The organism is Barnesiella sp. ET7 (assembly GCF_024733785.1).
Classification (GTDB): domain Bacteria; phylum Bacteroidota; class Bacteroidia; order Bacteroidales; family Barnesiellaceae; genus Barnesiella; species Barnesiella merdigallinarum.
Map to the genome: position 1 here is coordinate 1 of NZ_JANRHM010000001.1, position 115,343 is coordinate 115,343.

Below are 115,343 nucleotides of genomic sequence, written 5' to 3' on the forward strand. Positions count from 1 at the left end.
CCCCCTACCCCGCAAACAGGCAAGCGGCCCCGGGAGCACGAGACTCCCGGGGCCGCTCTATCTCGAAGGGGCTACCGCGCAAGGCGCGGCGCCCGACGGGTCGAAAGGAATTAGATGCCCAGCTCTTTCTTGATGGCCTCGATCTTGGCATCGGCGGCAGCGTTGGCGGCGTCGTAGTCGGCATAGCTGTCCATCTTGATGCCGCGCACCTCGATGTAGAACTTAATCTTGGGCTCGGTACCCGAGGGACGGATGGAGACTTTGGAGCCGTCGGCGGTGAAGTATTGCAGCACGTTGGAGGTGACGGGCATGTCGAGTTTCGACTTTTCGCCGGTGACGGGGTTGAGGGCTTCGAGCGAGTCGTAGTCCTTGACGCATACGACCGGCGAACCGGCGAGCTCTTTCAAGGGGTTGGCGCGGAAGCTCTTCATCATGGCCACAATCTCCTCGGCACCCGATTTGCCCTTGCGAACGACCGAGATGCCTTTCTCTTTGGAGAAGCCGTATTTGATGTAGATGTCCTGCAACATCTGGTACATGGTCATGCCCTTGTCCTTGGCCCAGGCGGCAATTTCGGCCATGAGCGAGATGGACGATACGGAGTCTTTGTCGCGCACGAAGTCCTCGGGGAGGAATCCGTAGCTCTCCTCACCGCCACCGATGTAGCGGGCCTTGCCCTCGTTCTCGCGGATAACCGAGGCAATCCACTTGAAGCCGGTGTAGCAGTCGTACATCTTGAAGCCGTTGCGCTCGGCAATGGTCTTGATGGTTTCGGTGGTGACGATGGTCTTGACGATGTATTCGTTGCCCTTGAGCAGCCCCAGCTCCTTGTTGCGGGTCATGAGGTAGTTGAGGAATATCATCACAATCTGGTTGCCGTTGATGAGGACAAACTCGCCCTTGTCGTTGCGGACGGCCATGCCGATGCGGTCGGCATCGGGGTCGGAGGCTACGACGAGCTCGGCATCGGTCTCAATGGCTTTCTTGATGGCCATGTCGAGGGCGGCGGGCTCTTCGGGGTTGGGCGACACGACGGTGGGGAAATCGCCGCTGACCACATCCTGCTCGGGCACGTGGATGATGTTGGTGAAGCCGAAGTTCTTCAGCGAGGCGGGCACGAGGCGCACGCCGGTGCCGTGGATAGGCGTGTAGACGATTTTCATGTCGTGGTGACGGGCAATGGCCTCGGGGCTGAGCGAGAGGGTCTTGATGCGGTCGAGGTAACGGCGGTCGATCTCCTCGCCGATAATCTCGATGAGAGCGGGGTTGCCCTGGAATTTCACATCCTTGACCGAGGTAATCTTGTTCACCTCGTCGATGGTGTTCTTGTCGTGGGGGGCAATCATCTGGGCACCGTCGCTCCAGTAGGCCTTATAGCCGTTGTACTCCTTGGGGTTGTGCGAGGCGGTGAGGATGACACCGCTCTGGCAGCCCAGCTCACGGATGGCGAACGATACCTCGGGGGTGGGACGCAGGGCGTCGAAGAGGTATACCTTGATGCCGTTGGCCGAGAATACGTCGGCAGCCACCTCGGCAAAGCGGCGGCTGTTGTTGCGGCAGTCGTGACCGATGGCCACCTTGATCTGGGGCAGGTCGGCAAATGCCTTCTTCAGGTAGTTGGAGAGTCCCTGGGTAGCGGCACCCACGGTGTAGATGTTCATGCGGTTGGTGCCGGCACCCATGATACCGCGCAGACCGCCCGTACCGAACTCGAGATCCTTGTAGAAGGCCTCGATGAGGTCGGTCTTATCTTCGTTGTCGAGCATGGCCCGTACAGCGGCTTTCGTCTCTTCGTCGTAGCCTTCGCCCAGCCATACCTGAGCTTTGGCCTCTACTTGTTTCAATAAATCTTCGTTTCCCATATATTCAGAATTCAATAGTTAATTGTTTCGTCGATTTACGGTTGTTTATTTCGCTGTGACAAATTTAGTTATTTCCTCGAGACTGGTGCAAAAATTAAGAAAAAGTTTCGTATCGTTTTCACCATTCGGGGAAAAAACAGGGTTTAGAACTGCGGAGCCTTCTCGAGGAAACGGTCGCCGGTCTGGCGCACAATCTCTTCGTAATACTCCTGGGAGTAGCCGGGGAAGAGGGGCGAATCGGGCAGGCCGTAGCCGTTGTCCTTGAAGTGTCCGTTCTCTTCGCGCTTGACGTTGCCGTCGAGGAATTTGACCATGAGGTATTCGCCCAGTTGCTTCCAGCGGGCGGTCGAAGCCTCGGCAGCCTCGCAGCTGTACTGGGTGAGGAAGGCCACGGCCTCGGCGGGCGAAGTGGCGTAGAGGTCGGCAGCAGCCTTGTCGATGGCAGCCTGGCGGGCGTTGAGCGAGCCCTCTATGGCGGTCTGCACCTTGCGGATGTCGCCGATCATGGGCTCGTAGCGGGCATAGGCCATGTTGGCTACCCAGTTGTGAACCCAGAAGGCCGAGGTCCAGGAGAAGTCGTACATCGAGCCGTTGCTGGGGCTGAAGCACTCGGGCACGCGGGTGATGCTGCAGTACATGGGCACATAGATGCAGGTGTTGGCATCGTCGACACCGAACCAGAGCACACCGCCCACGGCGTCGGGCAGCCAGTTGCGCATCTGGCCCACGAGGGTGAAGCCGGTCTGCTGCGTGGCGATGGCCCGCTCCATGCAGTAGGATTTACCCTCGACCTGGAACGACATGGGACGGAAACGGTACGGTACCTTGAAGGGACCGGCACCCACATCCTGCGTCATGTCGAAGGGGGTACCCTCGAAGTGGTCGCGCATGGCCTCCTTCATATCCTGCACGGTGAGTTTGCGCGAGGGCTTGATGTAGAGGGGGAAGGGGTTGTAGACCTCGCCGTTGATGTAGGGGAGGTACTGGTCCATGGTCGTGTCGTACTTGCGGAAGAAGGCCCACACGCGGGCATCGCAGGCCCGCAAGGCGCCGAAGTCGGCGGGGTAATAGGTCTGGGCAAAGCTGAAATCCTTGTTCAGCCCGTCGAAGTAGCCCATCTCGCGGGCAAAGGAGATGACATCGGGCGAGTAGAGGCAGTTCTCCTTGTCGTCGAGGGGAATCTTGTGAATGCGGGGATAGTTGGCGTGGCCGGCAATGCAGTCGTCGGGGATGCGGATAGCCACCCACACGGCACCGCGACGGTCGGGGCCCTTGCCGATGAGGTCCATCACCCACACCTCGTTGGGGTCGGCAATGGTGAAGGACTCGCCGCTGCTGCAGTAGCCGTATTTCTTGACAAGGCCGGTCATCACCTTGATGGCCTCGCGGGCGGTCTTGGCCCGCTCGAGACCGAGTTGGATGAGCGAACCGTAGTCGATGATGCCGGTGGTATCGACCAGCTCGGGACGTCCGCCCCAGGTCGATTCGACAATGGTGAGCTGATGCTCGTTCATGTTGCCCACCACGGCATAGGTGTGCTCTACCTGCTCGATTTCGCCCAGCGGTTTGTTGGTGTCCCACTCGACAATCTTGCGCATGGAGCCCTTGGGCCAGTCGGCAGCCGGCGACGAGGTGAGCGCCCCATACAGGGTATGGGAATCGGCCGAATAGGTTACCAACACACTCCCGTCGGCCGTAGCCTGCTTACCGGCTATCAAACTCGTACAGGCCCACGCCTGCGGCCAGGCGGCCACGGTCAAAAGAGATAAAATCGCTAATTTTTTCATATCTAATCGGTTATTGTTATTTACCAAACAAATGAGCCGGTGTATTCCCGCTCGTTGCCACACATGTCGGTAGCCCGTACCCGCAGGGTGTGCTTGCTACCCTTCTTCACCCGGTTGCTCTCGAGGCGATACGAGATGCGGCCGGTCTTGCCATCGAGTTCGAAGAGGACAAACTTGCCGTCGATTTCGCCGCGATAGCTCTTGAGGCCGCTGGCATTGTCGGCCACCTTGAGCACCACGGTGCCCCGCGAGCCCCAACGCTCGGGCGTCACGGGCTGGATGGTGGGTGCCACCGAGTCGACCGCTACGGCATAGGAGCCGAAGTTGCGGATTTTGGCCTTGTACCAGCCGTCGGCATACTCGCCCGCTACCGGGTAGACCCGGCTGCCCTTGATGCGCACCAGGTAGTATTGCCGCTTGTCGGCCAGCGGGTCGCGGGTGAGGCGTATCGAAATCTCGGCCGGACGGTGCAGCGAAATGTCGTCCGGGCCGATGATGTGAGTATCGGAGTAGTAGCGGTTCGACTCGAGCTTGCGCCGCGTAAAGTCGATGTTTTCGTACAATGCCCCGGCGGGGACGAAGATACCAAAATCGTCTTTCTTATACAAATTGTCGACGGCATACGAGAAATAGATGCCCGATTTCTGGGGCTCGACCGGCTCTTGCAGCCGCCCGACCAGCGAGAAGTTCAGCACCGATTGGTTGCCGTCGTAGTCGGTGAGCACATAGCGGCAGGGATAGACGCGCTCCTCATCGACGTGGAGAATGCCGTGATTGTCGACCTGCTTGTAGATGGAACGCAGGCGGTTGCCGGGTGCCACATAGGTGCGCATGATTTTCCCGTCCTCGGTGAAGCTGTTGATGTAGCGGGTCTCGTCGAACGAGTAGCGGTAGATATAGGTCGAGAAGAAGAGGCTGTCGTCGACATAGAGGTCGACCTGATGCACGCCGTATTTGTTGGCCGTGCCGGTCATGCGGTCGTAAGCCTCGATACCGAACGAGACATCGCCCCAGGCCGGAATGGGTTCGCCTATCGAGTAGGCCCCGGCACCGCTCTTGGTAGCCTTGCGTTCGAGCCGGCGGGACGAATTTTCCATCACCCCGGCATGCGTATAGACCACCACCCGACGCGCCTCGGGAGCCACGTCGTCGGTAATGTATTGCGAAAGCCACTCCTGCGGGTCCATGGGGTCCTGGGTAGCCGTGTCACGGATGTCGAGGTGCAGGTGAGGCCCGCCCGACGAACCGGCGTTACCGCTGTATCCGATCATATCGCCCTGCCCTACCGGGATTTCGCCCTCGGCAAATTCGCAGTCGATCGAGAAGCCCTCTTGCTCATATTGCAGACGACGCACAATCTCGTCGATAAAAGGGGCAAAACTCTTCAGGTGACCGTAGACGGTGGTCAACCCCGACGGGTGATTGATATAGACCGCACGGCCGAAGCCCCACGGCGAAACCACGACCCGCGACACATAGCCGCCATCCATCGCATAGACCGGCAGGCCGGTGCGACCCTGGGTTTTCAAGTCGATACCCGAATGGAAATGGTTGGGGCGCAACTCCCCGAAATTGGCACTCATCAACAAAGGTATTTTCAACGGCGCAATCATTTCGCCACGGCACACGGGGACAACGAGAGCCAGAACTACCCCCAGCCATATACCACGTAAACGCATATTATCCTTTCTTTTTCTACATCGTGTAAAACGGTAGCCTCTACCCGACCGTATCGAATCTGATGCGAGATCCCGAGGCTCGACCCCTTACATCCTTGCAAAGATAGTGAAAGGTGAGAGCAGAGACAAATGAAAACCAAGTTTTCAATTTGACTATGCCGAGCCGCATCCTATCTTCGTGTAACAAAGATAGTGAAAGGTGAGAGCAGAAAAAATAAGCTCGCTTGATTTTTTATGCCGAACCGAATCCTATTTTATGAAAAGATAGTGAAAGGTAAATACAAAAAGACTAACTTGTTTGAGATTTTTTTGCCATGCCGCAGTATTTCCATTCCCAAAGAAGGAACCTCCTTTGCCCGTTCTTTCTGCCAAATTCTGAGAAACACACCTTTCACAAACAAACATATCGGATAAAAACAATATATTTGCAAGAGAGCGTCATATGACTCAACCCATATTCAAACATCAACTGAAATACTCTTTTGAAAAAGACATGTCATGAGCAAAAAACTCCAGATACGTAACAGCACGGCCGAATTTCTCATATTTCAAATAGAAAACCAAGAAGACGGTATAGAAGTGATGTATAGAGACGAGACCCTTTGGCTGACCCAAGACGCCATTGCTCTACTGTTCGACAAAGGTCGCTCTACAATAACCGAGCATTTGCAGAATATCTTTCAAAGTGGTGAGTTACAAGAAGATTCAGTTTGTCGGAAATTCCGACGAACTGCCGCCGACGGAAAAGAGTACGCTACAAAGTATTATAATTTGGATGCCGTTATCTCGGTCGGTTACCGAGTCAATTCGATACGGGCAACGCAATTCCGTCAGTGGTGCACATATATTCTGCGTCAATTTGCCATACGAGGTTATGTCATTGACAAAAAACGTATGGAGAATGGCTCATTTCTCAATGAAGACTATTTTGAGCATCTGCTTGCCGAGATTCGTGAAATTCGATTGAGCGAGCGCCGCTTCTATCAAAAGCTGACCGATATTTACGCAACAAGTATCGACTATAACCGCAACGCTCCCACTACCCGTTTGTTTTTCCAAAAAGTACAAAACAAGATACACTATGCGGTTCACGGGCACACGGCTGCAGAGTTGATTGTAGAACGAGCCAATGCCGAAAAAGAACACATGGGCCTTACCTCTTGGGAAAACGCGCCTAATGGAAAAATCGTAAAAACCGATGTGGCGGTTGCTAAAAACTATTTGAAAGGAGACGAACTGGAGTCGATGGGAAGAATTGTTAACGCGTTTCTCGATTTGGCTGAAGACAGAGCCAAGCGTCGCATTCCCATGACAATGGAAGACTGGGCCATACGAATAGATAAATTTCTGGATAGTGACGACAGGCCCATATTGGCCGATGCCGGAACCGTATCGACCGAGCAAGCCAAATTATATGCCGAAACCGAATTTGAAAAATATCGCCTCATCCAGGATAAATTGTTTCAATCGGATTTTGACCGATGGAATGATAACCCGCTGATTGATTTCGACAACGACAAGGAGTGAATCGTCAAAGGTAACTCCCGCTTCAACCATCACCCCTAAACACAAAAAAGCAGCCCCACCTGAATATTCAGGCAGGGCTACACTATAACCAATCCTATCTCCTACCGGAGAAACACATTAGATTACAACATTACTTTTTCAGCTTTCTTGCTTACTCCGTCGGTGAGTACGAAGATGACGCAACGAGCACCCAGCTCCTGTTTGTCGACCGTGAGTTGACCGGCAGCCTCGGCAGTATAGAGCGTGCGGCCCAGCATGTCGACTACGGTGAGGGTGAAGCGACGGTCGGCGGTGTTGACAACCGTAACCTGGTCGCCATTGCGAGCGATTACGAAATCGGAAGCATCGGCAACAACCGACGAAATGGCCGATTCATCATCATCGAGACCTCCGTATTCATAGGCACCGATATCTCTTGTACCGGCAGCATACTTGCCACGAATATCGGTCGCGGGGATGAGTTCGGCATAGGTACCCGTAGCGTAACCGGCATTTACGGCGTCGCTGTTCTCGGCCGTCAAAGCCAGGTAAGGTACATAGTTGTCGGTCGAGAGTTCGGTGGCCAGAGAAACCATCGAGAGCGGATACGAGGCCAGCGTCTCCACGCGGTTGTTGTACAGGTCTTTCTTGTCGTTGAAGCACTCGTCGTCGATGAATTCGTTGACACCACGCTCGGCACCTACAATGATATTGTTGTAGCCGATGATGGGCGAACGGAGGTCGGCAACCGAATAACCCTCGGCACCAAAGATACCCGAAGCGTTGGCAAATACGAGGTTGTTGATGAAGATAACTTCGCCGCCCTTTTCGCCGTAGATGTCGCCTACACGCAGAGCACCGTCGTTACCGTAGAAGGTGTTGTTTATAATTTTGACGGGGATTTCGCTGTTGTCCGATACATCGATGGCAGCCTGGTTGGCCAGGTCGGAGGTGTTCTCGAGGAAGGTACAGTTGACAATCTTCACCTCTTTCATGTTGGAGTATCCGGCACCGGCATCTTTCGTCGAGATAGCCGTACCCACACCGTTCAGGTCGTTGCGGTAGAAGGTACAGTTCTCTACCAGCAGCGTACCGGCCTCGCCATTGTTCACACCGGCTTGTACGATGGCAGCACCCGTACCGTAACCGCTGTTCACGTAGTTGCCGTCGAAATAGGAGTTGCGAACCGTTACACTCACACCACGAGAAGCAATACCCGAGCCCCCCGAGCCCGACTCGTTGTCGATGAAGGTACAGCTATCGACTACCAGCGTGTTACCGGCAAAGAATACACCACCGCCGGGGTTATACTCGATCTGGCGACCGTTGAGGAAAGTGATGCCCTTCAACGACAGGTCGCAACCACCGACAGCACGCAAGATGCGGGCACCTTCGCCACCATCCTTACCGGCTTTCTCGGCGGCGCGCAGCGTGGTGTTGTCGCCGATAATCGAAACAATCTTGTTGTTACCCAAATCCAACTGACCACCTGTATCGAATACAGTATTGGCTTCGAGGTAGATAATCGTCTCCTCGTTCTCTTGTACACTACCTATTGCTTTGCTTACGGTTTTGAAAGCGGTGTCCCAAGACAATCCATTGTAGCTGTCGCTACCCGTACTGGCTTTCACATAAATTTCTGTGGCAGCAAAGGAGTTTGCTCCGAGAGAACCTGCCAACAGAGCTACTAATAAGAAATTCTTTTTCATAAAATATTGATATTAAGTTTATAAGATTACTTTTTTCGTGATTTGTGTCGTACCGTCGGTGGCTACGACCAGCAGAACGCCGTGGGCGAGAGAAGCCCGGGCTACCACGGCCGATTGCGGTACCGACAGGGTGGCTACCCGACGGCCGTCAATTTGGAAGAGATTTACCTCGAATGCGGTATCGGTGTGATTCTCGACTACCAGTTCGCCCGAACGTACATAGACTCTGAAGTCGGGGGCGGCATCGACCGAGGCAACAGCCGTAGGCACATCTTCGGTCACATATTCATAGGCACCGATGTCGACACCCTCGTCGTCGCGGGCATTGCCCAGCACATCGACCCCGGGGACGATATTTGCATCGCCCACCAGATATTCGGCCGTACCGGCATCGATGAGCGGACTCTCTTCGGTCGTAGCCAGATAGGGTACGAAGTTATCGGTCGAAAGCGTATCGGCGAATCCCACCTCACCTATCAACGTAGTGAGGCTGTCGATGTCGGCAATGAAGGGATCGCCCACATTCGACTCGCGCGCCGTGAGCAGCACGTTGCCATCGACCTCGTTGGCCAGTTCGGTTACATAGGCGTGAGGCTCGAGCACGGCGGCGTAGTTGTTGCGGCACACGATGGTACGTCCCGTAGCAGCCGGCGAAATGACGGCACTGCGCAAACCGACCACGGCGTTGTTGACGAAGTAGAGGGTATTGTTGCCGGTCTCGCCCACGTTGACGGCAGAGGTTCTTTTGTAGACCTTCTTCATCAGGGTCTGGTCGCCCTCCTCACCCTCGGCATCGTCTCTCAAATCGAAGTAGAAGGTGTTGTTCACCACCTCGGCCGTATTGGAAGATCCATTGAACAGGATATTGGGAACAGAGCCTACGGGAACACCCAGCGTAGTGTTGTTGTAGAAAGTGTTGTTGACCAGGCGGGCCTGCACGTTCGAGTTGTTGACGATACCCACGGCGTTGGCTCCCGAATTGGAGTTAATCACGTTGCCCTGGAAGATAGAGTTTTCGAGAGTGAAAACCCCGTCTTTACCCTGGAAATGGATAGAGGTACCACTCATGGAGTCTCTGTATCCTTCGGTCTCGTTGTTCTTGAACACGCAGTTGGTAATGGTCACGCTCATGGCATTCGTACCGGTAGCGATGGCGGCACCGCCGTCGGCTCCCGATGTCAGCGAACAGTTTTCAAAGGCACAGCTGTCGACTACCAGTTCGGAGGCACTGCCGGCATTGCCGGCAAAGTAGAGCACACCGCCCATGCTGGTGTAGTCTTTGACTCCGGTGAAGGTGATGCCCTTCAAGACCAGACGGGCAGCCTCGGTGCGCAAGATACGCTGAGCGGTACCGGCATTGATGGTGGAGCTGTCGCCGATGATTGTCAAATCGACCCGGTTCGTGCCGGTGGTCATGTTACTCTCTTTAAACTCGTGACCCGGTTTCAGGTAGATGGTCACCGGCTCGTCGGCCGTCACGTTGTTGATGGCCGAAGCCACTTTGGTATAGACGGCATCGACCGTCATACCGTCGGGTGCGTTTCCATCGGGATCGACATAGTAGACCTTGTCGGCTCTCCCGGGGAAGCTACACATAGCCGCCATCAGGACGGTACAGACAAGTGTAGTTGTTTTTTTCATGATTTTAGTCTTATTGGTTTTATCCGTTTTATCTTTATGTTACTGGTATACTCGTACATAGTCTATCACATACTCACGCGGCAATGCCTCTATGTCGATACCCTCGCGGCCTCCCCAGCCACCACCGAAGGCGAAGTTGAGCAACAGATAGAAATCCTTGTTGAAAGGCCAGTTGCTGTCGGAGTAAACCCGCGACCGTACTACGGTGAACTGGAGCTCGTCGTCGATATACCACATGAGCCGGTCGGGATGCCATTCGAAGGCATAGACGTGCCAATCTTCGGGATTCTCGATAGGTGCGCTCGAGGCGTAACGGTTGGGTTGGTTGTTGCCATTGAGTTCGGTCGAGTGAACCGTGAAATAGATGTTTCCGGGATCGTAGCCTACATGCTCGATAATATCGATTTCGCCACAGGCAGGCCAGTCGCTACGGTCTTGCGGGAACATCCAGATGGCAGGCCAGGAACCCAGACACACGGGCAGTTTGGCACGTACCTCTACCCGACCGTAGGTGAAGGCAAACTTGCCTTTGGTCACGACACTGGCCGAAGTGATGGGAATAATCGTATCGGCCCGATAGCCGTGCGAACCGCCAGCGCTCCAGGGTTTCTCGTAGAGCGCATTCTCGATGAGGGCGCTGTCGTTGCGGCAGACGATGTGCAGATAGCCGTCAGCCATGTAGCAGTTCTCCTCGCGGGCTACCGTATAATACTGTTCCTCGCCGTTGCGAGTGTAACCCTCTTCATAGCCCCACTTGCTGTCGTCGGGCAGACCGGTACCCTCGAACTCGTCGGAGAATACCAGCTTGGTATAGCGTTGGGGAATTTTCACCGACTTCAGGTTACCCTCGTTGTCGCACTCGAGACTCCATTGCGTACCGTCGTCCGACTTGAGCAGCAAAGCCTTCTCGGCCGACAGGGCATAGGGCACCGTACCCAACTCTTGCGTAGTGGTAAATACCCGTTCTCCCGTGCCGGGCAATTCCAGTTCGGTTTCAATCGAAACCTTTCCCCACCAGTCGACGGCTTCGAACGAGCCTTCGAGCGGAGTACCCGCACCTACTTGCAGGCTCACCTGTCCATTGGCATCGCTCACGGTCGAATGAGTCTCGCTATACAACAACTGAGGTTCGGCATCGGACCGTGTCGACAAGGTACGCTGAATATAGAAACGCACCGTCACCTCCTGGTTGGGCATGGGGTTACCTTGCTCGTCGCGCACTATGGTCTGATAGGGTATCCCCTTTATGGTTTGGGCACATACGTCAATTGCCGAAAGCAAACATACGGCCCATATGGCTAAAATAAATCTTTTCATCGTCACACCTATTTTTTAATAATCTTGACAGAACGGCGTCCTGTCTCATTTTCCATTTTCAACAGATACTCTCCGGCTTTCCGGTCGGCGAACCCGATTACGGCCTGCTGTCCATCGAGCATACGGCCCGAGTCGAGCATGCGGCCCTGCAAATCGTAGAGCTGCCAGGTGGTAACCCCCGAGCCCGAAACCGTGAGATACAGCACATCGGCTACGGGATTGGGGCCTGCGGTAAAGGTGAGGTTATCGCCCTTTATGCTCAAGATACCCGAGGTCGAGAACTCGATCGGTTGATTGAACCCTTGCGAGAAACGAACGACATTGGAGCGCAACACCGACTCGGTGAAGACCTCGCCCAACGTCCAGGTGAGGGTCTCGGTCGTGCAGCCTGATGTCGACAAAACCGATTGAGCCACGGCCTGCCCGCTCAATACCGACGCTACCGATAATAATAGTATAGCTTTCTTCATCATCGTCTCATCTGTTTTATTGGTTTACGGCTTCGGTCGAGATTGTACCGTCGTTGGCCACCTTGATGCGCCACATTTTACCATCGGGCGATTTTATGTGTACGTTGTCGGCCACTTCGGCACACTTGGCATAGGGCACACTGAGCAGTTGCTGAGTACCCAGGCTCACATAGCCGGTACCCCGGTTGACTTGTGTCTCGAAGAAGTAGGCGTCGGCACTCCAGTCAATATCGTAGAGTACGTTGACACGCGACGTGTTGGTGCCCTCTCCTACCTTGAGGGTGATGATACCCGAGGCATTGGTCGAGGTGGTATGCTCCTCTTCGTACACTACCGTACCGTCGGCCGAGCCTTGATGAATGCGCACCTTCAACTCGAGGGGCTTGTTGGAAGCGATGCTGCCGTCGTCGTTGCGCATCACGGCCTGATATTGAAACGAACCCGGAACCTGGGCTGCGGCTCCTAAGATTCCAAAGAATGCCGTCAAAATGGAAATGAATCTCTTTCTCATAAATTTCTTTCTATTTTTTATTTTACGTTTTACAAATAATTGTCTGTATCCTGTCCTTGTCTTGTGACATCACAAATGTAGATTGAATCGGGACGAAAGGCTTTACTGCGAGTATGTGATTGTTTGAAGTTTTGCATTCGCTATTGAAAAATTGTAGCAAAAACTTTGAAATATGTTGCAGAGCGGCCCGAGCGGCCCCGGAGAAGCCTTTTTGTGACTATTTTCTTGCATTTTTCCGAAAGGAAAACCGGGAGCGTTCTGCTCGCATCATAACCTCTGCCGAAGGCGCTATTTCGCAGGTAGGCCCCCCGAACTGCAATCTTGCAAGGGGGCAAACACAACCCCTCCTACCTCCCGGCCGAAACAGAAATTCCGATTGATTCAGGTGCCTCACTTCGGGAGGCACAACCTGCCGGGAGGCAGTAAGAGGATGGCTCGCGATGTATGATGATTGAAAACCTATTGATAAACCTTCACGTAGTCGATTACATACTCCTGAGGCAGCCCCTCGAGGTTCACCCCCTGGCTACCGCCCCAGCCTCCGCCGAAAGCGAAATTGAGTATCAGGAAGAAAGGTTGGTCAAACGGCCAGGCTTCCCAGCCCTCTTCGTCCTTGACCACCGAGTAGGTCTCGACCCCGTCGAGATACCAGGTGAGTTTGTCGGCCCGCCATTCGAAGCCATACACGTGAAAATCGGTGGCTACCGTGGGGCAGTCGACCGTAAAGCGTTTCTGGTTGTTCTTGGTGTGGTTGTACTTCTCGGTGTGTATGGCATAGTGCACCTTGGGCAGGTCGTAGCCCACGTTTTCCATAATGTCTATTTCGCCGCTCCGGGGCCATTTGCCATAGGTGTCTCGAGCCGGCCTCATCCAGATGGCGGGCCAGGAGCCCCGGCAATCGGGCAATTTGGCCCGTACCTCTACCCGACCGTATTTCCACTCACCCAATCCGCGGGTGGTAATGCTGGCCGAAGTAACGGGGGCCACACTGTCGCAGCGGGTCGTATCGACTGGTGTCGCCCAGGCCTTGCCGAACAATCCCTGCTCGATGCGGGCACTGTCGTTGCGGCAGACTATGTGCAGACAGCCATCTTTCTGATAACAGTTTTCGGGCCGCGCTACCGTATAATACTGCAACTCGCCGTTGCGCACATACCCCTCTTCGTAATTCCATCGGGTAGAATCGGGCAACCCCTCACCGTCGAAATGGTCTTCAAATACCAGTTTGCTTGTCGGGCTGCATGCCACCAACAGCCACAGCGGCAACCCGACCCAAATCCATTGCACTCTTTTCATGATTTCAAATTCTATTTGCGTTAACAGTGCAAAGATAGGCACGGGGCGGGGCTCGGCTCTTTCATATATGTAGCGCAGATTTCAGTTTATGTAGCAGAAGTGCCGTCTACACGCACTTTCGGGGACACAGCCCCGGGAGGTTCTGCAAAGATTCTGCAATCAGTCGGCCGACGGTTTCGGCTCGTCGGTGGCTTCGGAGTCGGTCTCCTCCTCAGACCGGGCGGCTCCAGCATGGTTCAGCTCGACATAGCGGCTGGGCGACATGCCGTAGAAGTCGCGGAAGCTGTTGGAGAAGTGCGAAAGCGACGAGAAGCCGGCCTCGTAGGTAACCTCGGAGATGGAGAGGTTTTTCGTCACCAGCAACATGGCGGCATAGCGCAGACGGGTGGTCTTGAGGTAGTCGCTCGGGTTCTGGTTGGTCAGTTGCTTGAGCTTGCGCTGGAGTTGCGAACGGCTCACCCCGATTTGGCGGCTGATGGTCTCGACCGAGAGGTTGGGGTCGGAAATCTGCTCTTTGACAATCTGTTCCAGCTTCTCGAGCAGTTTCTCGTCGCCCGACTTTATCTTGATGTCTTCCTTGCGCAACTCGTGTTTCCCCTCGTATTTTTCGCGAATGGTGCGACGCAACTCGATGAGCTTGCGCACCCGGGTACGCAGGTGCTCTACGTTGAAGGGCTTGGGTATGTACGAGTCGGCCCCCACTTCGAGCCCCTCGATGCGCTGCTCGATAGCAGTCTTTGCCGTGAGCATGATGACGGGGATATGGCAGGTTTTGTCGTTGGTTTTGATTTTCTTGCACAACTCGATGCCATCCATCTCGGGCATCATTACATCGGTAATCACACAATCGGGCATCTCGCTGATGACGAGTTCCAACCCCTGCACACCGTCTTCGGCCTCGATGACCCGATAGTCGCCAAGCACCTCTTTCAGATACTTGCGTATGTCCTTGTCGTCTTCGACCACCAGCAGTTTGTACCGGGATGTGCTCGTCGAGCCCTGCGACTGTTCCTCGGGCGTATCTTCGACGAAGTCTTGCAACGCGGGCTGCACCAGTGTGGCCAGGCTGTTTTCGGAGCCCTCGGCCTGCATCTCCTCTTTCTTCAAATAGCTGTTGTCGAGGGGCAACGTGATGACAAACGCAGCCCCGCCAAAGGGAGAATCGTCGACATAGATGCGGCCGTGGTGTATCTCCATGAGGCTGCGCGAGAGGTGCAACCCGATACCCGTGCCCACCTTGTTGCGGTTGGCACTCGTGGGCACCTGGTAGAAGCGATTGAATATCAGCTCGCGCTGTTCGGGCGGAATGCCCTCGCCCGAGTCGGCGATACAGATTCTCAACTGGTCGCCGTCGCGCCCTATCGTGATGTCGATGCGGCCGCTCTCGGGGGTATATTTGAAAGCGTTGGAGAGCACGTTGAATACCACTTTGTCGAGCTTCTCCTGATCAATCCACACCTTGGGCAACCCCGGCTCGACCTGCAACGAGAAGCGGATTTTCTTCTCCTCGGCAATGTTGTCGAACGACGAGGATACCTCGCGGAAGAAGTGCTCCACATCGGTAGGCGCAGCCAGCAGCCTCACCTGACCACGGTCGAGTTTTCGCATCTCCATCACCTGGTTGATAAGGCGCAGGATGCGTTGCCCGTTCTGGTTGATGAGCTTATAGACATTGCGCAGCGACCCCTCGGGCGTATCCTTGATCAGGGTCTCTATGGGCGAGAGTATCAGGGTCAACGGGGTTCTGATTTCGTGCGATATGTCGGTGAGGAACTGGAGTTTCGATTGCATGATGAGGTTGTCGTTCTCCTTCTGAATGGTCTCTTTCTTGCGACGTACCCGGCGCTCCATCATGTAGAAGAAGAGGAAGAGTGCGGCCAGCACACAGAGGATGTAGAAGGTCTTGGCCCACCACGTGAGCCAGAAGGGCGGCGTGATGACAATGGGCAAACTGCGTTCGACCGGTTTCGTCCCGGGCAGGAAGGCCCGCACCATAAAGGTGTAGGAACCATGGTTCAGATTGGTGTAGGTAGCCAGCCGACTGCCTGCGGGCAGGGTGCGCCACTCGGTATCGAAGTTCTTCATCTTCACCTGGTAAATCACCTTTTCGGGCGAATTGTATTCGAGTGCGGCAAACTCGATGGAGAAGCTGCGAATATCGTGTCCGATCTTGATACGGTCGGTCGCGTTGATGTTGTGCTTCAGCACGGCATCGTCGGTATCGCCCACCTCGATTTTTTCGTTATAGAAATAGAGGTCGGTAAACATGAGGTTGGTGAGCTCGTGCCCGGCATGCGGCACAAAGGGATAGAAGGCCGTGAGCCCGTCGATGCCGCCAAAAAAGAGCTCGCCCGTCTTGGAGCCGAAATGGGCTCCGCGTCTGAACTCGTTGTTCTGCAAGCCGTCGGAGGTGTAGTAGTTGGAGAATCGCTTTTGCTTCACATCGTAGAACGAGAGGCCCAGCGAGGTGCTGATCCACAGATTGCCGTTCCCGTCGATTTCGATGCCGGCAATAGAGGCGTTGGCCAGCCCGTCGGCCTCGGTATAGAGCAGCATGGTGTCGCGCTTCAGGTCGATGTAGTGCAGCCCGCCTTTGGTCCCCACCCAGATATTGCCGGCCTTGTCCTGAGCTACGGCGTAGATGTTGTTGTTTTTGAGTTTGCCGTTCTCGACATTGTAGTCGTGAAACTGCCCGGTCTTCTGGTCGAAGCAACTGATGCCGGCACTACTGGTACCTATCCATACCTGCTTGTCGCGCCCGAAGAGTATGGTATGCACCGAGTTACTGGGTATCTGGTTGCCGCTGTACATCATATCGTAGGTGTAGCTCGTAATCTTACCGGTGTCGTGGTTGTAGAGGCAAAGGCCGTTTTCGTTGGTACCAATCCACAGAGTGCCGTCGGCATTCTCTTCGATGGTGTAAATATCCTTCACCGCCTTGCCGCCGGCGTGCAGTTTCACGCTGCGGAAGCTGTCGGAGCCCTCGTCGTAGAGATAGAGCCCGTGCAGATAGGTACCCAGCCAGATGCGTTTCTTGCTGTCCTCGAAAATGGCCAGTACCACACTGGCCGGCAATTGGGCGGTGCTGTAATGGCGGTCGACCTTGCGGTTGGCATTCAGGCGGTAGATGCCGTCGCCGTCGGTACCTATCCACACGCGGCGGGCGCTGTCCTCGAGAATGCTCAGCACACACTCGGTACCGATATTCAACTCGGGGTGAAAGAAGTTCAGGCCCCAGTTGTGGAAGATGCGCTCCTGTTGGGGAATCATCATGATACCCTTCTGGTAGAGCACGAGCCACAGGTTGCCCAACCGGTCTTCGAGGATACCGTGCACCTTGGCGTGGTGCATGTCTACGCTGTTCAAATCGGAGTCGTAGGTGCTGATTGCCCCGGTCTTGTAATCGAAATTCTTAAGCCCGTTCCCGTCGGTACCAATCCAGATATTGTTATGGAGCCCCTTCTTCAAGGTGAAAGCCCCCTCGACCGAGGGGATGTAGTTGCGGATAAACTTCTTGGAGTTGTAGTCGAACAGGTCGATACCGCCGTCGATCATACCGATGAGCATGTTGCCGTCGGGGAGCTCGACAAACGAGAATACCTTGTTGCTCGACAACGAATTCTCGTCGTCGGGGTCGTGTGCATAATTGACAATGGTGTGGTTTTCCATGTTCAGCACACTGATACCGTTGTCTTGCGAACCGATCCAGATATTGCCGAAACGGTCTTCGTATATCGTATTGATTTTATCGGAGCAGATGTTGCTGTTGGTAGGCAGGTAGTAGACGGGACGATGGTCGTCGCCCTTGAGACAGATGGCACCGGCCCGGCTGGTCGAGAGCCAGATGTTGCCCCGGCTGTCCTCGATGATGCAGCTGATGTAGCTGAAATCGGTAATGTAGGGGTAGGAAAAACGGATGGTCGTGAAGCGGTCGGTCGTCCGGTCGAGCAGTTGCAGGCCGCCGGTGGTTCCCACCCACAGATTGCCTTTGGTATCGTCGTAGACCGTCAGCACCGAATTGTTGTCGAGCGAGGTCTCATCGTCGAGTATGTGGTAGTAGGTCTTGAACTTCAACCCGTCGAAACTGTTCAGACCGTTGTCGGTACAAATCCAAATAAGACCGGCCCTATCCTGATAGATACTGTTTACATGACTGTTGGAGAGTCCCTCCTGCAAACCATAAAACTTATCGGTATTCGCCAAGAGTGGAAAAACAGAGAGCCAGAGCAAATTAAGTAATATGTGTAGTGTTTTCGTGTGCATCATCGTCCAGTGAAACGAAATCTTCTTGAATTAGGGCTTTTGCTTTTACTCTACAAATGTAGTGCTTTTTCTTGAATTATATCGGCCCGGTAAAACTGGCTACATATCTTTAACTCTTTGCTACATTTTTACAACATAGCCTCACCATACGAAAATACTAATACTTATATATGCAAGCCCTCGAAAGAACTACGAAGTAATTTTGACATACAAAATTTCCGTACTTGACACAAGGCAAAAAACATAGAATAACACACAACAATCTAATCATGGAAAAAGAAAACTTTACCAAAAAACAAACAAGAGGGAGGATCAAGGATATCCTCGTATTCTTGCTGCTTTTTATGGCGTGCGGCGGTTCCGTATTTGCCCAGTCGACAAAAATTTCGGGTATTGTCGTTTCGGCCGGCGAACCGCTGATCGGAGCCAGCATTGCCGAAAAAGGCACCACCAACGGAACCATTACCGACAAGGACGGCCGTTTCGAGCTATCCGCTTCGCCCAATGCGGCTCTGGTTGTTTCGTATCTGGGTTATGAAACGACTACGGTACACGTAAAAGGCAAAACCTACCTGACTATCGAAATGACCCCGGCCATGAACATGCTCGACGAATTTGTGGCCATCGGTTACGGCGTGCAACAGAAGAAACTGATAACGGGCGCCACCGTACAAGTGAAAGGCGACGACATTGCCAAACTGAACACGGTGAATACGCTGGGCGCCTTGCAGAGCCAAACACCGGGTGTCAACATCATCAAGCAGAGCGGTAAACCGGGCGACGGTTTCAAAGTAACCATCCGTGGTCTCGGTACCATCGGCACCTCGGATCCTCTCTATATTATAGATGGTGTGCCCAACGGCGATATTTCGATGCTGAGCCCCTCGGACATCGAATCGGTCGACGTGCTGAAAGATGCTGCCTCGGCCGCCATCTACGGTGCCCGTGCCGCCAACGGCGTTATTCTGGTAACTACCAAGCAGGGTAAAAAGGGAAAAGCCACCATCGAGTACGACGGCTACATCGGCTTCCAGAACCTGGCCAAGACGGCTACACCCCTGAATGCCAAACAGTATCTCGAAATCCTCAACGAGGCCGGTTACGACCGCCAATACTTTGCCGACCGTATTCCCGGCAGTATTCTCGAAGGGGTAGACAACGGTACTTTCACCGGCACCAACTGGCTGAAAGAGATGACACTCGAGAATGCTCCGCAAATGGGACACGCCGTGAACGTGACCAGCGGTAACGACATCTCCAATTTCTCGTTCGGTTTCTCCTACACGTCGCAAGAGCCGGTTATCGGTCTGGAGAATCCCGAAGTGAAATCGCTCTACGAGCGTTACACCCTGCGTTTGAACTCGGAACACCACGTCATCCGCAGCGGCGACCGCAACATACTTACCTTTGGCGAGACCCTTACGGCCGGCCACGTGAGCAGCTCGGGCCTGGGTATGGGTACCGGCAACATCTACTGGAACGACGTGCGCAGCGCCCTGGCCGGTAACCCGCTGCTCCCCGTATACGACGAGAACGGCGACTACCACGACCCGCTCGAAGGGCTCGACTACCAGTCGGTAAACCCCATCGCTCAAATGGATTACCTGCGCTCGCGCGTAACCAGCAAAAACTACTCGGTGCGCGGTAGCCTCTACCTCATCTTCGAACCCATCAAGAACCTGAAATGGCGCTCGACCTTCGGCTATGCCTACAACGGCGGTACCAGCCGCGAATATACGCCGGTCTATCGGTTGAACTCGGTCAACTTCTCGGACCAGGACAAGGTGACTCAAAGCTCGTGGAACGGCTTGCAATGGAGCTGGGACAACACGGTTTCCTACGACTTCACGCTGAACGACTTCCACAAATTCAACGTATTGGTAGGTAACTCGCTCGAACGCTGGGGATTCGGTGAAAACCTGGCCGGCTCGAACAAGGGTTCGGAGTTCGACTCGTTTGAATATGCCTACCTGAGCAACGTCAAGGCCGTGACCAGCGGAACAACCACCGCTACCGGTTCGCCCTGGGACGACGGCGGTATCGTCTCGTTCTTCGGTCGTGTCAACTACGACTACAAAGGCAAATACATGGCCAGCGTGACGATGCGTGCCGACGGTTCGTCCAACTTCGCCCGCGGTCACCGCTGGGGTTACTTCCCCTCGGTATCGGCCGGTTGGAACATCCACGAGGAGAATTTCTTCAAAGAAAACGTGAACTTCATGGACCAGTTGAAACTCCGCGCCAGCTGGGGTGAGAACGGTAACTGCAACATCGGCCGCCTCGCCTACCTCGAGACCATCGCCATCGGCAACGCCACCAACGCCGCCATCTACTACTTCGGCGAAGACAAGTCGGCCTACACCATCGGTGCCTATGCCGACAAGATTGCCAACCCCAACCTCACCTGGGAGACTTCGCGTCAGACCGATATCGGTTTGGATACCCGTTTCCTGAAAGGCCGTCTGGGATTCTCGTTCGACTGGTACGAAAAACTGACCCTCGGCTGGCTCGTGAAACCGCAAGGCCTGGGTATCTGGGGTACCGACGCCCCCTACATCAACGGCGGTGACATCAGAAACACCGGTGTCGAAATTGCTCTCGACTGGACCAACCAGGTGGGCGACTTTACCTACAGCATCAAAGGCAACATGTCGTACAACCACAACGAGGTACTCAGCATCGATAACGGCGAAGGCTTCATCAACGGTACCTCCAACATCCTTACCCACAACACCACCTATCTGGCCCGTGCCGAAGTGGGACAACCCGTAGGTTTCTTCCACGGCTACAAGACGAACGGTATCTTCCAGAACCAGGAACAAATCGACTCGTATACCTGGACCGACCCCGAGACCGGTGCTACCAAGAAAATCCTGCCCGATGCCAAACCCGGCGATGTCATCTTCATGGACCTGAACAACAACGGCTCCATCGACGACGGCGATAAGACCTTTATCGGCGACCCCCACCCCGATGTAACGTACGGTATCTCGATAAACCTGGGTTACAAAGGTTTCGACTTCTCGCTCACGGGTTATGGTGTAGCCGGCAACCAGATTGCCAAGTCGTACCGTAACAACACCAACACGACATTCGACAACTACACTACCGAGATTCTGGGCCGCTGGCACGGCGAGGGTACCTCGAACCGTCTGCCCTCGATCAACGGCAGCTCCATCAACTACGGCTACGTATCGGACCTCTATATCGAAGACGGCGACTACTTCCGCATCAGCAACGTGACGCTGGGCTACGACTTCAGCCGCCTGATCAAATCGAAATTCATCTCGCAACTGCGCTTGTATGCCAGTGTACAAAACCTCTTCACCTTTACCAACTACTCGGGTATGGATCCCGAAGTAGGCTACGGAGGTGGCGACAACTGGACCTCGGGCATCGACCTGGGTTACTATCCCGGCTCTCGCACCTACATGTTCGGTGTTAACCTCAAATTCTAACTCATCATACCAAAAACCGTTTAACCGCAAAAAAGAAATCACGATATGAAAAAGATATTGTATTTTATGATCGGTATCCTCTTGCTCACCAGTTGTGAGGATTTTCTCGATTCGAGCAACAAGATCAAGAAAGACTCGAGCAACTTCCCGCGCACCGAAGCCGATGTGTCGCAACTGCTCACGGGCGTATACTCTATTCTGGGACGCCCCGAGCCGCTGGGCAGCCTCTTCTTCGTTTCGGAACTGATGTCCGACGACCGTCTGGGCGGCGGTGGTCCCGACGATAAGAGCTGCAAGGCTATCGACCAGTTCAAGAAGAGCAGCGAAGACATGTTCAACAACCCGTGGCGTGCCATGTACTTCGGGGTATACCGCAGCAACTACCTGCTCTCCAACCTCGACCAGGTGGTATGGAACAGCGAGGAGTCGAAAAACAAGATTCTGGGCGAGACCCACTTCCTGCGTGCCTACTTCTACTTCGACCTGGCCCGTATGTTCGGACAGGTACCTCTGGTACTCAATCCCGAGCCGGTAAACATTCCCAAGGCATCGACTACCGAACTCTACGGACAAATCGCTACCGACCTGAAGACGGCCATCGAGCTGTTGCCCAGCGTGAAATTCCAGGACATCGACCGGGCCAAAGACCTAGGCCGGGTAACCAAATGGGCTGCCGAAGCCTTGATGGCCCGTGTCTTCCTCTTCTATACCGGCTACTACCAGACCGCAACTCTGCCTCTGGCCGACGGCTCTCAGATAACGAAAGACCAGGTAGTCACCTGGATTGTCGACTGTGTGGAGAACAGCGGCCACGACCTGCTGCCCGACTTCCGCAACCTGTGGGCCTACTCCTATGTAAAGGATTACAAGTATACGGCCGACAACAACCTCAGCTGGGCCGGTGACGGTACGGCCGAGACGGTATTCTCGATCAAGTATTCGTCGTTGGCCAACGACTGGAACTCGCCTCAACAGAAGAGCAACCAGATTTGCCTCTACTCGGGTTTCCGCGAACAGAACTACACCAAGACCTTCCCCTTCGGTCAAGGCTGGGGCATGGGTACGGTCAACCCCAAAATCTATGACGACTGGGATCCCAACGACTTGCGTCGCGATGCCTCGGTGCTCGATGTCAGAAACACCGACGAGGTGGCCGACTTCGACTTCGGCGGCGGCAACCAGGAAGACAATACCTGCTACTTCCAGAAGAAATACATGCCTATCAACGTGTGGACCGACGAAACGAAAACCGACGTCCACAACTTCAGCCACGAGCTCTATGGCATGGAGGGTACCGACTACCAGCGCGACAATATTCAAGACCTGATTATCATCCGCTTCTCCGACGTGCTGCTCATGGCCGCCGAGCTGGGTGCTCCCAACGCACAACAGTATCTCGACCGCGTGAGAAGCCGTGTGGGCCTGGGTTCGGTTCCGGCCACGCTCGAAAACATCAAGGCCGAACGCCGCTTCGAACTGGCCTTTGAAGGTATCCGCTATTACGACCTGCTGCGCTGGCACGACGAAGACCAGATTACGGCCAACCAGACCGGCATCGTCACCTACAACCGCCGTGGTCAAGCCAATGCCGCTACCAAGAATATCGAGTTCCGTGCCGAAACCGGTGGTTTCTTGCCGATTCCGCAAACGCAAATCGACCTGTCGGGCGGCGTACTTACCCAAAACGCCGGCTGGGAAGGCAGCGACAACTATTTGAACTAATCCCCGAAAACGATCTGCGACATCGTGTGGTCATATCGAATTTGTAAGAAATGAGAAATCGCATCATTCAACTGATTCTGATCCTGAACGCGGCCCTGCTCGTCGCTTGTGGCTCTACCAACCAAAAGGGGAAAAACTCCCCGGCCATAAGCGACGGGAAGGCCTCGGCCGGGACGGTAAAACTGTACCTGAAGTTGCAACACGAGTTGGACAAGGGTATCATGCTCGGCCATCAAGACGATTTGGCCTATGGTTACAAATGGTTCCAGGAGAGGGGCCGCTCCGATGTAAAGTCGGTGTGCGGCGACTACCCGGCCGTGTTTGGCTGGGACATCGGGAACATCGAGCATGGCAGTCGGTTGAATGGCGATTCCATTGCTTTCGCCACGCTCATCGACTATGTGCGCGAGGTGAATCGCCAGGGAGGCATATCGCTCTTTACCTGGCGGGCCAGCAACCCCGTGACGGGAGGCGACGCGAGCGATTGCAGCCGGCACGATGCCGTGAAACTGATCGTAGAGAATGACTCTGTTCGGAATGAGTTCCTTGCTTCGCTGGACAAGGTGGCCGACTTCTTTGCCTCCTTGAAAGACGAAGCAGGCGAACCGATTCCGGTCATATTCCAACCGTTCCATGCCCACAACGATGACCAACCGTTGTGGTGGAACTCCCAACTGTGTGAGGCCGACGACTATAAACAGCTCTGGGCCCTCACCGTCAACTACCTGCGCGACCAGAAACAGGTGCACAACCTGCTCTACGCCTACTCGGTCTACAACAACCGGTCTACCGCCTGCCTGCCTGCCTACTACCCCGGCAACAAGTTTGTCGACATAATAGGAGTCAGCTCCCTATTACTGCAAACCGAAGAGTACGACGGGCAAAAATTCATACAAGAGCTGAACCGCAACTTGGCTGTCATTACCCAATTTGCCAGGAAGAACCGAAAGATACCGGCCATTACTTGTACCGGCATGGAGGGTATCAAAATCTCGAACTTCTTCTCACAATACCTCTATCCCGTCATCTCGCAATACAAGCTCTCGTTCGTACTGTTTGGCGAGAATGCCTGGAACAAAGAGCGACACTACTTCATTCCGGTACCGGGGCATCCGGCCAGCGACGACTTCACCCGCTTTGCCGCCTACCCCAACATACTTACTTGCAGCGATATCAAAGACTAAACCATTATACAACATAACCACAGGAAACAATATGAAACCCACGAAAATATCCCGAAGAGATTTTATCCAGAAAAGCGGCATGCTGCTGGCAGCCTCGGCCGTGCCCTCGATTTTGCAAGCCGGGGAGAAACCATCGACCCTCGCGATGAAGAGGAGAAAGATACAGATAGACAGTGATTGGGACGTCATCGTCGTAGGCGGTGGCCCCTCGGGGTGTACAGCCGCCATATCGGCCGCCCGCGAAGGTGCCAAGACATTGCTCATCGAAGCCACCGGCCAACTGGGCGGCATGGGCACCACGGGCATGATTCCGGCCTGGTGTCCCTTCTCCGACGGCGAGAAAATCATCTACCGGGGGTTGGCCGAGAAGGTATTCCGCGCCGCCAAGAAAGGGGTGCCGCACGAACCGGCCGACAAGCTGGACTGGGTGTCGATCAACCCCGAACAGTTGATGACCGTCTACGACGACATGGTGTGCGAGTCGGGGGCCAAAGTGCTCTTCTTCTCGCGCCTGGCCGACGTAGAGATGGCTTCGGACGACACCATCCAGGCCATCATCGTCGCCAACAAAAACGGACTCACCGCCTTCAAGGCGAAAGTCTTTGTCGACTGTACCGGCGACGGCGACCTGGCCGTATGGGCCGGGGCCAACTACTTCATGGGCAACCCCGACGACAAGGTGCAGCGCTCTACCCTCTGCTTCTCGATTGCCAATGTCGACTCCTACGGATACAACACCAATCCCAACCTCTACTGGGAAAACAAGGACAGCCCCATTCACGATGCACTGAAATCGGGCAAATACCCGCTAATCGATCAGCATAGCTGCAACAACCTCATCGGTCCGGGCGTCGTGCAGTTCAATGCCGGACACATCGACATGACCAACTCGACCGACCCCTGGCAGGTATCGGAGGCCATGATCAAGGGGCGCAAAGTAGCGGCCGAATACCTGCGCATGCTCAAGGACTACCAGCCGCAGGTGTATGGCAACGGCTTCATCGTGAAGACCGCCTCGCTGCTGGGTATCCGCGAAAGCCGACGCATCGAGGGCGACTACATCTTCACCATCCACGACTGGCTCGAACGCCGCAGTTTCGACGACGAGATTGGCCGCAACTGCTACTTTGTTGATATACACATCCCCGGCTACGAGGCCAAGCACTACGGTCGCGGCGAGTCGCACGGTATCCCCTACCGTATCCTCACCCCCAAAGGCAAGAAAAACCTGCTCACGGCCGGGCGTTGCATCTCGGCCGACGAAGAGGCTCTGGGCAGCCTGCGTGTGATGCCGCCCGCTCTGGTCACCGGCGAAGCTGCCGGTATGGCAGCGGCTCTGGCCGCCAAGCAATCGCGCCCCGATGTGCATCAGGTCGATGTCGATTTCCTGCGCAAGCGCCTGCGGGAGGAGGGCCAATATTTCAAGTAACAGAGACTCCTCTCTGCCTCCGGCTCCCCCGACCGACCCGTGGAAGCCGAAGGCATCCGACTTGAATGTCGGCTTATAGACCTAACCTATTTTTTTTGACCAAGACTATTATGAAACAGATACTTCTAAGAATCGGCACCCTCTCGGCCCTCGTACTGGCTCTGGCAGCACGGGTAGTGGCACAAGAGCCTGTACCGGCCTATCTCGACGACAATCAACCCATCGAGGTTCGCATCGAAGATGCTTTGTCGCGCATGACCTTAAAGGAAAAAATCGACATGATTCATGCCCAATCCAAGTTCAGTGCCCCCGGCTGCCCGCGGCTGGGTATCCCCGAACTGTGGCTCAGCGACGGACCTCACGGGGTGCGCATGGAGTTTGTGTGGGACAACTGGGACCATGCCGACTGGACCAACGACTCCTGCACGGCCTACCCCGCCCTCACCTGCCTGGCTGCTACCTTCAATCCCAAACTGGCATTCCGGTATGGAAACGCCATAGGCCAGGAGGCCCGCTACCGGAAAAAGGATATTATCCTGGGACCCGGCGTCAACATCTACCGCACCCCGCTGAGCGGGCGTAACTTCGAATACATGGGCGAAGACCCCTATCTGTCGTCGCGTATGGTCGTGCCCTACGTCAAGGGCATGCAGCAAAACGGCGTAGCCGCCTGTCTGAAACACTTTGCCCTGAACAATCAGGAGAAGAACCGCGACAAAGTGAATGTCGAAGTGAGCGACCGCGCCCTCTACGAGATCTATCTGCCGGCCTTTAAAGCCGGTGTGCAGGAGGGCGGCGTGTGGGCCATCATGGGTTCGTACAACAAATACCGGGGCCAATACTGCAGCCACCACGAGCGGCTGGTCAACCAGATATTGAAACGCGACTGGGGCTTCGACGGCGTGATGCTGACCGACTGGGGCTCGGCCCACGACACCGACGAGGCGGCCCGCAACGGACTCGACCTGGAGATGGGTACCTGGACCAACGGTCTGACCTGGGGCATCAGCTCGGCCTACGACAACTACTACCTGGCCCAGCCGTTCCTGAAGAAAATCGAGAGCGGCGAGCTGCCCGAATCGCTCCTCGACGAGAAGGTGCGCCGGGTGTTGCGCCTGTGCTTCCGCACCAACATGAACCGCAACCGCCCCTACGGCTGCAAGCTCACCCCCGAGCATGCCGCGATTGCCCGCCAGGTGGCCGAGGAGGGCATCGTGCTGCTGAAGAACGACAACCACTTCTTCCCCATCGAGAAGGGGCGTTACCAGAAGATTGCCGTCATCGGCGAGAATGCCGTCAAGCAGTTGTGTCTGGGCGGCGGCTCGTCGGAGCTGAAACCGCAAAAGGAGATTTCGCCCCTCGAGGGGATGATCGAGAAATATGGTCGGGAACACATCGTCTTCACCTTGGGCTATGCTTCGGGCGAACCCAACTACAGCAACGAGCTGCCCTCGGGCCTCGATGCCGACTCGCTGGTCGAAGAGGCAGTAAAGGTGGCCCGCGAAGCCGACGTGGTGCTCTTCTTCGGCGGCCTCAACAAGAACTTTCACCAGGACTGTGAAGGCGACGACCGCCTGAGCATGGACCTGCCCTTCGGGCAAAACGAACTCATCGAGAAGCTCGTCGAGGCCAACCCCAACACGGGTATTATCATCATCAGCGGCAACGCCGTGAGCATGCCGTGGCTCTCGAAGGTCGACGGACTCATCCAGTCGTGGTATCTGGGTTCGCAAGGCGGCCCGGCTACGGCCAACGTCATCAGCGGCGAGGTGTGCCCCTCGGGCAAACTGCCCTTCTCGATTCCCGTGAAACTGGAAGACAACAGCGCCCACTACTTCGGCGAGGAGTCGTATCCGGGCGTAAACGACACGCAATACTACAAGGACGATATTCTGGTGGGATACCGCTGGTACGACACGAAGAAAATCAAATCGCTCTTCCCCTTCGGCTACGGTCTCTCCTACACCACCTTCACCTACGGAAAAGCCCGCACCGACAAGAAGAGCTACCGCCCCGACGAGAAGGTGAAACTCTCGTTCACCCTGAAGAACAGCGGCCAACAGGCCGGAGCCGAGACCGTACAAGTATACATGAGCCAGAAGAAGCCCAGCGTGCTGCGCCCCGTCAAGGAGCTGAAAGCCTTCGAGAAGGTATTCCTCCAACCGGGCGAAGAGCGGGTGGTCGAACTCGAAATCCCAGTCAGCTCATTTGCCTTCTACGACGAGGGCATCGCCGACTGGAAACTCGAGAACGACAAATATCTGTTGCATGTGGCCTCGTCGTCGCGTCAGATACACTCGACGACAACCATCGAAGTAAAAGATTAACCGATAAGCAGAAACCATGAAACTACAAAAGATTATCCTGTCGGGGCTCCTGTCGCTCGCCGCTCTCGCGACACAGGCCCAGAACTACGACCACCACTTCCTGCTGGCCGGCGCCTCGTTTGCCGTACCCGAGAACGGCTGGTTCGAACTGGTGTGCGACGCCTTCAACGCCGAACCGCTGAACAAGGCGGTGGGCGGCGACGCCATCAAGCACACGGCGTCGGACATGTTTCTCGACCGCTTCTACACGACCGAGGAGCTCGACCGCATCGATGCCTTCATCATCATGCACGTACACAACCAGGACGTGGCCAGCACCAACGGCATCAAGGAGAACTACGAAGAGTATACCTACGACGAGATTCAACAGTACAACACGGCCTACGACTATGTAATCAAGCGCTACAAGGCCGATTGCTACAACCTCAAGTTCAATCCCGAATCGCGCTACTACCAGACCGAAAACGGCAAACCGGCCACAATCATCCTCTGTACCCACTGGCACGACTCGCGCATCACCTACAACCAGAGCATCCGCACCCTGGCCGAACGCTGGCAGCTGCCTCTTGTCGAGTGGGACGAAAACATCGGCTTCACCCGCAAGGTGGTCGATGCCGACGGCCGTCAGCCCAGTATCAAATATGCCGCCGATACCGAAAAAATCTACGACATCACCTTCGGGTGGCACCCAATGCGGGGCAAAGAGCAGTATATCCAACAGAAGATAGCCTCGATCGCCATGGAGAAGTTGACCGAACTCTTCACCCCCGTGCCGGCCTCGGTCGAACTCGGCGAGAAGAGCAAGGTGATTGTTCCCGGCGAACAGGGCTATTTCGTGTGCCGCTTTACGGGTGTACCGCCCTGGAGCCTCACCTACACCGTAAACGGTGAGGAACACCGGCTCGACAGCATCACCACCAACCCGCTCATCGTCGAGGTTACCCCCACGGCCGACGAAACCACCGTGCTTCCGGTAGCGGTAAGCAACCGCTATACCGAGAGCGGTATCGTGGCAGGCGAAGCCCACATCTACACCGGGCGGCAGAGCGTATCGCCCACCTTCGACACCTACGTACACCAGGCCAACCAGACCACGGTCTACACCGATGCCGACCATCTGGAGGTAAAAGGAAATACCGATACCCACACCCGCGAAGCCTACCTGTCGTTTGCCACCACCGGCATCGACCCGCAGGCCGAGCGCATGGTGGTGCGGGCCTACTACTACGACTGCATCTACCCCAGCTGGCCCCGCAAGGAGACCCACCCGGTAGAGATTTGGGGCAATACCGAGTCGTACACGACAATGACCTGGAACACCAAACCCGACCAGTTCACCCGTATCGGTGAAACTCTGGTACGGGCCGACGAGCTGAACAGCTATATCGAGTGGGATGTCACCGACTGGGCCAAGGCACAAATCGAAGCCGGGGCCAGCCTGCTCACCTTCAAGCTGTGCATCGGCGAAACCGACGCTACGGGGCTGCTCTACTTCTATTCGTCGGAGGCCGACGACCCGCGCAAGCCGCAACTGCTCGTCACCACCGACCCCACCACGGGGCTGACCGAAGCCGCTACCGACGTGATAACCGTCCGTACCCGCCGGGCCGACCGGGAGATTATCGTCACAGGCATCGACGGCAACTGCCGGGCCACCTGCTACACGCTGTGCGGTCAAGTGATCTTTGCCGGACAGATAGCCAACGCCGAGCCCATCGCCCTGCCCCACACCTCCGCGGGGGTCTATCTGCTCGACCTGCAAAACGAGACACAGCACTACACCTGCAAGATTATTTTATAACCACTTAATTCCACACATACACAATGAAAAAAGGATTGTTTGTCATCTGTGTTGCCGCCCTGCTTGCCACAGGATGTAAGTCGACCGGCAACACCGAAGAGGAGCGTTTCATCGAAGACCTGTTGGGAAAAATGACGCTCGAAGAGAAAATAGGTCAGATGAACCAGCTCTGTTTCGACCAGCCTCTGGATTCGATCAAGGCCAAAATACGGGCCGGCGAGATAGGTTCGATGCTCAACATAGACCCGAAACTGATCGACGAGATACAGAAGACGGCCGTCGAGGAGTCGCGGCTGGGTATCCCCCTCATCATCGGGCGCGACATCATTCACGGCTACAAGACCGTATTGCCCATTCCGCTGGGACTGGCTGCCTCGTTCGACCCGCAAGTGGTCGAGGCCGGTACCCACATGGCAGCTACCGAAGCGCGTGAAGAGGGCATCACCTGGACCTTTGCCCCCATGCTCGACATCTCGCGCGATGCCCGTTGGGGCCGCATAGCCGAGAGCCTGGGCGAAGACCCCTATCTGTCGGGCGAACTGGGTGCCGCCATGGTGCGCGGTTTCCAGGGCGAGCATCTGTCGGACAGCGACGCCATTGCCGCCTGCGTGAAACACTTCGTGGGCTACGGTGCTGCCGAGGGCGGACGCGACTACAACTCGACCTATATTCCCGAAACGCTGTTGCGCAACGTCTACCTGGAACCGTTCCAAAAAGCGATCGAGGCCGGAGCCGCCACGCTGATGACCTCGTTCAACGACAACGACGGAATACCCGCCTCGGGCAACGACTTCCTGCTGCGCACCGTGCTGCGCGACGAGTGGAAGTTCGACGGCTTTGTGGTATCGGACTGGTGCTCGATGAGCGAGATGATGTCGCACGGGTTTGCCGCCGACCGCAAGGATGTGGCCCGTATCTCGGCCAATGCCGGCGTAGACATGGAGATGGTAAGCCAGACCTATATCGAACACCTGCCTCAACTGGTAGCCGAGAACAAGGTCCCGATGGAGGTAATCGACAACGCCGTGCGCAACATTCTGCGCATCAAATACCGCCTGGGACTGTTTGAGAATCCTTATGCCAAACCGGGCAAGACGAGCACCATCTACTGCGACGAGCACCTGCAAACGGCCCGCCGCGCCGCTGTCGAGTCGGCCATTCTGCTGAAGAACGACGGCGTACTGCCGCTCAAGGAGGATCAGACCCTGGCCATCGTAGGCCCCATGGCCGATGCTCCCCACGACCAACTGGGCACCTGGTCGTTCGACGGTGACAAGAATCGCACCGTCACCCCGCTCAGAGCCCTGCAAACCGATGAGTACAACCAGGTGAAATACATCTATGAGCCCGGGCTGGACTACTCGAGAGATACCGATACGAGCGACTTCGAACGGGTGAAGAGTGCCGTACGCCGGGCCGACGTGGCCGTGGTCTTCGTGGGCGAAGAGGCCATCCTCTCGGGCGAGGCCCACTCGTTGTCGAACATCAACCTGATAGGTGCCCAGTCGGAGTTGCTGAAAGCCGTGAAGAGCACCGGCAAACCGGTAGTGATGGTGGTTATTGCCGGCCGTCCGCTCACCATCGAGCGCGACCTGCCCTATGCCGATGCCGTGCTCTACAACTTCCACCCGGGCACCATGGGCGGTCTGGCCATCATGGACCTGCTCTACGGCCGCGAGAACCCCAGCGGTAAGCTGCCGGTAACCTTCGTGCGCGAAGTGGGACAGATACCGATGTACTACAACCACAACAACACCGGCCGACCCGCCCAAAACGAAATTACGCCCCTCGAGGATATTCCGTTGGAGGCTCCGCAGACGTCACTCGGCAACACGTCGTTCTACCTCGACTCGGGTAAAGACCCGCTGTTTGTCTTCGGCTACGGCCTCTCGTACAGCACCTTCGAATATGCCGACCTCAACCTCTCGAGCAACGAGGTGAGCGCCACCGATACCCTCACCGTAACGGCTACCGTCAAGAACACCAGTGCCGTCGACGGTACCGAGGTTGCCCAACTCTACGTGCGCGACCTGGTGGGCTCGATCGACCGTCCGGTCAAAGAGTTGAAAGGATTCCAACGCCTCTTCATCAAGGCCGGCAACAGCCAGACGGTCACCTTCAAGCTGCCGGTTTCGGCTCTGGCCTTCTATGGCCGCGACCTGAAGAAGAAGGTCGAGGCCGGTCAGTTCGACATCTGGATCGGACCGAACAGTGCCGAGGGATTGAAAGGCTCGTTTACGGTAAAATAATTTATCCGCTTAAGAAATAGAACTCATCACGTTTCCCATGCAATCAGCACTCCGAACAGCCTGCCGGCAACCAGGCCGGCAGGTTTGTTCGGGGAGTTACAACTCCGGCCCCAGGGTATTGCGGTAGCCCTTTCGCCCCTTTTTGTGGAATGGGCCGGAGATTTTACGAAAACTACTTCTTCTTACATACATTAAATTTAACCTGGAGCTGTGTCGAAGTGAACAACTTGTTGAGACACGGCTCCTCGCTTTATTTCGGCACGCACCGTATAAAAAAACAGGGGTGGCTGTAAGGGTATAGAGGGATTTTATTGTCTCATAATAGAAAGGCAAAATATACAGAAGTGAACATATCCTTTAACCCATACATAAAATATCAATGACCATGAAAAAACTTTACTTTGCACTTTGCCTGATTTTCGTATGGTGTACAACGGCTTTTGCCTATGACAACCTGTATGTGGTAGGCGATGCCTGTTCGTCGGGGTGGGACCCCAACGCAGCCCTTGCCATGACGAAAGAGAGCGCCGACTCGTACACCTGGAGCGGCCCGCTGAAAAAGAACAGCGGCAAACAGGAACGATTCAAATTTCTCGTAGCCCGGTCGTGGGCCACATCGCTCACCTGCCGGCTCGACCAGAGCGGACACCAGGTGATTGCCTCGGGCCAGGAGTATGACTTGTATGTGAAACTGGAGACCGACGGCAAACCCGACAACTCGTTTCAGGTGCCCGAGACGGGAGTATACCGCATCGACGTGAACACGGCATCGATGAAAATGACGTGTACCAAGATAGCCGACTATGAAGAGCCCGACTACACGCTCTTCTCGCGCGAGACGTTCCAGGCCTCGTCGGGGCTGTCGCTCAACTACCGTGCCCTGCAGCCGGCCACCATCGAGGCCGACACGCGCTACCCGCTGGTCATCTTCCTCCACGGGTCGGGCGAGAGAGGCAACGACAACGAGAGCCAGTTGCGATATGGTGCCGATCAGTTCCTCACCTCGCAGAACCGGGCCGACTATCCGGCTTTCGTACTCTTCCCGCAATGTCCGTCGGAGAACTTCTGGCCGTTTGAGAGCCAACCCGGCTCGTTCGACGCCACTACCTTCCCGACCGACTACCCCATCTCTACCCCCAACCAGGCGGTGAAAGAGCTCATCGACTACTACCTGCAAAACGAGCCGGTAGACCCCGACCGGGTTTATATCGTCGGTATCTCGATGGGCGGCATGGGTACCTTCGACCTGGCCTGCCGGTTTCCCGAAACATTTGCCGCAGCCGTACCTATCTGTGGCGGCATTCAGGTAGACCGCATCGACAGCCGCACCAAGCGTGTCTACTGGCGGCTCTTCCACGGCGATGCCGACGGTGTGGTGCCGGTGAACAACTCGCGCTCGGCTTATGAGGCTCTGCTCGAGGCCGGGGCTACGGTCGAGTATGTCGAGATACCCGGCGGCGACCACTTCATCTGGAGCGGGGTCTTTGCCCGGGAGGATTTCCTGCCGTGGATTTTCGGCAAACGTCGTCAACCGTCGAGTGCCGTATCGTCGCTCCCGACCGACCAACCTATCCGGTGCTACGCACAGGAGGGTAAACTCGTAGTCAACTCGACCGACGATACCCCGCTGCAAATCGACCTCTACAACACCTCGGGCGCCCGCGTCTGCACGCTCGACGGAGAGGTATCGGCAGCAACTCCCCTGCCCTCGTTGAGCCGGGGCGTATACCTGGTAACGATTTCGCAGGGTACCAACCGCTACCACACCAAGGTGGTACTGTAACCGTTCGAAAACTTCTTCTTACATACATAAAAACAGAAATCCGGTCGCTTGCTTGGTGCAATCGGCCGGATTGTCTTTTTTAATGACTTCCTATCGTCAAGGGCCTACCGACCCGTAGCCTGCATATAGGCAACCTGTTTCTGCTGATAGGAGGTGCAAGCCTCGGCATACTGGTCGTGACTTTGCTGCATGAGCGACTGGGCATCGAGCAGATCGGAGAGCGCAACCGTACCGGCCTTGTAATAGTCGTTGTTGAGTCGCAGGTTCTCGGTAGCCGACTCGATGGATTTCTGAGCGAGCAGCACCTGCTGATAAGCCTCTTGCAAGTCGTTCCACTTGGCCTCGATCTCGACCAGCATCATTTCGCGCGAGTCTTGCCGGGTATTCTCGGTTTGCATCTTTTTGATCTTTTCCCGTTTAATGGCATGCGAGCCACCCCACCACGAGGTGATAGGCACCGATACGCTGGCAAAGACGACTCCGAAATCGGTATCCTTCTCGAGCAAATCGTGATAGAGATAGCCGGCTCCCACACTTACCGAAGGGAGGTTTTCGCCCCGCTTCATGCGCAGTTGCAGTTTGGCAGCCTCGACCGACTTGTCGAGGAGCTTGCTCTCGGCCCGGTTGTCGAGCCCGGTCTCGGGATCGATGTAGTAATCGAGCGGCGAGACCACGGGCGGGAAGTTGTCGAAGGCTATATCGAAATCGCTCTTATCGACCCCGATCAACTGACACAGCAACATGCGGGTTACCGAGAGGCCGTTCTCGACCTTCAGCCGGTTGGCGGCAATGTTCTGTTGCTGGAGCTCTACCCGCAGCAAATCGTTGCGGGTGGTGACACCGGCATCGACCGAAGCCACCACATCGCGATGCAGGGTATCGAGCTGAGTCTCGAGTGTAGCCAGCGTGCGCAACTTCTCTTTGAGAGCAACAATCTGCCAAAAGTATTGCGAGACCGAAGCCTCTACCTGGTATTCGGTAAGGGCCAGCTGGTACTGGCTCACCTGCTCTCCGATATGAGCCAGTTTGTTGCCATTGACTATGTGGCCACCCATGAATACCGGCTGAAGAAGAGTGACACCCGCCATCTTGCCCGACTTGAGCATCTCCATCGAGATAGGCGGCACTCCGGGTACGGGCAATGCCATATCCATCTGAGCCATACTTTCGCTGGCCTTGAAGATGGCACCCGTAGCCGAAATGTTTGGGAAATAATTGGTGAAGGCCTCTTTCGAGGTTTGCTCGGCCGCCTCGACATCGAAACGGCTGTTCTTTACCTTGGCGCTGTTTTCGACGGCCAGAGCCTGGCATTCGTCGAGCGTATAGAGTTTCTGGGCGTTGAGCGGGAGCGAACATCCCAACAGGCCCAACGCAACGGCGTATATGATTTGCTTGTTTGTCATCTTTTTTTCTCCTTTCAACGATTTTCTGTTTTACGATCGGCCCGGCTGAATATCAACCAATAGGCTACCGGCAATATGGTGAGGGTCAATATCATCGAGATGATGGTTCCGAAAAATACGACCGAACCCATGGGAGACCACAACGGACTGCCTCCCAAAATCATAGGAATCACACCCATCGAAGCGGCGGCCGAGGTGAGGAATATGGGGCGCATACGACGTTTGGCCGAGTGCAAGGCGGCCTCACGCACGCTCAATCCCTCTTTCATACGCAACTCGTCGGCATAGTCGAGCATGATAATGCCGTTACGTACAAGGATACCCATGAGGCTGACGATACCCAAGACTGCCGTCACACTCACATCGAGCCCCATCACCCAGATACCTACACCGGCTCCCAACAGACAGAGCGCGAGTGACCCGAGAATGAGCAGGGCCATATTGATGCGACGGAAGTGGAACAACAGGATGAAGAAGATGATGACGACCGCAATGACCAGTCCGCTCACAATCATATTCAAGGTATCGCTGTCGCTCTCACGGGCTCCGCCCACCTCCCATTCGATGCCTTCGGGCATATCGATTTGCTCGACGGCCTTCACGATCTTGCTGGTCATGGCCGAAGCGTTGACCCCATTCTTCACATCGGACTGGAGCGTAATGGTAGGAATACCGTTGCGACGGGCTATCTGGGCATCGTGCCAGTCGGGTTCGACCCGAGCAATCTGGCGCACCGGAACCGAGGCAGCTCCGCCCCAAGCCGAGACATAGGTATCGCCCACCTCATCGTAGGAGAGCTCGCTACGGCCGTCGTCCTTAAGTACGACATCTATGGGATAATCCTTATCCCAAACCGTAGTCACGGGCAGACCGTTGCCCAGGTGCATGGCCAGATTGGCCGAAAGCATGGCTTTGCTCATGCCCAGCCGCCCCATCTCATCGTCGTCGAGTTGCAAGGTGACCCCGGGAAGCTGTCCCTCCCAGTCGCTATGAACCAACGAAAGCTCGTCGAAGCCATCCATGACCTTCTTCACCCGGTCGGCAGCCACACGAAGGCTGTCGCGGTCGTTACCCTTGACCCGTATCTCGACGGGATAGACCGCATCGGAGTATTCGAGCTGTTTGAAGCGTACACGCGCTTCGGGGAAGTAGTTGAGGTATTTATCCTTATACTCGTCGATCATCTGCTCGGTAGCCTCGTTGCCCGTCGTATTGACGATAAACTGGGCATAGTGCGAACCGGCCATCTGCGGAGCATAGGTGGTGTGGAAGCGGGGCGACCCTTCTCCCTTGAACGAGGCCACCGATACCACCCGGGGATCCTTACGGAGAATCGATTCGAGACTATCGGCCACGGCAGAGGTCTTTTCGAGCGCCGTACCGAAAGGCATGTAAATCTCGACGGCAAACTGGTTGCGCTCGGCAATAGGCATCAGCCGCATGGGCAGCGCCAGGAACAGCACGACACCGGCTACCACCGCGAGGAGACCTACGCCCATTGTGCGTACGGGATGAGCGAAACACTTGGTAATGAGCTTGTCGTAAGACGATTGCAATACGGTCAGGAACGAACGGCGTTGTTTCTTTTCAGGTTTGGGCGCACCTTTGAATCCGGTCCGAATAAAGTAGTACTGCATGTAGGGAACCAACAATACAGCTACCAGCAGCGACAAGGCCAGGATAATGGTGATAGCCCAAGGGAAGGACTTCACGAAGTCGTTAATCATACCCGTCGAGGTAATGAGGAAGGGAAAGAAGGTGATACTGATTGCCAACGTGGCCGAGAAGATGGAGCGGAAAAACTCCTTGGCGCTCTCGACGGCTGCCGTCCAGCGGGGCACGCCGTTGTCGAGCTTCTCCATATAGCAGTCGATGATGACAATCGAGTTGTCGACAATCATACCCAGCGTGACAATCAGAGCCGCCAGTGTAACCGTGTTCAACTCCATGCCGCAGGCATAGAAGACCAGCAGCGACAGGAATATGGTGATGGGTATCGTCGAAGCGGCTACCGAAGCTACCCGCAGGGGCATAAGCAGCATGACGACTACAATCACGGCAATGATGGCAATGAGCAGTTCGCGCAGGAAGGTTACAACCGAATCGCCTACGACCTGCGACTGGTCGGTAATGCGGAATATCGACACATCGTCGGGCAGCTCTTTCTCATAGTCCGAGAGAACCTTGTTGACCTCTTGTCCCATCTCTACGATATTATTGCCTTCGCGCATCTCCATGGAGAGCACCAGACACTTGGTGCCGTTGTTGGTAATATAAGAGGTAGGATCGGGATATTCACGCACCACCCGGGCAACATCTTTGAGCCGGATGGCGTGCCCTTGCGGATCGCTAAAAACAATCTGGTTGGCTACATCGTTTATACAGTCGTAGGTATCGGCCAGGTGAATGGGAGCTACAAACCGGCTGTTATCGACCGCTCCGCTCACCGTCGTGAAACCCTGGGAGAGCAGTTGGGTAGCCAGCGTAGTGTTGTCGATTGCATAGCGCGAGATTTTGGCCGGGTCGAGGTAGACACTGATCTGCTCTTTCTGCAAGCCATAGGTGCGCAGGTTGCTCACGGCATCGATGCGGCGCAATCGATCCTTGAGATCGTCGAGGTACTCCTCGAGTTCGCGATAGGTCTTGTCTTTCGACTCGATGGTAACCAGCATAGCCGACGTGTCACCAAAGTCGTCGTTGGTCACGAGAGCCAGCACCCCCGAGGGCAACTGCGACTTAAAGGCAGCTATACGATGCTTGAACTTGGTCCAGAACTCGTCGCGGTTGTTTACGTCGTCGTTCAACTCGACAAAGACAATCGACATGCCGTCGCGGCTGAGCGAATGAGTCTTGGCCTTTTTCACCTCTTTGAATTCAAAGATAAAGTTTTCGAGCGGCTTGGTCACCTGCTCTTCGACCTCGGTCGATGTAGCCCCCGGATAGACGGCCACCACAACCCCCTGGCGTATGGTAAAGGCAGGGAACTCTTGCTTGGGCATCTTCACCAAAGAGTAAATTCCCAGTACAAACATCAACGCCACGATGAGAATAACGATCTGCCTGTATTTCATGGCAGCTTCTATAATACCACCTTTTGTTTTCATTGCTCTGTTACTTTCATGTTTTCACTTACTTTCGAAGTACCCTCGACAATTACCTTATCGCCCACCGACAGGCCCGACTCGACTACGACACCGTCGCCCGACAGGGCACCGACCGATACCGGCCGTTTGGTGGCTCTGCCGTCGCTGTCGACCCATACGAAGGGAGTGCCGTCGCTATCGATTTGCACGATTCGGTTGGGAACAACAATCGACGAGTCGCGCGTACCGCCCAACCGCGCTACGCAAACCATGCCCGGGAGCAATTCGCCCGAACGGTTATCGATCTGCACCAATGCCTTGTAGGTGTGTACCAGCGGGTCGGCGGCAATGCCTTTCTCGATAATCTTTCCGGTGTAGCTCTTGTTGCCGAGAGCCGCTACGGAGACCGATACCTCATCGCCCAGACCTATCGAGGCTATCTCATCCTCAGGGACAGCCATATTTACATTCACGCGCATAATCTTCATCAACTGGAAAACCGGTACCCCGGGCACCACCGACGATCCCGTATCGATGCTCTTCTGAGCTACTACCCCGGCATAGGGAGCACGCAACTCGACATCGTTGAGATTCTTGCGGGCAATCTGCTCCATGCTGCGGGCCTGCTGCAATGAGCTCTGTACCTCGACCCACTTGATTTCGGGCAGGCTCCCCTTCTCGTGCAACTGCTCCATACGGGCATAAGCATCCTCGGCCTGCCGCAACGAAGAACAAGCGGCATCATAGGTGCTTTGCAACGTGGTCTTGTCGAGCCGGGCCAACAGTTCGCCCTGAGCTACCCGCTGACCTTCGCGCACATAGATGCGCTCGACATACCCCGGTACCTGAAAACTCAGTGAGGAAGAAGACTCTCCCTCGACAGTTCCCATATATTCATGTACACCCAGATTCTCACAAAAAGCGACCGTCCAAGTCTTCACCGGAACTTCGCGCTCCGTCTTTTCCTCCTTTCCCGAGGAACTGCATCCTACACTCAGAACCGAAGCTACGGTCAAAAACAAATAAGCAAATGCTTTACCATTCTTTTTCATACTTTCCGTTGTTAAAATTCGATGTAAAGATGTAGGAAAGCAACACAGCTGTAAAGTTCCTTTTTCTACTGTTAGTATTCCAAAAGTCGGATTTAAGAAAAATTTACAGCTAAAATTCACACATATCACATTATATTTGTCCAAAACATCGCATTTTATGGACAAAACATGTATCGAAAGTTTCACCCACAAACAACTGAAAAAGTTAGTCGAAATCAAACATTCCACCGGACTGGAAGACAGCCTCATCATTATCGAGAACGACCGCCCCGACATCGACTTCTTCAAATACCCGTGCCGTATAGACTCGCTGGTAGCACTGGTATGCCTGTCGGGTGAGATGACAATCAACATCAATTTGAACGAATATCACATCCAGCCGGGCACCATGATATTGAATCTACCCGAAAACATCGTACAGCTGAATAGCGAGCAGCAGTGTTCCTTTTACGGGATTTCAGTGACCCGTTCGTTTTTTGAGAAAGTTCAAATCAATTTCAGCGACATCATTCCCGTATACTCTCAATTACGAAACGAGCCTTGCCTACGACTCTCCAAAGACGAAATCGAAATCTTCTGCAAGTTCATATCGTTGATCAAGCTCATCAGCCAATCGACAGAAGGGAGTAAAAAGATGGAAACACTCCAAAACCTGGGAGCCGCGCTCATCTGGCAACTGTACGACCTGATTCTGAACTACACCCCTGTCTCCAAAAACGAAAATAAAAAAAAACGTCAAGAGATTATCTTCGGGCGATTCATCGCTCTGCTCTCGCAATACCACATGCAGGAACGAAGCGTTACCTTCTATGCCGAACAGTTGTGCATCACGCCCAAATATTTCTCGACGCTGGTCAAGAAACTGTCGGGCAAATCGGCGGCACAGTGGATAGACAACTATGTGATACTCGAAGCGAAAAACCTGCTGAAATACTCCGATATGAGTATCCAGGAGATTGCCTACCAACTGAACTTCTCGACCCAATCGTTTTTCGGGAAATACTTCAAACACCAGACTGGCATGTCGCCTACCGAATACCGGAATAAAGTGTAAACAGGCCGAGAATGCGGCTTTACCGACGATTACCACTCCGCCCCCCCCTTGTAGTCGATGCCGGCCCGCCGGGCCTGTATGGGCTAGAGGTCGCGGCAAGTGCGGTAGAGGCAGTCTTTACACCTTTTATTTGCAAAGACCAAGAAATTTGCCGAATATTGCATATCCATCTCGTATTCCTTTTTTATCTATCCACAAATAAAATACCTTGAAAGAAATGACACTCCAACAAGAATTACAGAAATTCGGTCTCTCACAAGAGAGCCGCAACGATATACTGCACGGCAGCACCGCTGCACCTAAAGAGTTTGAACAGATAGCACAAGTAGCCCTGTCGGGATACTTTCTCGTCCAGGGGACCGACCGAAAGATAATCGTTCGCCCCACCTGCGTAGAATTTTATTATCACGAAGAGTGGGACAATGGTATCAAAGACTTCATTGTTTATCATCGCAACAGCAAAACTTCATTGCCTTCCACATTCCCTTTAGGTGTACTTCACAATCATGTATCGGGTATAGATATTACTTTCGAGAGGGGAAACGATGCCCAAAATGCCGTTCGAGCATCCATGCTTATCCGGGAATATGAAATCGACGGTAAGAACGAAGAGCGCTCCACACTCCTCTACGAGGCGTTATATCAGCAGGCTTCGATTTTCGACGGCATATCGGTAAAGTGGGTAGATGGTGAGAAAATGGTAGATGTAACCTCCTACCCTCGTAAAAACGTGGCCCTCTATGAGGAGGACGGGAGAAAAATGGTTGCTAAAGAATATCCCAACAGACCTTGCACCGAAGACAAGAAATATGTACAAGACCCTCGTCGTTGGCAATTTAAAAGAAAAATTGTATCCGATGCCGATACAAATATGATTTATATCTCTTCATGGCTTGAAGATGAATGTCCACATTTCTATCCCCGATTTTTAGAGGCTCTTAAAGAGAACAAGATTCCCTTTAAGATTATGAAGCGCACCAACGATATATGGGCTCGCGACTATATGCCCATACAGATTTATGACAATCGTTTCGTGCAATACAGTTATAATCCCGACTACCTGCAAGAGAAGCAAGAAGACCGGGAATCGATTACCGATGTTGACGCAGTCTGTCAAGAAATAGGAATCGAATGCGTTAAAACCGACTTGATAATCGATGGCGGCAATGTGGTAAAAGTCGGGAAATACATCATCATGACCGAAAAGGTATATGCAGAAAATAAGCATCTCACTCCGGCCAAAGTACGCAATCGTTTACAAAGCCTGTTTCATTGCCAGTTGATTATGTTGCCTTGGGACAAAAATGAAAAGTATGGTCATGCCGACGGCATTGTCAAGGCTATCGACGACCACACGGTATTACTCACCAACTATGCCGATTATAATCCCCAAATAACAGAACGATTTTCAAAGATACTTAGTCAATATCTTGATGTACAAACCCTGAACTATACCGTTAAAAGCAACGATTATAACTGGGCTTACATCAATTTCTTACGTGTAGGAGATGTTATTATCCTGCCGGGGCTCAACATACCAGAAGACCAACAAGCTCTGCAACAAATCAAGAAATATTATCCTTCGTGTAAAGTTATTCAGATCGACTCATTAGAAGTGGTAAAAAAAGATGGTGCCTTGAATTGTATAACCTGGAATATCAAAAAATAAGTTTTACAAAATACTATCCCGATTCACCCCCCTCGTAGTCGATACCGGCCCGCCGGGCCTGCGAGTGCTGGAACTCCCGGCGTATGCGGTAGAGACGGCCGTCTTTGCGAAGCCGGGCGCCTGTCTGGTGGAAATTGAAGGGGACTCCCTGCTCCATGCATTGGCGACGGATGTCGAGCACCCAGTCATAGTCGCACACGCGGGCCTCGTTGCCCGACTCGCCCCCTACCGAAACTTCTTCGATGCCGCCGTCAAGCAGGCCATGAAAATCGAGAGGGCCCAGCAACGGTGCACAGAAGAGGAGCCGATGCCGTATGGGCAGAGACTTGAAGAGGGGTAGCCGGCGGTCGAGCTGCTCTTGATTTTCGATGGTGCAGGCTATGACTACATGGTCGTAGCCGTCGCCCCAATCGGCGGGCAGAGCTACACCGAAACGGTCGATGCGCTTGGTGGGGATAATGAACGACAGGTCGCTGCGAAGGCGTATCATGGCCCAGGCTTCGGCGCGCCACGGGTCGGCCTCGGCAAGGAAGAAGTCGGAGGTGAAACAGGTATAGACCTGCTCGCCCGAGGGTATGCGGTAGCCGCCGTTCCGCTTACGCCTCAACGGCAGGTCAAAGGCCGCCGTGCGCGAGACCACCCGGCTGTCTTTGTCGTAGAGGCTGTCCTGCCGATAGACGTAGCAGTGCCTGCACCCTTCGCTTATCTTGTGGCAACCGTGCCACAAATTCCACATGACCGACATATCTGTTTCTGGTTTCGGGTAGCCAACAGGCTATTCCCCCCCGTAAAACAAAGGTAGTGCAACCGGGCGAAAATTCAAAGCGTGAATGGCCCGATTCGCCTCCCCCCCAAATACCTTGGTTGAAACCACTGCCAACGGTGAGAAAAAACAAGGGCGGTGCGCCTCCAGCGAGGAAGCGCACCGCCCGAAGTATCATAACTCTACAGAGAGATTACGAGAGGAAGCCGAGCAGCACACCGGCGGCAACAGCCGAACCGATGACACCGGCTACGTTGGGACCCATGGCATGCATCAACAAGTAGTTGGTCGAGTCATATTCGAGACCAAGGTTGTTGGAGATACGAGCCGACATCGGTACAGCCGAAACACCGGCGTTACCGATAAGCGGGTTGATTTTCTTGCTCTTGGGCAACACGAGATTGAAGATTTTCACAAACAATACACCCGAAGCCGAAGCAATGACGAAAGCCATGAAACCAAGAGCGAAGATACCGAGCGTGCTGGGGGTGAGGAACTCGGAAGCCTGAGTAGAGGCTCCTACCGTTACACCCAACAGAATGGTAATCGTGTCGCACAAGGGGCCGCTTGCGGTCTTGGCCAAACGCGAGGTAACACCGCTCTCACGCAACAGGTTGCCGAAGAAAAGCATACCCAACAGAGGCAAGCCCGACGGAACCAGGAAGCAGGTGAGCAGCAACCCGACGATGGGGAACATGATTTTCTCGTTTTGCGAAACGGCACGCGCCGGTTTCATACGAATTACACGCTCCTTTTTCGTGGTCATCAAACGCATGATAGGCGGCTGGATTACCGGGACAAGTGCCATATACGAGTAAGCCGAAACGGCTATGGCACCCATGAGGTTAGGAGCCAATTTCGACGAAAGGAAGATGGCCGTAGGACCGTCGGCACCACCGATGATGGCAATGGCACCGGCTTGGTCGGGGGTAAACCCGAGAGCCAAGGCGACCATATAGGCCCCGAAGATACCGAACTGGGCAGCAGCACCCACCAGCATCAGTTTGGGGTTGGCGATAAGCGACGAAAAGTCGGTCATGGCACCAATGCCCAAAAATACCAACGGGGGATACCAACCGGCACTCACTCCCTGATAGAGGATATTGAGCACCGAACCCTCTTCATAAATACCAACCTCGAGACCGGCATCGATTTTAAAAGGAATATTCCCGATAAGAATACCGAAACCGATGGGTACCAGCAACATGGGCTCGAAATTTTTCTTTATCGCCAAATAGATAAAGAACAAGCCCACCACAATCATAGCCAGGTGCGGGAGGGTACAGTTGGCAAAGCCGGTATACTCCCAGAACTGGACTAAGTTATCTCCTAAGAAATCTATAAATCCCATAGTCTTACTCAATTATGATAAGTTCGGTTCCTTCGAGTACCGAATCACCTTTATTTACTTTGATGGCCGTCACTTTACCGCTCTTGATGGCGTTGATGTTGTTTTCCATCTTCATGGCTTCCAGGATAAGCACGGCCTGGCCTGCGCTCACCGTATCGCCAACTTTCACCAAAATATCGTTCACAACACCGGGCAACGGCGATTTCACGGCGTCGGCACCCGAGTTGACAGTGGGTTTGGCGATAACGGGCTCACCCGTAGCAGTACGCGGAGCCGACGAGGGCTTGGGCGTAGAAACCTTTACAGGAGCAGCCTCTTCCATCTGTACTTTGTAAGTGGTACCGTTCACCTCGACATGGGCAATGTTTTTCTCAATTTCGCCAACAGAAACCTTATAGAGGTTACCGTTGATTTTATACTTATACTCTTTCATAAGTTTGTTTAATCGTTTTTTGGGGGATTACTTTTTAGAGGGAATTTCACGCAGCGAATAAATCTTGGAGTTCCAAGGCGAGTAGGCTTTCTTCACCTTGTTGATGGTGAGGATTGTGTCTTCTACGTCGTGGGCTTCGAGATGCTGGTACAGAGCCATGGCGATAGCGGCATATACCTCGCCCGCCTCGCGGCCGAAGCCTTTCTCCTTGGCCTCTTCTTTATCGGAAATACCATGTACTCGCATAGCATTGCGCTTCTTGATGAGAACCGAGATTTGCCCGATAAGACGGAACAACAGGTAGAGCAGCAACAAACCGGCAAATACGATAGCCATGGCCATGATTGCCATACCCACCCCGAAGGGGTCGTGCTCGGTAAACATATCGATTTTCACATTCTTGTCGAGCGTAATGTTGTTGGTACTCGGCGTTACATAGCCCGACTGCTCGTTTCCGCCCTTGATTACCCAATGGCCCACACCGTCTTCGTAGCGGGCATAGGAGTGGTCGGTGGGAATCCCTGCCGGAACCGTCACCGAGTCGATGAGGTCACGGCCGTTGGAATCGTAGAGACCAATCCAGTTGTCTTTGTCGGGGTCGAGCGTAAAATTCACGTGGAATGTTCCCCTGTTAGGCTTGCCGTCGGCCCAGAAAAGCACATGTTGCCGAGGCGGCATCTCGGTGAGAACATCGCCCTTGGGAATAGGATATTTCTTGGGATTGTTCTTGTCGTTGGTCAAGTAGCAGCTGCGCACATCGACGGTACCAAAGGTGGTATTGAAAATCTCTATCCAGGCCGACTGACAGCCGTAGTCGTCCTGATAGTTGTTTTCGTTGGTCACCAGCACCTCGTTGATACGCAAGCCTTTCCTTCCCTGTGCCCATACCGACGATACCATGAAGGCAGCGAACAGGAATATCCCTAAAATTTTTTTATTCATCGTTTTTATACTTTAAATGTATTACAAAGGAATATTACCGTGCTTTTTAGCCGGATTGGTTAATTTCTTGGTCTGCAACTGTTGCAAGGCACGAATGATGCGGAAACGCGTGTTGCGAGGCTCGATTACGTCGTCGATGTAACCATACTTGGCTGCATTGTAAGGATTGGCAAACAGTTTGGTATACTCGGCTTCTTTCTCGGCCATGAACTTGGCGGGGTCTTCGGCCTCTTTGGCTTCTTTGGCATAGAGCACCTCTACGGCACCGGCACCACCCATTACGGCGATTTCGGCAGTAGGCCAAGCGTAGTTCATGTCGCCACGCAGTTGTTTACAACTCATCACGATGTGCGAACCGCCATAGGACTTGCGCAGTGTGATGGTGACTTTGGGCACCGTAGCTTCGCCGTAGGCGTAAAGCAGTTTGGCACCGTGCAGAATCACACCGTTGTATTCTTGTCCCGTACCCGGCAAGAATCCCGGCACGTCGACGAGGCTGACGATAGGAATGTTGAAGGCGTCGCAGAAGCGAACGAAACGAGCGGCCTTGCGCGAAGCGTTGCTGTCGAGCACACCGGCCAGGTATTTGGGCTGGTTGGCTACGATACCTACCGACTGTCCGTTGAAGCGGGCGAAACCGATGATGATGTTCTTGGCGTAATCGCGTTGGATTTCGAGGAACTCGCCATTGTCGATGATGGCACCAATTACCTCATACATGTCATAAGGACGGTTGGGGCTATCGGGGATAATCTCGTTGAGCGAGTCTTCGAGACGGTCGATGGGGTCGTTGCAGGGAACGAGGGGAGCCTCTTCGAGGTTGTTTTGAGGGATATAGCTGATGAGCTTGCGAATAATAGCCAGTGCCTCTTCGCCGTTTTCGGCAGCAAAGTGAGCTACACCCGATTTAACAGAGTGAACTTCGGCACCGCCGAGAGCCTCCTGGGTAACGTCTTCGCCGGTTACGGTTTTCACTACCTTCGGGCCGGTGAGGAACATGTAGGAGATACCTTTGGCCATGATCGTGAAGTCGGTCAAGGCAGGCGAATATACGGCACCACCGGCGCAGGGACCGAGGATAGCCGAAATCTGGGGAATCACACCCGAAGCCATGATGTTACGCTGGAAAATCTCGGCATAACCGGCCAGGGCGTTGATACCCTCCTGGATACGGGCACCACCCGAGTCGTTGAGGCCGATACAGGGCGCACCCATCTTCATGGCCATATCCATGACCTTGCAGATTTTCAAGGCCATCGTCTCGGACAAAGAACCGCCGAACACGGTAAAGTCCTGAGCAAAAACATAAACAAGGCGGCCTTCGATCGTACCGTAACCGGTTACGACGCCGTCGCCCAAAAACGATTTCTTCTCTTGTCCGAAGTTGGTACATCTGTGTCGCACAAACATATCCAACTCTTCGAAGCTGCCTTCGTCGAGGAGTTGCGCAATACGCTCACGAGCCGTATATTTACCTTTCTCGTGTTGTTTATCGATGGCTTTTTGTCCACCACCCAGGCGAGCCTGAGCGCGCAGCTCAATCAGCTCCTGTACTTTTTCAAGTTGATTGCTCATATTTCTTATTTATTAGGGTCTTCACAAAGTTCGGTTAATACGCTGCAGGTCGATTTGGGGTGCAGGAAAGCGATGTTCAGCCCCTCGGCACCTTTGCGGGGAGCCTTGTCGATAAGGCGCACGCCCTTGGCTTCGACTTCGGCCAACGCATTGGCCACCCCGTCTTCGATAGCGAAAGCCAGGTGATGGATACCTTCGCCGCGTTTCTCTATGAACTTGGCTATTGTGCTGTCTTCGCTTGTGGGCTCCAGCAGCTCTATTTTTGTCTGTCCTACCTTGAAGAAGGCTGTCTTTACCTTCTGGTCGGCCACCTCTTCGATGGAATAACATTTAAGACCTAAAATGTTTTCATAATAAGGAATAGCTTCTTCGAGACTCTTCACAGCGATTCCTAAGTGTTCAATGTGAGAAATGTTCATAATAATTAGTATTTAGTTAACTTATACTTTCAGGCTACTGTTTTTTACCTATTATAAGATGGGCAAATTTACGTCATTTCGGTTTAATAACGAAATAAATCGGCGAAAATAAGCTCCCGGGCCATCAACCTTTTAGCCCCGCAGATGTTTTCTACACAGAGCCCCGCAGCCGCCTCCGGCCGATATGACAAATCGACAGCATTACTGACACGGGCGGCCGAAGTGCTTTTGGAAAAGACTGACAAAAGCAACATTTTCGAGAGCCTCGTTTTTTGGCATGGCATTTGAATATTATGGAGTGTCGCTCGCAAGGGCGGCGGACAAATTAACTCTATTGAATAACAAATAAAAAAGAATATAACTATGGGAAAGATTATTGGTATTGACTTAGGAACAACCAACTCGTGTGTAGCCGTAATGGAAGGCACCGAGCCGGTAGTAATCGCCAACAGTGAAGGTCGTCGCACGACTCCTTCGATTGTGGCATTCGTAGACGGTGGCGAACGTAAAGTGGGCGAGCCCGCCAAACGTCAGGCCATCACCAACCCGACGAGAACGGTATTCTCGATCAAACGATTCATGGGCGAATCGTACGACCAGGTAACCAACGAAATTGCTCGTGTACCTTACAAGGTGGTTCGCAGCGACAACAACATGCCGCGTGTCGACATCGACGGTCGTCTCTACTCTCCGCAAGAGATTTCGGCCATGATTCTGCAAAAGATGAAAAAGACAGCCGAAGACTATCTGGGTCAAGAGGTAACCGATGCCGTCATCACGGTACCTGCCTACTTCAACGACTCGCAACGTCAGGCTACGAAAGAGGCCGGTGAGATTGCCGGGTTGAACGTACGCCGTATCGTCAACGAACCTACGGCTGCCGCTTTGGCCTACGGTCTTGACAAGGCCAACAAAGATATGAAGATTGCCGTATTCGACCTGGGTGGTGGTACGTTCGATATCTCTATCCTGGAGTTGGGCGACGGTGTATTCGAAGTAAAATCGACCAACGGTGATACTCACCTGGGTGGTGATGACTTCGACCACGTAATCATCGACTGGCTGGCCGACGAGTTCAAGAACGACGAAGGCGTAGACCTGCGTGAAGATCCTATGGCTCTGCAACGGTTGAAAGAGGCTGCCGAAAAGGCTAAAATCGAGTTGTCGAGCTCGACTTCGACCGAGATCAACTTGCCTTACATCATGCCTGTAAACGGTGTGCCCAAACACTTGGTCAAGACGTTGACGCGTGCTAAATTCGAGCAGTTGTGCGACCGCTTGATCCAGGCTACCATCGAGCCCTGCCGCAAGGCTCTGCAAGATGCCGGCTTGAGTGCATCGGATATCGACGAGGTAATCCTCGTAGGTGGTTCGACCCGTATTCCTGCCATCCAGGCTATCGTAGAGAAATTCTTCGGCAAGACTCCTTCGAAGGGTGTTAACCCCGATGAGGTAGTGGCCATAGGTGCCGCCATACAGGGTGCCGTATTGACCGGCGATGTAAAAGATGTATTGCTGCTCGATGTAACGCCTCTGTCGCTGGGTATCGAAACGCTGGGCGGCGTGATGACCAAACTGATCGACGCCAACACGACGATTCCTACCCGCAAGTCGGAAATCTTCTCGACCGCTGTCGATAACCAGCCTTCGGTAGAAATCCACGTACTGCAAGGTGAACGTCCTATGGCCAAAGACAACAAGACCATCGGTAAGTTCCACCTCGACGGAATCCCCGCTGCCATGCGTGGTGTGCCTCAAATCGAGGTTACATTCGATATCGATGCCAACGGTATCTTGAATGTATCGGCCAAAGATAAAGGTACGGGCAAAGAGCAAAGCATTCGTATCGAGGCTTCGAGCGGCTTGACCGACGCCGAAATCAAACGGATGAAGGACGAGGCTGCCGCCAACGCCGAAAACGATGCCAAGGAAAAAGAGCGTATCGACAAACTGAACCACGCCGATGCCCTCATCTTCCAGACCGAGAAACAGCTCAAAGAGATGGGCGACAAGATTCCGGCCGACAAGAGAAGCGCCATCGAATCGGCTCTGAACAAACTGAAAGAGGCTCACAAGGCTCAGGACATTGCCGGTATCGACTCGGCTTCGAGCGAACTCGAGAGTGTACTGCAAGCCGCTGCTCAAGACCTGTATAACGCTCAGGCTCAGCAACAGGCCGGTGCCCAACAGGCTCAACCGGGTGCCAACGCTCAACAGGGCGGCAACAACAACGGCAAGGATGTGACCGACGTTGACTTCGAGGAAGTCAAATAAACGAGTAAATCTCTAATCCTCTATACCCAGCGAGGCGTATCGCAAAACGCGATGCGCCTCGCTTTTTTTATGCCCGACCTGAATAGGGACGACGGGTGCAAGGCAGAAAGAGCCCGGTGAGTAAAGGGCCCTATGGGTAAAGCGATGATTCTCCCGCAGGCAGGCACGCCAGCCCAGGAACATCCCAAGCCAAAGAGGAACTTCCTCCCCCTCCCCTGCTCTCCCGGCGGCCACACGACGGTTCGGAGGGCTGGGATACAAAACGACGAAGGCCGGTGCCTGAATGGCATCGGCCTTCGTCTGTTATAACGGTGTGCTGTATTACAGCAGGTATTGCGAACTGATGGATTTGTTTTCGTACACGCGGCGAATGGTGTCTGCAAAGAGGTCGGCGATGCTGATGATGTGTACCTTGTCGCACTGCTTGGTGTAGGGAATACTGTCGGTGAAGATCATCTCGGTCATCGACGAGTTCTGTACACGCTCGGTGGCGGGATCGCTCATCACGGCGTGCGAAGCGATGGCACGAACCGAAAGGGCACCCTTGCTTATCATCAGATCGGCAGCCTTGGTGATGGTGCCGGCGGTGTCGACCATATCGTCGACGAGGATTACATTCTTGCCCTCTACATCGCCAATCACGGTCATGCTCTCCACTACGTTGGCTTTGGCACGTTGCTTGTGGCAAAGTACCAGAGGCACACCCAGGTATTTGGCATAGGTGCTGGCACGCTTGGAACCGCCTACGTCGGGGGTAGCTACCACCATATCCTTGAGGTTCAGCGACTGGATATAGGGAATAAATACCGACGAAGCATAGAGGTGGTCAACGGGAACATCGAAGAAACCTTGAATCTGATCGGCGTGCAGGTCCATCGTGATGAGGCGGTTGATACCGGCCACGCTCAAGATGTCGGCCAGAAGTTTGGCGGCGATGGAAACACGGGGTTTGTCCTTGCGGTCCTGACGAGCCCAACCGAAATAGGGAACGACAGCTACGATAGATTTGGCCGAAGCGCGTTTGGCGGCGTCGATCATTAACAACAATTCCATCAGGTTGTCGGAATTGGGGAAGGTCGACTGCACCAGATATACCTGGCAGCCCCGAATCGACTCCTCGAAAGAGACGGCAAACTCACCATCGGCAAAATGCTGAATGTTCATTTGGCCTAATTCGCAACCCAGACTATTACAGATTTTCTCAGCGAGATACCTTGAATTGGTTCCCGAAAATACCTTGAAGGGAGGTGTTTGACTCATGATTTTTTGAATGTAAAAACAGAGATTATTATTTTGAGACAAAGGTACAATTTCTATTTCGAAATTTTCTTGTCCTTTTTCATTTTTTCTATATTTCGTTGGGAAAAATTTTTTAATTCCATCTTCCACACCACGGCACCATAAGCGGGCAGCGCGCAGTCGAAGGGGGTGTCGGGACTGATGGTTTTGGTCCCCTTCTCGCCGCTTATCAGCTCGGTGGCTTCGTACTGTCCGGCTACAATCTTCAGCGTATCGAAGGCGTGCCCGGGCAGGTTGATGGCCACCTGGGCCGGGCGGGAGTCGAAGTTGACCGCCACCAGCAACAGCTCGCGGCCGTACTTGCGCAAGAAGGTGTAGTGACGGTGCGGATTGAAGCGGGGGTTCTCGCCATTGACATACATCAGGTCGAAGAACGAGCCCTGGCTCACGGCCTTTTCGTGACGGCCAATATTGAGAATCGTCTTGTAGAGGTTGCGCAGCCGCTTCTGCTGCGGAGTGAGTTTGGCTATCGAGCAGCGTCCGCCGTCGTACCACTGCCGCACGGTGGGAACACTCCAGTAGTCGAAGATGGTGGTGCGGCCGTCGTGTCCGCTGAATCCCTCGGCATCGTCGCCACGTTCGCCCAGCTCTTGCCCGAAGTAAATCATCATGGGGCCGGTACTCATCAGGGTAGCCACCGCCAGCGCGGGGATGGCCTTGTCGGCATCGCCGGCAAAGAAGGGCGAGGCGAAACGCTGCTCGTCGTGATTCTCGAGGAAGTTGAGCATGTGCCCCCCTATCCCGTCGACAGCCTGCCAGCAGTAGGTGAGCTGTGCGGCCGATACCTGGTGGCAGAGCACGCCCCGCAGCTTGTCGTAGAGGCCCACCTTGTCGTAGAGGTAGTCGAACTTGCCCTTCTCGAGGTAGAGCCGGTAGAGCCCCTGGTCGTAAATCTCGGCGATAAAGAGCACCTGGGGGTAGCTCTCCTTGACGCGCGAGATGGCCCAGCCCCAGAACTCGACAGGCACCATGTGGGCCATGTCGCAACGGAAGGCGTCGATGCCCTTGCCGCACCAGAAGAGGAGGATGTCGAGCATCTTGTGCCAGGTGTCGGGGATGGGGTCGAAGCAGAGGCGATGGCCGCCCATGTAGTCGACTCCGTAGTTGAGTTTCACGGTCTCGTACCAGTCGTTCTCGTTGGGGAAGGCTCCGAAACAGTCGTTGCCGGTAGCCTTGGCGGGGTATTCGAAATAGCGGTCGTCGCCCTCGCCGATGTAGAATTGCGGGGTAAAGGCCTGCCGGGGTATGTAGTAGAAGTTGTTCGAGGGCGAGAAGTGCATCTCCTTGTTGTCGTGCGCACCCAGATCCTCGACACCCTGCGGGGCGGCATCGGAGTGGTACTGACGGGCCACGTGGTTGGGCACGAAGTCGAGCACCACCTTCAGGCCGGCCTCATGGGTGCGGGCCACGAGGGCTTCGAACTCGTGCATGCGCTCGAGCGGATTCTCGGCCAGGTCGGGGTCTATGTCGTAATAGTCCTTGATGGCATAAGGCGAACCGGCTTCGCCCTTGACCACATATTTATTGTCGGGGCGGATGCCGTAGCGGGAGTAGTCGGTCTTGGTGGCATGTTCGATGACACCGGTATACCAAATGTAGTTGGCCCCCAGCTTCTTGATTTCGTTCAACACCTTGGGGGTAAAGTCGTTGAGCTTGCCCGAGCCGTTCTGTTCATAGGTACCGTTGGGCACACACGAGGCACAGCGGTTCGAAAAGAGGCGGGGAAGCACCTGGTAGATAATTATCTTCTCGTCGGTCATATTCGTATGATAATCTTTTTTATTTGTTCAGTTCGTTGATACGCGAGGCCCGCTTGCCGGTAAAGAGCTTGAGGGTCTGCTGATACCCCACGTTGGCAATATCGCGCAGGGCATGGATGTCGAACACGGCATAGCGCGCCGCCTCCTTCATGGCGATGAAGAGGTCGCACATCTTCATATCCTCGACCACATTGCTCTTGGACATGAAGCTGTAGGAGCGGGCGGCAATGTCGACAATCGACTGCTTGTAGCTCTTGTTGACCAGCGGGCTCACGTTGATGCCGATTACCGTGTCGCACTCGTTGCGTATGGGGAAGACGGGCAGGTTGCGCAGCACACCGCCGTCGACGTAGTGGGTGCCGTCGATGAGTACCGGCGGAAATATGATGGGGATACTGCACGAAGCGGTGACCCGCTCGGCAATCGAGCCCGAACGCCACACCACACAGGTGCCGTGGTCGAGGTCGGTGGCCGTGACCACTACCGGGATGGAAAGGTCTTCGATGCACTCGGTGCGCAGCGACTTCTGCAGAAAGTGTTTAAACCGGACTATCTTGAAGAAGCCGGCCCGGGGCAGTGTAATCTCGGCCAGGTCGTTGAACGAAAGGCCCGAGAAGAGGTCGAGAATTTCGTCGGGCGAATAGCCGTCGGCATAGAGCACGGCAATGACGGCTCCGGCACTGGTACCCGAAATGATGTCGGGACGGATACCCAACTCTTCCAACGCCTTCAACACGCCCACATGGGCAAACCCCTTGGCGCCACCGCCACTCAACGCGAGGCCCAAACGGTAGGGCCGGACCTCGACCGGAAGATTCGCTTTTGTTGCAGCCATTTTATTTCACTCTGTTTTTCCCGCGAAGATACGACTTTTCGGGGAGCGAGCCAACAGGAGAAAGCCAACCATGGCATAATTATGCCTCCTGTTTCAAAAATATTTTGTTATCGATGCACGAATCGTTATCTTTGTTACACGAAAACAGGAGAAGCCTCGATAGAAAAGGCAAATAGGTTTGTGCTTCTACTTTCGACTTTGTCTGTATTTACAGGCTCTTTCAACGGAGTGTACCGGGCCGCAAAGAGTTGTTCGCGTGTTCGAAACCGGCACAACCAAACGTACAGTTTTTTGTCGTAACACTAAAAAAAGAGGATTAAGACATGGGAATCAGCGAAGATATCAAGCAGGCTTGCGAAGTGATGGAGCGCGGCGGCGTGATTTTGTACCCGACCGACACGATTTGGGGCATCGGTTGCGATGCGACCAATGCCGAGGCGGTGAAACGGGTGTATGAAATCAAGCAGCGGGCCGACAGCAAGGCCCTCATCGTGCTTACCGACAGCGAGCCGAAGGTGGAATATTATGTGAGCGAGGTGCCCGAGACGGCGTGGCAACTGCTCGACGTGGCGGTGAAACCGCTCACGATTATCTATCCGGGCGCCCGCAACCTGGCCCCCAACCTGCTGGCCGAGGACGGGAGCATTGCCATACGCATCACGCACGAGGCTTTCTCGAAGGAGTTGTGCCGCCGCTTCAAAAAGGCGATTGTGTCGACGTCGGCCAACATCAGCGGGCAGCCTTCGCCCCACAACTTCGCCGAGGTATCGGACGAGATTAAAGCGGCCGTCGACTACATCGTGGAGGCCCGCCGCGACGAGACGAAAGAGGCGGTGCCCTCGAGCATTATCAAACTCGAATCGGACGGTTCCATCAAGATTATACGCGAGTGATTAACGGCAGACGACAGACAAGACGCTATGTGTTGGGCGACTACCTGGCCTCGAATGTGGCCTGGTTTCTGTTCAACATCGTGCGGTTTCACTTCCCCGGCATCCAGGCCGGCGGGTCGCTGAAGGCGTATCTGCTCTCGTCGCGCGTGATCGAAGGGCAGATTATCTTCCCGCTGCTGATGATGGGGGTCTACTACCTGTCGGGCTACTACAACCAGCCGTTTTTCAAGTCGCGCATCCAGGAACTGGTGCAGACCCTGGGGTCGGTGCTGGTGAATACGCTGCTTATCTTTTTCATCGCCCTCATCAACGACGTGCTGCGCCTCCGCATCGACAACTACGAACTGCTGTTGCTGCTGTACGGACTGCAGTTTGTCTTTGTCTATGCCGTCAGAGCCACGATTACGGGCAACGCTACCGCCCTCATTCACCGAGGCAAGTGGCAGTTCAATACCTTTATCATCGGGTGCGGCAGCAAGGCGGTGAAGCAGATGCGCGAACTCGAAGAGCCGCGCCACTCGCTGGGCTACCGCATCGTGGGGTTCATCCGGGTGAACGACGAAACGGCCGACCCCGAGATTGCCGACCGTACCTACCCCATGGAAGAGTTGCCCCGCCTGTGCCGGGAGATGAAGATACAGGAGCTGATCGTGGCCCCCGAAGAGGACAATCTGGTGGAGCTGCACCGGCTCATCAACACGCTCTACCCCCTGAACCTGCCCATCAAGCTGGGCACCGACGAGTTCAACATCATCTCGTCGCGGGTAAGGCTGACCAATATCTACGGGGCTCCCCTCATCGACATGAGCAACTGCGCCATCTCGGAAGGCGGGAAGAACATGAAGCGGATGTTCGACATCCTCGTTTCGGCCGTGGCTCTGGTGCTGCTCTCACCACTGTTTGTGGTGCTGGCCATCCTCATCAAACGCGACTCGAGCGGGCCGGTATTCTACCAGCAAGAGCGCATCGGGTATCGGCACCGGCCTTTCAAGATTTATAAATTCCGCACGATGAAGTCGGATGCCGAGTCGGGCACTCCCCTGCTCTCGGAGGAGAACGACCAACGCATCACCCGCATCGGCCGGGTGTTGCGCAAATACCGGCTGGACGAGCTGCCCCAGTTCTGGAACGTGCTGAAGGGCGACATGTCGCTCGTGGGACCGCGCCCCGAACGCGAATACTTCATCCGCCAGATTGTCGAGCGGGTACCCTACTACGTGCTGCTGCACCAGATACGCCCGGGCATCACTTCGTGGGGCATGGTGAAGTATGGCTACGCCCGCAACATCGACGAGATGATTGCCCGGCTGAAGTATGATATTCTTTATTTGGAAAATATGTCGCTGCTGGTCGACCTCAAAATCATTATCTACACCATACGGACAGTGGTCACCGGCAAAGGCATGTAACATGTAAAAGGAAACTATAATATGATAGACGAAGAAGATATTGAAATAGACGACACCCCGAAGGAGGAGAAGCGGCACGACCTGATGCTGCGCCTGCTGTTGTGGCGCGAGAAGCACATCAACGAACACAACTTCGTGTTGTTTCTGAGTTTCGTAATCGGTATCTGCACGGCCGCCGCCGCGCTGATTCTGAAATTTCTCATCCACTTTATCCAGAACCTGCTCACCTCGCACTTCAACGCCGACAGCGCCAATTACCTCTACCTCATCTACCCGATTGTCGGTATCCTGCTGGCGGGGCTCTATGTGCGCTACATCGTCAAGGACGACATCAGCCACGGTGTCACCCGCATCCTCTATGCCATCTCGCAGAAGAAGAGCCGGCTGAAACCGCACAACATGTACACCTCGGTGATTGCCAGTTCGATTACCATCGGGTTCGGCGGTTCGGTAGGAGCCGAGGCCCCTATCGTATACACCGGCGCGGCCATCGGGTCGAACATCGGGCGCCTCTTCCGCCTGGACCAGCGGCTGCTCATGCTGCTGGTAGGCTGCGGCTCGGCTGCTGCCATTGCCGGCATATTCAAGGCCCCTATTGCCGGTATCCTGTTTACCCTCGAGGTGCTGATGATCGACATGACCACCACCTCGGTGCTGCCGCTGCTCATCTCGTCGATTACGGCGGTGACGGTGTCGTACATCTTCACGGGCTACAGTGCCGAGTTCAGTTTCGTGCAGACCGAGACTTTCGAGGCGGCCCGTATCCCCTACGTGATTCTGCTGGGCGTCTTCTGCGGATTCGTCTCGCTCTACTTTACCCGCGTGATGACCCGCATGGAGGACATCTTCCGCAAGATAGGCACGCCGTGGAAAAAGTTTTTCTTCGGGTCGGCTATCCTCAGTCTCTCCATCTTCCTGCTGCCACCGCTCTACGGCGAGGGCTACGGAGCCATCACCAGCCTGCTGAACGACAACCTGAAGCAACTGGCCGAGGGTAGCTTCTTCTATACCGAAAACGACAACATGTGGGTGATGATGCTCTTCCTCGCCCTCATCATTCTGGTGAAGGTACTGGCCACCAGTGCCACCAACGGCGGAGGCGGTGTGGGTGGTACATTCGCCCCCAGCCTGTACGTGGGCTGCTTCGCGGGCTTCTTCTTTGCCTATGTGCTCAACCACACGGGCATTCTGCCCATGGAGCTGTCGGACAAGAACTTTGCCTTGATGGGTATGGCCGGGGTCATGTCGGCCGTCATGCACGCGCCTCTCATGGCCATCTTCCTTACTACCGAGCTGACCGGTGGCTACGACCTGTTCCTGCCGCTGATGATTACCTCGACCGTGGCCTATGCCACCATCCGCATATTCGAACCTCACAGCATCTACACCATGCGTCTGGCCAAGAAGGGCGAGCTGCTCACCCACCACAAGGACAAGGCGGTGCTCACCCTGCTGAAGATGGACAGCGTAATCGAAACCGACTTCATAGAGGTTCACCCCGAGATGACTCTCGGCGACATGGTCAAAGTGATTTCGCAATCGCACCGCAACATATTCCCGGTTACCGACCAGGATGGCACGCTGCTGGGTATCGTCATACTCGACGACATCCGCAACATCATGTTCCGCCCCGAACTCTACAAGCGTTTCTATGTGCGCAAGTTCATGACCATGCCACCGGCCAAAATCGAGGTGGGCAGCAGCATGGACAGCGTGATGAAGACCTTCGACCAGACCAACGCCTGGAACCTGCCGGTCGTCGAGAACGGGAAGTATGTAGGATTCGTGTCGAAATCGAAGATTTTCAACTCGTACCGCCGTGTGCTGGTACACTTCTCACAAGACTAAACGAATATGGAAAAGAAAGATTTACGCATCGTCTATATGGGCACTCCCGATTTTGCCGTGGAGAGCCTGCGCCGCCTCGTCGAAGGGGGTTACAACGTGGTAGCCGTCATCACCATGCCCGACAAACCGGCCGGGCGCGGTCACAAGATTCAGTTTTCGCCGGTCAAGGAGTATGCCCTCTCCCAAGGGTTGCCGGTGCTGCAGCCCGAACGGCTGAAGGACGAGGCCTTTGTCGAGCAGCTGCGCAGCCTGCATGCCGACTTGCAGATTGTCGTGGCTTTCCGCATGCTGCCCGAGGTGGTGTGGAACATGCCGCCGATGGGCACCTTCAACCTGCACGCCTCGCTGCTGCCGCAATATCGGGGTGCCGCCCCGCTCAACTGGGCCATCATCAACGGCGACACCGAGACGGGCATCACCACCTTCTTCCTGAAACACGAAATCGATACGGGCGAAATCATACAACAGAGACGCATCCCTATCCTGCCCGAGGATAACGTGGGTACCATACACGACAAACTGATGGTGCTGGGCGCCGACATGGTGGTCGAGACGGTCGACGCCATCCTGGCCGGGACGGTGAAACCCATTGAGCAGGAGTCAATCCAGACCGACGAGCCACTGCGTCCCGCCCCCAAGATTTTCAAGGAGACCTGCCGCATCGACTGGTCGAAGCCCTGCGTGCAGATTCACAACCTGGTGCGGGGTCTGTCGCCCTACCCGGCCGCCTGGTGCGAGTGGGTATCGGCCGACGGCAACCGGTTGAGCGTGAAGATATTCCGAACCACCCCCGTACCGGCCGCTCACCACTTCGAGCCGGGCAGCATACACACCGACGGCAAGAGCCGCATCGACGTGGCCTGCGCCGACGGTTATGTGCGCATCGAGGAGCTGCAACTTGCCGGCAAGAAGCGTATGGCTGCCGCCGACCTGTTGCGGGGATTCCACCTCGACGACACGTTCAGATGCGAATAGAAATCTCTCCGGGATTCAACGCCTGTGCAGAGGGACGGACCGCAGGGCATGTCCGATGACGGTGGCCACCTTGTGCACCGGTATCGCCTTGGAGGCGATGATGAGCAGCACGGCCACCAGAATCATAAAGATACCCATACCCAACCGCAACGTAAAGGCTTCGCCGAAGATGGTCACCCCCACGACTACGGCCGTGAGGGGTTCGAGTGCGCCCATAATGGCCGTGGGTGTAGAGCCTATGGCGTGAACGGCCTGCGTCATGGTGACCAGCGAAATGACCGTGGGCACCAAAGCCAGCATGATGGAGAAGAACCACATGCGCGGCGTGGTGAGCGGCTGCAGCGGCGTGTGGCTGCCGAGCGAGGCTTGCAAGGCGATGGCCGTCATGCAGACGAGCAGGACATAGAAGGTGAGTTTGATCGACGACATGACGATGGACGAGCGGTTGACCACCACCATATAGAGGGCATAGGTGAGGGCCGAAACCAACACCAGCACCACCCCCGTAGTGTTGAGCCCTACACTGCTGCCGCCCCGATAGAGCAGCGCGATACCCGAGAGGGCCAACAGAATGGAGAAGACAGTGACTCCCGACAGCCGCTCCTTGAAAAAGAGGGCCATGATTACAGCCACCATGATGGGATAGACGAAGAGAATGGTAGCGGCAATGCCGGCATCGAGGTAGTGGAAACTGGTGTAGAAGGTAAGTGACGATACGGCAAAGAGGATGCCCAGCGTAGCGAGGGTTTTCAGCTCCTTGCGCGACAGCTTGAACGACTGATGCTGCGCCCACATGATGCCGGCGAGAATAATCACCGCAAACAGAAACCGGTAGAAAAGTACCGAACTGGAGTTCAAACCCTCGCGGTAGAGGTAGAGGGCACCCAGCGGATTGGTGCCGTAGCTTACTGCCGAAACGATACCGAGTATCGTGCCTTTGACTTTTGTACTCATTTGCTATCCCTTTTTCGGGGTGCAAAGATACACACGACATTGGTCTCGAAGGATAGGTTTCCGGCTGTTTTTTTTCGGAGGAGTTGTCAGAAGGCGTTCTTCTCGCCCTTGAAGGCATTGACTACGGTGAGGAAAATAATCTTGATGTCGAGCCAGAAATTCCAATGCTCGATATACCACACGTCGTACTCGACCCGACGCTCCATCTGCCACAGTTCGCGAGTCTCGCCCCGGTAGCCGTTCACCTGCGCCCAGCCGGTGATGCCCGGCTTGATGAGGTGCCGCAGCATGTACTTGTCGATAATCTTGGAGTAGTCGTGGGTGTGCTTGACCATGTGGGGACGTGGCCCGACAACCGACATATCGCCCAGGAATACGTTGATAAACTGGGGCAGCTCGTCGAGGCTCGTCTTGCGCAGGAACTCGCCCACCCGCGTCTTGCGGGGGTCGTGACGCGTAGCCTGCAACTCGTCGCTGGCGGCATTGACCCGCATGGTGCGGAACTTGTAGCAGTTGAACTCTTTTCCCCGGAAACCGGTGCGCTTCTGCTTGAAGAATACGGGGCCCGGCGACGAGAGCTTGACGGCTATGGCGATGGGGATGAAAATCACGGGCGAACATACCAGCACGACTGAGGAGAAGACCAGGTCGAAGGCCCGCTTCAGCATGCGGGAGTAGATGTTTTGCAACGGCTCGGGATGGAGCGAGAGTACCGGTACGTTGCCGACCAGCTGGAACTCGAGCTGCCGGTGGATGTAGCGCCCTACGTCGGGCACCATGAAGAACGAGATGTTGTGCGACTCGGCAAACTTGAGCAGGCGGGTAATCTTCTCCTCCTGCCGCATGGGCAGGGCGCAGTAGATTTCGTCGACGTTGTTGGCCGTAGCAAAGGCCTCGACAGCCGAGCAGTCGCCCTGGAAGTTGGGCAACGACTTTTTCAAGGCAAGGTTGTCGTCGAAGAATCCCATAAACTTGTAGCCGTAACCGGCATCGGAACGCAACTCGTCGAGCAGCTTCGTACCCATGGCACCGGCCCCTACAATAACTACCCGCTTGAAGTTGTAGCCCTTGCGGCGGAAGTATTTGAGCAGCTTGCGCGAACCTACCCACCAGACGGCCAGCAATACCGAGAGGAGCAGGTAGAACTTCAGCAGCACCAGCGAGCTGATGTCGTCGATTTGCAGGAAGAATATCAACAACAAAAATGCCGCCAGATGGCTCAACACCGACTGCGACACTTTAATCAATACTCTGTCTACATGGAGGATACGCAACTCGTGCACCTTGCCGAAGAAGAGGAAAACGGGGAAATACGAAAGATTGAGCAGGAGCCAGATAATCTTCTCGGCAAAGCCCCCTTCGAAGCCCCCACCCCACAGGCACACGGCGGCATAGGCGATGTTCAAACAAAAGAAATCTCCGATGATAATCAGCGACTTTATCATATGTCCATACCGACCTCGTGCCATTGTTTCTCTCTCTTGTTCCGATCTATTTTTATTCGACAAACCTGCGCTCCCCACCCGGTTTGGGTACCGCGGGGGAAATAACAGGGCAACCCGGTTTGGAAGGGTCGCCCTGCGTTGGCATCTTATTTACTACAAATTCTTATCTATAAGTTGCACCTTCTGCTCGATAAGCTGCATCTCTTCGCGGATTTTCTGCATCTTCCGCTCCATCTCCTTCAAGAGGCCGCTCGACTTCTTCGACGAGATGTTCAAGAAGCCGATGTTGTTTTCGTAGGTTTGCAGCTCGGCTTTCTTCTGGTCGTACATGCGCAACAGTTTTTCGCGCTCGCGATAGAGCTTGTCGTGGTTGCCGTCGGCCATTTGCTGAACCGAGGCCGAGAAGTTGCTCAGGCGGTTGCGAGTCTCGGTCATGTTGAGGCGGGCAAAGAGGATGTCGAGTTGAGCCTGATACTCTTTATAGATTTTGTCTTTCTCCTTGAAGGGTACATAGCCGATGGTGCTCCACTGGGCCATCAGTTCGCGTACGGTCTTTTCGGCTTCGGCCGGGTCGACCGACTCGTCGATGGCCTTGAGGCGGGCAATGATGTCGCGCTTCTTCTCGAGATTCTCCTGCTCGGTTTGACGAGTAGAAGCCAGCTGGCTGTTCTTCTGAGCAAAGAAGTAGTCGCAAGCGGTTACGAAGCGTTTCCAAATGGCGTCGGAGTGTTTCTTGGCTACGGGGCCAATGGTCTTCCACTCTTTCTGCAGAGCTACGAATACGTCGGTCGTCGCCTTCCAGTCGGTGCTGTCCTTGAGAGCCTCGGCCTTTTCGCACAAGGCTTTCTTCTTCTCGAGGTTGGCGGCCATCTTCTCTTTTACCGTCTTGAAATACTCGGCCTTGCGGGCAAAGAATTCGTCGCAGGTCTTGCGGAAGCGCTCGAACAGCAGGTTGTTCATCTTGCGCGAAGCGAATCCCAGGGTTTTCCAGCGGCTTTGCAGGTCGAGCACATGCTTGGTGGCCTCGTCCCACTGGGCAAACGAGTTGAGGGCATTCATGTCGATGGCCTCAATTTCTTCGCACAGCGCCGTCTTGGCCTCTTCGTTCTTGCGCTCAACCTCTTTGCGCGCCTCGAAGAAATTTTGATACCGCTTGTTTACCTCGGTCGAAGCATCCTTGAAGCGATTCCACAACTCCTCGCGCAGCTCCTTGGCCACGGGACCGATGCCCCGCCACTCGTCGTGAAGCAGCTGCAACTGCTTGAAGGCAGCCACCACGTCGTCGTTGGTGAGCAAAGCCTCGGCAGCCTCGCAAAGGGCTGTTTTCTGCTCGAGGTTCTTCTTGAAGTCGTAGTCGCGCAACTCCTTGTTGATTTTCAACAGGTCGTAGAAGCTTTCGACACAGGTCTGGAAACTCTTCCACAGGCCCGATACCGCAGCCGAGGGGAGGTCGCAAGGTTCTTTGAAAGCCTGCTGCAACTCCTGGAAGCGGGTGTATTGCTTGTTTATGTTGTCCGAATCGGCGGTAATAGATTTCATCTCTTCCAAAATCTGCTGCTTGCGGGCCAGATTCTCCTCGCGTTGTTTCTCGAGCGAGGCGGTATATGCGGCCTTTTTCTCGCGGAATACAGCCAACAGCGATTTGAGCGTCTCTTCCTGCTCGTCGGGTGTGGGGACGAACTCCGACTCGGGGTTACCGGCAGCGACGAAAGCATTGCGAGCCTCTTCTATTTCGATTTTTTTCTGTTTATAATAGGCTTGTTTCAATTCATCGACCTCTTCCTTCACCTCTTCAACCGGGCCCTCAATCAACTTTCGCAACTCGTCGATAATCTCTTCTCTCGAAAGTTTCGGAGCCGGCTGTGCCGAATTTTGTTCCTCCTCGGCGGGAGTCATAGTTTGACCTGCATGGAGTTCTTCTGCATTCATATCAGGTTTTTCAAGCTCTGTTGTCATAGTATATTCAGTTTTATGAAAGATAAAATCTTTATTCTCTATACAAATTAAAAAAATTTTTTTGTCATTTCATACAAAAAAGTCATATAATTTTCACGAATCAATCCTCTTTTTCGGGAAGTGGCGCCTCTTTCCCGGCAGGAAGGGCCTCACGACGGAGTATTTCGATGCAGCCGAAACCCAGGTTCACCTTCTCGCCGATGCCGGTCTCGTACATGATTTGATGCAACAGAGGGTCCATCGACACCCTGAATTTGTACATGTAGCCGATGACCTTCGACTCGTCGGGGGTAAATCGCATCATAAAGATGCCTTTACGCTTGGGCTCGGATAGAAGAGTCCACGAAAAATCGGTATTCCCCTCGAAGGGGTGACCGAATATTCTTTCGTACTTGGACAGAATCGAATGGTAGAAACAGTCGGCATACGAGGGATGGTCGGGCCCGATGTACTCCATGCTGCGGTTGGAACGAGCCACCATGAAGACAATGGGCGAGAGGGCCAGATACTCCGACACGGGGCCGAACTCGGGCGCAGGACAGTCGATAATCTCCTCGACCGCGAGCTCTACCCGGCTGCGGCGATCGCCCAGCACAAAGGTGGTATCTGCAAAAAGCGTCTCGACAAACTCGCGTGTCCCCCGTACGGGCAGAAACGAAATCCACATCTGTACCTTCTTGACCAGAATGTGCAGCCTATCGTTCTCGACCCGGATGCGCGGAATGTAGAGGTTGGAAAACGAAAAGAGCCGGTTGCGACAATCGTCGACCGGGGCAAACCCGTTGCTGGAAAGCCAGTGCAAGTAGGCATCGAAATTTTCACGAATGCGCCGATACACGGCTGCCGACAACTCGTACTGATAGCTTACCGGCAAAATGTTGCCAAAACTTTCGGACTTAACCGCCAAGACTAATTTGAATCGCATAATAACTACTCTATATCATTTATCAAAGGTGCACCGGAGGGTATCGACTTATACCACAAAGTCGAACTGTTTTCCGGCACAAACAAATCTCTTGCAACTCGCTGTAAATCGTGTGGAGTAAGACGCTTGTAACGGTCGACTTCACAATCGATATTTTCGGCTCCGCCCAACAATTCGTAATAGGCCAGGTTGGTAGCCTTGTTCAAATAGTGCAAATTGGAAAACAGGTCGTTCGACTCGAAACGATTGACCACCTTGTCGAGCTCACGCTGGTCGACAGGCGTGTCGCAAATGCGGCGCAACTCGACGTCGATGGCTGCCTCGCCCTGCTCGAGCGAGACGCCCGGCGAGAGTTTGCCCTTCACCAGGAAGAGCCCCGGCTCGATGTCGCCGGTTACCGAGGCGTCGAGCTCGGTGAAGAGTTTTTCGTCCATGACCAACCGACGGTAGAGCCGCGACGAACGGCCTGAGGAGAGCACATCGGAAAGGGCATCGCAAGCCTGATAATCGGGGTGCCGACGGGCCACCATGTGATAGGCCTTGAAGATGGCATCGAGCGGCACATCGCGCTCGACCGTCTGACGACGGGGCTGGGTCTGCACCGGCTCCTGCGGCAGATGGCGCGGAGCAATCTGTCGGCTGGGTATGGGGGCAAACCACTTTTCGCACAACTCGACAGCACGCTCGAAAGGCAGACTGCCCGAGATGCACAGGATGGCATTGTTGGGGGCATAGTGGGCAAAGAAGAACTGCTTCACCTCGTCGAGCGTAGCCTCGGCTATGTGCGAGACCTCACGGCCGATGACAGGCCACCGATAGGGGTGCACCCGATAGGCCATGGGTCTGAGCAGCAGGTACGAGTCGCCATAGGGTTGATTCAGATTCCGCTGCTTGAACTCCTCGATGACCACCTGTTTCTGCACGGCCAGCGACTCGGGCGAAAAGGCGAGGCTGAGCATGCGGTCGGACTCCAGCCAGAAGGCGGTCTCGATATTGTGTGTGGGAGCAACCGTGTAGTAATTGGTCACATCGTTGCTGGTCCAGGCATTGTTCTCACCCCCGGCCTTTTGCAGCGGAGTATCGAAATCGGGGATATGCACCGACCCACCGAACATGAGATGCTCGAATAGATGGGCAAATCCGGTGCGCGAGGGCGACTCGTCTTTCGACCCTACATCGTACAGCAGATTCAACGCCGTCATGCGCGTAGAGGCGTCGTAGTGGTGTATGATGCGCAAACCATTGGACAATATGTGACGACGAAACGGTATCACGCTCTTACTCCTCGATTTTCATTTTTATGATTTTGACATCGGCCACAGGGCGATCGGCGGCACCGGTCTCGACCTGCTGTATCTTGTTGACCACGTCCATTCCCTCGATTACCTCGCCGAATACGGTATACTCACCATCGAGATGGGGCGTACCGCCCACCGTGGTATAGGCCTCGCGCTGTGCCTGAGTAAAGGTGCGCTTGCCCTCACGCTTGATCTGCTCCTGCATCTGGGCTACAAGCGTATCTTGCAAAGCCTGCAACCCCTGCATGTCGCGAGCCTTGCGCATTTTGATAATCTCCTCGCGATGGTTGGCGGCCAAAGCCTGGAATACCGACTGTTGCTGTTGCATCTGCATCTGACGCTCCATCTGGTCGAGTTGCTGCGGGTTGTACACTTTGCCGGTAACGATATAGAACTGCGAGCCCGACGATGCCTTTTCGGGATTCACCTGGTCGCCCTGTCGGGCAGCAGCCAATGCCCCGCGTTTGTGGAAATACTTGGGGTAGACAAACTCGGCCGGGAGGGTATAACCCGGGTCGCCCATGCCCAGCATCTTGCCGGCGGGGGCATTTCGGGAGGTACCGTCGCCTCCCTGTATCATAAACTCGTTGATTACACGATGAAACAGTGTTCCGTCGTAATATCCCTCCTTGACCAGCTTCACGAAGTTGTCGCGATGCGCGGGGGTATCGTCGTACAGTTTCACCTTAATATCTCCCATTGTAGTCTCCATAAGGACAACTGTCTCCTTATGGCCGTTTGAGGCACAACTCATGTTGAATATTATTAGCGATAAAAAAATAAAACAAATACTCTTATTCATATAACTCCTGTTTAGCCGCGTCGGTGCGAATCATGAAAGTATGCAAATAAAAAAACATCGGCCGTATGGACCGGGCCGAGCGACTTCTATTACCCGTACTTCATTTACAAAGGTACAAAATTAAATGATTTCTTAACATAGGAAAATAGAAATTTATATTTATCAAAAAAGGCGCCCCGGATTCAGTTGTACCAAGGCGCCTTTCATTTGCTTATTTTCAGTGAGTTATCTTATCAGCACTTTTATCGTAGCGGGACCTTTATCGGTGGTAAAATATACCAGATAGAGTCCGGCATCGACCGGGATACGGATGTTTTGCTCGATTTCGGGAATCGAGGCGACCATCTGGCCGGCCGCATTATAGACCGTTGCCGATACCTTCTCGCCCGACATCGGCTCGACCCAGATGGCCCGGTCGCGGCCGTAAACCTTCGCGGCAGGGAGAGCAGCAGACTCTACCCCACTGTACTGGGTGGTGAAGAGATACTCGACCGTTTGCGATTCGCCCGACTCGTATATGGCCTTGACTCCGGCCGTATAGGTACCGTCGGGGAGCGACTCGAAGGTGTAGAAGTTGTCGGTTATCGCCGTGGCCTTCATCTCGCCGTTGAGGTAGACATTGTAGGTAGCATCGCCTACCTCGGGGGCAGGAGCATCGACGGCAGGACCTACGTAGAAGTTGTCGACCTTGAGCATCCAGCCATCGTAAGAGACATAGTTGACGGCCAGGTAGATTTCACGGTTGACGAAGTCGGGCAGCTCGACCGTCACCTCGTACCAGCCACCCTCCTCGAAAGTACACTTGTAGAGCTCGACAAACGACGAGGGGTCGGTCGACGACTCGGAGGCCATCACCCGTATCGACTCGGGTATGCCGGTAATCTCGCCCGGATTGCCGTAGACGTGTGCATAGAAGCGCAGCACATACCCTTCGTTGATCTTCTGCTTGGGAGCGATAAGCCAGTCGTCGGAGGCGGCCTGCTGGGCTCCGAAGAACATCACATACTTCTTGCCCCACATCGTGTTGAGGTAGCCGTCGACATCGCACGGAGGTGTCGTGGCTTCGGGATTGAAGATAAAGACAGGCGACTCGCCGGCATCGAATCCCGGGAAGGTGACATTCTGCCCGTTGACCGAGAGCAGATAGTGCTGCAGGCGGTCCTGGTCGTAGGTAACCCAGTCGCCGAAACGGGTGGCAAAGTCGTCGTACTCTTCGAAGCTATCGCTCCAGCCCAAATCCTGATTCCAACGGAAGAGGGCGTCGGTCGTATGGCTGTCTTCACGGTAGGTAAAATCGACCGAAAGGTTGTAGGGTTCGGTAATCTTCTCGACCAGCGAGAGGTCGATGGTCATGTCCCGATCGATATTGACAAAGGTATCTAGCGGCATGTAGCGGTCGTCGTTGATGCCGATTACATACTCGCCCTTCTGCAGCGAGGCAAAGTGCGATAGGCCCGACCGTATGGTGTCGGTCACCTGGTAGCTGCCCGAGAGATAGCTCACGGCAATTCCATCGGCCGACCCTCCGTTGACGGTCACCTGTACCTTGACATCGGCATAGGCCGAGGCTGCCGGAACTTCGATTTGGGTAGTAGCCACCGACGACTCGGAAACCCGGTAGACCGACTTCACACCCAAGGTGTGAACGCCGGCCTCCAGATTGTCGAAGAAGAAGGAATTGGTCTGCACCGAACCTACCTCGCGATTGTCGAGATAGACGGTGTAACTTTGCGGATCGTCGCCGGCCGCTATATTGCGATGACGGATTGCCCGGGGCAACCGAGCCTTTACCTGCGAGGGATTCAGCTTGGCCGACCCTACGAAAAAGTCGTCGACCATCAGCATCCAGCCCGCCTGGGTAATATACTGAATGGCTATATAAACATCTTGTCCTTCGTATTTCGAGAGGTCATACTCAATCGTACTCCACGAGTTCCACTCTACCGATTCGTAGTTGCCTTGTGTCAACGGCATGAAGTCGCTCTCGGCGGTTCCGGCAGTCGAAATCCACACCTTGAAACGCTCGACAGGCGCATCGGCCGCCTTGGCCTTGAAACGCACGACATTGTTTACCCCTACGTGTATCTGGGGTGTGATGGCCCAATCGTTATTGGTGGTACCGCTGGCCGTACGGATAAAGCCCATATACTTCTTGCCACTGTACGGCCGCAGCTGTGGTGCATAGAACCACCACGAGACGGGATAGACATCGCTGCCGTCGGAGGTTACCGAGACATAGGCTTCGTCGGGAGCCACAATCGTGGCATACTGCTTCAGCCCACTGTTGGGATAACCGCCCTGCATGAGTACGGCGGCCGACTCCTGGTCTTTGTCGATACCGGTCCACGGCGTAAGGTCGAGAGTAAACGAGGGGTAGTCTTCAAAATCGTCGAAGAAGTAGTCGGTCTCCTCGTTCCACACCAGCGAGGCATCGTTGACACCGGTCTTGGGATCGTGTGCAAGTACCGCCTGCAGATTGTAAGGGGTGCGCACCGGCTCTTCCATCACAATCTTGAGTACCGTATCGCTCTGTATGTCGAGCGCGGCGTTGTCGTAGGTCTTCAATCCCTCTTTCTCAATAACCAGCCGGTGAATGCCCGGATATATACTTTTCTCGGTATAGACTCCGTTAGCTCCCAATACCCGGTTATAGACCAAACCCGACTCGGTTCGCTCCAGATAAAAGGGGGTTCCGCTCATGTCTTCGCCCGTAACGGAGGTGACCTGCAAGGTGAGCGAAACAGTCTGCTGAGCCATCGCCGCCAGGCCCCAGCCGGCGAGGGTCATTACCAGAGCTAAAATTTTTTTCTTCATTGCTTTTCTATAAAAATTTGGTATTTACGTATCGTTGTCGTGTGCTGTTCGCAAAAGGAACAAAGAGGGCTCCATCGACCAGGAGCCCTCCGGGTATATTCTCCCCCACCCTGCGGGGGTAAGTTTCTAACGCTTCATCACCCGTGTCGTAACGACGGTGTCGCCCTGAGTGAGAGTTACGAGATATATGCCAGCAGCCAGGTCGTGCATCGAGAGCGACTCGACATCGGCCGCCTCGCGCACACAGTTGCCGGTCAGGTCGTAGACCCGCACGTGAGCCACACCACCGCTCCAATAGAGGTAATCGGTCGTGGGGTTGGGATAGATGGCCAGACGGGGTTGCGACAGTTCGTCGACGGCCAAGGTGGGCATGCCGGCAATATCGCCCACGTAGATTTCGTCGAGCGAGCCGCCCGTAGACGAACCGTTATTTTCGGTAGCGACAAAACGCCAGCGCAGGTTCACACTCTTGCCGGCATAGGAAGCCAGCGATACATATTTGTGACGCCACTTGGTACGATCCTGGGTATAGGCCAACGGGGTCCAGGAGTCGTCATCGACCGCCCGGATTTCGAAATAGAGCGTACCGTCGGTATCGTCGACCTCGTCGAGGGGCAATTCGGTGACAGCCTCGTTTTCATACCCGGTTTCCAAACGGTTGCAGAGAGCACCGCCCCAGGCAAATGAGGCAACCATGTCGCCCGTCGTGGGGAGGACAATAATCGGCGTGGTGAGCGTAGACTCCTCGCCGGCATAGTTGTGCCATACCGAAGCCGAATATTCTCCGGCATATGGGCCGATATTGTTCGATTTCCACTGCTGTATGCCATCGCCCTGATGATTGGCGGCCCAACCCATGGGAGGCACGGCACCCTCCTCGAATCCCTGGGTGTAGGGGAAGTTGCGAATCGACTGGTCGGCCATGGTGGTAAACGACCAGACGGTAGCCTCCTCGTTCTTGCCTACGGTATTGTAGGGTACAATCTTCCAATAATAGGTAGTCGCGGGGGTGAGCTCGGGAATCGTATAGGATACCGACGAATTGCCTTCGAGACGGACACCGTCGAGCAGCGAGGAGGGATTGGCCTTGTCGGTTCCTACCGAGAGTTCATACCCCTCGGCAAAGAGAGCGGGTTCCCACGAAAGGGTGAGCCGGGCGTACTCGACATCGACAGCTCCGTTTACGGGACTGGGGGTAGTGATGGCCAGAGGAAGATCGCCTGCACCGTAGAGTTTGGGCAATACCACGTTGTCGAAGTAGATGTCGGTCACCACCATGTTGTCGAGGCCGCCATCGCCGATTTCGAACTCGTAGGTCCAGCGCAGATATACATCGTCGCTCACCACGAAGTTGCCGTTCTGGTCCTTGATTTCGATTTCCTTCTGTACCCACTCGTTGTAACGGCTGTCGTCGAGCGAACACCACAACTCGGTCCAATCGGTGTCGGAACCCTTCTTGTAATAGCAAATGAAGTAGGTGGTGGGAAGGAACGAGTCGTCGATATACTCCTCGCCGGTGGTTTCGATGTAATCGAATTTCACCTTACCGTTCCCGGCCGAGAGGTCGAGACGGGGCGAAACGATGTCGCAGGTAGTCATGCCGCCCACGGTTACCGACTTCACACCCGAGGTAGCTATGCCCTCGATCGTGCGCCAGCCTTCGTTGCGCGACCAACCGGCCGGCGGGAAGATGTCGCCCTCGAAACTCTCGAGCGTATACCCCTCTTCGAGCACCACTTTGGTTCCCGAGAGGTTGACCGAAAGGGTTCCGCCATTGGTGTGAATCTTCATTACCGTGCTGCGGGCCCCTTCGACCGTGGGGTTGTAGTTGATGCGATACTCAACCTCTTCGCCCCGCTTCAGCGACACCGTGGCGGGATCGAGCGTGGTAGAGAAGTCGGTACCCTCGAGGCCTTCGATACCGGTGATGGTCAAGACACCGTACCCGATGTTGCGAAGCGTCATGGGCTCGGACTGAGCCAGATAACCGATGTAGGAGTTGGAGAAGGCATACGACGTAGAGCCTTCGACCTCGGGAAGCTGCTCAATCTTCTGATTCCCCACCTTCACATCGTCGACAGCCAGCGTGGCGGCGGTGTAGTTCTTGTACAACACCGACTGAAAATAGAAGGCAATCGACACGTTTTTACCCTCATAAGCCTTCAGACTTATGTTGGGAGTCAGTTTCTGCCAGTTTGCCACACTGCCGGTAGCCGTTCTATCCCACGGCCAGGGCAGACCCGAGTTTTCTATATCTTCCTGTGAAGCCACATCCCAAAGGTCGTTCCAGGAGGCTCCGTTGTCGGTCGATACCTTGATAACGAAACGACCGTAAGTTTTTTCAGACGGGAGAAAAGCTGAGGCATTGCACCAGAAAACAAACGACAGCGTAGCATCTTGAGCTATATTTACAGAAGGGGTAATGAGCCACTCCTCTTTCGTGATGCCGGCTGCACCCTCGGCATAATTGCTTACTACCTCGGCACAACCCGACCCGGCGATGGGCGACCCCGTGATTTCGTTCCAATTCAAATCCCAATGTGCAAAGGCCGTCGCCTCGAGGTTATCCGGCAGTTCGGTACCTGTGACAGTCCACCCTTGCGGCGGGAAATTCTGACTCTCGAAATTCTCGTTCAACACAAGATTTTCGGCGGCAAAAGCCCCTGCGCTGCCAATCAGCAGCGCGAGGGAAAGAAAAAGTTTTTTCATAGTAAACATAGTTTCGATTACTTTTTAACGATTTGGGTGGTTCGATGCTCACCGGCAGTTTGTACCGTCACCAGATATACTCCAGGAGCCAGCGCCGACATGTCGAGACTCTCGACCTGCTGAGCGGCCAATTCCTGTTTGCCCGTAATATCGGTAACGACTACACGGTCGCACGTTTCCTTGAAATAGAGCGTAGATACCACCGGGTTGGGATAAACCTCGAGGCAATCGCCGTTCACCTCGTCGATACCCGAACCATCGGTAATATTGAGTACAATCTCCTGTACCGTAGTTTTGGAGCCGTCGGTCACCGAAAGTTTCATAATAATCTCTTCGGCCTGTCCGGGGATACCCGACAATGTACCGCCGTTGGTACCCGGGGTATGGGTAATCCAGAAGGGTTTGCCTTGCAGCGTCACGGTCAAGGCATCGCCATCGGGATCGGCTACGGCATAGTTGTAGGTCCAGCGTTTGCCCACGGTAGCGGTAGTCTCGGGCACCGTAGTAAAGTAGGGCGCATTGTTGTCGCTGGCTACGTATTCGAAATTCTCGAAATAGAAGTCGTCGAAGAAGGTGACAAAGCCCTGACCCGGCGTATTGTTGCGGATGGCCACGTAGATGGGTTGTCCGGCATATTGACTCAGGTCGACATCAAACTCGGTCCACGACGTCTGGCTGTCGCTGTTGTTCTTGTGGGGTACCTGTACCGATTCGAATCCCGAAACGGGCGAGAAGCTCGACACGGCATTGTCGGTGGTACTTACCAGTACGGTGAGAGCGGCAAAGGGGTGATAGGTGTTGTCGCCGTCGTACGACTTGGCATAGAAGCGGAAGTGTGCATCGTCGCGAGCGGTCATCTGGTCGCTGATAATCCAGTCGACAGCCTCGGAAGCATCACTGGCAGCCATGGTAGCCAACAGTTGGTCGCCCGAGCGGGGATAGATGTTGCGCCAGTCGGCACCGTCGGGTTCGGGCAATTGGTTGATGACGATGTAGGCATAGGCGGTACCGATGTTGGGATAGTTGATCATCACCGGCGAAACCGTAGCGGCGTGGTCGGCATCGACCGTGGTAAAGCCTTTGGGAGCAATGGAGCCGAACTCGTCGTCTTCGAAGCTGAAGTAGCGGGTGTACATGCCCAGTGCGTTACCCGATACGGGGAACGAAATCGAGGGAGCATCGTCGAAGGTGATGGTCATTTCGTCTTCGACCAGGGCCGAGGTTGTGCCGGCGGCAAAGGTGATGTTGAAGTCGACACTCTCGCGGCTTTCCAATACCATGTCTTTGTGCAGCGAGGTAGAGAAGTTGGCGTTGGCAAACGATACACCGGTTATCGTCATCGTCTTTTCGCCATCGTTCAAGAGGTTCAGCATTTTGGAGGTAACGGCCTTGTTGTAGTTGACATCGCCGGCCTCCCACGAGGATACGTTGATGACGGCCTTACCGGCAGAGGGAGCCTCTTCGAGCAGAATCTTGTCGAGCGAAGCACCCGAACCCATATAGTCGACCGTGCTGTAACGCCAGCGGAAGTTCACCGTCTTGCCCCGGTAATCGGAGAGGACGATGCGTTGGCGTTCCCAGCTTTGCCCCTCATCCTGAGCTGCCGAGATGAATGCCAACTGGTGCCAAGCGTTATCAACTTTGATTTCGAAATAGAGCGTATCCTTATTGATGGTGGTCGTGCCTTGTACCGATTTGCTCAATCCGGCCGGTACGGCATTGCCCCAATAGAAACTGATCTGCATGTCCTTATCGGCAGGCAATGCAAAGGCAGGCGTCTGCAGAATGCCCTGCTGATGGGAACCGCCGGCCGAAATGTAGGCCGAGCCCTTGCCGTCGTACGTGGTGTAGTTGGTCAAATCCCATTCGGTATACCCCTCGCCGATGTTGCGCCAGCCCAGCGGCGGGAATGTCTCGCCGTCGAAACCTTCGGACCAGGGGAAGGTGCTCACGGTCTGGTCGGCCAGCGTGGTGAAACTCCATACCTCGGGCGAAGGCGTTTCACCTGCTTCGTTGCAGGCAACGACTTTCCAGTAATAGGTAGTAGCATAGTCGAGTACGGGGAGGGCATAGGAACACTCGGTCACCTCGGCACCATTGACTACCGAGAAGTCGGTAGCCGATTTTCCTACATACACCTTATAGGTCTGTGCAAACTGTACACCACCCCAGGTGAGCACGAGTTCTTCGTTGAAGATATCGGTAGCTCCATTCTCGGGCGAGGGAGTCGTAGCAGCCCCGGGTATCGAAGAGCTTCCGTAATAGGGCGGCAAGATTACATCGTCGAGGAAAGTCGTAGAGTACTCGGGCAGGTCGTCCCAACCGCCGGTCGACAAATCGACGTCGAGCACATATTTGAACATGACATAGCAGTTGTCCGAAGCCGGAGTACCCAGGTCGACAGTCAGGTGCTCCCAACGGTTGATGGAGTCACACGAGGCTATCTGGGTCCAGGTATTCTTACCGTCTTTGGAGAAGTAAACCTCGAATCCGCTCTCGGAGGTGGCGGCATCGTCGGCCGTGGGTTCCCACACGTTGGCATAATTGAACTGCAACTCATACGAACCCTCGGAACAGTCGAGACGAGGTGTAACCAGCGTGGGGTTGTTCTCGGCAAAGCTACACGAGGCGGAGTAGTCGCCCGAGGTAGCATAGGCTCGTCCCTGAGACCAGCCCTCGTCAGCCGTCCAGCCCAACGGCGGGAAGGTGCCGCCCTCGAAACTTTCGAGATTGTAGTTGTCGGGAAGAATGATTTTGGTTCCCTCCAAAGCGATGGAGACATCGCCGCCATTGGTGTGAATCGTCATCGTGGCCGACTTGGCGCTCAAGGCCGAAGAGGGAGTATAGCGTACATAAAATTCATATTCGGCACCCGGTTTTATCGAAACATCGGCCGGGACCAAATCGGTAGAGAAATCGGTACCGTCGAGTCCCGAAATGCCGGTTACGGTAAGTGAACCTACACCCTTGTTGCTGAGGGCAAACTTGTCGGACCACTTGCCTACCCCGATGTAGGTACCCGGGAATACATACGAGGTGGGAGTTACTTCGGCTATGGGAGCCTCGATAGCAGCACCCGATTCGACTACCACATCGTCGACCCAGGCACAATTACCTTTACCCGAACCGCTCACCAGCAGGCAATGGACAAAGGCTATCTTTATTGTCTTGCCGGCATAAGCCTTCAGGCTGAGCAACGACGAGTTTACCGTCCAGGCAGTCCAGGGATAGACTACACCACTGTTCTCGACCTGTTCCTGATTGAGAAACGAGAAGATGGTCGTCCACGACTCCCCGTCGTTGTCGCTCACGCGCACCTGCAAGTCGTATTCGTTTTTGAAAGCGGCAGCCGACGCCCCTTCCCACAGGAACGACAAATTGTAATTGGTATTGCTCAACGTAATTGCCGGAGAGATAATCCACTCCTCCTTTACCGGTTCAACAGGATCCCACGATCCGCCGTCACAAAACAGACTTATCGAGCCAGAAAGCGCCGACCGCCCCGTCTCGAGAGTCCAATGGTAAATGGCACCCTCCTGAGTATCGTTTACTACCGTCCAGCCATTCGCTGGGAAATTGGTTGCCGTCCAAGATTCAAAATTCTCGTTCAGCAAAACCTCTGCTCGCAATCCCACTATAAACAGGAAGAAAGCACAAATAAGCGTAATTCTCTTTGCCATCGTAAATATATTATTAGGTTTATTATGAAATTACATTACATGCAAAAACCAACAAAATATTACAACTATTTATTCATCTCTTGCAAATATAAAAAATTATTCGGAATAAACCTATATTTTCTATAAAAATATCACCATATAAAGCCGCATTTTTTAAACTTAGAATATTTATACAAGATAAAACAAATGTTATTTTTATAAAATTATAACTATTCCAATTGAGCTTTACAGTCAAATCCTGCGTAAGTATAGAAATTATTTCAAGTCTATTTAGCTATATAAACAATTAAGAATCAACCATATAAAAATTTATTCCACCAAAAGCGGCTACTAACAAAAAAATACTTCAAGAGTAAAAATCGCTACAAAAAGATTGATTTTATCGAGCAAAAACAACAAACATAAAAATCTCCAAGAAAAGCCAGAAGGGGGACAGGATAAATGGCCGGGAAGAAAACGGAGATGCCTTACAAGGGAAGAACAGGAGAGAGGAGCATCAGAAACAAGAACGCCGCCTCCTGCCCTGCTGCGAGCAGAAAAGCGGCGTATCGTCTATACGGATAACCGGGTAGATGCCGAGTTGTACCTTATTATATAATACAATTACATCACATCGTTGGCATAGACCCGCTTGTAAATACGGCGGAAATTGTCGCTCTGCCGATTCAACTCATCGACATGCGTCTTATAATCCTCGCCCCAAATACCCGACAGCAAATCGACAATGTATTTGTGTTCACGATCCTTTTGGAGCGAAGCGGCAATGAGCTTATCGATAATCTCCCTGTATTTGTCGGGGCCGGTGGCATGCAGATAGAGCGCAGCACTCACGGTAATCTGGCCGGTGAGGTCGACCCGGATGATATTGTCGGCCAAAGCAGGCATATCGTCGTCGCAGGTACCCATGTGGTTGGCAATATACTCATAGGTGAGCAGGCCATCGGTATCGCTGCTTAATATCTTTTTCAAATCGTTATTCATAGTTTGCCTTCTTTTGAATGACACAAATTAAATAAAAACTTTTGTCGCCACAAAATATTTCATAAAACAGTTTGTGCGAGGAGGCCAAAAAGCCTCACTTTTCGAAGCGGATTCCCAACCCAAGGAGCCTTCTTTACGAAATAGGTCGCACAGAAGCATTTCATACAGCCCGATAGCCATTTCGTACAGTCGGACCAAAAACAGTGCTGTCCATGCAACCATTTCACCATCTTTGCAACAGACTCCTCAAAAACAAAAACAAACTATGAAACTGCTACACCCCATCGGCCTGGTACTAATCGCGACAAGTGTGCTTATCGCGGGATGCACACGCCAGAACAAGACAACCGCGGAGTTTGCGAAACACAACTCGGTCTATTACTGGAAAACGACCTTTGCCCCCGACTCGGCCGAACGAGACTTCCTGGCAGAGCACGACATCGACCGCATCTACCTGCACATGTTCGATGTGGCCGTAGAGCCCGACTACGAGACCGGCGGCTCCGAAGTCGTGCCCATCGCCACGACTCGGTTCGAAGCACGGGTACCCGACGAGATAGAGATTGTACCGGTCGCCTATATCACCCTCGACGCCCTGCGGGCCATGGCGGGGAAAGAGCGGAAGTTCGCCCCCCTCATCGTCGACCGGCTGCTGGCCATGAGTTCGTATAACGAGTGCGGAAAGATAAACGAGATACAACTCGATTGCGACTGGACGGCATCGACCCGCGAGAGCTACGCCGTGTTGTGCCAGACGGTCAGAGACTCGTTGCAGAAAAAGGAGATAGAGCTGAGCATAACCGTGCGGCTGCATCAGTTGCGCGAACCGGCACCCCCGGCCGACCGGGGTGTACTGATGCTGTACAACACGGGGGCATTGAAGGGGCACGACACCCGTAACTCGATACTGGACATCGCCGATGTAAAACCCTATATGACCCGGAAACGGTACCCGATTCCCCTGGACTATGCCTACCCCGTATTCGGCTGGGGTGTCAAATTCGAGGGAGAAAAATTCGTATCGATTGTGACCGAGGCCGACACGGTGTCGCAGCCCGGCGAGTCGGTGCGGCGAGAGCGGCCTGCCGCAGCCGAAATAGTAGCCGTCAAGAAGCTGGTCGAAAGCTATTTGGGCCAACCGGCAAGCGGCAACCTGCTGTATCACCTGGATTATGCACAACTCAAACACTACACCCATGAAGAGATCGATCAGATTCTTGGCCGTTAGTCTGGCCGCTCTGTTTACCAGCCACGAAGTTGCTGCCTGCTGGGAGCCCTGGTATGCCCCGGAAGAGTATTATATGTATAGAGTGTATGAGCCCGATTCTGCCGACCCATCGCCCCTCCGGGAGGACGAGGAGAATTGCCGGGAGTGGCAGCGGCTAACCTCGCCCGATATTCCTACGGCCGATATTTACCAAGCCGTATACAAGATGCCGCTCGAGGAGCTCGAACGGGTAGAGACTCACCGAATGGGAAAACACGACAACCCTTTCGTCGCGTGGATTGCCCAACGCGATACGGCCCTGCTCGACTTCCTGCTGCTGGCCAAGACCAACGAGTACATCCGCCTGAAGCGCAACTCGCGCTGGTACTACCCTTCGATGAAAATCGGGGCACGTATGACGTTCGAAGAGGTGGCCGAACATGCCCTGTCGAACCGGGAACCCAGACTGCGCGACCGCTATCTGTTGCAAGCAGTACGGGCACTCTTCACGCTGGGGCGATACGAGAGCTGCATCGACCTGTGGGAGTCGGAGGTGTCGCGACTGCCGGCCGACAACCTGATGCGCCGCCTGATCGAGCCCTACATAGCGGGGGCCGAGGTACGCACGGGACAAGCCGAGAAGGCTCTCCCCTACTTTGCCCGGACCGGTGACGTGGGCTCCATTCTCTTCTACACGGGGCAAGGCAGCAAGAACGTGTCGACCGTCGACGCCCTCTCGCTCGTGTGCCAATATGCACCGAACAGCCCTTACATAACTCAGACGTTGCAGAGCTACATACGCAGTCTCGAGGTGCCCGACACCTTCTATCCCTGCGATACGGCAGCGATCCGGGCCGAAAAGGCGAAGCTGCATGACCTGTGTATGAAGATGGCCCGCAACAAAGAGACGGAGGTACCGGCCATGTGGTACTACACGGCCGCCTTCCTGTCGGGCCTCGACGGAGAGACCAGCCAGGCCTATCGACTGCTGCGGCTGGCCGAGCGGGCCCGGTCGAACCCGTTTATCGACGCGTCTATCAAAGTATTCCGCATCTACCTCGATGCCCGCACACAACCCTGTAACCGGGCTTACGAGAGGCGACTGTTCCAGCAACTCGAGTGGCTCGACAAACAAATCGCAAACCGCCTGACCGAGCCGGTGCGCGACGAGACCACCCACGGGTACAAGTTGATACGATGCGCCAGTTTTTACTACTGGAACGACATGATGCGGCGCATCGTGCTGTCGGAGGTGTGTCCCCGCATGCTCAAGGCCGGCAAAACGACCCGGGCGCTGCAACTGGCCAACATGGCCGACAACCGGCTGCTGGGAGTCGTAGGCAAACAAGAAGTGACACTTGTCACAACCGACGAAAACGGAGACTCTCGGTTTGTGCAACAGGTATTGCCGCTGGACAAGTACCGATACTCGGGCGAGTTCAACGCATACGATTACAGCAACCACTTTTTCGAGATGATCGACAGCCTCGGGACCGACGCCGCCATCGCCTACGTGCGGCGGGTGCAACGGCCGCAAACGGCATTCGACCGATTCCTCAACGCCCGGGGCTACACGGGCAACGACTACCTCAACGACATAGCGGGCACGCAATGCCTGCGCGCCATGCGATACGGCGAGGCCATCGGCTATCTGGGTGCCGTGAGCGAGGCCTACAAGCGCCACCTCAACGTAGAGGCGAAATACGACCCCTTCGCCGTACGGGCTACCTCGACCGAAAATCCCGCCGATTTCAAATTTGCCTTTGCCCGGGAGATGCATTCGCTGGAGCAGAACATGCAGACGACCCGGGAGCCCAACCGCAAAGCCCGGCTGATGGTGCGCTATGCCATCGGGCTGCGCAACTCGTTCGACCGTTGCTGGAGCCTGACCCAATACTACCGGGGCAGCTGCTACTGGGGGCAGGTGTGCGAGAAGCGCGACTGGGAAAACGACCGATATACCCGCGCGGCCCTGGCCCGAGCCGAAGCCCTCGTACGGCAGGCTACCGACCTGATTACCGACGACGAAACGGGAGCCGACATACACTACACCCTGTGCAACTTCCGCACCGTGGCCCGGCGATACCCACACACCCAAAAAGGGAAACTGGTTCGGGGTCATTGCGACCATCTGGCTGACTATCACGCCGAAAAGGTCGGACGTCGTTGAACCGGACCTTTTGCCGATGAAGCCCTGAACGACACATCGAAAAGCAGCCAAGCACGCAAAAAAAATATATCGGGATATAGGATTTCCTATTTTTTTAATGTAAGTTTGTTGGATAATCGAATCTATACACGACATTATGAACAACAACCTCATCATCACCATAGGCCGGCAATTCGGCAGCGGCGGCCGTGAAATTGGCAAGCGGCTCTCCGAACTGTTCTGTATCGCCTACTACGACAAGGAATTGATAAACGAAGCCTCGAAGTCGAGCGGACTCAGCACCGAATATTTCGAGAAGGCCGACGAACGCGCCCCGAGCGCCCTGCTCAATTCGTTCTCGATCAACTGGCTCACGGGGGCCGGAGGCTTGTGGGGCGACGGAGGTTTGTCGAATGAATACATCTTCAAATTCCAGTCCGACGTAATCCGCAAACTGGCCGAGACCCAATCGTGCGTAATCGTAGGACGATGTGCCGACTATATCCTGCGCCAATATCCACGATGCTACAACGTGTTCATACACGCGCCGCTCGAGGATCGCATTGCCCGCATACTGAGCCGCTCGCAAGGAATGACACGCAAGGAGGCCATCGAACTGGCCGAAAAGAAAAACAAACTGCGCGCCGCCTACTACAACTTCTATACCGACAAGGGTTGGGGGGTATCGTCGTCGTACGACCTGTCGATAGACTCGTCGATACTGGGCAGCGAAGAGACGGCTCTCTTCATACGCGACTTTATCCTGAAGAAAGACCAACGTCCCAAGTGGGAGAAGAAGAAAAAATAGAAGCCCTTACTTTTTGTGCATCTCCAGATAATCGGAGCAGAGCGAATAGATGATACCGTCGACGATACCGATGGTAGGCACCCATATCTCCTGCGCGCCGATGTGTGTGGCTATCTGCAGATAGATGTCGGCTGCAGGCACAATGACGTCGGCACGGTCGGGCTTGAGGCCGAAACGCTCGATGCGCTCGACAATGGGATAGCTGTTGAGCTCGTTTCTCAACTCGAGCAGGCGCTCTACGGTGAGGGGCTCGCGAGCCGGTATTTTGGCCAGATGGTGCAGCTTGTTGATGTTCCCGCCCGAGCCGATGATGGAGATTCGGGGATATGACTCTTTCACCCGCCTCAAGTCGCGGTACATGCGGAAGAGTTCGCTGCGGCTCAACTTCTTGTTGAGGATACGCACCGTACCGATGTTGTACGACTGGGACTGCAACAACGAGCGGTTGCTGATGATGCTCACCTCGGTACTGCCGCCACCTACATCGACATAGACAAAATTGCCCTCCTGCTCAAACTGGTCGACAATGTGGCTGTCGTAGACGATACGAGCCTCTTCGAGACCGTCGATAACCTCGATGTGAATGCCGCTCTTTTCGGAGATATAGCGCACGATTTCGGCCCCGTTCGACGAGTCGCGCATGGCCGAGGTGGCACAAGCCCGGTAGGAGACTACGTTATAGACCTGCATCAACTGCGAGAAGGCGTGCATGAGTCGCAGCAGCTTCTCGGTCTTCTCGGTAGAGATACGCCCTTTGGTAAAGGTATCTTGCCCCAACCGCAACGGCACACGCACGATGAAGACCTTGGATAAATCGGTTACGTTCTCATCCGGATTGATACCCTTGATAAGCAGTCGCACGGCATTGGAGCCAATATCTATTGCAGCAAAATTGAGTTTGTCCATAAAGCCTATCTCCTTTCTGAGCGAAGATACGCATTTATCCCGTATGTTGAACGTCGCAAAGGCAAGAATATCGCCCCCGCCCCCCTATTTTTTGCATGTACGGCTCACCCCCGACTCAACCATTTGCCCCGCTCGCATGTTATACTCAGGTACAAACTCAGGCGCAAAACAGTGATTGGTTATGCTTGGGCAATGCGCCTTCTACCCCGCACCAAGGGGGCAAGGAGGCCCCTCCTGTTTTATTATCAGGTATTTATCAATAGTCGGGAAGGGCCTCCTTCTTTCAAAGAGTATCATCATGCCACAAGTCGAGAGAGAGCCGGCATTACTTTTACCGGAAATTTTTCTGTCCTATGAAATCGAGAATTATCTTCAACGGCATGAATCGCCATGCTTCGCCTGCGACTGCCCAGCCGGGCGACTGCTCGTCGGTGGTCAATCTGCGCAAACAATCGGGCCACCTGATTCCCGTGGGCACCCCCAAGTATCTGTACAATACCCAGGAGAAAGACCGCCGACTGCTCTATGTGCATACCTGCTACGACGGAGAGCATCACATCACGGCCAACGACTATGCCCTCTACTACGAGGTGAATATCGACCGGGATAGCGAAAAGATAACGCCTGTCGAAAAAGAGCTGTTTACCCTCAACGGGAGTACCGCACTGTCGGTTCAGTCGATTGGCAACACCCTCATCGTCATCTGTGCCGAGCATACCTACTACCTGCTCTACAAAGAGGGCGAATATATATTTTTGGGCGAGCAACCCGACTTTCCCGAGATTTCGTTCTCGGCCTATACCCGCTATACCGACGCTTATATCGTGCCCGAGCACACCTTCTCCGAGACCTACAACAACCCGACCTACCTCAAGACCGAGGAGACCAACTTCTACAACGGGGCCTACTACGATGCCTTTTTCCAACTGCAGGAGCAGGCCTGGAAACGGCGTTATTTCATTCAGCCCATACTCATTCGATATGCACTCACCCTCTACGACGGCAGTCGCATATTCTCGTCGACTCCCGTCATGCTCTCGCAGGCCAACCCCATACAGCCTTCGCAACTGAGAATCCGCATCAAAAACTCGAACAACATCTGTACGGGAACCTACGAGGGACAGATTATTGCCGAAAACTTCATCGTCAAATATTTCATTCACAGTCTGAACCTCGAAAACTGGAAGGACATCGTGAAGAGCATCGACTTCTTCGTAACCCCCGAAGCCACGATTTTCGAGACGGGCGAAACGCTGCAAGGCATGGACTTCAAAATCGAGCGTACCCAAGAGAACGGCAACACCGTCTTTTACGTCACGGGCGACATCTCGTTTCTGGACCGGAACGAAATCAAGAAACAATACATGCAAAGTTCGCTCTTCTACAAAATAACTTCGATCGAAGACTGGAGCAACCTGAAGGTGGGCGAATGGTACGACTTTTACAGCGACATACGCCCCGACATGCTGGTACACGAAGAGGTGCTATCGCCCGACAATACGACCCTGCTCTCAACCGGAGCGCAAGTGAGCTACGTGCTCAACAAGCGGCTGCACCAGGCCAACCTGAGCCGCAAGATGTTCCCGGGGTTCCCGCTGATCATGCAGACTACGGGGCGAACCAATGCCGAACCGGCCGAGGCCTATATCTGCACCTACCTCAAAACCGAGCGAGGCGAAAGCATGGTGGTGTGGAGCGGGACGACCGACTACTTCTACAACCAGCTCTCGCCCTTCATCTCCTACCCCGACAGCAATGCCTACCTGATGGAGATTGTCGTGAAAAGCGCGTCGGGACTGTACCGCAAGCGCATCGAGCTCACCCCCTCGGAGTATGAAAACCGGGCCGACTACCTCGACGATTCGTTTGTGGCAGCACCTCTGGAGGTCGATTCGGCAGCGGGCTCGAGTGCCCTGACCATCCCCTCGCCCAGCAACGACGTCTATACGCAGGACAATATTCTGCGGGTATCGAAGTATGAAAACCCGTTTGTCTTTCCGGCCGAACAAACCTACTCGGTATCGAACGGAGCCATCACCGGCATCGCGAGCATTACCACGGCCCTCTCCGAGGGACAGTTCGGCGAGTTCCCGCTCTACCTTTTTACCGAAGAGGGCATCTGGGCCCTGCAAAGCGGCTCGGGCGAGGTGTGCTACAGCAACCAGCACCAGTTGAGCCGTGAACCTATTTCGAGGGAATATCCCATCATTCCCCTCGAAGAGGCTATCCTGTTTGCCACTCCAAAAGGGCTATCGATTTTACAGGGTGCAACCACGCAGCAGCTTCTGGCATTCGACGAACTGCCCTACGAAGACAATTCGAAGCTTCAAGACTATCAGCTCTCGAGCAATATATTACAGGCAACCTGCGACACGACACCGCTCTCCGACTTCATTCAAGGATGTATCATCGCCTATAACCCCATCGAAAAAGAGTTGCTCTTCTGCCAACCTCGACTCGGATATACGGTGGTTCTGCATCTGCCCTCGATGTATATGTACCGCACGACACAAGTCTACACCTCGTATCTTTACGATGCCACACATCTGTTGGGTCAGGATAAACAGGGGAATATCTTCGATCTGCAAAAAGAGATACGGAACAATACGGCACAGATTGTACTGCTCACCCGTCCCATCACGCTCCAGAGCGAGAGCTATCAACGGTGGAGGGAACTTTCGCTGCGGGTCTCGTCGTCCGGGAAGAAAACGATTCTCTCGTTATGGGGAGGCAACGATGCCGAAAACAAGTTTGTCACCGTGGGGCAGCTGTCGAACAGCGGCAAAATACCGGGAAAACTGACCCTGCACATTACGGGCCCGGCCTACAAATATTATCGGATTTTCTTTTCGGGCGACGTGATGCCCGACTTCCATCTGTGGGCGGCCGACACGCTCGCTATTCCTCTCGACCTCAACTCCCGACTGTACTGACAGAAGACCGACGTGAAGAGACTCGCCTCAGTCCGGCTCCTGATGCAGACTATTTCACCAGCGAGAGGCGCACCGAGATACCGTAGTTGCTGTTGGTTATCGGGTAGGACGACGAGGATACCAGCGGGGTGTTGATCTGGTGGTCGAAGTAGGCTCCCACCGTGATGCGCTTGCTCAGCACGTAATTAGCCGTGAGCTCGATCATGGTGGTGCGGGTGCCGCTGGTGGCCTGGGTAAAGTTCTGCTCGATGCGGCGGATGAGCGACTGATTCTTGCGGAACGAGAAATCGGCGTTGATGGTGAGGTCGTTGCTGACACCCGTTTGCGAGCCCCGCAGCTTCAGGATGGTGTTGAAGTTGGCAATCTTGTACCCGGCCCCGATAGTGAAATCGGTAGTCGTGGCCTCTACAATCTGGCCGGCGGCCGAGTTGAGGGTGAGGGTACGGGAGTCGTTGAACTTGATATTGCCGGTAATGTTGTTCTTCAGCGTGACCGAGAGACCGATAAGGGGGGCGAAACGCTCGGTAATCATCACCGACGAGATGTCGAAGGGCGACGAGGGTATGGGGTTGCCCGAGAGTTCGTCGCGGATGAAACCGAAATCGCCGTCCGACTCCACCCAGTTGAGGTACGACGAGTAGGAGCCCACCGAATAGGTACACTGGTAGGTGTGCGACAGGGTGAAGGCCTTGAAATACTTCTTGATCAGAGGCACCTGCATGAGGCCGTCGTAGGTGATGCGCCAGTTGGGCAGAATGGCCGTAATGTCGGGGAAGGGCGAGAGCCCTACCTTGTTGGCATCCATACCCGAATAGGCGGCCAGGAAGGCGGGTATCATCACGTCGGCCGAACTGCGGTTCACCCCGCCGTTGGCAGCATCGTAGGGCTGCCCGGCCAGGCCAGTCGAAGCGATAAATCCCCGGTTGGGATAGTTGCCCTGGGCATAGCGGGCCTCGAGACGCGAAGCGATAATCTCGCGGTTGCGCAGGAAGTCGTTGAAGGCTTGCGACGCATAGCCGTCTTTCGACGAGCTGCTGCGGAAGGCGGTCTTCAGGGCGATGTGGGTCTTGGTATAGCTTCCGCCCCGGGTGGTAGGCATGTCGGCATACATGAACTGCATCTGCGAGCTGCGCGTGTCGGTGCGGTTGCCCGTGAGGTTGATTTTCAACCCCCGTATCGGCTCGAGGGCAATCTCGATGTTGAACTCTTCGGTACGACCGATTACGGCGGGGCTTATCTGGGTAGAGTCGCACAGCAGCCAGCCGCGCTCCTTGGCCCGGTAGACATAGTTCTCGTCGGTGAACCCGAAGGCAAAGTCAAGACCGGGCGACATGGGACCGTAGGAGTTCGACTGCCCGAATATGTCGCCGATGTTGGGCGAGAAGAGGGGCAGCGAGGTGGTGTTGGTCTTGCGGTAGCGCACGCTGGCGTTACGCACCATCATCAGCCCCCGCAACGAATACTCGGCCGCCTCCTTCCAGAAGTTGGGTTTCTCCTTGCCGGGAGTAATCACCACATTCAGCCGCTGGGTACCCTTGTCGAGAATCATCACGCTGTTGGCGTCGATGACCTTGGTGCGCAGAGCCACCCGCTTGCCGGCATCGTCGCGGGCCACCACCTTCACCTTCTTGTTGTTGAGGTTGTGCCGCAAGGTCACCGTGGTGTCTTCGCGCAGCAGAATGGTGCGCTCGAACTTGCGCTCCTTCCTCTTAACCGACTGTCCCCGATTGCTCGACGAGAAACGGCGGTTGATCTTCTGCAGATATTTCGACTTGTTGTAGAGCTGCTCGAAGTTGAAGCGGCCATCGAGGCTGAGCTGTCCCTGGTTGCTGATGGTGTTGCCCAGATCGATGTCGCTCGATACCTGAGCTCCGCGGTCCCAGGTATAGGTGGCGTTGTACTTGGCCGTGAACGACATGTAGTCGATGACCGGTATCTTGCTGAACGGCGCGGTATACGAGGCGTTGAAAGTCTGGTTGTAGTTCCAGGGCGTACCCAGGTTCTTGATGCTGGTCATCACGGTATCTTTCCAGGCCCTGTACTCGTCGGGGAAAAGCTCTTTGTTGACGGCCCCCACAGGCTCCTCGATATGAGCGTTGGTCATGGTCTGCAGCGAGAAGTTGAGCGACTTGGTGAGATTCCACGACAGCGAGAACTGGCGGTCCCACAGGAAGTTCTTGCTCACGCTGATGGGTAGGGCCATACCGCCCGAACCGTTCACGTCGCGAATCTGCTGCTCGTAGTAGTAGCGCGACATGTTGGTATTGAACGCGATGTTGCTGGGCAGGTAGTAGAGTTCCCACTCTTTCAGGAACTTGAGGTGCTTCGACTTGCTCTTCAACCCCTTGAAGGGAACCCACGGTTTCACAAACGGCGTGTAGGAGTAGGTGAAGCTGCCCCGGTAGTCGTAGGTATTCTCGAACTCGGTCGTGGGGTCCTGGTTGGACTGCCGGTTATAGGAGTAGCTGATCGAGAAGTTACCCGGGTCGTAGGGCATGGGGTTCTTGCTGCGGATGTCGAACATCACGCCCGAGAGGCTGAGGCTCTCGACCGTCGAGCGCTCGATAGAGGCGTCGTTTATGGAGTCGCGCTCGTGCTGGCTGCCGGCATTCCGCAAGGCATCCTTGAGAAGAATATCCTGGTCGAGCGGGTTGTACTTGGGCGAAGTGCGCTGCTCGGTGAGCGAGTAGAACAGGGGGGCTCTGAGCTTGACCTTGTCGGGTAGGAAACGGCCCAACTCGACCATCGTGGCGATGTTGTACTGGTAGTAATCGTCGAGACGCCGCTCGGTGAGGCTCTGGTCTATGCCGCCGAAACCGGCCGTCTCTACATGGCCGGCAATATTGAGCGTGGCAATATCGGACAGTCCCAGGTTCATGTTGGCCTTGGCCGCCCAGCCGCCCGACTGGTCGAAGTCGGTCAGGCGCATTTCGTTCACCCAGATGGTAATCGACTTGGTGGCGTTGGAGTTGTTGCGCACACCAATCATCATGGTGCGCACGTCGCTCAACGAGGGGTTGCCCACGATGGTCACCTTGTTTTGCGCCTTGTCGGGGTCGTAGATCGAATAGCGGGTTTGGAAGGTTACGCCCGAACTCTCTTGCCGTTTCTTGGCATTCCGCTCCAGCTTCAGGTCGGTGAAGACCGAAAGCGGAAAGTCGAACATGTTGGACGAGGGCCAGACAGCCTCCTGGTCCTGCGTATTGTAGGTGCTGTATGTACCGGGCTCGGTGAGCGAGAGCGGTATCTCGTATTCGTAATAGTTCGATTTGTTGTCGGAACCCAACCGCAGGAATACCGACACGTCGCCATCGCGCAGGTTGGTGTTGTCGTCGATGAGCTTCTCGGCGTGGACAAACATCTGCAACCGCTTGTAGGTACGCATGTCCATGCCGCTGTTTTTGTAGACGGCACGACCCTCGCCGGTAGGCAGGTCGGTCACCTTCAACGACATGGCCTGCTCGTTGAGCTGGGTTATCTGCGACTGTCCCGGGTCGATGATACGGGTTACCCCCGGCGGCAACACATAGTTGACGGGCTCTTGCCCGGCATTCTCCTCGATATTGACTACCGAGACGTCCAGGTTGCCCTGGGCCGGCGAGTTGGTGGCCTTGTCTACGGCGTAGTCGTAGGTACGCCATTCGCCCCGCACCAGCTCGAGGGTGGCAAAGCGCAAGTGGGTCTCGACCTCGAAACCGGTCATAAACATACGGATGAAGCGGATGGTCTTGAAATCCTGAATAGAGCCCACCTTCTTCTGCGGTTGAGAGAGGGGCACCTTGAACTGGTACCACACGGCCTTGCCCTCCTGTCCGTTGCGGAGGGGTACGGTGGTCTCGCGCTTGTCGGTGATGTAGTTCTTGCCCACCACGAGGCTGTCGGGACAGAGCGAGATGCGGTATTGGTAGTAGCGTTCGTACTCGTTGAGGGTGTTGTCCTGGTTGATGTCCTCGACATCGGGCACACTCTTGGACGACTGGTAATAGGAGTCGGCCACATCCTCGGTCGAGAGCGAGTTGCCCTCGGTACCGTTGTAGTGCTTGTAACGGTCCAGAATCGAGGTCTGGGCATCGTCGTAGTCGTGGCCGCGGTAGAAGTGATAGTTATCGCCGGCGGGGTCGTTGAAGGGCGAGAACTGGTCTTGCCGCATCTCCTCAACCACGGCAGGCGACAATTTGGCCTCGAGCTTGGCCAGATAATCCTTATACGACGAAAAGCTGTACTCCTCGTCGTTGGTCAGACCGTCGAGACCCACATCCTGCAGGGTGCGGGTTCCGCTCGTGTTGTCGAAGGCGTAGGTAAGCGACTGCCGCTTGGAGACCTTACCCCAGGCCGTAGTGGCTATTTGGGTGGTGTCGCCATCGATGGGCAGACCGTTTTCGAACGACTTCATACCGTCTTTCAGAATATCTTCCGACACCTCACCCAGGTTGAAGTATAGTTCTCCGCCCTTGTGGTTGGTCTGGTTCTCGTCGAGGAAGGGGTCCATGAGCCAGAACTGGATATACTCGATGTTGGACGATTCGAAGTCGGTATAGTCCATTTTGCGCATGATACCGCCCCACCGTTTTTCGGGATTGAGCAACCGGCCCTGCTCGTCGATGTTGTCGGCATCGAGGTTGTAGGGGCCCCGCTCCTGCGGATAGTACGAGAGGTTGAGTGTCTGCTGCGTCGTGGATTCGCCGTAGTTGATCTCCTTGTTGGGGAAAATCTCGCGCACGCTCACCTCGCGCACGTAGGGGTTGGAGAGCTGGTCCAGGTCGTTCTTCAGGTGAGCGGGTATGAGGCTCGAGGTCTTCTGCGTGAACATGCGGTCGATGTAGTACCACGACAGCAAGGCGCGGTTCTGCCCGTAGCGCACGTCGTTGGAGTAGCGGGCTTCGGGGAAAAGCGCGTCGGAGGCGGCATCGTAGGGAGTCGAAGCCAGCGTCCACGAGTAGGGCGACTTGAGGTCGAGGCCCGTCTGGGTCGACTCGAAGTCGTCGATATAGGAGGAGCCTTGCGAGCTGCCGGTCTTGGACTGGTGGGGAATGAGCTGGGCAAACTCGGCGGTGAGGGCCAGAGTCGACGGCGCCGTAGCGTTGACGGTGGGAATCTTGTTCATCCAGTTGGTGAGCCACTGGAAACTGGTGTTGTACGACAGGTTCACACCCCACAGCGTGTTGTTGAGCACCTCGTCGCCCATGCTCACCTTCTCGGTCAGGGGCTTTTCGCTCAGGTGCATGATGGTGGCCCCGATGTTGAAGTCTTTGGAAAAGGCGTAGTTGAGGTCGAGGCCCAACATGGTCTTGCGCTGCATGTTGAACATCGACTGGTTCTCGAGCGAAACGCTGATGGGGGTACCCGACTCGATGATGCTCTGGTTCAAGATGGTAACGACACCCATGGCATAGTCGACAATGTAGTCGGAGTTCTCGACCAGCGTCATACCGCCGGCGGTCACCACCACCGACCCCCGCGGCACGTTCATGGCGTTGAGGCTTATCTCGGCACCCGACGAGGCCTTGTATTCACCGGTCATAATGAACTTGTTCTTCTCGGAAACCTGCTGGGCCACGGTGAGGGTCGAGTCGTACAACTCCTGATAGACATACTTCTCGGCAATGGCCGCGTTGCCTATCTGCTCGGCCAGGTGGCTGCCGAAGGGCTCGATGACCGGGAAGATGATGCGGCCGTTCGACGACTGTACGGTATAGCCCTCGATGTAGTCGAAGATACCGTCGGAATACTCGGTTTCGTTGGCATCCAGGCGGTCGAGGTTCATCACCTGCAAGAGGGTCTTGTTGGCAATGTTGCCCTCGGGTATGTTGTTGACGGCCACGCCGGTGGAGTCGCTCATATACTTGATATAGAGACGGAACTTGTCTTTCTGCACCTGATAGGCGCCTAACGAATAGACGTTTTTCATCATCAGGTCCCAGATGGGCAGCGCGGTCGATACGGTCGAACTCTTCAGCATCTTCAGGTAGAGGCACTGGTCGGTATCGGTCACATCGCCCGAAAACTCGCCCACCTGGTAGACCTGCCCGTTGTAGGTATACTCGTAGGCCACGGCCAGCATCTCGTCGGCATTGAGCTTGCTCTTGAGCGAGATGTAGCCCAACTGCGCATTCAACGTATACTCCGACGAGGAGAGCTTGCGGGCACTCTCGATCTTCACGTAATCCTGACCGCCCTCGATTCCGTAGGCCGAGAGGGGCTCCAGCGCCTGGGTCACCAGGTTGATGTTGCGGGCATCGGGGTAACCGTTCTTGATTTCGGAGTAGAGCGAGTTGGAGTTGTTCATCGGGTTCTGCTGGGCCGTCGTCGAAATCCAGTGCGAGTTACCAATGCGGTTACTCTCGGCCAAATCCATGAAGCCCACGATGTTGCGCGACTCTTCGTAGCTGCCCTGCTTGTTGGTAATCCACACCTCGATGCGGTTGATGCTCACCCCCGACGATACGTAGGGCAGCTTCGAGGCAAACTTGTCGTAGTTGTCGCGGAAGAAGTGGGCCAGGAAGAAGTGGCGGTTCTCGTCGTAGGCATCGGCCTGAATCTCGAAGGGGGTAGTCTGGGCACCGCCGCTGGCGTTGACCGTCTTCGACTCGGACTGCTGCTGCGAGATCAGGGCCGTGGCGGTGAGCTTGCCGAACTGCATGGTAGTCTTGATACCGAAGAGGGCCGTGCTGCCTCGTATGAGCGACGACCCGGTAGTCATGCTCACGTTACCGGCCTCGATGTTCTTGATGATTTCGTCCTCCTTGCCCTCGTATTGCAACTTGAGGTTCTTGGAGTCGAAGTCGAAGGTCGCATCGGTGTTGTAGTTCATGTTGAACGACATCTTGTCGCCCACCTTGGCGGTGACCGATGCCTGTATCTTTTCGTCGAAATCGAAGTAGGTCTTTTTACGCGAACTCATCGGCAAGGCCGGGTTGTCGAGCTTGTTGTACTTCAAGCCCATATTCAGCTCGATAGAGCCCTGGGTGGTCAACTGCACGCCGCCGGGGCCGAAGACCTTCTCGAGGGGCCCGAGCGAAAAGTTCATGTCGAGGAAGTTGAACTCCGACTTGCTGTTCTCGGCAAAATTCTGGGCATTGCGTTCGCGGTAATACTGCTGCATCGACTTGCGCAGCGTGTACTCGTTGTACTCGTCGGCCGAGAGCATGAAGGGGGTAGTGACATCGACACCGGCCACCCGCGTGTGAATCACATAGCAGTTGGTCTCGGGGTCATACTCCACCTCGGTCTTCAGGTTCGACGGGTTCTCCAGGTCTACGGGGGCCTTCTTGTCAATCTCGTCGTACGACTCGGGCACCGTTTTGGCCACGGGGAAACGCATCTCTATCGAGTCGGAAGCCGGACGATCGGCACTCCCCGCCTGCGCCGCCTGGGCGTTGCGCGCGGTATTCTGCGGCTCGGCCACCTGCAAGGCAGCAAAAGCGGAATAGACACCTAATCCGCTCAAAGCCAAAGCCACTATCGTTCCAATCCTTATCCGTCTTCTCATTCGATACTCCTGCACATAATCCCCGCTCGCCTTTCAAAGAGAAAAGGCACTGCGTCGGTATCAGAGCATTTTCAGAGCCTGTTTGATGACCGCCTCGACCTTCATCGAAGGGGTCTCGCGCAACAGTTTCTGCACCGCCTTTTGCGATTGAGGCTGCGAAAAGCCAAGCATCACCAACGCCGCCACGGCTTCCTCGTAAACCTCGGAGGCTGCGGGCGTACTTATTACTAACGGATTGTCGGTAGGTTTTATTTTATCCTTCAAGTCAACAATTACACGTTGTGCCGTTTTCGCCCCGATTCCCTTCACCGATTTCAGCAAATTCAGATTCTCCGAGACGATGGCCTGCTCCAGTTCGGCCGGATTGAGCGACGACAGAATCATGCGCGCCGTGTTGGGCCCCACCCCCGAAACCGAGATGAGCGACACAAACAGCTCCCGCTCGTGACGGTCGCCGAAACCGTAGAGCTGGTAGGCATCTTCGCGGATAGCCTCATACACATAGAGCCGCGCCGTTTTCCCCTTGGCCAGACCCGAATAGGTGTTCAACGAAATATTGAGCAGATAGCCTATGCCCATGCACTCGATTACGGCCGTGGCAGGAGTCACCTCTACCACCTCGCCGGTAATATATTCGATCATAATCCTCTCTTTTTCAAATTATTCATATTCAATAACCCGGACCTCGACCGGGATGCTCCCGGCATCGGCCCCTGCCGCTTGCCGGCCACGGCGGCCCTCGCCCGTATCGGATTGCAAACTTAGCAATTTATCGGGAATCGGGGAAATATCGCCCCGCCAAATCGCACGGGATGCACCCCCGCCGACCGGCCTGTGGCCGAAATAATTTGGCCGGATTGTACGTTTATCGATATAGAAATAGTTGTCTTTGTGGTATTTTTTCTACTTTTGTATAGATAAACGGAGCGGCCGCCGGGCACCCGGGCAGGAGTTCTGCCGGAGGAGCTGCGGGCGTTCCATGGAGTTACGAATCTATCATCACTCTCGAAATGAAAAGAATAGCATTTACCCTCATGTGCGCCATCGCACTGATTTCGTTCCGGGCCCAGGCCTTTACACTGGAAGATATTACGTCCGAAAAATTCCGTCCGCACGATGTGGCCGAGACCTACCCCTCGACCGACGGGGTGCACTACTACGCCGCCACCAACGGCAACACCCGCATTGTCAAGTGCGAGTACCGCACCGGCCACGAGGTCGACACCCTTTTCGACGTGAAGACGGCCCGCGAGTGCAACCTGAAGAGCTTCGACGGCTTTTCGCTCAGCCCCGACGAGAAGCACCTGCTCATCTATGCCGACTCCGAACCCATCTACCGCCGCTCGTTCAAGGCTACCTACTACACCTTCGAGATACGCCGCAACCTGCTCAAGCCGCTCTCCGAGGGGGGCAAGCAACAGGTGGCCGTCTACTCGCCCAACGGCCGCATGGTGGCCTTCGTGCGCGACAACAACATCTATATCAAGAAACTCGACTACGGCACCGAGGTGGCCGTGACCCGCGACGGCAAGCGCAACCAGATTATCAACGGTGTGCCCGACTGGGTCTATGAGGAGGAGTTTGCCATGACTTCGACCCTGCAATGGTCGCCCAACGACGAGACGCTGGCCTTCGTCAAGTTCGACGAGAGCCAGGTGCCCATGTATGCCTTCCAACTCTACGAGGGCTACTGCCCCGCCTACCCCGAATACCGCTTCTACCCGGGCAGCTTCACCTACAAATACCCGGTAGCGGGCGAGACCAACTCGCGGGTATCGGTCTACTCCTACACCGTCGACACGCGTGCCCTGAAGGAGATGAAGCTGCCGATTTCGGCCGACAGCTACATCCCCCGCATCCAGTTCACCCCCGACCCCGACCGGCTGGCGGTGGTCACCCTCAACCGCACCCAGAACGAGATGGACATCTACGCCGTCAATCCCAAATCGGGCGTGTCGAAACTGCTGTTGCGCGAGACCGACAAGGCCTGGATCGACGAGCCCATTCTCGACAACCTCGCCTTCTACCCCGACTTCTTCATCCTGGCCAGTTGCCGCAGCGGCTACCAGCACCTCTACCGCTACAACTACAACGGCACGCTGGCCCGCCAGATTACCCGCGGCGAGTGGAACGTGACGAGCTTCCTCGGCTACGACGCCAACAGCGGCTCCTATTTCTACGAATCGAATCAGGAGGGCCCGCTCTACAAGGCCATCTACAAGATAAATGCCAAGGGGGTGGAAACCAAGCTCTCGACCCTGAAGGGCACCAACACCGCCGTGTTCAACCCCTCGTGCACCTATTTCATCAACCGGTACAGCAGCAGTAGCGAGCCGCTGGTGGTGACGGTGTGTGATGCCCGCGGCAAGACGCTGCGCACCCTCGAGGACAATGCGGCTCTCAAGACCTTTGCGGCCCAGAGCCAACTACCGGTGAAGGAGTTTTTCACCTGCCCCAATGCGGCGGGCGAACCGATGAACGGCTACATGCTCAAGCCGCTCGACTTCGACCCGTCGAAGCGTTACCCGGTAGTGATGTCGCAATACAGCGGACCCGGTTCGCAATCGGTACTCGACGACTGGAAAGTCGATTGGGAGTATTACCTGGCCAGCCAGGGATTCATCGTGGCTTGTGTCGATGGTCGGGGTACCGGCGGCCGCAGCCGGGCCTACGAGACGGCCGTCTACATGCACCTGGGCAAATACGAGACCGAAGACCAGGTGGCCGGGGCGCGCTACATGAGCACCCTGCCCTATGTCGACGGTAACCGCATCGGCATCTACGGCTGGAGCTACGGCGGATACGAAACCCTCATGGCCATGTCGACCGGCGGGGGCATCTACCGCGCCGGGGTGGCCATCGCTCCCGTGACCGACTGGCGTTACTACGACACCATCTACGCCGAGCGTTTCATGCGCACCCCGCAGGAGAACGGCGACGGCTACCGCCAATCGGCCCCCATCACTCACGCCGCCAACCTCAAGGGCAATCTGCTCATCGTCTCGGGCACAGCCGACGACAACGTACACTATCTCAATACGTTGCAATATTCGGCCGCCCTGGTCGAGGCCGGTATCCAGTTCGATTCGCAGATCTACACCAACAAAGACCACCATATCCGCGGCTGCAACACCCGGCTGCACCTGTTCACGCGGGTGTGCAACTTCTTCAACGACAAGCTGAACCGATAAACACCTGCCTACCCCGTGATGAAGAATCGTGAAATAAGCTGGACCAACATCTACTCGCTGCAGCTCCTGCCGGCTGTCGTGCTGTGGGTGCTCACGCCTCTGCTCGAAGCGCGGACGACGATAGTCGCCTCGATGGCCGTGGGGGTGGTCTGGATTGTGGTCTCGATTTTTCTCAGCAAACTCTACAAGGGGTGCGGCACGATTGGCTGGGTAGTCGGCTGGGCGCTGGCCGTGAGCGGCGTGCTGTGGCTCGGCCTGGCGCTGCTTCACCTCCCGTTTGTCCCGATGGTCCTCTTCCAGGCTCCCTTCATGGCGTTGCTCACCTACCTGTTCGAGCAGCGCAACATACAGCCCCCTTTCTGCCAGCAGTGCGTCATCAAACGGGGCGGCATCTGGGAGCGCAATCTGCTGGGCGACTATACCCGGCTCGAGGCCTACAACATCATTCGCATCCTCCTCTTCGGAGCCCTTATCGTGGCGGCGGTCGCGTGGGCGCTCTTCCTCTGGGGCATCGATACCCAGAGCCGGCTGGGCCGCTATTTCTACCTCTTCTTTCCGGCTGCCCTGTGCGTGGCCCTTATCCTCTTCGAGACCATTCGCCGCTGGCTCTTGGAAATGGCGATTCATCCGTCAGGGAAAGGGGGGAAGTTGGCAATACCAGTTGAGCCTAAAGGAGACAAACAATTCTTTAGTATCATCCGAATTATGATTATTGGTCATGAAAAAATTTTTCTGATAGAACGTCCAAAGGATGAATCAATATGGTATAATGGTTCCGGGCTGGATATTCCGTTGCAACATACTTATTCAGACTATTGCTTAGACCCAAAGGAAGAGAAACTGAGAGCCTGCCAGATTATCCAGGAAGAACTACAAATCGAATCGCCCAATTTGAAACATTTAAGTTCAACTGTTTCTGAAAACAAATTACGAAGAACAGGAGTCTATCTTTTATTCCTTTCGAATAACGATACACCCCAAATGAATCGCTACTCCGGCCGCTGGTATACGGTCGAAGAGATTGCCCGGCTCAATCGGGAACACCGGCTCCATCCCCTCTTCCGGGAGTGCTACGCCCGCCTCTGCACGGTGGTCAATGCCGCCCGCACCTACCGCATGAACGGCGAACGGCGATACCCTATCCGGGGCTACAAACCGGCCTTTACGCTGCGCCACCTGCAAGAACTGAATATCGAGTTCGACGACCCCACCTGGCTCTACGTGAGCCGCCACAACGAAGACCAGCTGCTGGGGCGCATCGACCTCTGGTTCCAAAAACTGTTACGAAAACGTCACTCTTCAACCTGCTGCGATGCTTGACTTGATAACCATACTGGGCCCCACCGCTTCGGGCAAAACCTCGCTGGCCGTCGCCCTGGCGGCCCGCCTCGATACTGAAATCATCAGTGCCGACTCGCGCCAGATATACCGCTCGATGGATATAGGCACGGGCAAAGACCTGGCGGAGTATACCGTGGGGGGCAAGACCATCCCCTACCACCTGATAGACATCTGCCCCCCGGGCTACAAATACAATCTCTTTGAGTACATCCGCGACTATCATCGGGCCTACGACGAGATTGTGGCGCGGGGCAAAACACCCATCCTCTGCGGGGGGACCGGCCTCTACATAGAGGCGGTGCTCAAGGGCTACTCCCTCCCCCCGGTCCCCGAAAACCCCGAGCTGCGCCGGTCGCTCGCCGACAAGTCGCTGCCCGAGCTCGAGGCAATACTCAAGACGTACAAGACACTGCACAACCAGACCGATACCGACACCTGCAAGCGGGCGATACGGGCCATCGAGATAGCCGAGTACTACTCGCGTCAGGAGCCTTCGCAACTGGTTCCCCACCCGGTGGAGCACGCCCTCATCGTGGGGGTAAACATCGACCGGGAGAGCCGGCGGGCCCGCATCACCCGGCGACTGCACGACCGCCTCGAGGCCGGCATGGTGGCCGAGGTGCAGGGGCTGCTCGACCGGGGCATCGACCCCGAGGCCCTCATCTACTACGGGCTGGAGTATAAATACATCACCGAGTACCTCATCGGACGCACCACCTACGACCAGATGGTCTCGCTCCTCGAGATTGCCATACATCAGTTTGCCAAGCGGCAGATGACCTGGTTTCGCGGCATGGAGCGGCGGGGATTCCACATCTTCTGGCTCGATGCCTTCCTCCCGATGGAGGAGAAGCTGGCCCGCATCGAGACCGAGATAGCCCGCCGATAAGACGCGGTCTGTTGGATATTTGGGCGCAACTTGACCGATATACAAACCGAGGGCCGTGCCAGTTCCGGCACAGCCCTCGCCATATTTTCTGAGGTTAGTTACCTTTCGGTGGGTTGGGTTCACTCGTGTTGGACTGCTTTTGCGGCTCGCCATAGACCTCGTCGTAGAAGCGTTTGTAGCGCTGCCACTGGGGGTCCTCCTCCCACAACAGGCGGTAAGGCTCCCGCTCCATCTCGGTCAGGGGAATACCCATCTGATTGTTATACTCCGTCTCACTCAGTTGTCGCCGCACCTCCCGATTCCAGGCTGAAATAGAGCCATCTTCTTGCAAGGCTCGGCGCGAAAGTCTAATCATATTAGCAATTTCTCCATCTGAGAATCTCATGCCCGGCCAGAAAATCCGAAGCATATTTCTTAAATCACCCCATAACTCCTGCCCCATAGAGGTGTGGATACCCGAGCCGGCCATATCCGCCAAAAATTCTTCTGCATCATACAAACGACCTTGCCAAGAATTTCCGCTTAATTTCCAATCAACGGGCATAGCCCGATAAACTTTCATCAAAAACTCATCTTTGAAATAGGAGTTGCCAAAGAGAGCATCAAGCCCCCGATGACCTACCGCCTCGTGCAACAGAACATGTTGCAAAATTTCATAGGAGGGAATATTATCAAGAACAATACCTATACTCCCTTCATTTAGATAAAACCCTCCTATTAAACCAATATGTCTTTTATCATTAAGAACAGACTTTGGTATATCCGACTCATGCTCATAGATATAGACATTGTCGAGCCCCATGCGGTCGGCCAAATCTTTGGTAAGGTGGTATTTCCCGCGGGTAGACATCTCGCGCCAAGCCTGATCTTTGGCCGGGTCGCGCAACACCGTCTCCAGCGGGTCGGGTTCGTGCAGCGCCCGCGCCTCCCGGGCACGTTGTTTCAGTTCGCCCGTGGAGATGGGGCGCATCATGTCGATGTCGACATCGGGGACCTTCACCGGCTTTTCGTACTGCGGGTGCATCACGGTAGCGGTGCGGGTCTCGGGGTCGTAGTCGACAACATCGGTCGTAAAACCATCGTACTCGAGGGTACCGATAATCTCCTGCCGGTCGCGCAGGGCCACACTGCGCCGGCGGTTGACCACCCGGCCCAAGCCTCCGGCCACGCTCCCGACCGTAGCCCCCGCCGCCATACCAACGGCGGCATTCTGCAAAATGGAGCTGAGGGTGGGATAATCTTCGGGATTGACATAGACCATACGACCCACGTCGTGGATGGCCGAGTTGGCCCCCTCGGAAACGGCACCGACCCCCGCATCCTTGACTACCCCGAGCGTAGTGCGGGCAAAATCGGTATAGTGCAGACTGTTCATCAGCTTGGTCGCCTCGCGCCGCGCCTCCTTGTTCTTGAGCAGCTCATCCTTGAAATATTGCGAAGCCCGCCGCTTGACGCCCCTCGAGAGGTTGCCGAGGTAGCGGCTCTGGAGCAGGGCATCGAAGAGGAAATCGGCCCCCATGCTGATGGCGGTATAGGCCGCCCGCTGTCCGGCCGAGAGCGGTTCGCCCGTCTCCTCCTCGTAGTTGTCGAGCTCCATTTGCGCCTGGGCATGGCTCTCGGCCACCGACGACCCCACGCTGGCCACCCCGGCAGCCACACCCACCGGCGCCGAGATAGCCCCCAGCGCCACGGGGATACCCATGCGGGCCACATCGGAGAGGATTTCGCCGGCCACGGCCGCCCCCTCGGTCTCGGGAAAGGCGTTTTCGGTGGCGCGAGCCTCCTCCATGATGCGCCGCCCTTCGTTGCCCCACCGGGCCGTCTCGGAGAGTTGGCGGGCAATCTCGCCCTGCGGCAGCCCTTCGCCCTGCAAACGGCGATACTCCTCGAGCCCCTCCAGCTCGATGCGGGGGCGGTCGACGGGTTTCTGCTCGGGCTCACGGCCCAGCGAATCGGCCTTCTGCTGCAACTGCTCCGGCGTGCTGCCCGCATACTCGGGCAGGTGCTCCAGCGCGCTTTTGGCGGCATCGCTCTTGTCGTCGGAGAAAAGGTCCTGAATATACCCTTTGGAATATTTCAGGTCGTTCCAGATGCGTTTCCCCGCCAGGTTCAACCCTTCGGTGAGCGACTGCAGCTTGCGCGGCTCCTCGACCTTGAGGTCGGGATTGACAGGGAAATCGGGCTGAAGCGGGACGGTCACCTGGTGCGACGGCACGGCACCCGCGCCCGCCGGGAGGTTCTCGCCCGGCAACGGAACCATATAGGCCGGCAGGTCGCCGTCGGCCCCCTCCTCCTGATTCCGATACAACTCTTGCAGATAGGGATTGATAAGGTCCCAGCCATATATCCCGTTACCCTCGACAGAGGGCATGCTTTGTAACTTGTTCATACTCTTCGACAGATAAAATTAGTTTGTAACTCGATGGCCCAGATACTTGGCCAGCAGGCAGGCCAGTTTGCGGGGGAAGCCGGCCGATACCAGCAGGTTGAAAAGGTGGTGTTTGCACTCGAAATCGTTGTGCCCCGCCTGCAACGCCTTCAGCAGCGCCTTCTCGCTCAGGGCGGGACAGCGCGACTCGGGCCGGTATTGCCCCGACGCGAAGTCCGACCACAGCCGGAAGTTGCGGTATCGACGCTCTTTCTCGTCGAACGAGCGGGGAAGCCAGATGGCGGCGATACCCGAGTCGATGTCGCGGTCGGGTTGCCGCAGCAGCTCCAGCACTTCGCGCAGGGCCGCAAGCTCGCGGCGGGCCTCCCCGCGACGGTCGTCGGGGTCGTCCTCGCGGTGCAGGTCGTCGAGGTAAGCCCGGCACGACTCCAGGAAACACTTCCCCCCGCCCATATAGTCGGCGAGCTGGGGCGATTGGGGAGCCGACTCCCCGTTGGCAGTTATGCGATTGCTCATTGTAAAATGGATTTTTAGTTAAACAAATTCTTCAGCGTGTTGAAAGTCGACGAGAAGGAACTGCCGAGGATATTGCCCATGTAGTTCGACTTCACCGGTCGGTAATACTCCTCCAGAGCCGTACGGGCCGAGAGGTAATTCTTGAGTGCATTCTCCTTCCAGCCGGTCGCATAGCTGGCCACCTGGCTCACCGCCTTGCCGTAGGCCTGGTTTTGAGCCTTCTGGGCAGCCGTAATCGACTCGGGAGTAGCCCCGGTGACACTGGCCTTGTTTTTCAGAGCCTGGGTCGAGGTAGCCATCTGCTCGCGCATATCGCTGAGCAGCCCCCTCACGTCCGACCGGTCGAGCATGTTGCTGTAATAGGTGCGGTTGAAGAGGTTGTCCAGTTGCGACAACTCCTGCTCATACTGCTGTTGCTGTGCCTGCAGGGCCTGGTTGGCCTGCTGTTTCCCCTTTTGCGTGGCAAAGAGACTGCCCAACAGAGGAATGGCGGTAGAAAGTACATTGTAAATCATCTCCTGCTTGTTTGTTTATGGGTTGGTAATATCTGCCGCAAATATCTGTCGCCCTGCGGCGATAATCGTGGCACGATTGAAAAATGCGCGGCATACCGGCTGCAACCCGGTCTGTCATTACGATAGCAAAAAAGTCATAACGGTTCCATTTTTTACCATAGGTTTAATTTAGGAATAAACTCTTTTCTTATTTTTGTGACAAGACTTCTGGATGGCGCCACCTCGTATCTCGTAGACCTCTATTACAAGGATGAGAACAACCAAAAAGTCTACAAACTGAAAGATGAAGAGACTACGACCACGAGCCTTCAGGTTTCGGGTCTGGAGGTTGAGACCACCTACTTCTTCACCGTTCGCGGCAAGAACGCCGCCCAGCTTTCGCCCTACTCCGAAGAGTATGCCATCTTGTCCGAGCTCGTTTCGCCCGACCTCATGTCGTGTGTCGAGTATACCGGCGACTCGTTCAAGGCCCGCTGGCGTCCGGTCGAGGGTGCTACCTCCTACCTGGTAAGCGTCTATAATCTGGTGGTCGACAACTACACGATGGAGCCGAATTATCTGCTGCGCCAGGAAGAGACGACCGACACCTGCATGACGGTAACCGGCTGCGACCCCTCGCTCACCTACTACTACATTGTACAATCGAAGGGTGCCGGCGTATCGGCAGAGTCGGGATATGCCATGCCGGCCGTTCCGCAACTCACCGCTCCCCTGCCGCTCGAGCCTACCAACATCACCTCGAACAGCTTCACCGCCAACTGGGAAGAGGTTCCCTATTCGCAAGGCTACATCCCCTTCCTGTATAAGGAGCATACGGCTCTGGCCGACGAAAAGCTGTCGATTATCGACACCGACTTTGCCGATGCCGTTTGCCCGCCCAGCTACGAACCGTGGGGCGACATGACCATCACCGATCCCTTCGAATCGTTCAGCCCCTACTACTTCGACGAATTTGCCGGCATGGCCGACTGGTACATCAGTGTAACCGCCTTTGCCAACGGTGCCCTGGGTATCGACAACATGTATCCCGACTTCTTCGACATGGGCTACATGATTTCGCCGAAACTCGACTTCTCGCTGGGCGACGGTACCGTAACGATCGACGTCGACTGGTTGAGCATCCACGCCTCGTCGACTACCGATGTATTTGCCATCGTTGCCTTTGCCACGGTAGTCGAAGACAATAGCATCAACATCGAGGGTACGCCGCAAACCTTCCTGGTTCCCAAAGGCACCTTGAAGCACGAGACCATTACGCTCACGGGCGGACAACCCGACAGCTACCTCATCATCTTCACCGAAGACAACGGTATCATCATGCTCGACAACCTGAAGGTAGAGATGAGCATGAACAAGGACCAGAAGGTGATGCTCCCCTTGCAATCGCTCTTCACCGAAGAGACCCACATGGACTTCACCAACCTCGACAACTTCCCCGGCGAGCGTTATGCCTATAACGTATCTTCGGCCTACCTGGGCGACGGAACCTTTGTATACCAGAGCGGATACTCCGACCTGCAATTCATCGACCTCCTCCCCTCGTCGGTAACCAGCGAGAAGTTCGACGGTGTCAAGGCCTACGTGAGCGAAGGCAAGCTGCACGTTGTCAACCCCGACAACGAGCCGGTCAACCTCTACGACGTCAAGGGAGCCCTGCTTCTGTCGGTTCCCGCAGGTGAATCGGAGGGCGTCTACGACCTGCCCGGTGCGGGACTCTACATTGTAAAAGTGGGTAACCATGCCATCAAGGTGGTTCGGTAACAATCCACATATAGTTCAACCTATATAAAAGCGGGGGCGGCTCAATTCGTTGAGTCGCCCCTCTTTTTTCAACCGTTTATCGCCGTACGGACGACTCGCCCGCCCCAGTCTAAGCCAGGCAACAGCAGAGTCAAAAAAAGAGCCAGTCTCACCTCACAGGAGGCGAGACTGGCTCTTTTATCCGTATAAATAGTGATATGGTTCGTTGCGTGTTTTCAGATGCACTCTTCGTTTCTCTGCCAGGTACCCGTCTTGTCGATGACACCCCACAGCGTATCGAGTTTCACCTCGGCGAGCCCTTTGGAGAAGGAGTCGGCCTCGTCGTAGAGGAAGGGCAGAAACTCCTGCCCGGCCTTGTCGATGTAGCCCCATTTCCCGTTTTGTTTCACGGCGGCGACATCCTCCTTGAAGTTCCAGGCAAAATCGTATTGCAGCGGTATGAGCAGGTGGCCCGTCTTGTCGATGAAGCCCCACTTCTCGTCCATCCGCACGGCAGCCAGCGATTCGTTGAAACACCACGAGTCGTCGAAGCGCGGCGGAATCACCACCTTGCCCGAGGGGTCGATAAAGCCCCATTTGTCGTGCAGCTTCACCGGGGCGAGGCCTTCGTGAAAATCGGCAATATGCTCATATACGATAGGGACTATCTCCTTACCCTCCTGGTTGATGTACCCGTATCGGCCGTTTCGCTCTACCAGGGCCAGACCGTTATGAAAAGAGTGAGCCCAATCGTAGTCGAACTTGACTACTGCCAGCCCGTGCCGATCGATGAACCCATACTTGTGGTCGATCATCGCCACGGCAACCCCCTCGTGAAACGAGTGGGCGGCGTCGAATTGAGGAGCAATAAATACCTTACCGGAGTGCTTCTCCCGGTAGCCATATTTCCCCGATTCGTCCTTGAACGACTCCAAATCGGGGAACCCTCCCAACGAGTTAAACTTCGAACTGCTTTTCATAAGTCGGTAAGAATAAAAAGGAAACGTCAACAAATATATTTTTTTTAATTGACAATTCCAAGAAATATCCCGAAAAATATTTGTCTCAGAAGCGCATGTACCTATTGTTTTGAACCGGGATTCCGAGCCTCTAAAAAAACAAAAATTAGAGAAAAAGATTTGGCCGTTTATACAAACAGCCGTACCTTTAACCTCTATAAAATGTTAACTTAATTTCAATATTTTGCTATGACAAATGCGTTATTCTGGCTTGTACCCATCTCTTCGGTACTGGCTCTACTCTTTGCTTGGTATTTTTATAAGCAGCTGATGAAAACCGACGAGGGAACCCCTCAGATGCAGAAGATTGCGCTCCACGTGCGTAAGGGAGCCATGTCTTACTTGCGTCAGCAATACAAGGTCGTCGGGCTTGTTTTCCTGGTTCTGGTCGTTTTGTTCTCGATTATGGCCTTCGGGTTCGGGGTTCAGAACAAATGGGTTCCGGTAGCCTTCCTCACCGGCGGTTTCTTCTCGGGCCTGTCGGGCTATCTGGGCATGAAGACAGCCACTTACGCATCGGCCCGTACGGCCAATGCCGCCCGCACCTCGCTCAACAGCGGCTTGCGCATCGCCTTCCGCAGCGGCGCCGTCATGGGCCTCGTGGTAGTGGGTCTGGGACTGCTCGACATCTCGTTCTGGTATCTGCTGCTCAATGCCGTGATTCCCGACGAAGCCTTGAACCCGGCGCATAAACTCTGTGTCATCACCACCACCATGCTTACCTTCGGTATGGGAGCCTCTACCCAGGCCCTCTTTGCCCGTGTGGGTGGCGGTATCTACACCAAAGCCGCCGACGTAGGTGCCGACCTCGTGGGCAAGGTCGAAGCCGGTATCCCCGAAGACGACCCCCGCAACCCGGCTACCATTGCCGACAACGTGGGCGACAACGTGGGCGACGTGGCCGGTATGGGCGCCGACCTCTACGAGTCGTATTGCGGCTCTATCCTGGCCACCTCGGCGCTGGGTGCCTCAGCCTTTATCGGTGCGGGTGAAACCGAAATGCAGATGAAGGCGGTCATCGCCCCCATGCTCATCGCCGCCGTAGGCATTCTGCTCTCCATCATCGGTATCTTCTCGGTACGTACCCACGAAGATGCCAAGATGAAAGACCTGCTGAAGTCGCTTTCGTTCGGTACCAACCTCAGCTCCATACTCATCGTATTTGCCACCTTCGGTATTCTGTGGGCTCTGCAACTGCAAAACTGGGCCCTGATAGGCGGCTCGGTAGTGGTGGGTCTGCTGGTGGGCATCATCATCGGACGCAGCACCGAATATTACACCTCGCAATCGTACCGCCCCACCCAACGCCTCTCCGAGAGCGGTAAGACCGGCCCCGCCACCGTCATCATCTCGGGTATCGGTCTGGGCATGATTTCAACGGCTGTCCCCGTCATTGCCGTGGTAGCCGGTATCATCCTCTCCTACCTCTTTGCCTCGGGCTTCGACCTGAGCAACGTGACCCTGGGCCTCTACGGTATCGGTATCGCAGCCGTGGGCATGCTCTCGACGCTGGGTATCACTCTGGCTACCGACGCCTACGGTCCCATTGCCGACAACGCCGGCGGTAACGCCGAGATGAGCGGCTTGGGCGAAGAAGTACGCAAAAGAACCGACGCCCTCGACTCGCTGGGCAACACCACCGCCGCTACCGGCAAAGGCTTTGCCATTGGCTCGGCCGCCCTCACGGGTCTGGCTCTGCTGGCCTCGTACATGGAGGAGATTCGCATCGGTCTGACCCGCATCGGCGAGACCGTCCTCGAGTTTGCCGACGGCACTACGGTGATGATCAGCGAAGCCTCGTTTACCGACTTCATGCGCTACTACGACATTACCCTGATGAACCCCAAAGTGCTCTCGGGCATGTTCATCGGTTCGATGATGGCCTTCCTCTTCTGCGGATTGACCATGAACGCCGTAGGTCGTGCCGCCGCACACATGGTCGAGGAGGTGCGCCGCCAGTTCCGCGAAATCAAGGGCATCCTCACCGGCGAGGCCGAACCCGACTACGAACGCTGCGTGGCCATCTCGACCCAGGGAGCTCAACGCGAAATGGTCGTACCCTCGCTGCTGGCCATCGTGGCTCCCATCGTGACGGGATTGATATTCGGTGTATCGGGCGTGGTAGGCCTGCTCATCGGCGGCCTCAGTGCCGGCTTCGTGCTGGCCATCTTCATGGCCAACGCCGGCGGTGCCTGGGACAATGCCAAGAAATATGTCGAGGAAGGTAACTTCGGCGGCAAGCACAGCGACGTGCACAAGGCTACCGTCGTGGGCGATACCGTGGGCGACCCCTTCAAGGATACGTCGGGCCCGAGCCTGAACATCCTCATCAAGCTGATGAGCATGGTAGCCATCGTCATGGCCGGTTTGACCGTGGCCTGGAGTCTGCTGTAAAAGCAATCGTTCATAACCATAACCCCGAGAGGCCGTACCGGAAATTCCGGTACGGCCTCTTCTGTTTACCGATGAATACGAAATATTCTCATCCTCCACTGATAGATTCGCGGCACAAGAGCCCTCTCTTATTCCAAACGGCCCCAGCTGTCGCCTACCCTCTTCGAGGTACAGGATGCCGACAGCCGGGATTGGTATCTGCTCGATACTCACGGCTACATAGTCGAATAGATTTTGACACACCAACGGGAACGACGATAAACGGTTTCCCGCCTTCTTCTCTTTCTTGAGCAGGGCTGTACAGGGGGCTATCGGCCTCGGCACAGCCCTCGCTCTGTTTCCATTTCAACCTCGAGCCGCCACATTCGGGCTATCTTTTAGCTGCAAAATATAGGGCGTTGAAATAAAAATCGCTATTTTTGCAAATGTCGAAACACACCTCGACATACAAGGACAAAACAAGAAAGGGATCATATTTCATACCGTGGGACTATAGACCGGGCTATGAAACACAGACAGTTCAAAGCGAACAGAAATGACAGATAACCAACTGATACAATCACTGATTGACCGGGACGAACGCATCACGCAGCAATTCTTTTTTCAGAACTGCCGACCGCTTTTCAAGAAGGTCATAAGCCTGGTATTCTCCTATCCGGTCGATTACGATGAATTTGTCAACGAGTTTTACCTCTACCTCATGGAAAACGAGGCCTGCCGCCTCAAACAGTTCCAGGGCCGGAGCTCCATCTACCAGTGGTTGAAAACCGTGGCCATACGCTACTTTATCCACAAACGCGACTGCCTGATAGATATGGAACCTCAAGAGCCTCTGTTAGATAAGACCCCGGTCGACGAAACCGTCGACGAGGAAAAGAGGCTGACGTCGCGACTGGACCTGGAATATCTGCTGGCCCGGATGACCAACAAACGTCAGGTCTACGTCATCAGAGAGCTGGTACTGCACGATGCCGAACCCCGCGAGGTGGCCCTCGCCCTGCAAGTGACGGTAGATAATCTATATAACATCAAGAAACGGGCTATTGAGGCGCTGACTAAAATAGCCATTAACGAAGCAGAAAAGTATGAAAAAAGAAGCGACCGATAACAACTACATATCGTCCGAACTGCTGGCGGCCTATCTGGACGGGAGAGCTACGGCAGCCGAGAATGAACGTGTGCTCAAGGCTCTGGCCGAGGACTCCCGGTTGCGCGAGGTCGTGAAAATAGCACAAGCCGTTGACGAGCCCGAGAGCTTCGAAGCCGACGAAATCGACCTCCTGCCCATGACGGCTCTGGCCGCTTCGTGTGGCGACGAGAACTATTGCTGCCTCGAGTGCGAAACCTATATCCTCAACCGCCACCCAATTGCCTTCGACGAAAAAGAGTTGTTGGCCGACGCCGTGCGCAACAAGTGGCAGAAACCCGACGGCACCCCGCTGCACCACATCGGGCGGCATCTCGAGCGATACGGCCTGTCGGTGACTCGCCGCTACCAGTGCAGCCTGTCGGACATCGTCGCCGCCCTCGACGCCGGGTGCGACGTGATTGCCGCCGTCGACGGAGGCGAACTGCTGGGCCACCCGAGCGACGAACTGGCCGAAGACCTCTTCGTCGGGCAGATACCCGACCACACGGTGGTAATACTGGCCTGCGATACGGCGCAGCACACCATCACACTCCACGACCCCAACAGCTCCCGGCCAAGCGACAGCTACCCGACCGAACAGTTTATGAACGCCTGGGCCGACTCCAAATACTATTTGGTAACCGCAACCAACGACAACAGCATGAACCAATATACACCCCACCCCATCGACCTTACCGATGTAGTGCTGGACGACGATTTGAACGACCTGCGCGAAGCCATCGCCGAGAACGCCCACGAAATCTGGGCCGAGAACCGAAAGTCCGAAGGCTGGACCTACGGTCCGCAGCGCAACGACTCGCTGAAGCAGACCCCCGACATGGTGTCCTACGGGCAACTGCCCGAATCGGAAAAACGGTACGACCGCGAGATGGCCATGCAGACCATCAAGCTGCTGAAAAAGCTGGGCTACGACCTCATCAAACGGGAAGATACCGAGCTCTATCAGGTACTCAAGCGCCGCATACAGGAGTCGAAGCTGGAATACCGCTGCCCGCAATGCGGCAACACGGTCTACCGCCACCAGCACTTCTGCGACCAGTGCGGCACCCGACTCGACAACATCACGTGGGATAAGGACCAAGAAGACCAAGAGTAATGAATCTCGACGAAAAAACTAAAACAGAATGCCATGATTAAAGCATCAGAATTCATACATCCCGAAGATGCGGCGGCCCTCCGCCAACTGGAGAGCATCCCCGGGTTCCCGGCCCTGGCCAAGAAAATACTGGAACTGGGATACGAGAAACTGCAATACGGAATCAATATGGCGTCGACCATTAGACTGTCCGACAAGCAGTTGCCCGAGCTCTACCGTCACCTGCCCCCGATATGCGAGCGGCTGGGTATCGCCGAACCCGAGTTCTACCTGCAAATGAATCCCAACCCCAACGCCTATACCTCGGGCGACACGCGCATATTTATCGTCGTGACATCGGGGCTCGTAGAGATGATGGACGACGAAGAGCTGGATGCCGTGCTGGCTCACGAATGCGGCCACATACTTTGCCGCCATGTGGTCTACAACATGGTGGCCCAATATGTATCCATGGGGCTCGATGCCCTGGGCATACTGGGCTCCATTGCCAAACCCATTGAATATGCGCTGCTCTACTGGAGCCGCAAGGCCGAACTTTCGTGCGACCGATGCGGCAGTATCATCACCTCGCCCGAAGTGGTAGCCCGCGTCATGGCACGACTCGCCGGGGGCCCGCGCGCCATCACCAACCATCTGGACCTGGAAGAGTGGGCCAAACAGGCCGACCGATACGACGAGATTCGCAACGACGGCCTGTGGAACAAGGCTCTGCAACTATCGGTAATCATGGGGCAAGACCACCCCTTCAGTGCGGTGCGTGTGCGCGAAATACTCCGGTGGGGAAAGAGTGCCCAATACCGTCACCTCATGCAAAACCTGAAGGCCGAAGCGTCGGGGAAACGATGCCCGAAATGCAACAAGCCGGTTTGCCTCGAGTGGGCCTACTGTAAATACTGCGGAACGAAATTAGGATAAACCATCAAATAAAAAGGCTATGTTTTTCAACGAAAAGGGAATACTCAATATCGACGAAATGGTCGCCAACAACGACTCTTTCAAAAGAATCATGGAAGATAACACCGTCGACGAAAACGAAATCAAGGAACAATCGGACAAAGTAGTAGCCATGCTTCACCAAATGGAAAAAGAGTTCAGCGAAGAGCAGCTGCTCAAGGTCAAAGAGCTGTTGGTCGAGACCAGCGTACTCTATGCCATATACAACTATTACTCCATCCAACACCTAAATCAGTAACTACCATGGGAACTTTTTGTACCAAAAAGATATTATACGGTTCTACCGCATTGATTCCAGCCATCGCCAACAGCATCCGGGAAAAGTTTCAGAACGACGGTTACGAGGTGGCCATGGACGCACTCAGCAGCGGAGGCTACGACATCTCCATCACCAAAGGCAACATCTTCAAAGCCGTGCTGGGCATGAAAACCGCGCTGAAAGTAACCTTGCTTCCCCAAGACAACAACATCCATTTCGAAGCCGGTGTGGGTATCTGGGGACAACAGGCTATTCCTACCGTCATCTCGATGCTCTTTTTCTGGCCAGTCCTCCTCACCCAAATCTGGGGGATGGTCGAGCAGGCCCAACTCGACAACCGGGCCCTGGACATTGCCAACGAAGTGATTGCAGCGCACAGCCACGAGTCCGGTATCGGGAGCGATCAGAAATTCTGCACCTCCTGTGGAGCCCCCAACCCCGGGTCGGCCAATTTCTGTTGCAGCTGCGGCAAACCTTTATAACAAACAGTTGACCCTCCTCGGAAAAAGCGGGCGCTTTGTCAGCCAAGCAGGCTTCGCTTTTCTGCAGGAGGGCAGCTTCCTTTTACCCCCAACGTCTCACGGGGGCGAACCAACCGGCGACACGGGTTGTTATAGGTACAGTTTCTAATCTAAAAAAACAGAAGTCCTATGGCAAAAGAAAGTGTTGCTATCTTGAGTGGAAAAATCGACGTGGTAGAGGTCCTCGCCGAGTTGAATGCCGCCTTGTCGGAAGAGTGGTTGGCCTTTTATCAATATTGGGTAGGAGCCCTGGTCGTGAAGGGCACGATGCGGGGCGACGTGCAACGCGAATTTCAGGCGCATGCCCTGGAAGAGTTTGAACATGCCCGCCTCCTGGCCGACCGTATTGTCGAACTCGAAGGAATGCCGGTTCTCGACCCCAAGCAGTGGTTCGAGTTGGCTAAGTGCCCCTACACGGCTCCGACCGATACCGATGTCGTGAAACTGCTGAAACAGAACGTAGCCGGCGAGCGGTGCGCCATCCTGCGCTACCAGTCCATTGCCTCGCTCACCGACGGAAAAGATTTTACCACCTGCGATATGGCCAAGCACATCCTGGCCGAAGAGGAAGACCACGAACAGGAGTTGCAGGACTTCCTCGACGATATTGCCCACATGAAATCGTACGTGTCGAAACAATAATACTCATATTTAGGATAACAAGCAATGCAAAGGCAGCCCCCGGGAAACATCGCGGAAGGCTGCCTTTATCATTCTGTACAGGGAGGCGACGGCTCAACCCTGCGGCGGGTTGGCTGCCGGGATTCCCTGCCCCCCGGCCTGTGCGGCCAGAGCAGCCGCCTGTGCCTGACTGGCCGCCTGTGCCTGCTCGAGCTGACTTTGCCGAATCGACTGCAACAGCTTGTCGGCAAAGGGGAAGGAGCCGTTCTCGAGCAACATCTCGAGCGAAATTTTCCCACCCCGGAACAGCTCCATGAGAAACTCGTTCGAGGCCAAACGCAAGGCCGGAGTCGAGAGGGTCTCGGCAATCGAGAGGTCAAACTCGGTGTTACGCACCTCGGCAGGTGTATAGGTCGAGGCATCTTTCCCGGCACTGCTCCCCGCGATGGTCTGGTAACGGGCATCGGTGTAGAACTGCTGGATGGTCTTCATGATCTTGATGTCGCGATCTTCGCGGAAGGTCTTGAACGACTCGAAGAGGTCGAGCAGGTTGGTCGACGAGTATTGCACCTGCTGCGAGTAGAGCGAGGCCGGTGTGCCCGAGTTCGGAGCCTTTCCCTGCATGGCCCCGTGCACCCCCGAAATATCCTCGAACAGCCGCATCTGCAACGACAGCATCTCATAGGCTCCCACCTGCGTGGCGTTGACCGCAATCTGCTGCGGCATGGGCGACCCGGGCCTGGGGCGGAACAGAATGATGCCGTTGTACTTGGTCCACTCGTCGGCAATATCCTCGATGGTCATGCCGTCGGGTATCTGGTCTTCGGGGAAAAGCAACACCCCCTTGGCACTCGAGCCCATGATGAAGTCGATCATCGTAATGAGGCGGTTGATGTACCGCTGCTGGTCGATGACATCCTCGACAAAGGCATGCACCTCGCCGTCGACCAGCGGGTAGAGCTTGAACACATAGGGGTGCTCGCCATGCCAGTAGGGCGTCTCGCCCTCGTCGAGCAGGTCGCCCAACGGCGAGAAAAACCGGTAACGCCACGTCTGCTCCACCCCCCACTCGGTCTCGATCAGAGGTACCGACTCTTCGGCGATACCGGCCTCGCGCGCCGCCCGCTTGCGGGCCTCGTTCTCCTGCTCGACCACCTTTGCCTCGGTAGCCGGCAAGCTGTAATACTCGCCCGAAGCAAAATCGTGACAGTTCAGCGCCTCGCGGCTCTCGAGCTTCCACACCTCGATTACCCGGCACATCTCGGGCACCGAAGGCATGTAGAAGTCGAGCCGGTCGACACTCCGCGTCGTCAGGTTCTCGAAGTTGTGACGTGCCGTCTCGGTATCGGCCTCGGAGTAGATGTTGCGCAGCTGTACCGCCCGCTCGCGCGACCCGAAAGCAAAGCGCGATATGACCTCGGCAATGGTCATGTCGTGCAGCTCGCCTATGAGCGTGCAATCCCAGTGCCGGCTATCCTCCATCGCGTTGAAGAAGATGCGGTTGGGGTTAATCTCGTCAATCCACACATCGGTCTTTCCCCGACGGTATCCGTAACCGATTTTCTGGAAACAGATGCCCGAGATAAGGAACTCCTCGAGGGTGCGGCTGTCGAGCTCCTGCAAGCGGTTGTGCTGGTAGGCATACTGCACGGCAGTACTCATCAGCTCGCCCAGACTCTGCTCCTTCCGGTCGCGCGCCACACACACCGGCTGAGTCTGGTTGTTGCGGAACTGCCCCAGCACCGACTTGACCATCTGGCGAATGAGGTTATTCTTCAACGGCACCTTACCCTGCTGGCGGATATACTCCTCCTCGGTCATCACCCGCCCGTCGGGCAGTTTTATCCGGTCGTTCCACTGCCGGCCATAGGTATAGTCCCGGTTTCGTTTTCGTTTGAGCCTGAAGTGATCGATCTCCTCCCAGGCCTTCTGCGCCTGCAACAGCACCGGGTAGTCGGCCCGTTCTATCTCGCCGCTCGGTTTGCGCCGGCCGTTTTTCCCCGCAGGCGGGGCTTTGTACGCATGATTTGCCATATTCGGTCTTGTTTTTTAGTTCGCTGCAAAGAAAAGCACGACGTGCCCCCCGTTTATGGCATCGTGATACAAAAGGCACTGTTCCACCTGTTTATAAGACATACTTCCGAGATTTCGCACGGTATATCCAAAAAGGGCTGAAAAAATATGACAAAATGTTGCAGGAATCGTTTTTTTAATCTCTATATTTGTTATCGTGTCGATGCGGGCGGCAGAGCTCCCCTCCCCGGGGAGTGCGGTCGTTGTTCTCCCCGCAGCGGGAAATCAAACAAAATACCCTCTGGAGAACCGGGTATAACAAATTAAAAAGCTATGAAAAAAATTTTGCTGGCGGCAATTGCTGCCGTAGTGTGCGTAGGCGGAGCTTTTGCACAACTCTCCATGGGTCCCAAAGTAGGCCTTAACGTAAGCTCAATAACGGGCGACGGTTCCCAATACCGGGCCGGCGTGAATGTAGGCATCTTTGCCAACTACCGCATCAACAGCCTGTTTGCCATCCAACCCGAGTTCCTCTACTCGATGCAGGGCAGTGCCTTCGACGATGTCACCGTCCTCAACCAGACAATCGAGTCGAGCTACACCTCGCACTACATCGACATCCCGGTACTTCTGAAAATCTATCCCTGGCAGGGCCTGAACGTACAAGTTGGCCCTCAATTCGGATTCTGTGTCGACGATGAATATAAGCTGAAACTGGGAGGGAAAGAGATTTCGAGCAACGACCTCAAGCAATACGGCTACGACGAGAAGGCCAACGCCTTCGACTTTGCCATTGCCGTAGGTCTGGGCTACGAATTCGATTTCGGCATGACCATCGACGCCCGCTACAACTGGGGCCTCACCAAGATTTACGACGATGACAAGGCCAAGAACAGCGTATTTATGATTTCGCTGGGCTACAAGTTCGATTTCTAATCACTACCCTCAACGATACAGCAAGGGGATATGTTGCAGATAGCAATCTCGACATATCCCCTTGCTCATATCTACGTATGAATCTCTGTCCATAAATAGCCTCTATTATTGCTCATAGAGAATACATTGCTCGTGAAAGCGCTCACGAATATTGAAAATTATGGGAATATACTATTGAAAATTACGGGGATTTTGTAAATTAGTCCCCAAAACTTATTCCTCATGTACTACCAAAGACTCATCGAAAAGGAGATAGAATTAAAGTTAAGGACATCGGGGGCCGTAGTTGTAGCAGGTCCCAAGTTCTGCGGTAAGACAACAACTTGCATGCGGTATCAAAAGAGTTTTGTAAAACTAAATACCAGGCAAGCCATCGCCATGGCCCGGATGAATCCCAAAGCCGTCTTAAAAGGAGAGACACCCCGATTGATTGACGAGTGGCAAAAGGCTCCAGATATATGGAACCAGATTAAAGATGACCTGGACTACGACTATCAATTCGGGAAATATATTTTAACCGGCAGCTCTACACCTGCCGATAAAACCGAAGTACACCATAGCGGAGCCGGTCGAATAACTCCGGTGAAAATGAGACCGATGAGCCTATGGGAATCTCAAGAATCAAAGGGAACGGTCTCGCTGTCGGATTTGTTTGAAAAAGGCAGGAATTTCCCCTGGGACCTCAATACCGATTTCACGCTCGACGATGTCGCATTTTTGATTTGCCGCGGCGGTTGGCCCATCTCGGTTTTGGCTGACAAAGAGATAGCCATAGAGATTACCAAGAACTATTACAATGGACTCTTTGTTTTCGAAGACTGCGAAAACGAACGGTTTCGGAACAAGAAACCTGAAGTTCTGAAAATGATTCTGCGAAGTTATGCACGGCACATCTCCACCGAGGCCGCTATCTCTACCATCATTGCCGATGTGCGCCAAAGCAACGAACGCACCATGGATAGCAAGACTTTCGACGATTACATGGAAGCATTGAAAGACCTCTACATCATCGAGGATATTCCCGCCTGGAACCCCAATATTCGCTCAAAGACCTCTATCCGCAGCACTCCAACGCGCCATTTCATCGACACCTCTATTGCATGCAGAGCATTGGGGATAGGGCCCGAGGATTTGAAACGAGACTTGGAAAGCTTCGGACTGTTTTTCGAAGATTTCGCAGTTCGGGATTTGTCGATATATGCCAATGCTTTAGGAGGACAAGTAACCCATTACCGAGACAATGCCGGACTGGAATGCGATGCCGTAATTCATCTCGAAGATGGACGATGGGGGGCCATCGAAATAAAACTCGGAGGCGATACCCTTATCGATGCCGGGGCAAAATCGCTGAAAACGCTACGCAACAAAATCATAGGAAAAAGCGACGAGAAAGCACCTGATTTTCTGTTGGTTCTGACTTCGGTCGGAGGTGCATATCAACGGGAAGACGGCGTTTATGTAGCTCCCATAAATCTGCTGAAGCCCTAATACCCATACCTAATATAAGTAAGAGAGGCCATGTTGGTATTCCCCGACATGGCCTCTCTCCTTATCTAAACCAAATTTACCATACTTTATCCATAGCAGATCTCGCCCTTTTCGTTGCGATACTCGTCGAAGCTCTTGTTGTACTGGGTCATGGCACGCAGGCTCATGCCCATGCTCGAGAAACCACCGTCGTGATAGAGGTTCTGCATGGTCACCTTGCGGGT

The 115,343-nt window shown here is 55.0% G+C and carries 74 protein-coding genes (1 of these 74 running past the window's edge); 33 read left to right on the forward strand and 41 right to left on the reverse strand.

Features of this window, described 5'->3' with window-relative positions:
- Nucleotides 1-110: 110 nt before the first annotated feature.
- The 3 genes from NW211_RS00005 to NW211_RS00015 all read right to left on the reverse strand — a co-directional run bounded on the left by NW211_RS00005 (nt 111) and on the right by NW211_RS00015 (nt 5,328).
- Nucleotides 111-1,862, reverse strand: coding sequence for a phospho-sugar mutase (locus NW211_RS00005; RefSeq protein WP_258326418.1), 1,752 nt, complete (start codon nt 1,860-1,862; stop codon nt 111-113).
- Between the two features lie 143 nt (nt 1,863-2,005).
- The gene (locus tag NW211_RS00010) at nt 2,006-3,649 is read right to left on the reverse strand and encodes a dipeptidase (RefSeq protein ID WP_258326419.1); all 1,644 of its coding nucleotides are present in this window, start codon (nt 3,647-3,649) and stop codon (nt 2,006-2,008) included.
- Nucleotides 3,650-3,669: 20 nt separating this feature from the next.
- Entirely contained in the window at nt 3,670-5,328 is a 1,659-nt protein-coding gene (locus NW211_RS00015; RefSeq protein WP_087408066.1) for a M23 family metallopeptidase, read from the reverse strand.
- A 498-nt stretch (nt 5,329-5,826) separates the two neighbouring features.
- Between NW211_RS00015 and NW211_RS00020 the strand changes: the two genes are divergently transcribed.
- Nucleotides 5,827-6,855, forward strand: a complete 1,029-nt coding sequence (locus NW211_RS00020; protein ID WP_087408068.1) for a virulence RhuM family protein — start codon at nt 5,827-5,829, stop codon at nt 6,853-6,855.
- Nucleotides 6,856-6,977: 122 nt separating this feature from the next.
- On the opposite strand, the gene NW211_RS00025 is transcribed toward NW211_RS00020, so the two are convergent.
- The 7 genes from NW211_RS00025 to NW211_RS00055 form a co-directional block, all read right to left on the reverse strand.
- Complete coding sequence (locus NW211_RS00025; RefSeq protein ID WP_258326420.1) at nt 6,978-8,543, reverse strand: right-handed parallel beta-helix repeat-containing protein; 1,566 nt, start codon at nt 8,541-8,543, stop codon at nt 6,978-6,980.
- Nucleotides 8,544-8,561: 18 nt separating this feature from the next.
- Nucleotides 8,562-10,184: a choice-of-anchor Q domain-containing protein gene (locus tag NW211_RS00030; protein WP_258326421.1), complete on the reverse strand. Its 1,623-nt coding sequence runs from the start codon at nt 10,182-10,184 to the stop codon at nt 8,562-8,564.
- 39 nt (nt 10,185-10,223) lie between these two features.
- Nucleotides 10,224-11,501, reverse strand: a complete 1,278-nt coding sequence (locus NW211_RS00035; RefSeq protein ID WP_258326422.1) for a family 16 glycosylhydrolase — start codon at nt 11,499-11,501, stop codon at nt 10,224-10,226.
- A gap of 8 nt (nt 11,502-11,509) precedes the next feature.
- Nucleotides 11,510-11,974: a T9SS type A sorting domain-containing protein gene (locus NW211_RS00040; protein ID WP_258326423.1), complete on the reverse strand. Its 465-nt coding sequence runs from the start codon at nt 11,972-11,974 to the stop codon at nt 11,510-11,512.
- A gap of 13 nt (nt 11,975-11,987) precedes the next feature.
- The gene (locus NW211_RS00045; protein WP_258326424.1) at nt 11,988-12,482 is read right to left on the reverse strand and encodes a hypothetical protein; all 495 of its coding nucleotides are present in this window, start codon (nt 12,480-12,482) and stop codon (nt 11,988-11,990) included.
- A gap of 459 nt (nt 12,483-12,941) precedes the next feature.
- Nucleotides 12,942-13,778: a glycoside hydrolase family 16 protein gene (locus NW211_RS00050; RefSeq protein ID WP_258326425.1), complete on the reverse strand. Its 837-nt coding sequence runs from the start codon at nt 13,776-13,778 to the stop codon at nt 12,942-12,944.
- A 159-nt stretch (nt 13,779-13,937) separates the two neighbouring features.
- Nucleotides 13,938-17,981, reverse strand: a complete 4,044-nt coding sequence (locus NW211_RS00055) for a two-component regulator propeller domain-containing protein (protein WP_258326426.1) — start codon at nt 17,979-17,981, stop codon at nt 13,938-13,940.
- 329 nt (nt 17,982-18,310) lie between these two features.
- On the opposite strand from NW211_RS00055, the gene NW211_RS00060 reads away from it, so the two are divergent.
- The 8 genes from NW211_RS00060 (at nt 18,311) to NW211_RS00095 (ending at nt 33,994) form a co-directional block, all read left to right on the forward strand.
- Complete coding sequence (locus NW211_RS00060; protein WP_258326427.1) at nt 18,311-21,499, forward strand: TonB-dependent receptor; 3,189 nt, start codon at nt 18,311-18,313, stop codon at nt 21,497-21,499.
- 45 nt (nt 21,500-21,544) lie between these two features.
- The gene (locus NW211_RS00065) at nt 21,545-23,221 is read left to right on the forward strand and encodes a RagB/SusD family nutrient uptake outer membrane protein (RefSeq protein WP_258326428.1); all 1,677 of its coding nucleotides are present in this window, start codon (nt 21,545-21,547) and stop codon (nt 23,219-23,221) included.
- Between the two features lie 50 nt (nt 23,222-23,271).
- On the forward strand, nt 23,272-24,405 hold the full coding sequence (locus NW211_RS00070; protein WP_258326429.1) for a glycoside hydrolase family 26 protein: 1,134 nt from the start codon (nt 23,272-23,274) through the stop codon (nt 24,403-24,405).
- A gap of 31 nt (nt 24,406-24,436) precedes the next feature.
- Nucleotides 24,437-25,834, forward strand: a complete 1,398-nt coding sequence (locus NW211_RS00075) for an FAD-dependent oxidoreductase (protein ID WP_258326430.1) — start codon at nt 24,437-24,439, stop codon at nt 25,832-25,834.
- Between the two features lie 110 nt (nt 25,835-25,944).
- Nucleotides 25,945-28,161 carry a glycoside hydrolase family 3 C-terminal domain-containing protein gene (locus NW211_RS00080; RefSeq protein ID WP_258326431.1) on the forward strand — a complete coding sequence of 739 codons (2,217 nt, stop codon included), beginning with the start codon at nt 25,945-25,947 and terminating at the stop codon, nt 28,159-28,161.
- Between the two features lie 16 nt (nt 28,162-28,177).
- Nucleotides 28,178-29,962, forward strand: a complete 1,785-nt coding sequence (locus NW211_RS00085; RefSeq protein WP_258326432.1) for a DUF5040 domain-containing protein — start codon at nt 28,178-28,180, stop codon at nt 29,960-29,962.
- A 23-nt stretch (nt 29,963-29,985) separates the two neighbouring features.
- The gene (gene bglX, locus NW211_RS00090) at nt 29,986-32,211 is read left to right on the forward strand and encodes a beta-glucosidase BglX (protein WP_258326433.1); all 2,226 of its coding nucleotides are present in this window, start codon (nt 29,986-29,988) and stop codon (nt 32,209-32,211) included.
- A 385-nt stretch (nt 32,212-32,596) separates the two neighbouring features.
- A complete protein-coding gene (locus NW211_RS00095) occupies nt 32,597-33,994 on the forward strand; it encodes a prolyl oligopeptidase family serine peptidase (RefSeq protein WP_258326434.1) in 1,398 nt (465 codons plus the stop codon).
- A gap of 104 nt (nt 33,995-34,098) precedes the next feature.
- Here the strand turns inward: NW211_RS00095 and NW211_RS00100 are convergent, their stop codons facing one another.
- Genes NW211_RS00100 through NW211_RS00110 form a run of 3 tightly spaced genes read right to left on the reverse strand, consistent with a single transcriptional unit; the run spans nt 34,099 to nt 39,532 of the window.
- The gene (locus NW211_RS00100; protein WP_258326435.1) at nt 34,099-35,397 is read right to left on the reverse strand and encodes a TolC family protein; all 1,299 of its coding nucleotides are present in this window, start codon (nt 35,395-35,397) and stop codon (nt 34,099-34,101) included.
- 14 nt (nt 35,398-35,411) lie between these two features.
- On the reverse strand, nt 35,412-38,501 hold the full coding sequence (locus NW211_RS00105; protein WP_087408073.1) for an efflux RND transporter permease subunit: 3,090 nt from the start codon (nt 38,499-38,501) through the stop codon (nt 35,412-35,414).
- Nucleotides 38,498-39,532, reverse strand: a complete 1,035-nt coding sequence (locus NW211_RS00110; RefSeq protein WP_087408074.1) for an efflux RND transporter periplasmic adaptor subunit — start codon at nt 39,530-39,532, stop codon at nt 38,498-38,500. The genes NW211_RS00105 and NW211_RS00110 overlap by 4 nt, the downstream gene beginning before the upstream one ends.
- A 157-nt stretch (nt 39,533-39,689) precedes the next feature.
- Between NW211_RS00110 and NW211_RS00115 the strand changes: the two genes are divergently transcribed.
- Together NW211_RS00115 and NW211_RS00120 are read left to right on the forward strand one after the other, a co-directional pair.
- Entirely contained in the window at nt 39,690-40,586 is an 897-nt protein-coding gene (locus NW211_RS00115; RefSeq protein WP_258326436.1) for an AraC family transcriptional regulator, read from the forward strand.
- A gap of 217 nt (nt 40,587-40,803) precedes the next feature.
- Complete coding sequence (locus tag NW211_RS00120) at nt 40,804-42,255, forward strand: agmatine deiminase family protein (RefSeq protein WP_258326669.1); 1,452 nt, start codon at nt 40,804-40,806, stop codon at nt 42,253-42,255.
- Between the two features lie 13 nt (nt 42,256-42,268).
- Here NW211_RS00120 and NW211_RS00125 read toward each other — a convergent pair whose 3' ends face one another.
- The 6 genes from NW211_RS00125 to mce all read right to left on the reverse strand — a co-directional run bounded on the left by NW211_RS00125 (nt 42,269) and on the right by mce (nt 47,738).
- Nucleotides 42,269-43,000, reverse strand: coding sequence for a phage Gp37/Gp68 family protein (locus NW211_RS00125; protein WP_258326437.1), 732 nt, complete (start codon nt 42,998-43,000; stop codon nt 42,269-42,271).
- 211 nt (nt 43,001-43,211) lie between these two features.
- Nucleotides 43,212-44,369 (reverse strand): sodium ion-translocating decarboxylase subunit beta, encoded by a 1,158-nt coding sequence (locus tag NW211_RS00130; RefSeq protein ID WP_025278053.1) that lies wholly within the window; start codon nt 44,367-44,369, stop codon nt 43,212-43,214.
- A gap of 4 nt (nt 44,370-44,373) precedes the next feature.
- Nucleotides 44,374-44,802: a biotin/lipoyl-containing protein gene (locus NW211_RS00135; protein ID WP_025278054.1), complete on the reverse strand. Its 429-nt coding sequence runs from the start codon at nt 44,800-44,802 to the stop codon at nt 44,374-44,376.
- A gap of 27 nt (nt 44,803-44,829) precedes the next feature.
- Nucleotides 44,830-45,744, reverse strand: coding sequence for an OadG family transporter subunit (locus NW211_RS00140; RefSeq protein WP_087408078.1), 915 nt, complete (start codon nt 45,742-45,744; stop codon nt 44,830-44,832).
- Nucleotides 45,745-45,765: 21 nt separating this feature from the next.
- The gene (locus NW211_RS00145) at nt 45,766-47,319 is read right to left on the reverse strand and encodes an acyl-CoA carboxylase subunit beta (RefSeq protein ID WP_087408079.1); all 1,554 of its coding nucleotides are present in this window, start codon (nt 47,317-47,319) and stop codon (nt 45,766-45,768) included.
- Nucleotides 47,320-47,324: 5 nt separating this feature from the next.
- On the reverse strand, nt 47,325-47,738 hold the full coding sequence (gene mce / locus NW211_RS00150; RefSeq protein WP_258326438.1) for a methylmalonyl-CoA epimerase: 414 nt from the start codon (nt 47,736-47,738) through the stop codon (nt 47,325-47,327).
- 363 nt (nt 47,739-48,101) lie between these two features.
- Here mce and dnaK point away from each other — a divergent pair, with 363 nt between their 5' ends.
- Entirely contained in the window at nt 48,102-50,012 is a 1,911-nt protein-coding gene (dnaK, locus tag NW211_RS00155; protein ID WP_258326439.1) for a molecular chaperone DnaK, read from the forward strand.
- 321 nt (nt 50,013-50,333) lie between these two features.
- On the opposite strand, the gene NW211_RS00160 is transcribed toward dnaK, so the two are convergent.
- From NW211_RS00160 to NW211_RS00170, 3 genes are read right to left on the reverse strand one after another with little or no spacing between them, the layout of a single operon-like run.
- Nucleotides 50,334-51,272: a ribose-phosphate pyrophosphokinase gene (locus tag NW211_RS00160; RefSeq protein WP_258326440.1), complete on the reverse strand. Its 939-nt coding sequence runs from the start codon at nt 51,270-51,272 to the stop codon at nt 50,334-50,336.
- 53 nt (nt 51,273-51,325) lie between these two features.
- The gene (locus NW211_RS00165) at nt 51,326-53,071 is read right to left on the reverse strand and encodes an alpha-amylase family protein (protein WP_258326441.1); all 1,746 of its coding nucleotides are present in this window, start codon (nt 53,069-53,071) and stop codon (nt 51,326-51,328) included.
- Nucleotides 53,072-53,090: 19 nt separating this feature from the next.
- Nucleotides 53,091-53,906, reverse strand: a complete 816-nt coding sequence (locus tag NW211_RS00170) for a patatin-like phospholipase family protein (RefSeq protein WP_258326442.1) — start codon at nt 53,904-53,906, stop codon at nt 53,091-53,093.
- Between the two features lie 329 nt (nt 53,907-54,235).
- Between NW211_RS00170 and NW211_RS00175 the strand changes: the two genes are divergently transcribed.
- From NW211_RS00175 to fmt, 4 genes are read left to right on the forward strand one after another with little or no spacing between them, the layout of a single operon-like run.
- Entirely contained in the window at nt 54,236-54,799 is a 564-nt protein-coding gene (locus NW211_RS00175) for an L-threonylcarbamoyladenylate synthase (RefSeq protein ID WP_258326670.1), read from the forward strand.
- Entirely contained in the window at nt 54,796-56,208 is a 1,413-nt protein-coding gene (locus NW211_RS00180; protein ID WP_258326443.1) for a sugar transferase, read from the forward strand. Before NW211_RS00175 ends, NW211_RS00180 begins: the two co-directional genes overlap by 4 nt.
- A gap of 21 nt (nt 56,209-56,229) precedes the next feature.
- Nucleotides 56,230-58,056, forward strand: a complete 1,827-nt coding sequence (locus NW211_RS00185; protein ID WP_375379557.1) for a chloride channel protein — start codon at nt 56,230-56,232, stop codon at nt 58,054-58,056.
- A 6-nt stretch (nt 58,057-58,062) separates the two neighbouring features.
- Nucleotides 58,063-59,031 (forward strand): methionyl-tRNA formyltransferase, encoded by a 969-nt coding sequence (gene fmt, locus NW211_RS00190; protein WP_258326444.1) that lies wholly within the window; start codon nt 58,063-58,065, stop codon nt 59,029-59,031.
- Nucleotides 59,032-59,046: 15 nt separating this feature from the next.
- Here the strand turns inward: fmt and NW211_RS00195 are convergent, their stop codons facing one another.
- The 10 genes from NW211_RS00195 to NW211_RS00240 form a co-directional block, all read right to left on the reverse strand.
- Nucleotides 59,047-59,985, reverse strand: coding sequence for a DMT family transporter (locus NW211_RS00195; protein ID WP_258326445.1), 939 nt, complete (start codon nt 59,983-59,985; stop codon nt 59,047-59,049).
- Nucleotides 59,986-60,071: 86 nt separating this feature from the next.
- Nucleotides 60,072-61,430, reverse strand: coding sequence for an undecaprenyl-phosphate glucose phosphotransferase (locus NW211_RS00200; RefSeq protein ID WP_258326446.1), 1,359 nt, complete (start codon nt 61,428-61,430; stop codon nt 60,072-60,074).
- A gap of 153 nt (nt 61,431-61,583) precedes the next feature.
- Nucleotides 61,584-63,386, reverse strand: coding sequence for a DUF349 domain-containing protein (locus NW211_RS00205; RefSeq protein WP_375379558.1), 1,803 nt, complete (start codon nt 63,384-63,386; stop codon nt 61,584-61,586).
- Between the two features lie 100 nt (nt 63,387-63,486).
- On the reverse strand, nt 63,487-64,311 hold the full coding sequence (gene cas6, locus NW211_RS00210) for a CRISPR-associated endoribonuclease Cas6 (protein WP_258326449.1): 825 nt from the start codon (nt 64,309-64,311) through the stop codon (nt 63,487-63,489).
- A 5-nt stretch (nt 64,312-64,316) separates the two neighbouring features.
- Nucleotides 64,317-65,585, reverse strand: coding sequence for a pitrilysin family protein (locus tag NW211_RS00215; RefSeq protein ID WP_258326450.1), 1,269 nt, complete (start codon nt 65,583-65,585; stop codon nt 64,317-64,319).
- 4 nt (nt 65,586-65,589) lie between these two features.
- Entirely contained in the window at nt 65,590-66,411 is an 822-nt protein-coding gene (locus NW211_RS00220; protein ID WP_162611670.1) for a peptidylprolyl isomerase, read from the reverse strand.
- A 225-nt stretch (nt 66,412-66,636) separates the two neighbouring features.
- A complete protein-coding gene (locus tag NW211_RS00225) occupies nt 66,637-69,225 on the reverse strand; it encodes a T9SS-dependent choice-of-anchor J family protein (RefSeq protein WP_258326451.1) in 2,589 nt (862 codons plus the stop codon).
- A gap of 126 nt (nt 69,226-69,351) precedes the next feature.
- A complete protein-coding gene (locus NW211_RS00230; RefSeq protein ID WP_258326453.1) occupies nt 69,352-71,934 on the reverse strand; it encodes a T9SS-dependent choice-of-anchor J family protein in 2,583 nt (860 codons plus the stop codon).
- Nucleotides 71,935-71,951: 17 nt separating this feature from the next.
- On the reverse strand, nt 71,952-75,614 hold the full coding sequence (locus NW211_RS00235; RefSeq protein WP_258326454.1) for a T9SS-dependent choice-of-anchor J family protein: 3,663 nt from the start codon (nt 75,612-75,614) through the stop codon (nt 71,952-71,954).
- 603 nt (nt 75,615-76,217) lie between these two features.
- A complete protein-coding gene (locus NW211_RS00240) occupies nt 76,218-76,595 on the reverse strand; it encodes a hypothetical protein (RefSeq protein WP_087408098.1) in 378 nt (125 codons plus the stop codon).
- 265 nt (nt 76,596-76,860) lie between these two features.
- Here NW211_RS00240 and NW211_RS00245 point away from each other — a divergent pair, with 265 nt between their 5' ends.
- The 3 genes from NW211_RS00245 to NW211_RS00255 all read left to right on the forward strand — a co-directional run bounded on the left by NW211_RS00245 (nt 76,861) and on the right by NW211_RS00255 (nt 80,759).
- Nucleotides 76,861-77,823, forward strand: a complete 963-nt coding sequence (locus tag NW211_RS00245; protein ID WP_258326455.1) for a hypothetical protein — start codon at nt 76,861-76,863, stop codon at nt 77,821-77,823.
- Complete coding sequence (locus tag NW211_RS00250) at nt 77,792-79,972, forward strand: hypothetical protein (protein WP_258326456.1); 2,181 nt, start codon at nt 77,792-77,794, stop codon at nt 79,970-79,972. The genes NW211_RS00245 and NW211_RS00250 overlap by 32 nt, the downstream gene beginning before the upstream one ends.
- 136 nt (nt 79,973-80,108) lie before the next feature.
- Nucleotides 80,109-80,759 carry an AAA family ATPase gene (locus tag NW211_RS00255; protein WP_258326457.1) on the forward strand — a complete coding sequence of 217 codons (651 nt, stop codon included), beginning with the start codon at nt 80,109-80,111 and terminating at the stop codon, nt 80,757-80,759.
- 6 nt (nt 80,760-80,765) lie between these two features.
- On the opposite strand, the gene NW211_RS00260 is transcribed toward NW211_RS00255, so the two are convergent.
- On the reverse strand, nt 80,766-81,665 hold the full coding sequence (locus tag NW211_RS00260) for an exopolyphosphatase (RefSeq protein WP_087408102.1): 900 nt from the start codon (nt 81,663-81,665) through the stop codon (nt 80,766-80,768).
- 353 nt (nt 81,666-82,018) lie between these two features.
- Between NW211_RS00260 and NW211_RS00265 the strand changes: the two genes are divergently transcribed.
- Nucleotides 82,019-84,598, forward strand: coding sequence for a hypothetical protein (locus tag NW211_RS00265; RefSeq protein WP_258326458.1), 2,580 nt, complete (start codon nt 82,019-82,021; stop codon nt 84,596-84,598).
- A 49-nt stretch (nt 84,599-84,647) separates the two neighbouring features.
- Here the strand turns inward: NW211_RS00265 and sprA are convergent, their stop codons facing one another.
- Nucleotides 84,648-92,087 carry a cell surface protein SprA gene (sprA, locus tag NW211_RS00270; protein ID WP_258326459.1) on the reverse strand — a complete coding sequence of 2,480 codons (7,440 nt, stop codon included), beginning with the start codon at nt 92,085-92,087 and terminating at the stop codon, nt 84,648-84,650.
- A gap of 60 nt (nt 92,088-92,147) precedes the next feature.
- On the reverse strand, nt 92,148-92,729 hold the full coding sequence (gene ruvA, locus NW211_RS00275; RefSeq protein WP_258326460.1) for a Holliday junction branch migration protein RuvA: 582 nt from the start codon (nt 92,727-92,729) through the stop codon (nt 92,148-92,150).
- Between the two features lie 368 nt (nt 92,730-93,097).
- Here ruvA and NW211_RS00280 point away from each other — a divergent pair, with 368 nt between their 5' ends.
- Genes NW211_RS00280 through miaA form a run of 3 tightly spaced genes read left to right on the forward strand, consistent with a single transcriptional unit; the run spans nt 93,098 to nt 97,508 of the window.
- Entirely contained in the window at nt 93,098-95,278 is a 2,181-nt protein-coding gene (locus NW211_RS00280) for a S9 family peptidase (RefSeq protein WP_258326461.1), read from the forward strand.
- An 18-nt stretch (nt 95,279-95,296) separates the two neighbouring features.
- On the forward strand, nt 95,297-96,598 hold the full coding sequence (locus NW211_RS00285) for a hypothetical protein (protein ID WP_258326462.1): 1,302 nt from the start codon (nt 95,297-95,299) through the stop codon (nt 96,596-96,598).
- The gene (gene miaA / locus NW211_RS00290) at nt 96,591-97,508 is read left to right on the forward strand and encodes a tRNA (adenosine(37)-N6)-dimethylallyltransferase MiaA (RefSeq protein WP_258326465.1); all 918 of its coding nucleotides are present in this window, start codon (nt 96,591-96,593) and stop codon (nt 97,506-97,508) included. The genes NW211_RS00285 and miaA overlap by 8 nt, the downstream gene beginning before the upstream one ends.
- Nucleotides 97,509-97,602: 94 nt before the next feature.
- Here the strand turns inward: miaA and NW211_RS00295 are convergent, their stop codons facing one another.
- The 3 genes from NW211_RS00295 to NW211_RS00305 are packed head-to-tail and all read right to left on the reverse strand — an operon-like array spanning nt 97,603 to nt 100,928.
- On the reverse strand, nt 97,603-99,897 hold the full coding sequence (locus tag NW211_RS00295) for a hypothetical protein (protein WP_258326467.1): 2,295 nt from the start codon (nt 99,895-99,897) through the stop codon (nt 97,603-97,605).
- An 18-nt stretch (nt 99,898-99,915) separates the two neighbouring features.
- Nucleotides 99,916-100,413 (reverse strand): hypothetical protein, encoded by a 498-nt coding sequence (locus NW211_RS00300; protein ID WP_087408110.1) that lies wholly within the window; start codon nt 100,411-100,413, stop codon nt 99,916-99,918.
- A 14-nt stretch (nt 100,414-100,427) separates the two neighbouring features.
- Nucleotides 100,428-100,928, reverse strand: coding sequence for a hypothetical protein (locus tag NW211_RS00305; RefSeq protein WP_087408111.1), 501 nt, complete (start codon nt 100,926-100,928; stop codon nt 100,428-100,430).
- Nucleotides 100,929-101,123: 195 nt separating this feature from the next.
- On the opposite strand from NW211_RS00305, the gene NW211_RS00310 reads away from it, so the two are divergent.
- Complete coding sequence (locus NW211_RS00310) at nt 101,124-102,689, forward strand: fibronectin type III domain-containing protein (protein WP_258326469.1); 1,566 nt, start codon at nt 101,124-101,126, stop codon at nt 102,687-102,689.
- A 215-nt stretch (nt 102,690-102,904) separates the two neighbouring features.
- On the opposite strand, the gene NW211_RS00315 is transcribed toward NW211_RS00310, so the two are convergent.
- Entirely contained in the window at nt 102,905-103,648 is a 744-nt protein-coding gene (locus NW211_RS00315; RefSeq protein WP_158096841.1) for a WG repeat-containing protein, read from the reverse strand.
- A 228-nt stretch (nt 103,649-103,876) separates the two neighbouring features.
- Here NW211_RS00315 and NW211_RS00320 point away from each other — a divergent pair, with 228 nt between their 5' ends.
- The 7 genes from NW211_RS00320 to NW211_RS00350 all read left to right on the forward strand — a co-directional run bounded on the left by NW211_RS00320 (nt 103,877) and on the right by NW211_RS00350 (nt 110,703).
- Nucleotides 103,877-106,081: a sodium-translocating pyrophosphatase gene (locus NW211_RS00320; protein ID WP_087408115.1), complete on the forward strand. Its 2,205-nt coding sequence runs from the start codon at nt 103,877-103,879 to the stop codon at nt 106,079-106,081.
- A 535-nt stretch (nt 106,082-106,616) separates the two neighbouring features.
- Nucleotides 106,617-107,189 (forward strand): RNA polymerase sigma factor, encoded by a 573-nt coding sequence (locus NW211_RS00325; RefSeq protein ID WP_258326472.1) that lies wholly within the window; start codon nt 106,617-106,619, stop codon nt 107,187-107,189.
- Nucleotides 107,167-108,327, forward strand: coding sequence for a RyR domain-containing protein (locus tag NW211_RS00330; RefSeq protein WP_241147803.1), 1,161 nt, complete (start codon nt 107,167-107,169; stop codon nt 108,325-108,327). The genes NW211_RS00325 and NW211_RS00330 overlap by 23 nt, the downstream gene beginning before the upstream one ends.
- A 33-nt stretch (nt 108,328-108,360) precedes the next feature.
- Nucleotides 108,361-109,242, forward strand: a complete 882-nt coding sequence (locus NW211_RS00335; RefSeq protein ID WP_258326475.1) for a M48 family metallopeptidase — start codon at nt 108,361-108,363, stop codon at nt 109,240-109,242.
- Between the two features lie 19 nt (nt 109,243-109,261).
- Entirely contained in the window at nt 109,262-109,519 is a 258-nt protein-coding gene (locus tag NW211_RS00340; protein ID WP_087408118.1) for a hypothetical protein, read from the forward strand.
- A gap of 5 nt (nt 109,520-109,524) precedes the next feature.
- Nucleotides 109,525-110,022 (forward strand): zinc ribbon domain-containing protein, encoded by a 498-nt coding sequence (locus NW211_RS00345; RefSeq protein ID WP_206422474.1) that lies wholly within the window; start codon nt 109,525-109,527, stop codon nt 110,020-110,022.
- 168 nt (nt 110,023-110,190) lie between these two features.
- Nucleotides 110,191-110,703 carry a ferritin-like domain-containing protein gene (locus tag NW211_RS00350; RefSeq protein WP_087408119.1) on the forward strand — a complete coding sequence of 171 codons (513 nt, stop codon included), beginning with the start codon at nt 110,191-110,193 and terminating at the stop codon, nt 110,701-110,703.
- A gap of 93 nt (nt 110,704-110,796) precedes the next feature.
- Here NW211_RS00350 and NW211_RS00355 read toward each other — a convergent pair whose 3' ends face one another.
- Nucleotides 110,797-112,716: a hypothetical protein gene (locus NW211_RS00355; RefSeq protein WP_206422475.1), complete on the reverse strand. Its 1,920-nt coding sequence runs from the start codon at nt 112,714-112,716 to the stop codon at nt 110,797-110,799.
- A 312-nt stretch (nt 112,717-113,028) separates the two neighbouring features.
- Between NW211_RS00355 and NW211_RS00360 the strand changes: the two genes are divergently transcribed.
- Together NW211_RS00360 and NW211_RS00365 are read left to right on the forward strand one after the other, a co-directional pair.
- Complete coding sequence (locus NW211_RS00360) at nt 113,029-113,631, forward strand: porin family protein (RefSeq protein WP_258326476.1); 603 nt, start codon at nt 113,029-113,031, stop codon at nt 113,629-113,631.
- Nucleotides 113,632-113,853: 222 nt separating this feature from the next.
- Nucleotides 113,854-115,119, forward strand: a complete 1,266-nt coding sequence (locus NW211_RS00365) for an ATP-binding protein (protein ID WP_087408121.1) — start codon at nt 113,854-113,856, stop codon at nt 115,117-115,119.
- An 86-nt stretch (nt 115,120-115,205) separates the two neighbouring features.
- On the opposite strand, the gene NW211_RS00370 is transcribed toward NW211_RS00365, so the two are convergent.
- On the reverse strand, nt 115,206-115,343 hold the end of the coding sequence (locus NW211_RS00370) for an enoyl-ACP reductase (protein WP_258326478.1). It continues 720 nt past the right edge of the window; 138 of the gene's 858 nt are visible here — the last part of the coding sequence; the start codon falls outside the window, past its right edge; it ends in the stop codon at nt 115,206-115,208.

Coding starts and splice junctions, on each gene's coding strand:
- NW211_RS00005 (WP_258326418.1), bottom strand. CDS start 1,862: ATGGGAAACGAAGATTTATTGAAACAAGTAGAGGCCAAAGCTCAGGTA.
- NW211_RS00010 (WP_258326419.1), bottom strand. CDS start 3,649: ATGAAAAAATTAGCGATTTTATCTCTTTTGACCGTGGCCGCCTGGCCG.
- NW211_RS00015 (WP_087408066.1), bottom strand. CDS start 5,328: ATGCGTTTACGTGGTATATGGCTGGGGGTAGTTCTGGCTCTCGTTGTC.
- NW211_RS00020 (WP_087408068.1), top strand. CDS start 5,827: ATGAGCAAAAAACTCCAGATACGTAACAGCACGGCCGAATTTCTCATA.
- NW211_RS00025 (WP_258326420.1), bottom strand. CDS start 8,543: ATGAAAAAGAATTTCTTATTAGTAGCTCTGTTGGCAGGTTCTCTCGGA.
- NW211_RS00030 (WP_258326421.1), bottom strand. CDS start 10,184: ATGAAAAAAACAACTACACTTGTCTGTACCGTCCTGATGGCGGCTATG.
- NW211_RS00035 (WP_258326422.1), bottom strand. CDS start 11,501: ATGAAAAGATTTATTTTAGCCATATGGGCCGTATGTTTGCTTTCGGCA.
- NW211_RS00040 (WP_258326423.1), bottom strand. CDS start 11,974: ATGATGAAGAAAGCTATACTATTATTATCGGTAGCGTCGGTATTGAGC.
- NW211_RS00045 (WP_258326424.1), bottom strand. CDS start 12,482: ATGAGAAAGAGATTCATTTCCATTTTGACGGCATTCTTTGGAATCTTA.
- NW211_RS00050 (WP_258326425.1), bottom strand. CDS start 13,778: ATGAAAAGAGTGCAATGGATTTGGGTCGGGTTGCCGCTGTGGCTGTTG.
- NW211_RS00060 (WP_258326427.1), top strand. CDS start 18,311: ATGGAAAAAGAAAACTTTACCAAAAAACAAACAAGAGGGAGGATCAAG.
- NW211_RS00065 (WP_258326428.1), top strand. CDS start 21,545: ATGAAAAAGATATTGTATTTTATGATCGGTATCCTCTTGCTCACCAGT.
- NW211_RS00070 (WP_258326429.1), top strand. CDS start 23,272: ATGAGAAATCGCATCATTCAACTGATTCTGATCCTGAACGCGGCCCTG.
- NW211_RS00075 (WP_258326430.1), top strand. CDS start 24,437: ATGAAACCCACGAAAATATCCCGAAGAGATTTTATCCAGAAAAGCGGC.
- NW211_RS00080 (WP_258326431.1), top strand. CDS start 25,945: ATGAAACAGATACTTCTAAGAATCGGCACCCTCTCGGCCCTCGTACTG.
- NW211_RS00085 (WP_258326432.1), top strand. CDS start 28,178: ATGAAACTACAAAAGATTATCCTGTCGGGGCTCCTGTCGCTCGCCGCT.
- bglX (WP_258326433.1), top strand. CDS start 29,986: ATGAAAAAAGGATTGTTTGTCATCTGTGTTGCCGCCCTGCTTGCCACA.
- NW211_RS00095 (WP_258326434.1), top strand. CDS start 32,597: ATGAAAAAACTTTACTTTGCACTTTGCCTGATTTTCGTATGGTGTACA.
- NW211_RS00100 (WP_258326435.1), bottom strand. CDS start 35,397: ATGACAAACAAGCAAATCATATACGCCGTTGCGTTGGGCCTGTTGGGA.
- NW211_RS00105 (WP_087408073.1), bottom strand. CDS start 38,501: ATGAAAACAAAAGGTGGTATTATAGAAGCTGCCATGAAATACAGGCAG.
- NW211_RS00110 (WP_087408074.1), bottom strand. CDS start 39,532: ATGAAAAAGAATGGTAAAGCATTTGCTTATTTGTTTTTGACCGTAGCT.
- NW211_RS00115 (WP_258326436.1), top strand. CDS start 39,690: ATGGACAAAACATGTATCGAAAGTTTCACCCACAAACAACTGAAAAAG.
- NW211_RS00120 (WP_258326669.1), top strand. CDS start 40,804: ATGACACTCCAACAAGAATTACAGAAATTCGGTCTCTCACAAGAGAGC.
- NW211_RS00125 (WP_258326437.1), bottom strand. CDS start 43,000: ATGTCGGTCATGTGGAATTTGTGGCACGGTTGCCACAAGATAAGCGAA.
- NW211_RS00130 (WP_025278053.1), bottom strand. CDS start 44,369: ATGGGATTTATAGATTTCTTAGGAGATAACTTAGTCCAGTTCTGGGAG.
- NW211_RS00135 (WP_025278054.1), bottom strand. CDS start 44,802: ATGAAAGAGTATAAGTATAAAATCAACGGTAACCTCTATAAGGTTTCT.
- NW211_RS00140 (WP_087408078.1), bottom strand. CDS start 45,744: ATGAATAAAAAAATTTTAGGGATATTCCTGTTCGCTGCCTTCATGGTA.
- NW211_RS00145 (WP_087408079.1), bottom strand. CDS start 47,319: ATGAGCAATCAACTTGAAAAAGTACAGGAGCTGATTGAGCTGCGCGCT.
- mce (WP_258326438.1), bottom strand. CDS start 47,738: ATGAACATTTCTCACATTGAACACTTAGGAATCGCTGTGAAGAGTCTC.
- dnaK (WP_258326439.1), top strand. CDS start 48,102: ATGGGAAAGATTATTGGTATTGACTTAGGAACAACCAACTCGTGTGTA.
- NW211_RS00160 (WP_258326440.1), bottom strand. CDS start 51,272: ATGAGTCAAACACCTCCCTTCAAGGTATTTTCGGGAACCAATTCAAGG.
- NW211_RS00165 (WP_258326441.1), bottom strand. CDS start 53,071: ATGACCGACGAGAAGATAATTATCTACCAGGTGCTTCCCCGCCTCTTT.
- NW211_RS00170 (WP_258326442.1), bottom strand. CDS start 53,906: ATGGCTGCAACAAAAGCGAATCTTCCGGTCGAGGTCCGGCCCTACCGT.
- NW211_RS00185 (WP_375379557.1), top strand. CDS start 56,230: ATGATAGACGAAGAAGATATTGAAATAGACGACACCCCGAAGGAGGAG.
- fmt (WP_258326444.1), top strand. CDS start 58,063: ATGGAAAAGAAAGATTTACGCATCGTCTATATGGGCACTCCCGATTTT.
- NW211_RS00195 (WP_258326445.1), bottom strand. CDS start 59,985: ATGAGTACAAAAGTCAAAGGCACGATACTCGGTATCGTTTCGGCAGTA.
- NW211_RS00200 (WP_258326446.1), bottom strand. CDS start 61,430: ATGATAAAGTCGCTGATTATCATCGGAGATTTCTTTTGTTTGAACATC.
- NW211_RS00205 (WP_375379558.1), bottom strand. CDS start 63,386: ATGACAACAGAGCTTGAAAAACCTGATATGAATGCAGAAGAACTCCAT.
- cas6 (WP_258326449.1), bottom strand. CDS start 64,311: ATGCGATTCAAATTAGTCTTGGCGGTTAAGTCCGAAAGTTTTGGCAAC.
- NW211_RS00220 (WP_162611670.1), bottom strand. CDS start 66,411: ATGAATAAGAGTATTTGTTTTATTTTTTTATCGCTAATAATATTCAAC.
- NW211_RS00225 (WP_258326451.1), bottom strand. CDS start 69,225: ATGAAGAAAAAAATTTTAGCTCTGGTAATGACCCTCGCCGGCTGGGGC.
- NW211_RS00230 (WP_258326453.1), bottom strand. CDS start 71,934: ATGAAAAAACTTTTTCTTTCCCTCGCGCTGCTGATTGGCAGCGCAGGG.
- NW211_RS00235 (WP_258326454.1), bottom strand. CDS start 75,614: ATGGCAAAGAGAATTACGCTTATTTGTGCTTTCTTCCTGTTTATAGTG.
- NW211_RS00240 (WP_087408098.1), bottom strand. CDS start 76,595: ATGAATAACGATTTGAAAAAGATATTAAGCAGCGATACCGATGGCCTG.
- NW211_RS00245 (WP_258326455.1), top strand. CDS start 76,861: ATGAAACTGCTACACCCCATCGGCCTGGTACTAATCGCGACAAGTGTG.
- NW211_RS00250 (WP_258326456.1), top strand. CDS start 77,792: ATGAAGAGATCGATCAGATTCTTGGCCGTTAGTCTGGCCGCTCTGTTT.
- NW211_RS00255 (WP_258326457.1), top strand. CDS start 80,109: ATGAACAACAACCTCATCATCACCATAGGCCGGCAATTCGGCAGCGGC.
- NW211_RS00260 (WP_087408102.1), bottom strand. CDS start 81,665: ATGGACAAACTCAATTTTGCTGCAATAGATATTGGCTCCAATGCCGTG.
- NW211_RS00265 (WP_258326458.1), top strand. CDS start 82,019: ATGAAATCGAGAATTATCTTCAACGGCATGAATCGCCATGCTTCGCCT.
- sprA (WP_258326459.1), bottom strand. CDS start 92,087: ATGAGAAGACGGATAAGGATTGGAACGATAGTGGCTTTGGCTTTGAGC.
- ruvA (WP_258326460.1), bottom strand. CDS start 92,729: ATGATCGAATATATTACCGGCGAGGTGGTAGAGGTGACTCCTGCCACG.
- NW211_RS00280 (WP_258326461.1), top strand. CDS start 93,098: ATGAAAAGAATAGCATTTACCCTCATGTGCGCCATCGCACTGATTTCG.
- NW211_RS00285 (WP_258326462.1), top strand. CDS start 95,297: ATGAAGAATCGTGAAATAAGCTGGACCAACATCTACTCGCTGCAGCTC.
- miaA (WP_258326465.1), top strand. CDS start 96,591: ATGCTTGACTTGATAACCATACTGGGCCCCACCGCTTCGGGCAAAACC.
- NW211_RS00295 (WP_258326467.1), bottom strand. CDS start 99,897: ATGAACAAGTTACAAAGCATGCCCTCTGTCGAGGGTAACGGGATATAT.
- NW211_RS00300 (WP_087408110.1), bottom strand. CDS start 100,413: ATGAGCAATCGCATAACTGCCAACGGGGAGTCGGCTCCCCAATCGCCC.
- NW211_RS00305 (WP_087408111.1), bottom strand. CDS start 100,928: ATGATTTACAATGTACTTTCTACCGCCATTCCTCTGTTGGGCAGTCTC.
- NW211_RS00315 (WP_158096841.1), bottom strand. CDS start 103,648: ATGAAAAGCAGTTCGAAGTTTAACTCGTTGGGAGGGTTCCCCGATTTG.
- NW211_RS00320 (WP_087408115.1), top strand. CDS start 103,877: ATGACAAATGCGTTATTCTGGCTTGTACCCATCTCTTCGGTACTGGCT.
- NW211_RS00325 (WP_258326472.1), top strand. CDS start 106,617: ATGACAGATAACCAACTGATACAATCACTGATTGACCGGGACGAACGC.
- NW211_RS00330 (WP_241147803.1), top strand. CDS start 107,167: ATGAAAAAAGAAGCGACCGATAACAACTACATATCGTCCGAACTGCTG.
- NW211_RS00335 (WP_258326475.1), top strand. CDS start 108,361: ATGATTAAAGCATCAGAATTCATACATCCCGAAGATGCGGCGGCCCTC.
- NW211_RS00340 (WP_087408118.1), top strand. CDS start 109,262: ATGTTTTTCAACGAAAAGGGAATACTCAATATCGACGAAATGGTCGCC.
- NW211_RS00345 (WP_206422474.1), top strand. CDS start 109,525: ATGGGAACTTTTTGTACCAAAAAGATATTATACGGTTCTACCGCATTG.
- NW211_RS00350 (WP_087408119.1), top strand. CDS start 110,191: ATGGCAAAAGAAAGTGTTGCTATCTTGAGTGGAAAAATCGACGTGGTA.
- NW211_RS00355 (WP_206422475.1), bottom strand. CDS start 112,716: ATGGCAAATCATGCGTACAAAGCCCCGCCTGCGGGGAAAAACGGCCGG.
- NW211_RS00360 (WP_258326476.1), top strand. CDS start 113,029: ATGAAAAAAATTTTGCTGGCGGCAATTGCTGCCGTAGTGTGCGTAGGC.
- NW211_RS00365 (WP_087408121.1), top strand. CDS start 113,854: ATGTACTACCAAAGACTCATCGAAAAGGAGATAGAATTAAAGTTAAGG.